Raw genomic sequence first — 115343 nt, forward strand, 5'->3', positions numbered from 1 at the left:
CGGCGATCAGCCCGTCGCTGACGTCCGTCATCGAGGTCGCGCCGAGTCCGGCGGCCGCGGGGCCCGCGTGGTACGGCGGTTCCGGGCGCCGGTGGGCCTCGACGAAGGCGCGCGGCGAGCGGAAGCCGCGGGAGAGGACGGCGTGCCCGGCCGCGGACCAGCCCAGCCAGCCCGTCACGGCCACCACGTCACCGGGCTGGGCGCCCGCGCGCGTGACCGGCTCGTGGTTGCGCAGATCGCCGAGCGCGGTGATCGCCACGGTGATCGTGTCGCCGCGTACGACATCGCCGCCGACCACGGCCGCGCCGGCGACCTGGCACTCGTCGCGGATGCCGTCCATCAGCTCGGACGGCCAGGTGGCGGGCAGTTCGGCCGGGACCACCAGGCCGAGCAGCAGCGCGGTCGGCACGGCACCCATCGCGGCGATGTCCGCGAGGTTCTGCGCGGCCGCCTTGCGACCTACGTCGTACGCCGTGGACCAGTCGCGCCGGAAGTGCCGTCCCTCCAGGAGGATGTCGGTGCTCGCCACGACCCTGCGGTCGGGGGCGGCCACCACGGCGGCGTCGTCGCCCGGCCCGACGCGTACCGCCGGAGTGGTGGTGAGCCGTGAGGTGAGCTCCTTGATGAGCCCGAACTCCCCCAACTCGCCCACGGTTCCCTTCACCGAGTCTCACCTGTTCCCTTCGTGCCCATGAGTCGTACGTCTTGTGCTGCCGCGTCCGCTTCCGTTGCCGCGTCCGCCCGGTCGCGGACCGCCTGCGGCCTGGGTACGGTCGAGGCGACCGTCAACCTGTGCGGTCCGCGCACCCCTCCGCGGAGGTCCCGGCCCCCGCGGGTCTCCCCGCGGCGCACGGCGACGCGATACCGTGGCGTTCCTTTTCCCCACATGATCCTCGTGGCCGCCCTGGAGGTTCCGTGGTACAGGCGTACATCCTGATCCAGACGGAGGTCGGCAAAGCGTCGACCGTCGCCGAAATGATCAGCAAGATACAAGGGGTGATCCAGGCCGAGGACGTGACCGGACCGTACGACGTCATCGTTCGAGCCCAGGCTGACACAGTGGACGATCTCGGCCGTATGGTGGTCGCGAAAGTCCAGCAAGTGGACGGCATCACGCGTACTCTGACCTGCCCGGTCGTGCACCTGTAGCCCCCGTCTACCCTTGGCCGGTGGACTTCTTCCGTCACCGGCGCTTCTCTTACCTCGGGCTGCCCGCCCTCGTCCTGCTGATCGCGGCCACAGGCTGCTCCTCAGCAGACGACAACGCCACGACCGCGGTTCCCAGCCCGGGCGCGAAGGCCACCGAGCTGTGCCAGAACCTGGACAAGTCGCTGCCGCGGAAGGTGGACGGACTCGACCGGGAGGATCCCGAGCCCCGGTCCGCGCTGACCGCGGGCTGGGGAAGCCCGGCGATCATACTGCGCTGTGGTGTCCAGCGGCCGCCCAAGATGGTCGACCCCAAGGTCGCCGAGGGCGGTGACCCGGACGCGGTCGGCGGCGGGGTGAACGGAGTGGGCTGGCTGATGGAGAAGCGGGACGACGGGGCGACCCGCTTCACGTCCGCCCAGCGTCTGGCGTACGTGGAGGTCACTGTGCCAGGGGGGCGGGACTCTTCGTCCGTGCTTGTCGACTTGGCCGGGGCCATCAAGAAGGCGATTCCCGAGGGGATTGCCGACTGAGACGACCTTGGTTGTTTGCCGGGGGCGGGCCCGTCGTGGCTGATCGCGCCCACGATGGGGGTCCCCCCGCTCATGGGGGTCCCCCCGCTCGAGCGAAGCCGAGAGTGGGGGAGGAGTCGCAAATGTCAGAGCCTCGCGCCCCTGAAAACCAAAAACCTCAGCGCAGGCCTGTCGAACGGCGCATTGCCGCCTGGATCAGGCGGTCGACCAGTTCCGGGTAGGGCACCCCGGTCGCCTCCCACATCTGCGGGTACATGGAGATCGGCGTGAAGCCCGGCATGGTGTTGATCTCGTTGACGATGAAGGTGCCGTCCTCGGTGAGGAAGAAGTCCGCGCGGACCAGGCCCTCGCAGGAGGCGGCATTGAAGGCCTCGACGGCGAGGCGCCGGACCTCGGTGGTCTGCTCCGGGGTCAGCGGGGCGGGCACGATGCCGGGCGTCGAGTCGATGTACTTCGCCTCGAAGTCGTAGTAGTCGTGCGACGGCGCCGGCGGGATCTCGGCCGGTACGGAAGCCCGCGGTCCGTCCTCGAACTCCAGGACCCCGCACTCGATCTCCCGGCCGCGCAGCATCGCCTCCACGAGGAACTTCGGGTCGTGGTACTGGGCCGTCGCGATCGCCTCGTCGAGGCCGGACAGGTCGTTGACCTTGGAGATGCCGATCGAGGACCCCGCGCGCGCGGGCTTCACGAAGAGCGGCCAGCCGTGCTCCCCCGCGAAGTCGATGATCCTCTTGCGGACGGCCGACTCGTCGAGCTCCCACTCGCGGGGGCGGACCACCATGTACGGGCCGACCGGCAGCCCGAAGGAGATGAACACCGCCTTCATGTACTCCTTGTCCTGGCCGACGGCCGAGGAGAGCACGCCCGAACCGACGTACGGGACTCCGGAGAGCTCCAGGAGACCCTGGAGGGTGCCGTCCTCGCCGTACGGACCGTGCAGCATCGGGAAGACGACGTCGACCTCGCCGAGCGCCTTGGGGACCGAGCCGCGCTCGCTGTAGACGACTTCGCGGTTGGCGGGGTCGACGGAGAGCACCACGCCGCCCTCGACCGACTCGGCGAGCTCCTCGACGACGGGCGTACGGCGCTCGGTGATGGTCATGCGTTCCGGTGCGTCGGCGGTGAGCGCCCAGCGGCCTTCCCTGGTGATTCCGATCGGCAGGACGTCGTACTTGGTCCGGTCGATGGCCCTCAGAACGGCTCCGGCGGTGACCATGGAGATCCCGTGTTCGGAGCTGCGCCCGCCGAAGACGACCGCAACGCGTGGCTTGCGCGGCGGCTGCTCAGGGCTCGGGGGGAGGTTCACAGTGCTCATATCGGGACAAGAATACCCGTTAGGTACTGCCCTGAGGCGGCGTGCCGCGATGGCGTTGCTCAGCGCCGCTCGGGCTTCGCGCTGCGCGCCATCATCTCCTTGAGGGCGACCACCGGAGGCTTGCCGTCGTGGACGATGTCGACGACGGTCTCCGTGATGGGCATGTCGACACCGTGCCTGCGGGCCAAGTCCAGTACGGATTCACAGGACTTGACGCCCTCGGCGGTCTGCTTGGTGACGGCGATGGTCTCCTGGAGGGTCATGCCCTTGCCGAGGTTGGTGCCGAAGGTGTGGTTGCGCGAGAGCGGCGAGGAACAGGTCGCCACCAGGTCGCCCAGCCCGGCGAGTCCCGAGAACGTCAGCGGGTCGGCGCCCATGGCGAGGCCGAGCCGGGTCGTCTCCGCCAATCCCCGTGTGATGAGGGACCCCTTGGCGTTGTCGCCGAGCCCCATGCCGTCCGCGATGCCGACGGCGAGGCCGATGACGTTCTTGACGGCGCCGCCGAGCTCGCAGCCCACCACGTCGGTGTTGGTGTAGGGGCGGAAGTACGGCGTGTGGCAGGCGGCCTGGAGTCGCTGGGCCACCGCCTCGTCGCTGCACGCGACTACCGCGGCGGCCGGCATACGGGCGGCGATCTCCCGGGCGAGGTTGGGCCCGGTGACCACGGCGACACGGTCGGCGCCGACCTTCGCGACATCCTCGATCACCTCGCTCATCCGCATGGCGGAGCCGAGTTCGACACCCTTCATGAGGGAGACGAGAACCGTGCCGGGGGCGAGCAGTGGCGCCCAGTCCGCCAGGTTCGCGCGCAACGTCTGCGAGGGCACGGCGAGCACCGTGAAGTCGGCGTCGCGGGCGGCTTCGGCGGCGTCCGTGGTGGCCCGCAGGTTGTCCGGGAGTTCGATCCCGGGCAGGTAGTCGGGGTTCGTACGCGTGGAGTTGACCGCTTCGGCGAGCTCGGCCCGCCGTCCCCACAGCGTCACGTCGCATCCGGCGTCGGCGAGCACCATGCCGAAGGCCGTGCCCCACGATCCGGTCCCGAAGACGGCCGCCCTGACGGGCTTGCCGGATGTCGTCACTTGCCGTGCCCCTTTTCGTGCTCTGCCTCGGTCATTTCCCGCACGGCCTTTTCCGCCACCGCTTCCGCCACCACCTCGGGCGCGGCCTTTTCCAGCTCGCCCCGCTCCGCCTTCTCGCTCTTCTCGTCCCGCTCTTCCTCCACCAGCGTCCTGCGCCGCTGCTCCCTGCGCACCTGGCGCGGGTCGTACGGCGTCGCGGGCGCCTTCTCGCCGCGGAGCCCCTCCAGCTGCGAGGTGATCGCGGCCATGATGACCTCGGTCGCCTCCTTCAGGAGGTCGGGGGTCATCTCCTTGTCGTAGAAGCGCGAGAGGTCCACGGGCGGGCCGGCGAACACCTGATGGGTCTTGCGCGGCCAGAGGTCGGGCTTCTTGGCGTACGGGGCGAGCAGGTGGTTGGCGCCCCACTGGGCCACCGGAATCACCGGGCACCTGGTCTGCAGCGCGACCCGCGCGGCACCCGTCTTGCCGGTCATCGGCCACAGGTCGGGGTCACGGGTGAGAGTGGCCTCGGGATAGAAGACGACGCACTCCCCGCGCTCCACGGCGTCGATCGCGGCCCGGTAGGCACTGAGCGCGTCGCTGCTCTCGCGGTACACCGGGATCTGCCCGGTCCCGCGCATGGCCGCACCGGCGAAGCCCTTCTTGAAAAGCCCGCTCTTGGCGAGGAATCGCGGAACTCGGCCCGTGTTGTACTGAAAGTGTCCGTACGCGAACGGATCCACGTGAGAATTGTGGTTCACCGCGGTGATAAATCCGCCCTCGGCAGGAATGTTCTCCATTCCACGCCAGTCCCGCTTGATCAGAACCACCAGCGGCGGTTTGCAGAGAACCGCTGCGAAGCGGTACCAGAAGCCGATTCTGCGGCGGGGCACGCGTACACCTTCCTTCTAAGGGCCTGGGGTGGCCGCACCTTCTAGGGCCTGAGGGGCCGCACAAGTGTCGCTCCAGGCCGCGTCTCTGTCGAGGACACCGTACGCCCCGGCCATCGGCCCGCCGGGGCAGCCGGGTCACAATGGGCGCGACAAGGGAGGAGCGGAGCGCAGGTGCAGTGGACCTTGGTCGTACCCCTGAAAGCCCTGTCGCGGGCGAAGAGCAGGCTCTCGGACACCGCGGCCGACGGTCTGCGCCCCGGCCTCGCCCTGGCGTTCGCGCAGGACACGGTGGCCGCGGCGCTGGCCTGCCCGGTGGTCGGGGATGTGGCGGTCGTCACGGGAGATGTGCGGGCAGGACGCGAGTTGGCCGCGCTGGGCGCCCGCATCGTCCCGGACGAACCGGGCGGCGGCCTGAACGCCGCCCTGGCGCACGCGGCCTCGGCCGTACGCACCGGAAGCCCCCGGAGTCCGCTGGCGGCCCTGAACGCCGATCTGCCCGCCCTGCGCCCCCTGGAATTGGCCCGGGTCCTCATCGCGGCCGCCGAATTCCCCCGCGCTTTCCTGGCCGATGCCGCTGCATTCGGCACCACTCTCCTCGCCGCGTCCCCGGACCGCGAATTGCTCCCGGCATTCGGCACCGATTCCCGCCGCCGCCACCGCGCCTCGGGCGCCGCGGAACTCCTCCTGTCCGACGTGCCCTCCGTACGCCAGGACGTGGACACGGGCGAGGACCTGCGAGCGGCATTGGCACTGGGGGTGGGCCCGCGCACGGCGGCGGCGGTGGAGCGCATCAAGGCAGCCTGAACCTCTCGGCGCCGTCCGACCGGCGCGCCCCTCAAGGGGCCCGGGGCTACGCTTCCCCCATGCAGGCGACCGCGTACACATACGACCCAGAAACCCGCACGGGCAAGGTGCTCCTGGACGACGGCACCCCCGTCCCCTTCGACGCCCCGGCGTTCGACAGGGGCGGCCTCCGACTGCTCCGCCCGGGTCAACGCGTACGGATCGAGGTCGAGGGCGAGGGTGACGGTCGGGGCGAGGCACGGCGCATCACGCTCATCACGCTGCAGACCTTCTGAGACCTGAGCAGCACGCCTTTCCGAAAACGCCGCGGGCCGGGCTCCCCAGGGGGAGCCCGGCCCGGCGCGTAAGTATCCCAGCGCCCCTGTCTACCTGCGGGCGGTGGCCTTCTTGGCGGTGGTCTTGCGGGCCGCCGACTTCTTGGCCGGCGCCTTCTTGGCCGCGGCCTTCTTCGCCGGGGCCTTCTTCGCCGCCGCCTTCTTGGCGGTGGTCTTCTTGGCGGTGGTCTTCTTGGCCGCCGCCGAGGTCTTCTTGGCGGTGGTCTTCCTGGCCGTCGCCGTGGTCTTCTTGGCCGTCGTCTTCTTGGCGACGGTCCTCTTGGCGGTGGTCTTCTTCGCCACCGCCTTCTTCGCGGTGGCCTTCTTGGCCGCGGCCTTCCTGACCGTGGCGGTGGCGGTGCCGGACAGGCTGCCCTTCGGGGCCTTCTTGACCGCGACCTCGCCACCGCGCGGCAGCTTCTTCGAGCCGCTCACCAGGTCCTTGAAGCCCTGGCCCGCGCGGAAACGCGGGACGGAGGTCTTCTTGACCCGAACGCGCTCCCCGGTCTGCGGGTTGCGGGCGTAACGGGCCGGACGGTCCACCTTCTCGAAGGAACCGAAGCCGGTGACCGAGACCCGGTCCCCGCCGACAACTGCACGGACGATGGCGTCCAGTACGGCGTCGACCGCCTCCGCGGCCTGCTGACGCCCGCCGACCTTGTCGGCAATCGCTTCTACGAGCTGCGCCTTGTTCACGTCTTCCCCTTCGGAGACATTGCCAGAACGAAAGTGTTCAAGCTTTTTCGCACGTTAGGCAGATATATACCGCAAATCAAACACGAAACGGGCTAATCACCCTTGTGCCGCAACGAACTAGGGCTGTCGCGAAGTTCCTCAGCGTTCCTCTTCGGGGATTCGGCCCTCGTCGAGGTCCGTCGCGAACCGCTCCAGCCGCCTTGTCGCATCGGCGAGATCGTGCTTGGCCACGGCCGTAATGACCAGCAGCTTCCGGGTCAGCGCCATGCGTACGCCCTCCGGGACTTGCAGTGCGCGCACCCTTGTGTGCGCTTCCTTGAGTTGGGACGCGACTGCCGCATAGAGCTCGAGTTGGCCGTCGTGTTCCATGCACAGATTGTGCCATCTGGGGCGAGTTGTCGCCTGCGCAGGGGGTAACTACCGCCTCCCGAGGGCCTCCTGCGCACCTCTCCACAAGGCTCTTCCGAGGCTCGGCTACCCCATCAAGACCCCTTGAAACAAGGGCAGTTGAGGCCAATCACAAAGTCCTGAACACCCCTTCCGGAGGCAGACACAGATGTACCCCCAACCGTCCACGATTGGGGGTACAGATGCCTGTTGCACTGGCCGGAATCAGCCTTGCGGGCTTCGACTCCGATCAGATCCGAGGGGGGACAGGAGACCGAGGGAGACCGGAAACCCGAGGAGGACCGGAGACCCGACGGCGATCACACCTGAACGGTCCGCGGCTTGTGGGAGGGCCGCTTGGACTCGTACGCGGAGATGTCCGCCTCGTTCTGCAGGGTGATGGAGATGTCGTCCAGCCCGTTCAGCAGCCGCCAGCGGGCGTTCTCGTCGAGCTCGAAGGCCGCCGTGATGCCCTCGGCGCGCACCTCGCGGGCCTCCAGGTCCACCGTGACCTCGGCCTCGGGGTCGTTCTCGGTGAGCTCCTGGAGCGCGTCCACGATCTTCTGCTCCAGAACCACTGTGAGCAGGCCGTTCTTGAGCGAGTTGCCTCGGAAGATGTCCGCGAAACGGGACGAGATGACGGCCTTGAAGCCGTAGTTCTGCAGCGCCCACACGGCGTGCTCGCGCGAGGAGCCCGTACCGAAGTCGGGACCCGCGACCAGGACCGTGGCGCCCGCGCGCTCGGGCTGGTTGAGGATGAAGGACGGGTCCTTGCGCCAGGCCTCGAAGAGCCCGTCCTCGAAACCGTCCCTGGTCACCTTCTTGAGCCAGTGGGCGGGGATGATCTGGTCGGTGTCCACGTTGCTGCGGCGCAGCGGGACGGCCCGGCCGGTGTGCGTGGTGAATGCTTCCATGGCTCTCAGACTCCAGCGGGCGTACGGACGTCGGCGTCGGACAGGTCTGCCGGGGAGGCCAGATGGCCCAGCACGGCGGTGGCGGCGGCGACCTGCGGCGAGACCAGGTGCGTACGGCCGCCCCTGCCCTGCCTGCCCTCGAAGTTGCGGTTGGAGGTGGACGCGGAGCGCTCGCCGGGGGCCAGCTGGTCGGGGTTCATGCCCAGACACATCGAGCAGCCCGCGTGCCGCCATTCGGCGCCGGCCTCCTTGAAGACCAGGTCCAGGCCCTCGGACACGGCCTGCAGACCGACGCGCGCGGAGCCGGGGACCACCAGCATCCGTACGCCGTCGGCGACTTTGCGGCCCTCGACGATCGAGGCGGCCGCGCGCAGGTCCTCGATACGGCCGTTGGTGCACGAACCTACGAAGACGGTGTCGACCTTGATGTCGCGCAGCGGCTGTCCGGCCTCCAACCCCATGTATTCCAGGGCCTTTTCGGCGGCGAGGCGCTCCGAAGCGTCCTCGTACGAAGCAGGGTCGGGGACGGCCGCCGAAAGCGGCGCGCCCTGGCCGGGGTTGGTGCCCCAGGTGACGAACGGCGCGAGGGAGGCGCCGTCGATGACGACCTCGGCGTCGAATTCCGCGTCCTCGTCCGTCCTGAGGGTCTTCCAGTACGCGACGGCGGCGTCCCACTCCTCGCCCTCGGGGGCGTGGGCGCGGCCCTTGATGTACGCGAACGTGGTCTCGTCGGGGGCGATCATGCCCGCGCGGGCGCCGGCCTCGATCGACATGTTGCAGATGGTCATCCGGGCCTCCATCGAGAGCTTCTCGATGGCGGAGCCGCGGTACTCCAGGATGTAGCCCTGGCCGCCGCCGGTGCCGATCTTGGTGATGATCGCCAGGATCAGGTCCTTGGCCGTGACGTCCTCGGGCAGTTCGCCGTCGACGGTGATGGCCATGGTCTTCGGGCGGGCCAGCGGCAGCGTCTGGGTGGCCAGCACATGCTCGACCTGGGAGGTGCCGATACCGAAGGCCAGCGCGCCGAAGGCGCCGTGCGTGGAGGTGTGGGAGTCACCGCACACGACCGTGGTGCCGGGCTGGGTCAGGCCCAGCTGCGGTCCCACGACGTGGACGACGCCCTGCTCCACGTCGCCCAGCGAGTGCAGGCGTACGCCGAACTCGGCCGCGTTCTTGCGCAGCGTCTCCAGCTGGACGCGCGAGACCGGGTCCGCGATGGGCTTGTCGATGTCGAGGGTCGGGGTGTTGTGATCCTCGGTGGCGATGGTGAGGTCGAGCCGGCGCACGGGGCGCCCCGCCTGACGGAGACCGTCGAAGGCCTGGGGGCTGGTCACCTCGTGCAGCAGGTGCAGATCGATGAAGAGAAGGTCGGGCTCGCCCTCCGCGCGCCGGACGACATGGTCGTCCCAGACCTTCTCCGCGAGTGTCCTACCCATCGCTTTCCCCTTTGTTTGGCTCGTTCGCCTCCGGGCGCTCCAGCCGGTGTCGAGGGGCCGATCGTGCTCGACCCTTCGGGCCTCCGCGCGTTCGGCCCCTCGACACCGGCGCGCCCTCCGGCTCTCTCGCCGCTGTTCTCGGGCATGTGGTCGCCGGGCCCGTGAATGGTGGGCCGCCGTATCTATCAGGGTGGCGCGTTCCACGGAAAATTGAACTTGCGTTTCACAGAGTGAGACGCGAATATCGTTTCATGGACAACAGTAGCGGCGTCGGCGTTCTGGACAAGGCAGCCCTTGTCCTGAGCGCCCTGGAGTCCGGTCCGGCCACCCTCGCAGGGCTGGTCGCGGCGACCGGGCTGGCACGACCCACGGCACATCGCCTCGCCGTGGCACTTGAACACCACCGGATGGTGGCGCGCGACATGCAGGGCCGTTTCATTCTCGGCCCCCGGCTGGCCGAGCTGGCCGCGGCCGCGGGCGAGGACCGCCTCCTCGCGACGGCGGGCCCGGTGCTCACGCACCTGCGGGACATGACGGGCGAGAGCGCGCAGCTCTACCGCCGCCAGGGCGACATGCGTATCTGCGTCGCCGCGGCCGAGCGTCTGTCGGGGCTCAGGGACACGGTCCCGGTCGGCTCGACGCTGACCATGAAGGCCGGCTCCTCGGCCCAGATCCTGATGGCCTGGGAGGAGCCGGAGCGTCTGCACCGCGGCCTCCAGGGCGCCCGCTTCACGGCGACGGCCCTGTCGGGCGTACGGCGCCGGGGCTGGGCCCAGTCGATCGGCGAGCGCGAGCCGGGCGTCGCGTCCGTCTCGGCGCCGGTGCGCGGGCCGTCGAACCGCGTGGTCGCCGCCGTATCGGTCTCCGGACCCATCGAGCGCCTCACGCGCCACCCGGGCCGGATGCATGCCCAGGCGGTCATCGACGCGGCCGGGCGTCTCTCGGAGGCACTGCGCCGCACCGGCTGACGTGCGGAGGGACGTGCACCGCGGGCCGACGCCCGATTCGACTTCCTCCGGCCGGTCGCTTCAACGCCGCAGCGACCGACTGGAGTTGACCTCGGCCCGACGCCCAACACGAATGCCCAGCACCGATGCCCAACGCGAAAAAGCCCCCCCCCAGTTGGGGAGGGCTTCTTCGATGACGTACCCCCGACCGGATTCGAACCGGCGCTACCGCCTTGAGAGGGCGGCGTGCTAGGCCGCTACACAACGGGGGCCTAGATCCTGCGTTTCCGCAGATCAGAGCTGGTCTACCAGGACTCGAACCTAGAATGACGGTACCAGAAACCGTAGTGTTGCCAATTACACCATAGACCAATGCAATTCAAGTAGAACCGTACCCCCGACCGGATTCGAACCGGCGCTACCGCCTTGAGAGGGCGGCGTGCTAGGCCGCTACACAACGGGGGCCCTAGCGATCCTGCATCGAGGTCAGCGGGAGCTACCCGTACTGCCCTCGCGGGAAGGATCTGTACCCCCGACCGGATTCGAACCGGCGCTACTGCCGTGAGAGGGCAGCGTGCTAGGCCGCTACACAACGGGGGCGTTACGGAATCGATCTCCGCATGTGCAGATGAGCTCTGCGAGCTGGCCTACCAGGACTCGAACCTAGACTAACGGAACCAGAAACCGTCGTGCTGCCAATTACACCATAGGCCACTGAGGCGCAATCCCCGTCGGGGATCTTGTCTTAGTGTGCGCCTCCGGTCTGTGGCCTTTCGGCCCGCTTCTCCGGCGGCGCAGGAAGAACATTACCTGAAGGTGGACGGCGCTCCAAAACGGGTATCGGGCCGGAGGATCGCGGGGAGTTCGGCCAGCGAGGCGATCCGCCGCAGGCCGGAGAGCTGATCCCGCGCCCCGTCCGGTGCGGCGTCCGGACCCGGGGCGGTGACGGCGCTCACGCCGCCGCGGTCGATCCAGACCGAGAACAGTCCGGCGTCGGCCGCGCCCTGGCCGTCGACCTCCGGGTGGTCCCCGACGTACGCGACCTCGTGCGGCGGCAGGGCGAGCGCTTCGCAGGCCGCGTGGAACGCCTGCGCCGCGGGCTTCGAGACACCCAGCTCGGCCGCGCACAGCACGGACTCGAACCTGTCCCGTACGCCGAGGACGCGCAGCTTGTGGTCCTGGACCCGGATGCTGGAGTTGGACAGCACGGAGTGGCGGTGGCTGCCCGCCAGGGCGTCGAGGACGGGGAGCACGTCCGGGAACAGCGCCCAGGCCGCCTCGTAGTGCGCGAGGTAGCGGAGGAACCAGTCCTCCGCCTCCGTGTCGGTGAGGGGTTGGCCGAGAAAGGCGCGCACCCGGTCCCGGCGGCCCTCCTCCCAGTCCACCTCCCCCGCCGCGTACCTCGCCCACTGCTCGTCGGTGAGCTCGCGCCAGCGGCCGAGGGCCTGCTCGACGGAGGCGTAGCCGTCGAGCAGGCCCTCGGCGGCGAGATGTCCGCGCATACCGGCACGGTCGGCCGTGGTGTAGTCGAAGAGGGTGTCGTCCACGTCCCAGACCACGGCTCTGATCGTCATGACTCGACGGTACCGGCAGCGCGGGCCCGGTTGGGGGTTCGGGGGTTGTCCCCCGAAGAATCCGGGAGAATGCGGTCAGTTGACCGTGGTCGTGCCGGTCAGTGTCGGGTCGGGGCCCTGGCCGTCGCGCGGCTTGGCGGTCAGGTGCCAGGTGTACGTATCCGTGACCCGGTTGCCGTCGCCCCACTTGCCGTCCCGGGAGGCGCGGACGCCGGCGGCCCCGGGATCTGTAGTCCGCCGGGATCTGTAGTCCGCCGGGATCTGTGGTCCGCCGGGATCGCGACGGTGGCGGTCGCACCGGTGGAGCGGTGCGGTGGCGCTACCGCGGGGAGGCGCAGGCCAGGTTGCCCGGAGCGGAGACGGCCCGGGCGGCGGATGCCATAGCGTGGTGGGCCCGCCGAGTGAGAGACCGAGCCGCAGCCATGACCGAGTACCGCGTCCAGTTCACCGTCGAGGCCCGTACGACGTTCGACGCCCTGCCCGGAGAGCGCCGAGCCCAGTTGGACAAGGCGGTGCGCATACTGGCTCGTGACCCGTTCCGCAAGAACTCAACCGCCCAGCTGGGTCCGGACGAGCATCTACGCAAGGCCTACGTGGCCCCTGGCGTGATGCTGGAGTACATGGTGGCCGGCGCGATCATGGTCGTCGTGGTAGCGGAGATCTTCGACGAGAGCGCGTATCTGATCGACGAGGACGACGCCGTCTGACGAACGTCGTGAGGGGCGGCCCCCGCCATCCGGGGGCCGCCCCTCACTCATGCTGAGCTACGCGGTCAGCTTCGCCAGCGTCGCGTCGATGCGGGACAGCGTCTTCTCCTTGCCCAGGATCTCCAGGGACTCGAAGAGCGGCAGGCCGATCGTGCGGCCGGTGACGGCGACGCGGACCGGGGCCTGCGCCTTGCCGAGCTTGAGGCCGTGCTCCTCGCCGGCGGCCAGGACGGCATCCTTGAGGGAGTCGGGCGAAGACCAGTCGGCCGCGTCCAGCTTCTCGCGGGCCGTACGCAACAGCGCGTCGCTGCCCTCCTTCATGGCCTTGGTCCAGGACGCCTCGTCGAAGACCGGCTCCGGCAGGAACAGGAAGTCGACGTTGTCCGTGATCTCGGAGAGGACCTTGAGGCGGGTCTGGGCGTGCGGGGCGATCGCGTCCCACTGGGCCTGGTCGAAGTCCTCCGGCGCCCAGGGCGCGAAGGGGGCCTTCAGCCAGGGGGCGCAGCGCTCGGCGAAGTCCTTCACATCCAGCAGGCGGATGTGGTCGGCGTTGATCGCCTCGGCCTTCTTGAGGTCGAAGCGGGCCGGGTTCGGGTTCACGTCCGTCACGTCGAAGGCCGCGACCATCTCGTCCATCGTGAAGATGTCCTGGTCGGCGGAGAGCGACCAGCCGAGCAGGGAGAGGTAGTTGAGCAGGCCCTCCGGGAGGAAACCGCGCTCCCGGTAGAGGTTCAGCGAGGACTGCGGGTCGCGCTTGGAGAGCTTCTTGTTGCCCTCGCCCATCACGTACGGCAGGTGTCCGAAGGCGGGCACCGACTTGGCGATGCCCAGCTCTGCCAGTGCCTTGTAGAGGGCGATCTGGCGCGGGGTGGAGGAGAGCAGGTCCTCGCCGCGCAGGACGTGGGTGATCTCCATCAGGGCGTCGTCGACCGGGTTCACGAGCGTGTAGAGCGGGGCTCCGTTGGCCCGTACGATCCCGTAGTCCGGGACGTTCTCCGGGAGGTACGTGATCTCGCCGCGGACCAGGTCCGTGAAGGTGATCGTCTCGTCGGGCATGCGGAAGCGGACGATGGGCGTGCGGCCCTCCGCCTTGTATGCCTCGGTCTGCTCGGCGGTCAGGGCGCGGCAGTGGCCGTCGTAGCCGGACGGCTTGCCGGCGGCGCGGGCGGCGTCGCGGCGGGCGTCCAGCTCCTCCGTGGAGCAGTAGCAGTAGTAGGCGTGGCCCGCCTCCAGGAGCTTGGCCGCCACATCGCGGTAGATGTCCATCCGCTGTGACTGGCGGTACGGCTCGTGCGGGCCGCCGACCTCGGGGCCCTCGTCCCAGTCGAAGCCCAGCCAGCGCATCGAGTCGAGCAGCTGGCCGTAGGACTCCTCGGAGTCGCGGGCCGCGTCGGTGTCCTCGATGCGGAAGACCAGCGTGCCTTCGTTGTGCCGGGCGAACGCCCAGTTGAACAGGGCGGTACGGACCAGGCCCACGTGGGGGTTGCCGGTCGGGGACGGACAGAAACGTACACGTGGGGGCACCCCCTGTCCGAGCGGAGTCGAGGACTTGGGGGAGTTCGCGTTAGCCACGCTTGATCACCTTGTTGGTGAGAGTGCCGATGCCTTCGATGGTGACGGCGACCTCGTCGCCGACAGTGAGGGGGCCGACCCCCGCGGGGGTGCCCGTGAGGATCACGTCGCCGGGGAGCAGCGTCATGGCCTCGGTGATGTTGACGATCAGGTCCTCGACGGAGTGGATCATCTCGCTGGTGCGGCCCAGCTGGCGCTGTTGGCCGTTGACCGTGCACATGATGGTCAGGTCGGACGGGTCGAGGTCCGTCTCCACCCAGGGGCCGAGCGGGCAGGAGGAGTCGAAGCCCTTGGCCCGGGCCCACTGCTTCTCGCGCCGCTGGACGTCGCGTGCGGTGACGTCGTTGGCGCAGGTGTAGCCGAGGATGACGTCCTTGACGCGCTCGCGCGGGACCTCGCGGCACATCCGGCCGATCACGACGGCCAGCTCGGCCTCGTGGTGCACCTCGTTCGAGAAGGAGGGGTACGCGATCTCGTCGCCGGGGCCGATCACCGAGGTGGACGGCTTGAAGAAGGCGAACGGGGCGTCGGGCACCTCGTTGCCCATCTCCCTGGCGTGCTCCGCGTAGTTGCGGCCGAAGGCCACGACCTTGTTGGGGAGCATGGGCGGCAGGAGCCGGACCTTGCTCAGCGGGACCTTCGTGCCGGAGAGCTCGAAGTCCGTGAACGGATGGCCCTTGATGATGTCGAGCACGAGCCCGTCGGTCGACCCAGGAGGGCTCTCGCCCTCGACCGCGCCGAACGCGACGTTGCCGTCGATGGAGAACCTGGCGATGCGCACGAGATGCCTGCGCCCCTCACTGAGCTGGCTGAAGTCGGACGCTCCAGGCTAACTCGGGGAGGGGCGCGGCCTCGCGTGTATTGCGGGTGGGCGGGGCGAGGGGAGGGGCTACTCCGCTGCCATGGCCGCGACCGGGATGTCCATCAGGATCGTGCGCCGGGGGTTGGCGGTGTTCGCGGGGAGCTCGACGGAGTGCTCCTGCTGCTCCGGCGTACGCAGCTCTTCGGCGTCCGCCAGGTGCGCCAGGGTGGTGCGTCGCGGGTTGGCTATGTTGCGGAACATCGTCGTCTTCATCTGCGGTTTCGGGCCCTGTCGTTACGGGCGCCGCGCGGGGTCAAGAACCGCCGCATGGGCGCGGGTTGTCGGATTTGCCATCCCTGTAAAGCGCCAGGCTAAACATGCAGGTCCCTGGCGAACGCGTGAAGACGCTGTGATCACCGTGTGAGTTTCCTCACTAGCTAGCAGGCAAATCGGTCAATTCAGACCCCCAACTCCCCATGCCGAAACGGACATTGCCCCACCGAAGGCACTATTCCTCTCCTGATCATGAAGACTGGGACACCACTTATCTGCCATTGACTCGTACACCTGTGTCCGTTATCGATGGAATCGCTTTCCACATCCTGTAACACGGTCTTCACTCGGTGTCACGATGGTCACAGCATGACCCATGGGCCTTGTTGGAGATCCGGCACTGTGCTGGAATTCCACGGACCGCCGCGGGATTCAACCGGCGCGCAAGGGGCGCAACGCAGCGCCGAGTGGCGGCGGGAATTACAGGGGGACCTGCGCCGGTCACTCACGACCACACCTGGGGGCGCGTTCAGGGCGCTCCCAAGACGCCGACACCGTCTCGCCGTTCACGCGGAGAGGCGCCTGGTCCAGAGGTTGCGACGCTAGTGCAGGGACGTTTCAAGAGGGATGGCAGCGCTTCGGCGGAGCCGGAGCCGCACGGCGGGACCGGCACCGGTTCCTCGCCCCAGCACGCCCAGAACCCAGGACCGGCGCAGGCCGGCGACAACGGTGAGCGCTCGTCGCGCACCGGTGCGCCCATGGGAGTCCAGGGCAAGGGCGGTCCGAACGCGGTGAACGGCGGCCCGGGTAACCCACCCGCCGCACCGCCCACGGCAAAGAGCCCCAGTGGCCCCGGCTCGCGAATAGCCCTGCGCAACTGGCGCATCTCCACGCGTCTGGTGTCGCTGCTCGCGCTGCCCGTGGTCGCCGCGACGTCGCTGGGTGCCTTCCGCATCAGCGACACGATGGACGAGATCCAGCAGCTCGAGAACATGAAGCTGCTGACCGACATGACGAAGCAGGCGACCGAGCTCGCCTCCGCGCTCCAGGAGGAGCGCGACAAGTCGGCCGGTCCGCTCGCCAACGGCACGAAGGCGTCCGACTTCACCGTCAAGGGCGTCCGCGACAAGTCGGACCGTGCGCGTGCCGCCTTCATGGAAGGCACCCACGAGCTCGACGACGCGGGCGACGACGAGAACCTCGACGGCGTCCGGGACAACGTGGTGGCCATCGCCACCCAGCTGAACACCCTGAGCGGCATCCGCAACAACGCCTTCCAGGACAACCGGAACTCCTCCCAGTCGATCGAGGCGTACCACCGGCTCATCGACCAACTGCTGGGCCTCTCCCAGGACATGGCCGAGGCGACCAGCAACCCGGAGATGATCCAGCGCACCCGCGCCCTGGCGGCCTTCTCCACCGCCAAGGAGTACGCGTCGATCCAGCGCGCGGTCATCGCCGCGGCCCTGCCGGCCACCGACGCCACGTACGGCAAGCTCTCCGAGAACGACCGGCAGTACGGTCTGTCCGCCTTCGAGAACCAGAAGGCCGAACTCACCAGCTTCGCCAGCATCTACGAGGGCAACTCGCGCGAGCTGACGAAGACGCTCGACGAGCCGAGCCCGACCATCAAGGCGGCCGACACCTACGCCGAGCGCGTACTGCGGCGCCAGAACGGTCTGCAGCTGCGCGACAAGCGCTCGTACCTGGACTGGGTGGACGCCGACTCCGCCAAGTACCTGCAGATGTCGAACATCGAGCTGACGCTGCTCAACGAGATGGAGCAGAAGGCCCGTGAGCTGCGCAACGAGGCCGAGCAGGAAGCGATCATCTCCGGTGCGCTGATCCTGCTGGTGCTCGGTGTCTCGCTGGTCGGCGCCTTCGTGGTGGCCCGCTCCATGATCCGCTCGCTGCGCCGTCTCCAGGACACCGCGACGAAGGTCGCCCAGGACCGGCTGCCCGAGCTGGTCAAGCAGCTGTCCGAGTCCGACCCGCAGGACGTCGACACGTCCGTCGAGTCGGTCGGTGTGCACTCCAAGGACGAGATCGGCCAGGTGGCCGCGGCCTTCGACGACGTGCACCGCGAGGCCGTTCGACTGGCCGCCGAGCAGGCGCTGCTGCGAGGCAACGTCAACGCGATGTTCACCAACCTCTCGCGCCGCTCCCAGGGCCTCATCCAGCGTCAGCTGTCGCTCATCTCCGAACTGGAGTCCCGCGAGGCCGACCCGGACCAGCTGTCCTCGCTGTTCAAGCTCGACCACCTCGCGACCCGCATGCGCCGTAACGGCGAGAACCTCCTGGTGCTCGCCGGTGAAGAGCCCGGCCGCCGCTGGACCCGCCCGGTCCCGCTGGTCGACGTGCTCCGTGCCGCCGCCTCCGAGGTGGAGCAGTACGAGCGCATCGAACTGGCCGCCGTGCCGACGACCGAGGTCGCCGGCCGCGTGGTCAACGACCTCGTGCACCTGCTCGCCGAGCTGCTGGAGAACGCCACCTCGTTCTCCTCCCCGCAGACCAAGGTCAAGGTCACCGGTCACGCGCTGCCCGACGGCCGCGTACTGATCGAGATCCACGACACCGGTATCGGCCTCTCGCCCGAGGACCTCGCGGCGATCAACGAGCGGCTCGCCTCGCCGCCCACCGTGGACGTCTCGGTCTCCCGCCGCATGGGTCTGTTCGTGGTCGGCCGGCTGTCCCAGCGCCACGGCATCCGCATCCAGCTGCGTCCGTCCGACTCCGGTGGTACGACCGCGCTGGTCATGCTGCCCGTCGATGTCGCCCAGGGCGGCAAGAAGGTTCCGGGCAACAAGCAGGGCCAGGGTGCCCCCCTCAGCGGCGGTCCGGCCGCCGCGCAGGCCGCGGCCGGTGTCGCGGCGGCCCGTCGGGGCGGTGCCGGAGGCGGTCCCGCCCTCGGCGCCGGCGGCGGCAACGGCGGACGGCTCAACGCCGGACCGCAGCGCGGCCAGGTCGGTGCCGGTACCGCTCCGCGGGCCGCGCTGCCCAGGCCGGACGCGGGCGGTCACCCGGGCGGACCGGGCGGAGCGCGCGGTCCTCAGACTCCCCCGCCCCCGCAGGGCAGGCCGGCTCCGGCCGGTGCCGGTGCCGCGCAGGGCTTCCAGTCCACGGGCACGGGCGGACAGCAGGGCTTCAACGGTTTCGGCAACAGCTCCGGTCAGCAGGACCTGTTCGGTGGCGGACGCGACACGATGGGCGGCAACAACCGCGGCCCCGTGCCCCCGCCGCCCCAGCAGCGTCCGACCAACGGCGACCAGGGCCGTCGTCCGCAGCCGCCGAAGCAGCCGCAGCTGCCGCCGCTCGGTGGTCCGCGTGCCGAGCTGCCCGGCGGCAACCCGCAGCCGCGCGTGCCCAGCTGGAGCGACGACAACGCGCAGCCGCCGGTGCCGCGTTCCTCGATGGACACCCCGCGCGGCCACGACGAGGTGGACGCCACCTCGCAGATGCCGCGGATCAGCGACCACCGGGGCCCGGGCTCGCCCGCGTCCACCTCGGAGTTCCCGCGGATCGAGGACCGTCAGGGTCACGGTTCCACGGGTGAGTACCCGCGACCGGACTACGACGCCCCGCGTTCCGGCGCGGGTGCGCCGCAGGGCACCGGGCAGTTCGTCCGCCCGGACGTCTTCGGTCAGCCGAATCCTTCCGGCACGGGTCAGAACCCCTCCTCCGGCGGCCAGTACAACCGCCAGGACCCCGCTTCCACCGGCCAGTTCGCGATGCCCGGCTACGACGCCGGCTCCACCGGTCAGTACGCGGCGCCGGGGCAGGACGTTCAGCAGAACGACACCGGCCGGTTCCCGACGCCGAACCACGGCGAGCGGCAGGGCGGTGACACCGGGCAGTTCGAGCGTCCCGGCACCAACGGCAGTCGGCCGCAGCGTCCGCAGCAGCCCCCGCAGCCGCGTCGGCGTCCCGCGCTCCCCCAGGAGCCCGAGGCGCTGCCCCCGGCGACGGGTCCCGGCGACGGACGTACGCCGCTGTACGACACCCTGGAGACCAACTGGTTCAACCAGGCCCAGGCCGCCAACAGCCAGAACGGCAGCGGCCAGACCAATGGTCAGGCCGTCAACGGCGAGCAGGCTCCGCAGCAGCCCGCGCAGGCTCCGACGCCCCCACAGCGTCCGGTGCCCACCGCGTCCGCGTCCGCCTCCTGGCGGACCACCCCCAATGACGAACTCGGCCGACAGGCAGAGCGGGTACGCCAGCCCTCCGCGGGTGGCGTGACCGTCTCGGGTCTGCCGCGCCGGGTCCCCCGCGCGAACCTCGTCGCGGGGACGGCTCAGCAGCAACAGCACCAAACCGGTCCGCAGGTCTCGCGTGCGCCCGATGACGTACGCGGCCGGCTGACCAATCTTCGTAGGGGCATCCAGCAGGGCCGGCAGGCCGGTACCGGCCAGACCGGCAGCTTCCCCAGCCCCACTCACCAGCAGGAGCGTTAGTTGAGCCAGATGAGCCAGGCGGCACAGAACCTCAACTGGTTGATCACCAACTTCGTTGACAACACCCCCGGGGTGTCCCACACCGTCGTCGTTTCCGCCGACGGCCTCCTCCTGGCGATGTCCGAGGGCTTTCCGCGCGACCGCGCCGACCAGCTCGCGGCAGTCGCCTCCGGACTTACCTCACTCACGGCCGGTGCCTCCCGGATCTTCGAGGGCGGCACAGTCGCCCAGACGGTCGTCGAGATGGAACGCGGCTTCCTCTTCCTGATGTCCGTCTCGGACGGGTCGTCCCTCGCGGTCCTGTCCCACCCGGACTGCGACATCGGCCTTGTCGGCTACGAGATGGCTCTGCTCGTCGATCGTGCGGGGGCGGTACTCACGCCGGATCTGCGCGCCGAGCTCCAGGGCAGCCTGCTCCACTAGCCAGTTCCACCGAACGACCGAACAATCCGTCCGGCCGCCCTCCCCCCACCGGCCCCGTCAGACGGCACGACTGCCCGACCTGCTGTCCCGCCCGGAGGATCAATGACCCCGCCCACCGCCTCTCATGATCCGTACGCCCAGCCGTACGAGGATGAGGGCGACCAGCCGCTGGTACGTCCGTACGCGATGACCGGCGGCCGGACCCGGCCGCGCTACCAGCTCGCCATAGAGGCACTGATCAGCACCGCGGCCGACCCGGCCGAGCTGATGGGGCTGCTTCCCGAACACCAGCGGATCTGCCACCTCTGCCGTGAGGTGAAGTCGGTCGCCGAGGTGTCGGCCCTGTTGTCCATGCCCCTGGGTGTGGCACGCATTCTCGTCGCGGACCTCGCGGAGGCCGGACTCGTCGCGATCCACCAGCCGGGTGGCGACGAGAGCAACGGCGGCGCCCCGGACGTGACACTGCTCGAAAGGGTGCTCAGTGGACTTCGCAAGCTCTGACGGAGGGCGGGCTACCACCTCCGCGAAGATCGTGGTGGCAGGTGGCTTCGGCGTCGGCAAGACCACGTTCGTGGGTGCCGTCTCCGAGATCAACCCTCTGCGCACCGAGGCCGTCATGACGTCCGCCAGTGCGGGGATCGACGACCTCACTCACACCGGGGACAAGACGACGACCACCGTCGCCATGGACTTCGGCCGTATCACCCTGGACCAGGACCTGATCCTGTACCTGTTCGGTACGCCGGGGCAGGACCGCTTCTGGTTCATGTGGGACGACCTGGTACGCGGTGCGATCGGCGCCGTCGTGCTCGTCGACACCCGCCGTCTCGCCGACTGCTTCCCCGCGGTCGACTACTTCGAGAACAGCGGGCTGCCGTTCGTCATCGCCCTGAACGGCTTCGACGGCCACCAGCCGTACACGCCCGACGAGGTCCGCGAGGCCCTGCAGATCGGCCCCGACGCACCGATCATCACGACGGACGCCCGCCACCGCGCGGACGCCAAGAGCGCGCTCATCACCCTGGTCGAGCACGCCTTGATGGCCCGTCTGCGCTAGGGATCGTGCGGGGGCCATGTCCTGGCAGGCGGCCTGGCACACAAGTCGGCAACGCCGTACGGCAGTTGTCGTAGACGCACTGGAGCCGGCTGTGTCGTTTGACACGGTCGGCCTTGGTGTTCATAACGTTTCGACAGAGATATCGAGTGGCACCGACACGCGTCGCGGTCGTCTGATGCCGCTGTGCTCATAAAAGCCCCGCCATTTGGCGGGGCTCGCTCTTTATGACCGTTTTATCTAGGACATACGTCACCCGGAATCCTGGGTTCCGAGTGTTTGGACGAGCACACCCTGACGTGCTGGAATGCCAGAACTTGCCCAGTAGGTAAGGGCCGGAAGACACACGCGGCACGACGAAGGTGCCGAGCCGAGAGGTTGTTGGTCGAGTGAGGCGAAGCAAGAACGGTCCCGAGCCGTCGGCACGGGGCAACTTCACCCCGCCGCCGCGCGGAGCGGCACCCGCACATGTGGCCGGCTCGGAGCCGGCGGCCCCTCCCGCGAAGAGCGGCGGCCGTCTGTCCCCGCGCAACTGGCGTGTACCAACCAGGCTGAACGCGATTCTGCTCATACCCGTGATCGTCGGGCTCGTCATGGGCGGCTTCCAGGTGAAGAGCTCCATCGACACCTGGCAGGAGGCCCAGGACGCGGAGAAGGTCGCCAAGATAGTCGACGCGGCCGGACAGTACGCCGAGGCGCTCCTCAACGAACGTGACGTCTCCGCCCAGCCACTGCTGGAGGGCGACCGGGACAACGCGACGGTCAAGCAGGCCCGCGCCTTCACGGACCAGAAGGCCGACGTCTTCCACAAGGAAGTCGTCGGGATGCCGGCCGGCCAGGGCCTGGAGCGCCGGCTGAACCTGGTGGAGGACGCCGAGCCGACGCTGACCCAGATCCGCAAGGCCGCCTTCACCACCGCGATGGACCCGACGAAGACCGAAGAGGGCTACGTCCTCGTCGAGCACCTCCTGATGGAGTTCTCGAACGAACTGGGCCTCGGTACGGGCAACATCACGAGCTACGGCCGCACGGTGTACGCCCTCGCCCTGTCGAAGGGCGCCGCGTCGCTGCAGCGTGCGATCGGCATGCACCTCCTGGTCAAGCCCAGCAGCAACGAGACGGTCCTCAAGCAGCAGATCACGGCCTTCACGTCGTACGCCTACCTCGAGAACGTGGCCGTCCAGGAGTACGTCTCCGGCGGTACGGCGCAGGACGCCGCGCGCCTCAAGCAGGTGATGGCGGAGAAGGAGGCCGAGGGCAAGAAGCTGGCCGCCGAGGCCAAGAGCAAGACCGAGGCCGCCGGCGGCACCTACAAGGCCCCGCCCGGCATGACCGGCATGATCCAGGCCATCGCCAGCGGCACCGCCCCCGGCGACCTGGCCCAGCAGGGCATCACGCCCGAGAGCTGGATGGCGGCGTCCACCCTCAAGTTCAACGGCTACAGCGAGCTCGAGCAGGACCTCATCAACAAGGCGGTCACCGACGCGGGCGACATCGCCACCGACGCCCAGCGCGACGCCTACCTCAACGGCGCCATCGTCATCGTCGCCCTGCTCGCCGCCTTCATCATCGCCGGCCTCATGGCCCGCCAGATGAGCCGCTCGATGCGCCAGCTGCGCAACGCGGCCTTCGGCGTCGCCGAGCAGCGCCTGCCGATGCTGGTCGACCAGCTCTCGCGCACCGACCCGGGCCGTGTCGACACCCGGGTCACCCCCATCCCGATCACCACCACGGACGAGATCGGCGAAGTCGCCCGCGCCTTCGACCAGGTCCACCGCGAGGCCGTACGACTGGCCGCCGAGCAGGCCCTGCTCCGGGGAAACATCAACGCGATCTTCACCAACCTGTCGCGCCGCAACCAGTCCCTGATCGAGGGCCAGCTGACCCTCATCACCGACCTGGAGAACAACGAGGCCGACCCGGACCAGCTGGAGAACCTCTTCCGCCTGGACCACCTCGCGACCCGTATGCGCCGCAACGGCGAGAACCTCCTGGTCCTCGCCGGCGAGGAGCCGGGCCGCCGCTGGGACCAGCCGGTCCCGCTGGTCGACGTGCTGCGCGCCGCCTCCTCCGAGGTGGAGCAGTACGAGCGCATCGAGCTGTCGGGCGTACCGGAGGCCGAGATCCACGGCCGCGCGGTCACCGACCTCGTGCACCTGCTGGCGGAGCTCCTGGAGAACGCCACGACGTTCTCGTCTCCCCAGACGAAGGTCCGCGTCACCGCGACCCGTCTCCCGGACGGCCGCATCATGGTCGAGATCCACGACAAGGGCATCGGCCTCACCGCCGAGGACTTCGCGGACATCAACCACAAGCTGGCCAACCCGCCGACCGTGGACGCCGCGATCTCGCAGCGCATGGGCCTCTTCGTGGTCGGCCGGCTGTCCGACCGGCACGGCATCCGCGTCCAGCTGCGCCCCTCGGGCGAGCAGGCCGGTACGACCTCGCTCGTCATGCTGCCCGACATCATCACGCACGGTGGCGGTGGCGAACAGGCGCCGCAGCGCGACGAGTTCACCGTCTCGCAGATCATCCCGGAGCAGCAGCCGTTCGGGGGCGAGGAGTTCCAGAGCGGCCAGCAGATGCGTACGGCCGCCGAGCTCGGCTTCGACGACAGCCGCTACGCCGAGATCCCGGACGACATACGCGAGTTGGACCCCGTGGGCCGTTCGCTGATGCGTGAGGAGCGCCGCGCGGCTCTGGAGGCCCAGGCGACGCCCGGCGTTCCCGAGGGCGAGTCCCCGTCCTTCCAGGACGAGTTCGACCCGCAGCCCGCTTACGAGAACGGCCAGCAGGCCTTTGACAACGGTATCGCCGCGTACGACAACGGCACGGCCGCGTACACCGAGGCGCCCGCGTACGACCAGCAGACGCCGTACGAGGAGCCGCAGCAGACGTCGTACGACGAGACGTACTTCCCGGCGAACGGCGGGTACCCGGAACCCTCCTACACGGAGCCCGTCCAGGACGCGCCCCAGCCGGCCCACGTTCCCGCGGCGGACAGCTTCTCGCCCTTCGAAGAGCAGTCCTACCAGGACGACTGGCCGCAGCAGGACACGTACCAGAACGGCTACCGATCCGAGTACGCTCCCGAAGCGGAGCCCGCGCAGGCCGCTGACGTGGCCGAGCAGGACCGCGTAGGCTTCGAGCGTCCGAAACCGGCCTCTTCCGCCGCTCACGCGCTGACCGACGCCGGGCTTCCGCGCCGCGGATCCACCGACGCCGGGCTCCCCCGCCGCGGTGCCACCGCGAGCGCGGGCAGCCAGCAGTCCGTGAGCCAGGATTCGCCGGGTCTCTTCGGCGGCAACGACAGCAACGGAAGCGGCAGCAACGGCTCCGGCAAGGGCGACTGGCGGTCGAACAACGACCAGATGTGGCAGCGCGCCGAGCAGCTGAAGAAGCCCAAGGCAGGCGGGGTCACCTCCTCCGGCCTGCCGCGGCGGGTACCCAAGGCCAACCTGGTCGAGGGAACCGCGGAATCGACCCCCCAGGGCGGCCCCTCGGTCTCCCGCGCTCCCGAGGACGTCCGTGGCAGGCTGAGCAACCTGCGCAGGGGCGTCCAGCGGGGACGCAACGCAGGAAGTGACACGAACGGCCAGGCCACTAGAAATCAGCACAGTGGGCCTGACAGCACCTACAACCAGGAGCGTTAGTGTGAGCCCGATGAGCCAGGCGGCACAGAACCTGAACTGGTTGATCACCAACTTCGTGGACAACACCCCCGGGGTGTCCCACACCGTGGTGGTCTCCGCCGACGGACTCCTTCTGGCGATGTCCGAAGGGTTCCCGCGTGACCGTGCCGACCAGCTGGCGGCCGTCGCGTCGGGCCTTACCTCGCTGACCGCGGGCGCGTCCCGCATCTTCGAGGGCGGGAGCGTGAATCAGACGGTTGTGGAGATGGAACGGGGATTCCTCTTCATCATGTCCATTTCCGATGGATCGTCGCTCGCAGTACTCGCACATCCGGAAGCGGACATCGGTCTCGTCGGGTACGAGATGGCACTTCTGGTGGACCGTGCCGGTACGGTCCTGACGCCTGATCTGCGTGCGGAGCTCCAGGGAAGCCTGCTCAACTAGCAGACAAGCGATGCGTATTGGCGTCCCGTGGCCGTAAGGTTTCGGGACGCGGCTCCACAGTGATGGGCCCGGCACGGTCGGAGGAGGAGAAAGTGGCAACACCCCCAGGCGGTTCGTCTTCGGGCAACTGGTCCTATGGCCCTGGCCGGGGACAGGGGCAGGGCGGCAACGACTCGCCGAACCGGTACAACTTCCCCTCCACACCCACCCCGCGGCACCAGCAGCCCTACGCACCCCAGGGCCCCGGGCCCTCCCCGTACGACCAGCCGCCGGCGCCGCGCATCCAGCCCGTGCAGCCGCAGCGGCGCTCTCCCGAACCGTCGCCCACGGGGGGTGCCAGCAACCCGCTGGTGCGCCCCTACGCCATGACGGGCGGCCGTACCAGGCCGCGGTACCAGCTCGCCATCGAGGCACTGGTGCACACCACCGCGCAGCCGCACCAGATGCAGGGCCAGCTGCCCGAGCATCAGCGGATCTGCAACCTCTGCCGGGAGATCAAGTCGGTGGCCGAGATCTCGGCCCTCCTGACGATTCCTCTCGGCGTGGCCAGGATCCTCGTCGCCGACTTGGCGGAGGCGGGCCTGGTCGCCATCCATCAGCCCGGCGGCGACGAGAACGCCGGCGGCCAGCCAGACGTGACACTGCTCGAAAGGGTGCTCAGTGGACTTCGCAAGCTCTAGCGGCGGTCCTTCCCGCTCCACCACCTCGGCGAAGATCGTGGTGGCGGGAGGCTTCGGCGTGGGCAAGACCACGTTCGTCGGGGCCGTCTCGGAGATCAACCCGCTGCGTACCGAGGCCGTCATGACGTCCGCTTCGGCCGGCATCGACGATCTCACCCACACGGGGGACAAGACCACCACCACGGTGGCAATGGACTTCGGTCGTATCACCCTGGACCAGGACCTGATCCTGTACCTGTTCGGTACGCCCGGCCAGGACCGCTTCTGGTTCATGTGGGACGACCTGGTACGCGGCGCGATCGGCGCGATCGTGCTCGTGGACACCCGCCGTCTCGCCGACTGCTTTCCCGCGGTCGACTACTTCGAGAACAGCGGACTGCCGTTCGTCATCGCCCTGAACGGCTTCGACGGCAACCAGCCGTACAACCCGGACGAGGTCCGGGAGGCGCTCCAGATCGGGCCCGACACCCCGATCATCACGACGGACGCCCGCCACCGCGCGGACGCCAAGTCGGCGCTCATCACGCTGGTGGAGCACGCGCTGATGGCCCGCCTCCGCTAGCGCACACCGCGCTCGGCCGACTGTCTGAAGGGTGGCTTCTCCAAACGGAGAAGCCACCCTTTGTCGTTGCCCCTGTCACAATTGACGCTCGTTGGTCTGGCGAGGGGGCGAGGATGAGCGGCGCAGAAGTGGCGGCATTACGGCTGGGAACGACCGTGGCGAACACGGCGGCCCAGATGTGGCTGGGCGGCAAGCGGCAGGAACAGGAGCGTCGGCTGCCCTTGGACGAGCTCGTACGGGTGCGGGTGCCCGGTTTGCGGCTCCAGCGTAGTGTCAAAAGACAGTTCGAGGAGATGGCCGACGCGGCAGCCGCCCGCATGGAACCATTCCTGACCCACGAGTTCCGGGGGCTGGACAAGAACGGCCGAGAAGCAGCGATCAACGGGGTGTGCGACACCTTCGCCGCAGCCGACCTGTCGGACGAGGCGGTCCTCGCCGCCGACGCCAATCCGGCGGAGCTGGTCCGTCGGATCACCCGCGCGGTCCAAACACCTGTCGGCCTCAACGAGGTGGAGGAGCGGTTCTACCGGCTGCTCTTCACCGAGTGCTGTCAGTACTACGTCAGCATCGTACGGAGTCTGCCGGCGTTCGAGGAGAGGACGCTCGCCGAACTGCTGGAACGCTCCACCTCGCTGGGCACCGATGTGAAGCGCATTCTGGAACGACTGCCCGACCGTTCACTCTTCGCGCCGGACGGCACCGACCAAGACGCGGGCTTCCGTCGCCTGTACATGGACCTGGTCAGCAACAACCTCGACGAGGTGGAGTTGTTTCGCCGCACGTCCGATCGCGCGGCGGCGCAGGTCCGGCTGTCGGTGGCGTACGTCAGCCTGCGGACCACCGGAGACACCGGCACACGCCGAGCCGGCGGCCGCTCCTCGCCTCTCCTCCGACCCGACATGAGCGACTGGGAGGAGCCTGGCGCGGAAAGTTCGGGAATGCAGGTCGAGGCCGCGCTCGGCGGGGCGTCGAGGGTGTTGCTGCGAGGCGAAGCGGGCTCGGGCAAGACGACGCTGCTGCGATGGCTGGCCATCACGGCGGCGCGTGGCGCCTTCACCACCGAACTCGCCGACTGGAACGGACTCACACCTGTATTCGTCAAGCTGCGCGAGTACAGCGGCCGTCCGCTGCCCAGGAAACCCGAGGAGTTGCTGGACGGGGTCGCCGGAGCCATCACCGGGATCATGCCCAAGGCGTGGGTGGAGCGGCAACTTGGTGACGGCAAGGTCCTGTTGCTGGTGGACGGCGTGGACGAGTTGCAAGGCGGGGAGCGACGCTCGGTACGTGAGTGGCTGCGCAGGCTGCTCGGGACGTACAACGGTATTCGGGTCGTGGTCACGTCGCGCCCGACCGCGGCCAGCGTGGACTGGCTGCGCAAGGAGGACTTCACAGCCCTCCACCTGGACCGTATGACACCACCGGACCTGGCTGCCTTCGTACGGCGATGGCACCAGGCCGTACGCGAGCTGGGCGACGACCTGCCCTGCGCCGTGGACGAACTCCCCCGCTACGAGCAGTCCCTGCTGAACAGCCTCAAGGACCGGCCGCATCTCCCCTCCCTCGCAGGCACCCCGTTGCTCGCGGCCATGCTCTGCGCCATGCACCTGAACCGCGGCAGTCAACTCCCACGCGATCGGATGGAGTTGTACAAGAACGCCCTGGACACGCTCGTCCACGACCGTGACACGGAGCGCAACGTCCCGAGCGCTGTCGACAGCAAGCTCAGCCTCGGCGACAAGCTGGTCATACTCCGCGATCTGGCCTGGCGTCTGTCGGACAACAACCGCAGCGAGATCAGCATGGACCAGGCCGCTGTCCACGTCGGCAGAAAACTCGCGGCGATGAGGCACCTGGATGTCCAGGACAGTCATGGGGTCCTCGGGCAGCTTCTGGAGCGCTCCGGGATACTCCGCGACCCCGTTCAGGGGCGCCTGGACTTCGTACACCGGACGTTCCAGGAGTACCTGGCCGCCGAGGAGGCCACGGAGGAGGATCGCATAGGCAACCTGGTTGGACGTGCTCACCTCGACCTGTGGCGCGAGACGATCATCATGGCCGCCGGCCACGCCAACACCCGTCAGCGAGAGGAACTCCTGGGCGGCATCCTCGACCGGGCGGAGATGGAACCCCGGCACACACGAGCCCTACGGCTGCTGGCGGCTGCCTGCCAGGAAACGCTGCCTTCGATCTCGGGCGAGTTGGCAGACCGTCTGGACGAGGCGGTGTCGGCGCTGCTGCCGGCTCACAGGCAGACGGACCCACCCGCACTCGCAGCGGTGGGGACGAGTCTCCTGCGAAGGCTGCCTCGCTCGCTGGCCGAGTTGACGGAGAAGGCCGCGGTGCAGACCGTGCGGACTGTGGCGCTGATCGGGGGCGAGGCGGCGCTGTCGCTCCTGGCGGGGTACGCAGATGACGACCGCGAGCCCACTGTCGCCGAACTCATCAGAGCCTGGGCGTACTTCGATGCGGACGCCTACGCGGACCAGGTCCTGACGTATTTGCCGCTGAAGGGACACTCCGTCAGCCTCACGCACTCCGGCCAGTGGCAAGCGGCGACTCGGTTGACGTCGATCACCAACCTATGGATCGAGTATCCGCTCCCGGAGCTCGCCGCCCTGGACCAGCTCCCACCCCTTGAGTTTCTATATGTCCAAGCCCTCAGCGGCGTCGGTGACATGTCAGTGTTCGCGGCTCACCCAGATCTGCACGACCTGACAGTCATGGGGCGGCCAGGACAACTGAAGCGCCTCGAAACGGTGGAGAACCTGCAGAATCTCAATCACCTGCGCCTCGGACTCCGTGGTACGGCTGACCTTGGCGGTCTGCGTCTTGGGCAAGCTGTTTCGGGGATCAGCTTGTTCGGGGTGAGCGAAACCACGGATCTGGGTACGTTGAGCGGCTACTCCGACGTCTCGTATCTCTTTCTGTCCGGCAACGACATCTGCACGCCGCACGGTCTCAGCGGGTTCTCCGCCATGTCCGGGCTCAAGACCCTCACCCTCAACCGTTTCAACCTGCGCACCTGGCTGACGGTGAGTGAGCGCCTGCCCCCTTCATTGCAACAACTCACCATGAATGAGTGCATCATGCCCGACGGGTCCGCCGCATTCAGCGGACTCGACTCCCTGGAGTCGGTTCTGATCGCCCACTGCCACACCCCCGACGATCAGCCCGTCACCGCTCTGCATCTGCCAGGCGTGGACGTCACCGTTGCTTGACGTCCACGCACAACGGCCCCGCCCTCCCAGGGGGATGCTGTTGGCGAATCCACCGGGCGAAGTAATTGTCGCGAGAGTCCCAGCGACACGCCGGGTTTACGGCGTGTCGCTGGGACTCACGGCCCACTTGCTGGAGGTCTGACGGGATTCGCCAACAGCATCCCAGGGGAGAGACGGGGCCGTGCTCACCGTGTGCGAACGAACCAGGCGTCAGTGCCAGCTGTGCGGCGCCCTAAACCCGGACTCCCGCTCCAGCCGGCGCCAGCCGGCCTTCGCGCAGCCCCGGCGGGCCGGAGCGTCCGCGGGCGCGGCGGCCGCATGAGCGAGGAGGATCGCCGTGACGGCGACCGCTTCTTCGGGCTCGGCGTGGCCCTTCTCGACGCAGATATCAGGAATGTCCATGGGTGTCGGTCTCCGTGAGAGAGAGATACGCGGGGCGCGCGACTAGCGCGCCCGGTGAGTCGCCAGGCACCCGATTCCGCGCTCGGACCGGGATCACTGCACGACGGAAACGATCGCCCTCAAGCGGCGAGCGTGGAGTCCACCGGCGGTGGCACGGCGGGAAGGCTCAGCTCGAACCAGATCGTCTTGCCACCGGGCCCGAACTTCCCTTCCCCTATGGCGCACCCGCCCCACCTGTCGGCCACCGTGTCGAGAATGAGAAGCCCGCGTCCGTCCTCCGCGTGCGCTGCGACGTCCGTCCGCCGGGAGCCTGGCGCCGGAGGCAGGTCGGGGCTCATGTCCCAGACACTGACCCGCAGTACGGGGCACAGCCACTGGAGCCGTACAGACGCGGGGCCCTTCGTGTGCCGTACAGAGTTGGTGGCGAGCTCGGAGGCAAGCAGTTCCGCGCGGTCCACGAGCTGGGCGAGGCCGTGCGCGTCGAGGACGGCCCGGAGCGTGACGCGGGCGATGCCCGGCCCTCGGGGGTCGCAGGGGAAGCACAGCTCGTAGCACCAGGGAGCGGTGAAGGAGAGGGGTGGCGGGTGGGGGATGCCTGAGAGTGGATCGAGGGCGGGGAGGAGGTAGGAGGTTGGGCCGAGGTTGCGGTTCTGATGCTGGTTTTGGTGCTGGGTCTGGTCCTGGTTGTGGCTCTGTTCGGTGTTCACGTGGCACCTCCTGGGTGCGCGGTCGCGGTGGGTCAACTGGACGTGTGCCATGGGGTGTTCGCGCCGACGGGGCCGGTGGCTCTACCGAGCCGCCCTGCCTTCCGGATGGGCAGGGCGGGATGGTGCGCTTCCGGACGCCGACAGGAACCAGGTGGCACAGATCGCACCGTAGCGCACCGATTACAACCCGTGATACCTCTTTCAATCCAACGAGTTGTATTCCTGATTCGGATGGACGGGCTCAATACGGGCGTGCACACTGTGCGCGAGCGAGGAGAGGACCACATGGCGCCACGTCAAACACCCACCATCAGCCAACGCCGCTTCGGGGCCGAACTGCGACGCCTTCGCGAGGCTGTCGGCCTGTCTGCACCACGAGCGGCCGAGCTGCTTGGTACCGACCGCACGACCATCTCGAACGTCGAAGCGGGTCGCTTCGGCATCAGCGAGCAACGCCTGCGGCGGCTGGCAAGCATCTACGAGTGCGACGATCCAGCACTGATCGAGGCTCTGGCCTCAATGACAGGGGGCCGCAAAGCGGGATGGTGGAACGAATACCGAGGCAAGGTACCGCCAGACTTCCTTGATGTCGCGGAACTGGAGTACGCCGCTCGCTCCCTGAGGACCCTTCAAACTGCCCATGTACCGGGCATGTTTCAGACCGAGGACCATGCCCGCGCCATTTTCGATCTCTTCATCCCCGCCCTGCCACGCCTCGAAGTAGAACTCCGCATCGCGCAACGACTCGCCCGCCATAAGGTGATCACAAAGGAACCTGCCATTCCGTACACGGGCCTGATCCATGAAGCCGCCCTGCACATGCAGGTGGGCGGACGCCTCGTGGCTCAGACCCAACTGCGTCACCTGCTCAAGGAGAGCGAACGCGACAACGTCACACTTCAGGTGATCCCGTTCAGCGTCGGCGGATTTCCCATGGCAGGCGACTCAGTTCTGTACGCCTCAGCCGACAGCACCCATCTGGACACCGTCCAGGTGGACTCACCGATCGGTGCCGTCTTCTTCGAGTCGCCCACTCAGCTGGCCAACTTCCGCCGACGTCTGGACGCAGTCGAACAGGTAGCGTTGAATGCGCAGCAATCGAGGGACTCCATCCTCAAAATCGCTCAAAACCTATAAGAGGTCAGCATTTTGCCCGAGTTGCAATGGCTCAAGTCGTCCTTCTCTGAGGCCTCCGGCAACAACTGCGTCGAAGTCGCCGCCACCGAAGACGGCATATCCCTCCGCGAGAGCGAGAGCCCGACCAAGGTTCTGTCCACCGGTCCAGAAGTACTGAGCACGCTCCTTCGCAGTGTGAAGTCGGGACCGCCTGAGCTCTGGTCCGAGTGACCCCGTCGGAGTCCCGGGATTTAATTCTCGGTCCCGAAAACAGCAATCGCCGGACGGGCTCCTTGCGGAGTCCGTCCGGCGATTGGACAAACAGGTGCTCAGCCCTGCCAGGAGTGCGGGGCGCGGAAGCCCGGGGTGCGCTCCAGGCGGCGCCAGCCGGCCTTCGGGCGGCCTCGGTGGGCCGGGGCCGCCGCCGGGGCAGCGGCGGCGCGGGCCAGGAGGATGGCCGTGATGGCGGCGACTTCCTCGGGCTCGGCGTGGCCCTTCTCGACGCGAATATCAGGGATGTCCATGTGTGTGAGTCTCCGTGAGAGAGGGGTCCGCGGGGTTGCCGCGATGGGTCCGCCGGGTTACTACTGCGGCGGATTTCCGTGCTTGCGGGAGGGCAGGTCGGCGTGCTTGGTGCGGAGCATGGCGAGGGACCTGATGAGGACCTCGCGGGTTTCGGCGGGGTCGATGACGTCGTCGACCAGGCCGCGCTCGGCCGCGTAGTAGGGGTGCATCAGCTCGGACTTGTACTCCTTGACCATGCGCACGCGCATCGCCTCGGGGTCCTCGGCCTCCGCGATCTGGCGGCGGAAGATGACGTTCGCGGCGCCCTCGGCACCCATCACGGCGATCTCGTTGGTGGGCCACGCGTACGTAAGGTCCGCGCCGATGGACTGGCTGTCCATCACGATGTACGCGCCGCCGTACGCCTTCCTGAGGATCAGCGAGATCCGCGGCACGGTCGCGTTGCAGTAGGCGTACAGAAGCTTCGCGCCGTGCCGGATGATGCCGCCGTGCTCCTGGTCGACACCCGGGAGGAACCCGGGAACATCCAGCAGCGTGATGATCGGGATGTTGAAAGCGTCGCACATCTGGACGAAACGCGCAGCTTTCTCCGACGCCTCGATGTCCAGCACCCCGGCCAGGCTCTGCGGCTGGTTGGCGACGATGCCGACCACCTGGCCGCCGAGGCGGGCCAGGGCGCAGATGATGTTGCGGGCCCAGCGCTCGTGGATCTCCAGGTAGTCGCCGTCGTCGACGAGCTCCTCGATGACCTTCGTCATGTCGTACGGCCGGTTGCCGTCCGCCGGGACCAGGTCGAGGAGCACGTCCGAGCGGCGGTCCGAGGCGTCCTCGGGGTGGGTGACCGGGGGGTTCTCGCGGTTGTTCTGCGGCAGCATCGACAGGAGGTAGCGCACCTCCGCGATGCAGGTCTCCTCGTCGTCGTAGGCGAAGTGCGCCACGCCGGAGGTCTCGGCGTGCACGTCCGCGCCGCCCAGACCGTTCTGGGTGATCTCCTCGCCGGTGACCGCCTTGACCACGTCCGGGCCGGTGATGAACATCTGCGAGGTCTCACGGACCATGAAGACGAAGTCGGTCAGGGCGGGGCTGTAGGCCGCGCCGCCCGCGCACGGGCCGAGCATCACGGAGATCTGGGGGATGACGCCGGAGGCGCGGGTGTTGCGCTGGAAGATGCCGCCGTAGCCCGCGAGCGCGCTGACACCCTCCTGGATACGGGCCCCCGCACCGTCGTTCAGCGAGACCAGCGGCGCACCGGCCGCGATGGCCATGTCCATGATCTTGTGGATCTTCGTGGCATGCGCCTCGCCCAGCGCACCGCCGAAGATCCGGAAGTCGTGCGCGTACACGAAGACCGTGCGGCCCTCCACCGTGCCCCAGCCGGTGACCACACCGTCCGTGTACGGCTTCTTCGCCTCCAGCCCGAACCCGGTCGCCCGGTGGCGGCGCAACTGCTCGACCTCGTTGAACGAACCGGCGTCCAGCAGAAGCTCGATCCGCTCCCGCGAAGTCAGCTTGCCCTTGGCGTGCTGCGCCGCCGTCGCCTTCTCACTGGGACCCCGCAGGGCCTCCGCGCGGATCGCGTGCAGCTCGGCCACACGCCCGCGGGCGTCGGTGGGTTCGCCGGCCGAAGGCCCGGTCTCGTCCAAAACGGTCATGTAGCGACCTTACGAAGCCCACCAAGGAAAGCGAGACGTCGACTCCGTACAGTCTCCGGCCCGTTTTACTGGTACCCCTGAACAGAACCTGGACCGCATGCAGGCGATCTGACTGCTCAGAGGGCGTGTGGCTTGTAGAGGTCACACAAAGCCATCAGCTGAGAGTCACCTCACATTCGTGCGTGGCGCATGCCATCCCCGGAGTGACACGCACCCTCAGACGGCGCCCGGCGGCGAGCACCTCGACGGCCGGATCGGCGCGTACGACCCCGCGTACGGGGTGGTCCCAGACGATCTCCAGGGCCTCGCCAGTGCGCGACGGTTCGCTCACGGAGAGGGTGGCGGTGCGGCCCCGACGGCGTACGAGCACGCTCGCGGGGGCCGAGGCGGTGAGCGGGCCCGCCGTGCCCGCCCGCCAGAAGTTGGCGGCGGTCAGCCCGAGGGAGGGCACGGACACAGCCTGACAGGTGGTGTCGTTGGCCAGGATCACCGGGCCTCGGCGCGGGTCGGCCGCGCGGACGGCCGACGCGTGGGCGGCGACCGTGCGGCGTGAGGCGCCGGGCAGGACGGCGTACGCGTACGTGGCGTCCACCGGGTCCGTGCCGTGGTCCAGCCAGAGGGTCTGCCAGCGGCGGGTCCGGCGTTCGGTGGTGCTGGTGGTGTTGATGTCGGACCAGGCGCCGGTGCGGTCCTCGCGGAGGGTGTGCAGGGCGGACCGGTCCAGGACCACCCAGCCGCCGTGCCCTTCGAGGTGGGCCCACCCGGGACCTCGTACGAGGGTCTGGGTGCCGCCCTCCCCCAGGTTGCGGTTGTCGACGACCGTCTCGACCGGGACGCCGTCGGTGGCCGTGATCCCGGCGCCCAGGCAGACGATCGTGTCCGCGAGGCAGAACCAGGACTTGCGGGCCTCCAGGGTCGACCCGAGCCCCTTCAGGTGCTGTCCGACCGCCGCGAACTCCCCGTCCGTCGCGCCCCCGACCCAGCGCACGGCGGGCTTGGGCTCGCCCCACTCGCCGCCCGCCCGGTCCGCGAGCCGCTTGGTGGACACCGTCGTGCCGGGCAGCCGGTACCAGTCGACGGTCGGCCAGTACCAGTCGGTGTACTGATCGGCCCGGCCACTCCGACCACCCGGACCACCGGCCCACCAGTAGAGCGTTCCGGCGCCTGTGTGCCAGCCGCGCGGGTTCTCGCCGTTGCCGCACTCGTAGTGCGCGATCCGGTCGCTCGCCATGGCGATGTTCGCGGTGAAGCCGGGGCGGCGGTGGACGGCACGGTCCATGGCGGCGAAGAGGCGGTGGCCGACCGGCTCGGGCGCGGCCTCGACCGCCGAGTCCGCGACCGCGTGCAGCCGTGCCAGGTCGGCGACACCGAACTGAGGAGCCGTCAGAAGCGGGGTGACCGTGTCCCGTTCGATCCAGCCCTTGACGCTCGCGTGCCAGCGCTCGCGCTCCGCCGCGCTCGCGCCCTGGGCGAGGAGCACGATGGCGGCGATCAGTGCCTGCCCGTGGAAGTGGTCACTGCGCATGATGTGGCGGTCGTCGATCTTGAGGTAACCGCGGCTGATGGCACGGCCGTTGACGCTGTCCATCATCAACCCGTCGTGGATCAGGGGCGCGTAGGCACCTTCCACGCTGTCGAGGATGATCTGCCGGCCGGCGTCGGTCACCTCCCACGACGAACCGGCCAGCAGCGCGAAGAGGCGCCCGAGCCCGTCGAGCAGGACCTGCCCGTACGTGCCCGAGTACGCGACCCAGGTGTGCTGGACGAACGACCCGTCGGCGTACAGCCCGTCCCCCTTCGTGACGTACGGGAAGACCGGCGAGAGCGCGTCGCGGGCGAGTGCGAGCTTCTCGGGGGCGCGGCCGAGGATGCCGCGCAGGGCGACGGAGCGGCACAGGTCGACGCGGTTGGCGCCGGTCGAGGTGCCCGAGTAGTCGCGGAGCATGGAGTCGGGGATGAAGTGGTCGACGGCGGCGCAGGCGGCGGCGACCCGGGCGTCGGTGAGCTCGCCGTGGAGGGCGGCCACGGTGTCCATGAGGAGGCGGGGGCTGCCGATCTGCCACTCCCACCAGTTGCCGTAGCGGGTGGTGGAGGGGTTGTAGACGGTGGCGGAGACGTGGTCGAGGCCGCGGAGGATGTCGGCCCGCAGACCCGCGTCGCCGGTGGAGCCGGTGCCCTCCTGGACGTACGCCTGCGTCATCGTCCACAGCCGGCTGTAGCTCTGGGTGATTCCGGTCGGCGGGTCGTAGGCGTAGCCCGGCCATAGGGAGGTGGCGGTCGGGGCCATGGTCCGCCGGAAACCGCGGGCCAGTTCGCCGGTCTCGGCGAGGCGGGTGGCGTACGGCTCGGCGGCCGGGTCGTAGCCGGTACCGAGGGCGATCTCCAGCCAGCGGAGACGGAGGGCGTCGTACTCGTCGTCGCGGACTGCGTACTCGTCGCCGCTGGGGGCAGGCGCGGAAGGACGGGCCGCATGCGCGGAAGGGGCGGGCATGAGTGCCGGGCTCGCCGTGAGCGCCGCTGCCATGAGGAACGTACGGCGGGTGGGGGTCATGCCAGGCGATGGTGCCCGAGGTGCCGTGTGCTCACCAGAGGGACAACGGGTGCTTTTAGGGCGCTTTTAGGGCCGGACACAGGACTAGACCAATGACGACCAGACGTAGTCGGCGTGACACGCCACGCGTTCAGTTGAAACCCGTAGGGAATAGGTCTATGGTCGATGTCGTTGAACGTTAAACAGCTTCGGCGCAGGGCCGGGGCTCGTCCCCCAAGGAGCTAGTCATGGGTCTCTTCGGCCGCAAGGACGACACCGCCACCACCACCGCGCCCGCCGGTGTGAACCCCGACCTGGCCGCCCTCACCGGCGACTACACGATCGACCCGTCCCACACGACGATCGGCTTCGTCGCCCGTCACGCCATGGTGACGAACGTCAAGGGCGGCTTCCAGGACTTCACCGGCAGCCTGCACCTCGACGGCGCCGACCCGTCGCAGTCGACGGCTTCCCTCGACGTCAAGATGGAGAGCATCGACACCGGTTCCGCCGACCGTGACGGTCACCTGAAGAGCGCTGACTTCTTCAAGACGGACGAGTTCCCGACGATGACGTTCCGCTCCACCAAGGCGGAGGCCCTCGGTGGCGACGACTACCGCATCACCGGTGACCTGACGATCCTCGGCACCACCCAGCAGCTCGCCATCGACCTGGAGTTCAACGGCTCCGCGAAGGACCCGTTCGGCAACGAGCGCGTCGGTTTCGAGGGCAAGGCGGAGATCCTGCGCTCCGAGTGGGGCCTCACCTGGAACGCGGCGCTGGAGACCGGCGGGGTGCTCGTCTCCGACAAGATCAAGCTGAACTTCGACATCTCGGCGATCAAGAACGCCGACTGATCGGGTTCAGGGTACTTGCAGGGTCCTTTGCGGGGTTCTGCCACCGGCTTTCTTTTTCGCCGCTGAGCGCGCCCGTCGTCCGGCTCCTTGGGAGCGGGAGACGGGCGCTCTGGTGTGTACTGGGGGCGACAGCGGATCAGTCGATGGGTGGATCAGAGGTTCCGGCTTGTGGTCCCTGGTCGTCGGAGAGACGGGGATGGGCCGCGTGAACAGCGACAGCCGAGAACGAGCGGAACGCTTCGTCGAGTTGCACCGGGAGGGCTGCTTCCTGCTCCCCAACGCGTGGGACGTGGGCAGCGCGCGCATCCTGGAGTCGGCCGGCTTCCCCGCCGTGGCGACCACGAGCGCGGGTGTCGCGTTCTCCCTCGGACGCCCGGACCACGACTTCTTCGCGGAGCAGGCCCCGGAGGACCGCGTCGACCGCGAGACGATGATGGGCCGGGTCCGTGAGATCGCCGACGAGCTCACGGTGCCGGTGAGCGCGGACCTCGAAGACGGGTACGGCGAAGCGCCCGAGACCGTGGCGACCACGATCTCGATGACCCTCAAGGCCGGAGCCGCGGGCGGCAACATCGAGGACTTCACCGGCGACCGCGCCCGGCCGCTCTACGACGAGGCGCTCGCGGTGGACCGTATCCGCGCGGCCCGGGCCGCCATCGACACCGGCGGCGAACCGTTCGTCCTGGTCGGCCGGACCGATGTACTGCTGGTCGACGGTTCGCTCGACGAGTGCGTTCGGCGGGCCAACGCGTATCTGGCGGCCGGCGCGGACTGCGCGTTCGTGCCGGGTGCCGCCGACGCCGCGACCATCGGCACGCTGGTGCGCGAACTCGACGGCCCGCTCAACGTGGTCATGGGCCTCACCGGCAACGCGCTGTCGCTGGACGACCTGCGCGCACTCGGCGTACGGCGGGTCACCGTCGGCGGCAGCATCGCCCGCGCGATGTACGGTCACCTGCTGCGCGCCGCGCGGGAGCTGGCCGACCAGGGCACGTTCTCGTACGCGGACGACCAGCTGAGCCAGACGGACCTCAACGAGCTCTTCCGGCCCGGGCCCCAGCGGCACTGATCACTGGCGTGAGCAGCACTGATCACTGGCGTCACCGCGACTGTCGGCCCGACTCCAGATGCGCGATCGCCTTCTCCAGCCGGGCGATCGCCTTGTCCAGCCGGGCCGCCCTGACCTCCGGGGTCCTCGCCGTCAACAGGCCCAGGATGACCTGGTACCGGCCAGTCCTGCCGAGCCCCTCGAAGCAGGTCTTCGCGCGGGGGCTGCGGTCCAGAGCGGCGGCCAGGTCGTCCGGGACCGTGGCGTTCCGCTGGGACTCGTACGCCGCCTCCCACCGGCCGTCCGCCTTCGCCGCAGCGACCTCCGCGAGCCCCGCGGGCCGCATCCGGCCGGCCTCGGTGAGGGCCTCGACCTTGCGCACGTTGACCATCGACCAGAGGCTGCCCGGCCTGCGCGGGGTGTACTTCTGCAGAAAGTACGACTCGTCGAGGCGCCGCCGCTGACCGTCGATCCAGCCGTGGCAGAGGGCCACGTCGAGGGCCTCCGCCACGGTGACCGAGGGCAGACCGGATCCCTTCTTGGCGACCTTCAGCCAGACGCCACCACGGAGACCGGAACGGGCGGATATCCAGGCGTCGAGGTGCTCCGCGTCGGGAAAGGTCCTGATCTCCAAGCCGCCGAAGGTGTCGGGAGCTTCAAGGGCAACGCCAGGGGCGTCGGGCCCATCGGGAGTGCCAGAGGTCTCGGAGGATACGGAGAACTCGAAGGCTGCGGAGGTCTCGGAGTTCGCGGAAGTCTCGTCCATGGAAGGACGGTAGGCCGGTACTAGGACAGCTCCTGTCCTAGTGGGGGCGGGTCGACCGTATCGGGACTCTGACGACGTACAGGGCTCTGACGCTACTGCGCGCCGATGTCCGCGTTCATGCCGCAACTCCCCGTCCTGATAGGCGTGGCCGTCGGTAATTGAGTGGACCGGGAAAGTCCGGCCTCACTAGCCTGCCTCCATGTCCAGCCCCGAGGCGTCAAGACTTCGGCCACCGGCTCTCCGGTGGCTGCTCGGGATGTTCGGCTGAAGTGTCGCGGTCGAGCGCGTACGCGCTCCCGCCCTTGTCACTGTCATCGCCGTCACTGACATCGCCGTAACCACCGCCGGAACGCCGCGCCGACTGTCATGTTCGTTTCGGGTGTGCGGAGTTCTGTCATGCCGTTTGGGCTGTATCTGTTGGGGCTCGCTGTCTTCGCTCAGGGGACTTCTGAGTTCATGTTGGCCGGGCTGGTGCCCGACATCGCACCGGAGTTGGGGGTGTCCGTACCGGCGGCCGGGTCGCTGACCTCGGCGTTCGCCGTGGGAATGGTCGTGGGGGCGCCGCTCATGGCCGTGCTGGCACGGCGCTGGTCCCGGCGTGCCGCGCTGCTGGGTTTTCTGAGCGTCTTCCTGGTGGTTCATGTCGTCGGCGCGGTCACCGACAGCTTCGCCGTGCTGTTGGTGACCCGTGTCGTGGGCGCACTCGCCAACGCCGGGTTTCTCGCGGTCGCCGTGGTGACGGCCGTGGCGATGGTCGACGCCGACGCGAAGGGGCGGGCCATGTCCGTGCTGCTCGGCGGGGTCACCGTCGCCTGTGTGGCGGGAGTGCCGGGCGGTGCCGTCCTCGGGCAGCTGTGGGGATGGCGGGCCGCCTTCTGGGCCGTCGTCGTACTGTCCGTGCCCGCCCTCTTCGCGATCGTGCGGTCCGTGCCGGGCGGGGTGCCCGAGGCCGCTCGCGTGAGTGTGCGGAGCGAGGTGCGGGCCCTTCGCGCACCCCGGCTTCAAGTGGCTCTGCTTCTCGGGGCGTTGGTGAACGGCGGCACCTTCTGCACCTTCACCTATCTCGCGCCGCTCATCACCTCCGTCACCCGGCTGGGAGAAGCGTGGGTGCCCCTCGTGCTCGCGCTCTTCGGGTGCGGGTCGTTCGTCGGGGCCGCCGTCGCCGGGCGGATCGCCGACACCCGGCCCGGCCAGGTCCTCGTCGTGGGCGGCATGACGCTGTTCCTCGGGTGGGGCCTCCTCGGGCTGACTGCCGGGAATCCGGTGGCGGCGGTCGTACTCGCCTTCGTCCAGGGCGTGTTGTCGTTCGGCATCGGGTCCACGCTGATCTCCCGCGTGCTGTACGAGGCTGCCGACGCGCCGACCCTGGCAGGCGGTTTCGCCACGGCCGCGTTCAACGTGGGCGGGGCGCTCGGGCCCTGGCTGGGCGGGCTCGCGCTCGGGGCGGGGCTGGGGTACCGCTCGCCGGTGTGGGTGAGCTTGGTGCTGGTGGGGCTCGCCCTCGTGGCGGGAGGCGCCGCGCGACGGAACAGGGCCCTCACGGCTCCGGCCGCACGGTCCGCATAACAGAACAGAGCCTTCACGGCTCCCGCCGCACGGTCCGCATAACAGAACAGGGCCCTCACGGCTCCCGCCGCACGGTCCGCATAACAGAACAGGGCCCTCACGGCTCCCGCCGCACGGTCCGCATAACAGGCAGGGCCCTCACGGCTCCCGCCGCACGGTCCGCATAACAGGCAGGGCCCTCACGGCTCCCGCCGCACGGTCCGCGTGACGGAACAACCGCCGGAATAACCCGGTGCGGGTCGGTGGGCAGGCGGTTAGCCTCCGGGGATGACCTGGCTGCCCGCTGACTTCGCCCATCCGCTGCGCGTCGACGTGCCCGGCGGGCACCATCTGCGGCCGATCACCGGGGGCGACGCCGCGATCGACTACCCGGCGGTGATGGGGTCGCGGGAGCGGTTGTGGTCCATCTTCGGGGAGGCCTGGGGATGGCCCGCCGCCACGATCACGTACGAGGCGAACCGGGCGGACCTGGAGCGGCACGAGGCCGAGATCGCCGCTCACAAGTCCTTCAACTACGTACTGTTCGACGAGGCGGAGAGCGCCGAGTACGGGTGCGTCTACATCGACCTGCCGGATAAGGCCGGTGCCGATGCCGAGATCTCCTGGTGGGTCGTCGACGAGCGAGTGGGGACCGATCTGGAGCGGGACCTCGACGCGCTCGTGCCGCGGTGGATCGGTGAGGCGTGGCCCTTCGAACAGCCGCGTTTCATCGGCCGGGACCTGTCCTGGAAGCAGTGGCTGGCACTGCCGGATCTGTCCGACTGAGACGCCTTGGCCACCGACCCGCCTTGGCCACCGACCCGCCTTGACCGCTGAGCCGCCGAGCTGACGAGCCGCTGAGCCACTCAACTCCCGTGTCGGTCACGGCCCTTACGCGCCGCGCACTGACCGGATATGGTCGGCCGGTTCCACCCCTTGTGGGGACAGTCACAGCGTTCGCATAATCCTTCAACGGAATTGACCAGTCCATGCCAGCCATCGCGATCGCTTGCCAGATCCGTTGGCATGTTCCTGACATTCCTGACTCTTCTGCCGCACCCGGTTCCACCAGCCCGCATGTCAACCCCCCACGGAAGGCATCACGTTGAAGAACCTCGTCAAGGTCCTCAAGAGATGCGCGGTCGCCGGCGCGGCCGCCCTCGCGGTCATCAGCCTTCAGCCCGTCTCCCCCGCCAGCGCCGCCCCGGCACCCGTCGTCGGCGGAACCCGCGCCGCGCAGGGCGAGTTCCCCTTCATGGTCCGGCTCTCGATGGGCTGTGGCGGCTCGCTCCTCACCCAGCAGATCGTGCTCACCGCCGCGCACTGTGTGAGCGGCACCGGCGCCAACACCAGCATCACGGCCACCGCCGGTGTCGTGGACCTCCAGTCGACCACCGGCCGGGTCCAGGTCAAGTCCACGTACGTGTACCAGGCCCCCGGCTACAACGGCAACGGCAAGGACTGGGCGCTCATCAAGCTCGCCTCGCCCATCACCACGCAGGCCACCCTGAAGATCGCCACCACCACGGAGTACAACACCGGCACCTTCACCGTCGCCGGCTGGGGCTCGGCCTCCGAGGGCGGCGCCCAGCAGCGGTACATGCTCAAGGCGACCGTGCCGTTCGTCAGCGACGCCACCTGCCGCGCCTACAGCGGCTACAGCGGCCTCGTCGCGGGCGACGAGATCTGCGCCGGCTACGCGGCCGGCGGTGTCGACACCTGCCAGGGCGACTCCGGCGGCCCGATGTTCCGCCGGGACAGCGCCAACGCGTGGATCCAGGTCGGCATCGTGAGCTGGGGCATCGGCTGCGCCCGGCCCAACGCCCCCGGTGTCTACAGCGAGGTCTCGACCTTCGCCTCGGCCATCACCGCCGCGGCAGCGACTCTCTGACACCTGCCTCATCTTCCGTACGACTGCCCATCTTCCGTACGGCCTCCACGGGCCCGGCGCTCCTCAGCGCCGGGCCCGTACCCATGTCCGTACCCATGTCCGCACCCATGCCCATGCCCCACCCAGGGACCGCCGGGTACCCACCGCTTGGCCTGATGCGCTTGGCCGGACATCGCCCCTCGTGGGAGCGCTCACAGCGTTCTCATAATCCCTCAACAGAAAATGGCCGGTTCATGGCAACCAACGCGAGCATTTTCGCATCTGGTGGCATGAGCCTGCCATTTCTCTGTATCTGGCCTCCATCAGCTCGTATGTCAACCCCCCACGGAAGGCATCACGTTGAAGCACCTCCTCAAGACCCTCAAGAGATGTGCCGTCGCCGGCGCGGCAGCCCTCGCGGTCGTCAGCCTTCAGCCCGTCTCCGCCGCCAACGCGGCCCCGGCACCCGTCGTCGGCGGAACCCGCGCCGCACAGGGCGAGTTCCCCTTCATGGTCTCGCTCTCCATGGGCTGCGGCGGCTCGCTCCTCACCCAGCAGATCGTGCTCACCGCCGCGCACTGTGTGGACGGCACCGGCAACAACACCAGCATCACCGCCACCGCCGGCGTCGTGGACCTCCAGTCCACCACCGGCCGGGTCCGGGTCAGGTCCACCAAGGTGTACCAGGCCCCCGGCTACGACCCCACCGGCGAGGTCGGCGGCAAGGACTGGGCGCTCATCAAGCTCGCCCAGCCCATCAACCTGCCGACCCTGAAGATCGCCACCACCACGCAGTACAACACCGGCAACTTCAACGTCGCCGGATGGGGCAGGATCCGCGAGGGCGGTCCCACGTCGCGGTACCTGCTCAAGGCGACCGTTCCGTTCATCAGCGACGCCTCCTGCAAGGCGAACGGCGGCCTGTACGACAACCTCGTTCCCGGCGAAGAGATCTGCGCCGGATTCCAGCAGGGCGCCATCGACACTTGCAACGGCGACTCCGGCGGCCCGATGTTCCGCAGGGACAACGCCGGCGCCTGGATCCAGGTCGGCATAGTCAGCTGGGGCGACGGCTGCGCCCGGCCCAACGCCCCCGGCGTCTACAGCGAGGTCTCGACCTTCGCCTCGGCCATCACCGCCGCGGCGTCGACCCTCTGACGCCTGCCTCAACTCCCGTATCTCGCACGACACCCACGGGCCCGGCGCCGCACAGCGCCGGGCCCGTGCCCGTACTCGTGCCCACGCCCGTTCAGAAACCCCCGCCGAAGTCCCCGCCGCCCCCGAAGTCCCCGCCTCCGAAGCCGCCCCCGAAGTCACCGGAGTCGAAGTCGGCGCCGGACACGTCCCCGCCCTCGTATCCTCCGCCGCCGAAGTCCCCGTATCCGGAGCCGTAGTCGGCCGCGTACGACGGGCTGGCCATCATGGAGCCGAGCAGGGTGCCGACGAGGAGGCCGGGCAGGATGCCGCCGCCGAAGTAGCCGCCCGCCCAAGGGCCGTACGCCGGTCCCGCCTCCCAGTAGGGGCGGCGGCCATAGTCCGTGTCGACCTCGCGGACGGCGGGGTCGTGGCCCTCGGTGAGACGGACCTGGTCGGCGGCGCAGACCGGCACCTCGCGGGCGGCCCCGCCCGACGGCGTCCAGGTGGCGTCGGCGACCGACGGCCCGTGGCGCGGGTCGAAGAAGCAGGGGGCCCGGCGCTCGGGGACGGGCAGGCTCTCGCGGCGCGCGGCGAGCACGGCGAGCGAGAAGCGCCCGTCCTCCAGGGACTGGGTGACCGCGCGCACCTCCTCGGGGCGGGTGGCCGCGGCCATCAAGGACTTCGCCTTGTCGTAGGAGTCGAGGGCGCGCTCGTAGTCGGCGCGCATCGCGTCGTCCGCGCCAGCCTCCGCGGGGTGGAAGTCGAGCCGGTCGAGCTCCTCGCCGAAGGCGGTGATGTCCTCGTCGACGACGACGCGCAGCTTGTCGAGCGCGGCCTGCCGCTCCGCGTCCTTCCTGCGGCGGTTGCGGCGCACGAGCGTGTACGCGCCCGCGCCGCCGGCCACGATCACCGCGCCGGCCGCGATCAGGGCGCCCGTGTCCACGCCGCCCCCGCCCTCGCTCCAGCCGCTGGGCGCCGAACCGCCGACGTTGGCGAGGGCCCGGTCGGTGAAGTCGTCGAGCTGGGTCTTCGTGTCCTCGCCCTGGACGCTGGTGACGAGGTTCTTCACACCGTTCGGCGGCAGGACCGAGGCGTCCGCCTTCGCGTCGAACGCGTCGCCGAGCCGTACGCCGTACAGGCCCGCGACGCCGGTCGCGGTGCGCAGGTTCTGGAAGAGGTCCTGCTTCGGGAAGTCCGCGGGGAGCACGGCTACCATGACCGGCTTGTCGGCCTTCTCGATCTTCTCGGCCAGGGCGTCGGCGTCGGCCGACGACAGTTGCCCGGACATGGCCGGGTCGACGTACACGGGGCTCTCCCGCAGGGCGTCCGCGACCGTCGAGACGTCCGTGGCGGCGCGGGCGCCCGTGGCCCCGACGGACAGCACCGCCAAGGCCGCGAACGCGATCAGGAATGCGGAGAGTCCTCGGCTGAGGGTCTGTGCGGCCTTCATACCTTCGAAGCTACTCCTGAGCGGCCGAAAACGTACGTCGGGTCCGGCGGGCGGGGCACCCGCCACGGGTCCGGTGGGTGGCGGGCGGCGCACCCGCCACCCACCGGACCCGGCGTACGCCGCCCTCCGGGGTCAGGCCGCCTTGTAGGCCGCCGTCAGCTTCGCCACCGCCTCCCCGTACCGGCCGGTCAGCAGCAGGTGATCGGCGTCGGCGAAGGGCTTCGCGCTCGCCGCCGTGATCGTCTGCCCCATCTTCTGCTGGACGAGCAGCCGCGCCTTGGTGACGACCAGGCGCCCGGCCTCCTCCGATCCGGTCCTCTCGGCCAGGGCGGCCGCGACGGCGAGAGCCTTCAGCGTGCTCGTGCCGCCGCTCGGCACGGAGGTGCGCGTGGTCAGGCCCCATCCGTAGGGGAACTGCGGATCGTACGAGGAGTCGCCGACGTTGATCGGCAGCTGGGCCTCCGACTTCGGCCAGGTGAGCGGGAGCTGACCGGTGAAGGCCCGCTTCCCGTAGAGCACGTCCGCGACGCCGTCGCCTTCCGTGCCCGGCAGCCAGGACGCGACCAGCGCGTCGATGTCACCGAGTTGGTCGCCGACGAGCTGCGGCCGTCCGGACACGACGAGCACCGCGCACTTCATGGCGCCGCACACCTTGTCGACGGCGGCCCGGTCGGCGGCGGAGAACACCAGGTCGTTGCCGTTGCCGACATCGCCGACGCCCTCGGCGTACGGGGTCTCGCCGACGACCACGACCCCCACGTCATGGCCGTCCGTCGGCGCCGACGCGTCCTTGGAGTACGTGACCTCGCCCCCGGCCGCCTTCCGCATGCCCTCCAGGATCGTCGTCCCGTCCGTGATCTTCCCGGACGCGCCCTGCCAGGTGATGGTCCAGCCGCCGGTCTGGTTGCCGATGTCGTCGGCGTTGGACCCGGCGACATACACCTTCTGCGACTTCTTCAGCGGCAGCACGCCGCCCGCGTTCTTCAGCAGGACCTGGGACTCGGCCGCCGCCTCGCGGGCCACGGTCCGGTGCTTCGCCGAGCCGATCGCCGAGGCCCCGCTCGTGTCGGCGTACGGCTTCTCGAAGAGCCCGAGCTTGAACTTCTGCGTGAGGATGCGGGACACCGCGTCGTCGATCCGCTTCCCGGAGACCCGGCCGGCGGTCACCTCGTCCGACAGCGTCTTGTGGAAGTCCTTGTACGCGTACGGGACCATGATCATGTCGAGGCCCGCGTTGATGGACGTACGGACGTCGCTCGCGTAGTCGCCGGGGATCTGGTCGATGGCCTGCCAGTCGCTGATCACGAAGCCGTCGAAGTCCATGCGGTCCTTGAGCACGCCGTTGATCATCGCGGCGTCCGCGTGCATCTTCACCGGGCCCTCGGAGTCACCGAGGATGTCGAGCGAGGAGTACGAGGGCATGACCGTGCCGACGCCCCGGTCCACGGCCTCCTGGTACGGAGCCAGGTGGACGGCTTCGAGCTCCTGCCGGGTGACCTTGGTGATGCCCTGGTCGACGGTGTACGTGCCGGTCGTCGACGAGCCGTACTCCGTGCCGCCGTCGGCGACGAAGTGCTTGGCGGTGGCGAGGACCTTGTCGTTCTTCTTCAAGTCCTTGCCGCTGGGCGCCCCTTGGAGGCCCTGGATGACGGTCTCCATGGACTCGACGAGCGCCGGGTCCTCACCGAACGACTCGTAGGTCCGCCCCCAGCGCTCGTCGCGTGTCACGCACAGACAGGGCGCGAAGTCCCACGGGATGCCGGTGGCCCGGACCTCGGCGGCGGTCACCTTCCCCGCCTGGTAGGCGAGTTGAGGATCGCGCGTCGCACCGATGCCGATGTTGTGCGGCATGATCGTGGCGCCGACGAGGTTGTTGTGGCCGTGCACCGCGTCCACGCCGTAGATGAGCGGGATCTGGAACCTGGTGGCCTGCGCCCGGAGTTGGAAGCCGTCGATCATCTTGGCCCAGGCCTCGGGCGTGTTCGGCGTCGGGGTGGAACCGCCGCCGGAGAGCAGCGAGCCGAGATCGTACGCGGCGATGTCACCCGGCGTGGTGAGCGCGCCGCGCTCGGCCTGGGTCATCTGGCCGGCCTTCTCCGCGAGGGACATCCGGGAGAGCAGATCGGCGACCCGCTTCTTCACCGGCAACTTCGGGTCCAGGTACGGGAGTCCGTGGGCGTCGATCACGACCTGCGGATTCTCGGCGGGTGCCTTCGCTCCGGTGACCGTCAGCTTCAGCGGGACGGTCTCGGCGTTCTCGCCCGCCCGGTCGCGCAGGGTCGGCACGGTGACGGTCCGGGAGGTCCCGGAGGCCGTGCCCGCCGGGAAGGTCAACTCGCCCTGGACCGGGGTGTAGTCCTTACCGGACTCGCCGGTGCCGCCGGCCGTCTCGTACGCGACGGTGACGGGCTCCTCGATCGGCGCTGAGCCGGTGGTGGCGACCGCGATCTTCACGGCGGCCGAGCGGCCCTCCTTCACGGGGTACACGGCGGCGTCGGTGACGACGTTGGCGCGCAGCGTTTGGTCGGCCTTGCCGTACAACTCCACGCCGTCCATGGCGAACTGGTCCGCGCCCCCGACCGGGAGCGTGAGCGCGTAACCCCACATCTCGGTGAGGCCGAGGACCTGGTCGATGCCGCCGACGGGCTGGTAGTCCGTGCGGTAGGTGAAGGCGGTGAAGGGGATCTCCAGCTGTTTCCAGCCGGTCCAGTCGTCCGTGAAGGACGTGGTCCACAGCTCGGAGGCCTCGCCGTTGGCGCCGCCGTCCTTGAGCTCGAAGTTGACCTTCTTGCCGTTGTTCCGGCCCTCCCACCAGAAGCGGATGCCCTGACGCGCGGACCAGTCGTGGGCCGGCTTGTCGAAGGCGAAGTCGTGTGTGAAGCCGCCGTAGCCGCTGATGTCGTACGTACCGGAGAGGACCTTCTCGCCCTGCGGCGCGTCGTCCCGGGCGGCGAACTCCAGTGTGGGCGGGTCGTCCGTGTCGCTGCCCCAGGTGAAGATGGACTCGGCGGGCGGGTTCGCGAACGGCACCTCGCCCTCGAAGTTGTCGACGGGAGCGGGGGCCGGATCGTCCGCTCCGGAGGCGGGGCCCGCCACGGCGAACGGGAGCAGCCCCGTCAGCAGGGTGGCGGAGACGAGCAGGGCGGTTCTTCGCATGGACCTTCCCTCGGCTCTGGTGCAGCTGTTATGACTTGACATCCGATGACTTACCTCACGCCGTGAGTTAACTGGCGCACCGCCACGCCGTCAATACTTCACGTCAGAAGCGGTGCGGACCCAATTCCCGGCCGGATCACGGCCGTTGCTCCTTCGGAAATTGAACGCGCACCCCCTTGACGGCCGTTCGAAGCCGTCATTAACTCACGCCTCGCACGCCCCCATCTCCCCCACCTCCAGAAGGGCGGCGCACCATGAGCACCCCGAGAAGACGCACCACGGGCACCTCCACGAGACCCCTCCGGGCGGTCCGGCTCCTCCTCGCCGGACTGCTCACCACCGCCGGGCTGACCGCCGTCGGTGCCACGCCCGCGCAGGCCGCGGGCGAGCAGGTCTCGGTCTGGCTCACCACGACGGACGACACCGGCGGCCGTCACGTCGTCCGGGGCCTCCAAGCCCAGACCCCGTTCGCCTTCCAGGCCGGCAGCGGTGGCAGCGGCGACAACATCTCCGTGGACGAGAACACCCGCTACCAGACCTTCACGGGCGGAGGCGCGTCCTTCACGGACACCGCGGCCTGGCTGATGGACGGCAGCGGCGCCCTCACCCAGGCGACCCGCGACGCGACCATGAGCAAGCTGTTCTCCCCGACCGACGGCATCGGGCTCTCGTTCATCCGCAACCCGATGGGCGGCTCCGACCTGGCCCGCTTCGGCTACACGTACGACGACATGCCGGCCGGGCAGACCGACGCGGACCTCTCCGAGTTCTCGATCGCCCACGACCTCCAGGACGTACTGCCGCTCACCCGGCAGGCCAGACAGCTGAATCCGGCGCTCACCGTGGCGGCCTCGCCATGGACCGCGCCCGCCTGGATGAAGGACAACGGCTCGCTCAACGGGGGCTGGCTGAAGGCGGAGAACTACGGGGCCTACGCCTCGTACTTCGTGAAGTACCTCCAGGCGTGGCGCGACCAGGGCGTCCCCGTCAACTACGTCACCGCCCAGAACGAGCCGACCTGCTGCGCCGGCTACCCCTCCATGAGCTGGAACGGCTCGGGCCTCGCCTACTTCACCAAGAGCGAGCTGCTGCCGAAGCTCCAGGCGGCGGGGCTTTCGACGAAGGTCCTCGCGCACGACTGGAACTGGGACACGTACGACGCGTACGCCGCCCAGACCGTCGACGACGCGGCGGTCCGCGCGCACCCGAACTTCGGCGGGATCGCCTGGCACGGCTACGGCGGTGATGTGGCGAAGCAGACCACCGTCCACAACCAGTACCCCTCGCTGGACGCCTTCGGCACCGAGCACTCGGGCGGCACCTGGATCGCCAACCAGCAGCGCGAGGACATGCTCAACATCGTCGACTACACCCGCAACTGGGCGAAGTCGGTGACCAAGTGGTCGCTGGCCGTGGACCAGAACCGCGGCCCGCACAACGGCGGCTGCGGCACCTGCGACGGCCTGATCACCGTCCACAACGGCGACTCGCGGCACGGCCAGGTCGACTACACCATCGAGTACTACACGATGGGCCATCTCACGAAGTTCGTACGCCCCGGTGCCCAGCGCATCGCGTCCACGGCAAGCTCGTCCGTCCCGAACGTGGCCTGGCGGAACCCGGACGGTTCGAAGGCGCTGATCGCATACAACGACGCATCGACAGCGAAGACCATGACGATCAACTGGGGCTCACAGCACGCCACTTACTCGCTCCCCGGCAAGACCTCGGCTACCTTCACCTGGTCCGGCACCCAGTCGGGCGGCGGCGACCAGTCGGGCGCGTTCGTGGGGCTCGCGGGCAAGTGCCTCGACGTGGCGGGCGGTTCGTCGGCCAACGGCACGGCGGTCCAGCTCTACGACTGCAACGGCTCGACCGCGCAGAACTGGACGGTCGCCGCGGACGGTTCGGTCCGGTCCCTCGGGAAGTGCCTCGACGTCACCGGCGCGTCCGTCTTGGACGGGGCGAAGATCCAGCTCTACGACTGCAACGGGTCGGGGGCGCAGCGCTGGTCGTACAACGCCTCGACGGGTGACGTGGTCAACGCGGCGGCGAACAAGTGCCTGGACGTGAGCGACAACTCGTCGACGAACGGGGCACGGACGCAGATCTGGAGCTGCACGGGGGCTGCCAATCAGAAGTGGCGGCTCCAATAGCGGCCGGGGCCCTACGCGGGGCCACCTGCCGCGCCGCCTGACTCCCGGGCGACCCGGGTCACCGCGACCGCCGCCTTGAGGTCGGCCCAGAACTCCGGTCGCGCGTCGACCCGGTACCCGAGCCGGTAGACCGTCGTCCTGGTCCTGCCGCGCACCCGCAGACGTACCTCGGACGGCCCGGGATGCGCGGAGAGGATCTCCTTCAGCTGTCGGACCGCCCGCGGCGTCACCTGTGCCTGTGCCATGTCGAGCTGGACGAGCGCTGTCTCTCCGGCATGGCTCAGGTCTGGGACCTGGAGTTCCATCGCGACGAGGCGGGGCACGTCCTCGCGCTTGTCGAGGCGTCCCTTGACGAACACCACCGTGTCCTCGACGAGTTGGGTCGACACCAACTGGTAGGTGGCCGGGAAGAACATGCACTCGATCGAGCCCGCGAGGTCCTCGACGGTGGCGATCGCCCAGGCGTTGCCCTGCTTGGTCATCTTGCGCTGGAGCCCGGAGATGATGCCGCCGATGGTGACGACCGCGCCGTCGGCGTGCTCGCCGCCGGTGAGCTGGTTGATGCCCGCGTCCGCCTTGTCGGACAGCACGTGCTCCAGACCGAACAGCGGGTGGTCGGAGACGTACAGACCGAGCATCTCCCGCTCCTGGGCGAGCAGATAGGCCTTGTCCCACTCGTCGGTGGTGAACTCCACGTCGAGTCCGAAGCCGGGCTCGGTGTTGTCCTCCTCGCCCATCCCGCCGAACAGGTCGAACTGCCCCTCGGCCTCCTTGCGCTTGACCGCCACCACGTTGTCGATCATCGGCTCGAAGTGCGCGGTCAGCCCCTTGCGGGTGTGCCCCATCGTGTCGAACGCACCCGCCTTGATCAGCGACTCCGTGGTCCGCTTGTTGCAGGCGACCGCCTCGACCTTGTCGAGATAGTCCGGGAAAGAGGCGTACTTCCCCTTGGCCTTACGGCTGCGAATGATCGACTCCACCACGTTCGTACCGACGTTGCGCACCGCCGACAGCCCGAACAGGATCACGTCGTCACCCTGCGCCGCGAAGTTCTGCTCCGACTCGTTGACGTTCGGCGGCAGCACCTTGATCCGCATACGCCGGCACTCGTTCAGATAGACCGCCGACTTGTCCTTGTCGTCCTTGACCGAGGTGAGCAGCGCGGCCATGTACTCGGCCGGGTAGTTCGCCTTCAGATACGCCGTCCAGTACGACACCAGGGCGTAGGCCGCCGCGTGGGCCTTGTTGAAGGCGTAGCCCGCGAAGGGGACCAGCACGTCCCATACGGTCTTGACGGCTTCGTCGGAGTAGCCGCGCTCCCTGCATCCGTCGCGGAACGGGACGAACTCCTTGTCCAGCACCTCTTTCTTCTTCTTGCCCATGGCCCGGCGCAACAGGTCGGCCTGGCCCAGGCTGTAACCGGCGAGGATCTGGGCAGCCTTCTGCACCTGTTCCTGGTACACGACCAGCCCGTAGGTGAGGTCGAGGATGTCCTTGAGCGGTTCCTCGACCTCTGGGTGGATCGGCGTGATCTCCTGCTGTCCGTTCTTGCGCAGGGCGTAGTTGGTGTGCGAGTTCATCGCCATCGGGCCCGGCCGGTAGAGGGCGGTGACAGCCGTGATGTCCTCGAACTGGTCGGGCTTCATCAGCCGGAACAGGGAACGCATGGCGTTGCCGTCGAACTGGAAGACACCCAGCGTGTCGCCGCGCCCCAGCAACTCGAACGTCCTGATGTCATCCAACGGAAGGCTCAACAGGTCGATGTCGAGGCCCTTGTTGGACCTCACCATCCTGATGGCGTCGTCCATGATCGTGAGGTTGCGCAGACCGAGGAAGTCCATCTTCAGCAGGCCGAGCGACTCGCACTGCGGGTAGTCCCACTGCGTGATGGTCACGCCGTCGGTGTGCCGCACCCAGATCGGGGCGTGGTCGACGATGGGCTCACTGGACATGATCACGCCGGCCGCGTGCACACCCATCTGCCGGACCAGCCCCTCGACACCCTTCGCGGTGTCGATGACCTTCTTCACGTCCGGCTCGTTCTCGTACATCCCCCGGATCTCGCCCGCCTCGCTGTAACGCGGGTGCGAGGGGTCCGTGATCCCTGCGAGCTCGATACCGGAACCGCCCACGTCGGCGGGCATCGCCTTGGTGAGCCGGTCACCCATCGCGTACGGATAACCCAGGACGCGCGCGGAGTCCTTGATGGCGTTCTTCGCCTTGATCTTTCCGTACGTGCCGATCATCGCGACCTTGTCGGCGCCGTACTTCTCCGTCACATACCTGATCACCTCGACGCGCCTACGCTCGTCGAAGTCGATGTCGACATCGGGCATCGAGACACGCTCGGGGTTCAGGAACCGCTCGAAGATCAGACCGTGTTCGAGCGGGTCGAGGTCGGTGATCCCCATCGCGTACGACACCAGGGACCCGGCCGCGGAACCACGGCCCGGGCCGACCGCAATGCCCTGTTTCTTGGCCCACATGATGAAGTCGGCGACCACGAGGAAATACCCAGGGAACCCCATCTGAATGATGACGTCCATCTCGAACTCCGCCTGCTTCTGATAACTCTCCTCCCAGCCCTGCGGAAAGCGGCGCCGCATGCCGTTGAGGACCTCTTCCCTGAACCAGGTGACTTCGGTGAAGCCGTCGGGGATCTCGAACTTCGGCATGAGGTTCTTCGCCTCGAACATGCCGGACGTGTCGATCTGCTCGGCCACCAGCAGGGTGTTCGCACACCCCTCCTGCCAGGCCTCCGACGAGTCCACCGCGTACATCTCGTCCGTGGACTTCAGGTAATAACCGGTCCCGTCGAAGCGGAAACGGTCCGGATCCGAGAGGTTCTTGCCCGTCTGGATGCACAGCAACGCGTCGTGCGCGGTCGCCTCGTGCGCGTACGTGTAGTGCGAGTCGTTCGTCACCAGCGGCGGGATGCCCAGCTTCTTGCCCACCCGCAGCAGATCGTCACGGACCCGCCGCTCGATGTCGATCCCGTGGTCCATCAACTCCAGGAAATACCGGTCCTTGCCGAAAATGTCCTGGTACTCCGAGGCCGCCTTCACCGCCTCGTCGAACTGGCCCAGACGCAACCGCGTCTGCAACTCACCCGACGGACAACCCGTGGAGGCGATCAGCCCCTCGGACCACTGGGAGATGGTCTCCTTGTCCATCCGCGGCCACTTCTGCAGCCAGCCCTCCGCATACGCGTCCGAGGACAGCCGGAAAAGGTTGTGCAGACCGGTCCTGTTCGCCGCCCAGATCGTCTTGTGCGTGTAACCACCCGAACCGGACACGTCGTCCCGCTTCTGGTGCGGCTGACCCCACTGGATCTTCCGCTTGTTCCGCCGCGACTCCGGGGCGACATACGCCTCGATCCCGATGATCGGCGTCACCCCCGCCTGCTTCGCCGTGTGGAAGAAGTCGTACGCCCCGTGCAGGTTGCCGTGGTCCGACATCGCGATGTGCGTCATGCCCATCTCATTGCACGCGTTGAACATGTCCTTCAGCCGCGCGGCACCGTCCAGCAACGAGTACTGGGTATGGACGTGCAGGTGCGTGAAGGATCGGGACACGTGGGGCTCCTGGGATACAACGCCGAGTTGCCGGGAGCGCCATCAAAGCCATGGTCAGCTGGGCGGATCAAACAACTCGAAGGCCCGCTGCCACAAGCATTCGTTGTACGCATAGCGTCTGCCCCATGAACCTGGAAACCGTGCGGGCCTTCGTCGCCGTGGCCGAGGAAGGACAGTTCCGGCACGCGGCCGTCCGGCTCGGCGTCAGCCAGCAGGCCGTGTCAAAACGCGTCGCGGCCCTGGAATCGTCGCTGGGTGTGACGCTGTTCCGGCGGATCGCCACCGGGGCGATCCTGACGTCGGACGGCCGGAAGTTTCTGCCCCATGCCCGGGCCGTACTCTCCGCGGTCGGACAGGCCGTCGAGTCCGTGCGGCGCGAGACCCGTCCGCTGTGCGTCGACGTACTCGGCGATCGGCTCGCCACATCGGCCGTCCTGCTGGAGTTCCATCGCGCGCACCAGGACATCCCGCTGAAGACCGTGATGCTGAACGGTGTGGACGCGGCGGTCCGTGCGCTCGCCGCCGGAGAGATCGACGCGGCGTTCGTCTACGAACGGGAGCCCGTCCAGGATCTCGTCCCGGGGCTCGACGGGGCGGTCGCCTGCCTGGAGGCCCTGGAGATCATCGTCGGCGAGCACCATCCGCTCGCGGGAGCCGAATCCGTCAGCCCGGCCGAACTCGCCCCTTTCACCGCCTGGGTCCCGGGGATCGTCGAAGGCAGCGAATGGGGTGACTGGTATCGCGAATTCGCGGCGGAGTTCTCACTCACCATCGACTCGACCGGCCCGAACTTCGGGATGGAGTCGCTCCTGGAGTCGGTCGGCTCCTCACGTTCGATCTTCACCTTCTTCGGAGAGCGGGTCAGGATCGACCTGCCGAGGCAGCACGGGCTCCGGCGCATCCCCGTCGTCGCGCCGACGCCCGTCTATCCCTGGTCGCTCATCTGGCACTCCGCCAACGAGCACCCCGGCCTCGCGGCGCTCCTTGCCCATGTGCGTGACAGTCCTACGCCCTCCGACACCAGGGGGCTGTGGCTGCCCCGCCCGTTCGCGAACATGGGGGCGTGACAGCCACGAGGCGCCTGGGGCGTAAAGGGGCCGTCTACTCCGCCGGTTCCACCCCCGCGCGCAGCAACCCGTACGTGTAAGCGTCCTCCAGGGCCTGCCACGACGCCGCGATCACGTTTTCGGCGACGCCCACCGTCGACCACTCGCCCGTGCCGTCGGACGTGGAGATCAGGACCCGGGTCGTGGACTGGGTGCCGTGCTTGCCCTCCAGGATGCGGACCTTGTAGTCCACTAGCTCCAGCTTGGCGAGCTGGGGGTAGATCTTTTCCAGGGCTACGCGCAGGGCGCGGTCGAGGGCGTTGACCGGGCCGTTGCCCTCGGCCGTGGCGACGATGCGCTCGCCCTTGGAGAAGAGCTTGACCGTGGCCTCGTTGGCGTGGCTGCCGTCGGGGCGGTCCTCGACGATGGCACGCCAGGACTCGACCTCGAAGTACTTGCGGGCCTTGCCTTCGATCTCCTCCCGGAGCATGAGCTCGAAGGAGGCGTCCGCGGCCTCGTACGTGTAGCCCTTGAGCTCGCGCGCCTTGACCCGCTCGACAACCCGGCCGATCAGCTCGCGGTCGCCGCCCAGGTCGACGCCGAGCTCCTTGCCCTTGAGCTCGATCGAGGCGCGGCCGGCCATGTCGGACACCAGCATCCGCATGGTGTTGCCGACCTGCTCGGGGTCGATGTGCTGGTACAGGGCCGGGTCGACCTTGATGGCCGACGCGTGCAGGCCGCCCTTGTGGGCGAAGGCCGAGACACCGACGTACGGCTGGTGCGTGGACGGGGTGAGGTTCACGACCTCGGCGATCGCGTGCGAGATGCGGGTCATCTCGCTCAGGGCGCCCTCGGGGAGGACCTTCATGCCGTACTTCAGCTCCAGGGCGGCGACGACCGGGAAGAGGTTGGAGTTGCCGACGCGCTCGCCGTAGCCGTTCGCCGTGCACTGGACGTGGGTCGCGCCCGCGTCCACGGCGGCGAGGGTGTTCGCGACGGCGCAGCCGGTGTCGTCCTGGGCGTGGATGCCCAGGCGTGCCCCGGTGTCGGCGAGGACCGTGGCGACGACGGCCTGGACCTGGGCGGGGAGCATGCCGCCGTTGGTGTCGCAGAGCACCACCACATCGGCGCCGGCCTCCGAGGCCGCCCGGACGACCGCCTTCGCGTACTCGGGGTTCGCGCGGTAGCCGTCGAAGAAGTGCTCGCAGTCGACGAAGACGCGGCGGTCCTGGGAGCGGAGGTAGGAGACGGTGTCGCGGACCATCTCCAGGTTCTCTTCAAGGGTCGTACGCAGCGCCAGCTCGACATGCCGGTCGTGGGACTTGGCGACGAGCGTGACCACCGGCGCACCAGACGCGACCAGCGCCTTGACCTGCGGGTCCTCGCTCGCCTTGCCGCCGGCGCGGCGCGTGGCGCCGAAGGCGACGAGCTGGGCGTGCTGGAAGGCGATCTCCTGCTGGGCGCGGGCGAAGAACTCGGTGTCGCGCGGGTTGGCCCCCGGCCAGCCGCCCTCGATGAAGCCCACCCCGAAGTCGTCCAGGTGCCGTGCGATGGCCAGCTTGTCCGCGACGGTGAGGTTGATGCCCTCTCGCTGCGCACCGTCGCGCAGCGTCGTGTCGAAGACGTGGAAGGCGTCGTCGACTCGGGAGGGGCCGCGACGGGAGGAGTCGCGATTCTCGTCGGTTGCGTCTGTCATCTCTTGTGGCTCCTGAATCGGATTCGGTCTACCGGAATGACCGGCTCCACCGTCCATGCTCTCTCGCGCTCCGGTTCCGGCTGAAGGTGGGCCAGGAAACAGAAAAACCTCTCGCGGGTGCGAGAGGTCTGCGCGCGGGTCTGGACGACGGTGGCCGCCCGTACGTGGTCGTACGGTGCGGTCACTGCGGACCGGCGCGCCTGCTGCCAATAATCATGGCGAACGAGAGCACGGAGGCAGTCTGGCACATACCGCCCCCGTGCTCACCGTCCGTCTCAGGATGCGAGCACTCGGTTGATCACCGCAGGTGACGGACGAACGCGGCGTTGCCCGGTTCGCCTGCGTCCGTTCGGTCAGGGCAGGCGGCGGACGAAGCCGTCGTACGCGCCGTTCGTGTCGTCGGGGACGAGCTGGGCGGAGTAGCTGGCGAGGCCGATGCGCCGGGCTCCGGCGCTCACCGAGTAGGCCGTCACGTCCTCGTCCCGTACGGGTCCTCCCGTGACGGACTCGCTGACCAGGCGGGTGCTGCCGGTGCGCAGGTCGCGGAGGTAGACGTTGGCCGCTGCGAGCTGCCCGTCCGCCGACCGCGGATCCGCCTGGTAGGCCAGGTACCGGCCGTCCGGGCTGAGCTGCGGCTCGCGGAGCCGCTCCTCGCCCGCGGTACCGGCGTCCACGCGCCGGGTGACGTCGGTGCGCAGGTCACGCACGTAGAGGTGGTTGACGTCCCCGGGGGTCTCATCCGGGACCAGGTCGTCGCCCCAGTACGAGAAGGCGATGGTCCGGCCGTCCGCGGAGAGCGAGGCGGGCATCGCGTACCGCTCGGCCGAGGAGCCGTCCGGCCTGACGTTGACCTGTTCCTCGGTACCGGTGCGGCGGTCGTGCACCCACGTGACGCCGTTCGAGCTGCGGGGCACGGGCTGCGTGTACGCCACATAGCGGCCGTCGGCGCTCACGCCCTCCAGGAGCGCCGGGTTGGTCCGGCGGTCCCGGTTGCTGACCCGCTCCACTTCGCCGGTACGGCGGTCGAGGACGTACACGGCTCCGAAGAGGTCGCCGGGCGAGGTCTCCATCCGGTCGGCCTTGGCGTTGAAGGCGATGTAGCGGCCGTTCGCCGAGATGATGGCGCCGCCCGCGAGCGCGGAACCCCCGTCGAGGGCGACGCTGGTCCGCTCCGTGGTGCCGGTGCGCCGGTCGTGCAGATAGATGTCGTACGCCCCCACGTCCGTGGGCGGGTTGTCCCAGTGGACCAGGTTCCTGGCGTTGGAGCGGAACAGGACGTACCGGCCGTCGGCGCTGATGCTCAGCGCGTTCGACGTGCCGTCGGACTGCGCGCCGTCCGAACTGACGCTGACCCGCTCGACGGTGCCCTTGCGCTGGTCGCGCACGAAGACGTCCGAAGAGGTGTTGGTGTCCCCCGGCACCAGGTTGGACGCGTCGGCGCTGAAGAGCGCGAAGCGGCCGTCCGCGCTGAACTCCGGTCCGTACGAGTTGGCGTTGCCCTGCTCCCCCGTCGCGGACACGGTGACCCGCTCGGTCACCGGCTTCGGTGCCGCCGCCGACGTCCCGGCCGACACCCCGGTCGGCGTCACCGCCGCTGACATCGTTGCCGTCGTCGCCAGCATCGCCCCCGCGATCACCGCGACGGACGCTCCACGCATGGCTCTGCGCATGCCTGCTTCCCCCTGTTTTCCCCGTTGGTCTTCCCCGTAGCGCTCGTTCCCCGTAGCGCTCGTCCCCCGGCCCTGTGTCGAGGGCTCACCCGATGCAAACGCACCAGAGGGCACGGGTCAATCCGCCGAATTGAGTACAACCTGGACGGGTGCTCAGGTGTCCGAGCGCGCCAGTGCCTCGTCCAGGAACTCCCGTACGTGGTCGAGGATCTGCTCCCGGTCCGTGCCCCGCAGCCCGATCGCCACATGGATGGAGAAGCCGTCGAGAAGGGCCCTCAGCCGGGACGCGAAACGGTCCGGGTCCACCGGGCGGAACTCCGCGCGCGACACCCCCTCCGCCAGCAGCGCCACCAGGTCGCGGTGCCAGGCGCCCTCGATCGCGGCCTGTCGCTCACGGGCGTCCTCGTCTGCGTTCTGCGAGCGGTTCCAGACCTCCAGCCAGAGGGTCCAGTGCGGGTCGCGGTGACCGTCGGGCACGTACAGGTCGACGTACGCGTCGAGGCGCTCGCGTGCCGGGGCCGCCCGGGTGAGCAGCCGGCCGCGCTCCGCGCCGAGCCGCCCCTCGCTCCACTCCAGAGTGCGCAGCAGCAGCTCGTCCTTGGAGTGGAAGTAGTAGAGGAGGTGACCGCTGCTCATGCCGACCTCGCGGCCGAGCGCCGCCATGGTGAGCTTCTCCAGACCGCGTTCGGCGATCATGTCCGTCGCCACGGCAAGGACGTCCTCGCGAGGCGGGGCGGTGTTCCGCCGGCGGGTCGTCACGCGACGGCCCCGACGGCGGGCTCGCTCAGCCGACGGTCGCAGGCGGCACAGGACAGTACGTTCACCCGTACGTTCTACCTGACGCGGGCCGCTCTCAGGCCCTCGGCTGCTGTTGCGTGATGCAGTGGATGCCGCCGCCGCCCGCGAAGATCGCCCGCGCGTCAACCAGCGTCACCATCCGCTCGGGGAAGAGCCTCCGGAAGATCCCGGCCGCGATCTCGTCGCGCGGGTCGTCGAAGCCGCAGAGCACGACTCCGCCGTTGCAGAGGTAGTGGTTGATGTAGGAGTAGTCGGCCCAGTGGCCGTCCGCCTCCAGGACCGTCGGGGCGGGCACCTCGACGACCTCGATCCGGCGGCCGCGGGCGTCGGTCTGCGCCCTGAGCAGTCCGATGACCTCCTTCGACACCTCGTGGTCGGGGTGCGCCGGGTCCGGCTGGGAGTGCGCGACGACGACTCCGGGGCGGGCGAAGGCGGCGACGATGTCGACGTGGCCGAGCGTCCCGTACCCATGCGGGGGATAGTCGCCGGTCAGTCCGCGCGGCAGCCAGATGGCCCTGCGGGTGCCGAGGTGGGCATGGATCTCCGCCTCCACCTGCTCCCTCGACCAGTCCGGGTTACGCTCGGGGCCGAGTTGCACGGTCTCGGTGAGCAGCACAGTGCCCTCGCCGTCCACGTGGATCGCACCGCCCTCGTTGACGAGCTTCGAGGCGTACGTCCGTGCCCCGGCCAGGTCCGACACATACGCCGCGATCTTGGCGTCGTGTTCCCAGCGGGCCCAGCCCTGGGCACCCCAGCCGTTGAACGTCCAGTCCACGGCGGCGAGTTCACCCTTTCCATTGGTGAGGAAGGTGGGGCCGATGTCGCGCATCCAGGCGTCGTCGAGTTCCCGCTCGACGGTGTCGATGCCGGGGCCCAGCAGGGTCCGCGCCTCGGCCGACCGGCCGGGACCGCAGACGACCGTGACCGGTTCGAAGCGGCGTACGGCGCGGGCCACCGACGCCCAGGCCGCACACGACCGGGCGAGGTCATCGGGGTCGTCGAAGGTGGCGTTGGGGCCCGGCCAGGCCATCCAGGTGCGCTCGTGCGGGGTCCACTCGGCAGGCATGCGGAAGCCGTCGACGGCAGCCTTGTTCATCGGGGTCCTCATCGGGGTTCTCACAGGAAGTACAGACGGTTGAGGGCGACCGAGTCGGCCGCTTCGGAGTGCAACGGGTCGCCGTCGAGGGTGACCAGGCCGGTGCGCTGGTCCACGTCGACCGTCCCGGTACGGGAGTTGAGGCGCAGGTCGGCGGGACCGATGCCGCGCGTGCCGCGAACCGCCACGCGGCGACGGCGTGTTGGCATGGTGTCGTTGCCCTGGTCGAGCGCGGCCCGCGCCACGAAGGCGACCGAGAGGTCCGCTGGTGTGGCGCCGTGCGCCCCGAACTGCGGTCCGAGGACCAGGGGTTCGCAACTGTCGGTCGCCGCGTTCGGGTCGCCCACGACTCCGTACGCCGGAAATCCGGACTTCAGCACGAGCTGCGGCTTCGCTCCGAAGAACTCGGGGCGCCACAGCACGATGTCGGCGAGCTTGCCTGTCTCAATGGAGCCGACTTCGTGGGCGAGGCCGTGCGCGATCGCGGGGTTGATGGTGAGCTTGGCGATGTAGCGCAGGACGCGCGCGTTGTCGTCGCCAGAGTCGTCCGAGTACCCGGAGCTGCCGGACCCGCCCGCTCCTCCGGGGCGGTCCCCGTCCAGGGGCCCCAGCTCCGCCTTCATCTTCCCGGCCATCGCGAACGTCCGGCGTACGGTCTCCCCCGCACGCCCCATCCCCTGCGCGTCCGACGAGGTGATGCCGATCGCGCCCAGGTCGTGCAGCACGTCCTCGGCGCCCATCGTCCCGGCCCGTATCCGGTCGCGGGCCATCGCCGCGTCGCCGGGCAGGTCGGTCTTGAGGTCGTGGACGGAGACGATCATCCCGTAGTGCTCGGCGACCGCGTCCCGGCCGAAGGGCAGGGTGGGGTTGGTGGAGGAGCCTATGACGTTCGGAACTCCCGCCATTTTCAGCACATTCGGTACGTGACCGCCGCCGCAGCCCTCGATGTGGAAGGCGTGGATGGTGCGGCCTTCGAGGACGCGCAGGGTGTCCTCGACGGACAGGCACTCGTTCAACCCGTCGCTGTGCAGGGCGACTTGGACGTCGTACTCCTCGGCGACCCGAAGTGCCGTATCGAGCGCGCGGGTGTGGGCGCCCATGTCCTCGTGGACCTTGAAGCCGGACGCCCCGCCCTCGGCCAGGGCCTCGACGAGCGGCGCCTCGTGCGAGGACGAACCCCGGCCCAGGAAGCCGATGTTGACCGGCCACGCGTCGAACGCGTTGAACGCGTGCCGCAGCGCCCAGGGCGAGTTGACGCCGACGCCCCACACCGGCCCGAACTCCTGCCCGACGATCGTCGTCACGCCGGACGCGAGCGAAGCCTCCATGACCCGCGGCGAGAGCAGGTGGACGTGCGTGTCGACGGCTCCGGCGGTGGCGATCAGTCCTTCCCCGGAGACGATGGACGTACCCGTGCCGACCACGACGTCGACACCGTCGAGCGTGTCGGGGTTCCCGGCCCGGCCGATGGAGCAGATCCGCCCCTCGCGGATGCCGATGGAGACCTTCCGGATCCCCTGCGCCGCGTCGATCACCACGACATTGCTGATGACGACGTCACAGGTCTCTCGGACGGCGGCGGCCTTGAGGTGCAGCCCGTCGCGCGCGGTCTTGCCGAATCCGGCGAGGAACTCGTCGCCGTACTTCTGGGCGTCGGACTCGACGCGGATCGTGAGCCCCGAGTCGCCGAGGCGGACACGGTCGCCGGCCCGGGGGCCGTGGGTGGCGGCGTACTCGTACGGATTCATCGTGTCGCTTCCCGCCCCTGAGACTCGGCCCCTGAAGCCGCGGCTCCCAGATATCCGCAGGCGGCAGCCCTGTGCAGGGCCTCCTCCTTCGCGCCCGGCGCGTCCAGCGGCCCGTCGACGAGCCCCGCGAACCCGATCGCGATCCGCTCGCCCCCGATGGGCACGAGCCCGACCTCGACGCGCTCGCCCGGCCCGAACCGCACCGACGACCCCGCGGGCACGGCGAGCCGCATCCCGTACGCGTCCGCGCGCGGGAAGTCGAGCCGCGGGTTGGCCTCGAAGAAGTGGAAGTGCGAGGTGACGGAGACGGGCACGGTGGCCGTGTTGGTGACCGCGAGCCGCACGACCGCCTCGGGCTCCGCGTGCAGGGGCCCGGGCAGCAACGCCCCCGGGGCCCGCTCCCCCAGCCCGCCGCCGATGGGGTCGGCCACGACCGCCAGCCGCGATCCGTCGTCGAAGACGGCCTCGACATGCACCTCGGTCACTACGTCGGCGACGCCCGGCAGCACGTCGTCAGGGCCGAGCACCGCCCGGGCCGCCTCGATGGCCTCGGCGAGCCGTCGCCCGTCCCGTGCGGCCTCGCAGACTGTGTCCGCGATGAGCGCGGTCGCCTCCGGCACGTTGAGCCTGAGGCCGCGTGCCCGGCGGGCACGGGCCAGCTCGGCGGCCCCGAACAGGAGCAGCCGGTCACGTTCCGTGGGGGTCAGTCGCACGTCACGACACCTCCTTGCATTCACCCTTATTGGAGCGTCACTCTAACCGCGCCATTCTTGGAACGGAACCATTGACGGGTGAATTCGAACCGGGCACATTGAACGTCGCTCTAAAGTGCGGGACGCAAGTGGCCATCGAAGGAGACCCGCCATGCCGGTGGAACAACACGGAGTCGACACCATCCCGGAGGAGGAGCGGACAAGCGGTCCGCGGGACCTGGTCTCGATCCTGCTCGGCTCGAACCTCTGCCTCGGCGTGATCATCTTCGGCTGGCTGCCGCCGTCGTTCGGGCTGGGCTGGTGGTCGTCCGTCACGTCGGTCGTCGTGGGCACGCTGGTCGGCACGGCGCTCACGGCTCCGCTCGCGCTGGTCTCCCTGCGCACGGCGACGAACCTCTCGACGTCGTCCGGTGCCCAGTTCGGCGTCCGGGGCCGGCTCGTCGGCTCGGTCGTCGGGCTCCTGCTCGCCCTCGGATACACGGCCCTGACCGTGTGGATCGGCGGCGACGTGATGGTGGGCGTGCTGCACCGCCTGTTCGGACTGCCGGCCTCGGACCTCTCGTACGCGCTGGTCTACGCCCTGCTCTCGGCGGCCACCGTGGCGGGCGCGGTGTACGGCTACCGCGTGCTGCTCGGCATGTCCCGGATCCTGGCCGTGGGCATGACGGCCCTGCTGGTCCTCGGAGTGTTCGCGTACGCGCCGCACTTCACGACCGACGCACTGCCGGAGGCGGGCGGCTATCTGCTCGGCGGCTTCTGGCCGACGTGGCTGCTGGCGGCGGTGGCCGCGGGTCTCTCGGGCCCGGTCGCGTTCATCACGCTGCTCGGCGACTACACGCGCTACATCTCACCCGCCCGGCACTCCTCCCGCACGGTCCTGCACGCGACCTGGCTGGGCCTGACCGCCGGGCTCCTGGTCCCCCAGCTCTTCGGCACCTTCACGGCGTACGCGGCCCGCACGGCCCTCGACTACGCGGGCCCGCTGGTCTCCACCTCCCCCGGCTGGTACCTGGTCCCGCTCCTGCTCGCCGCCTCCGCCGGGTCGGTCGGCAACGCGGGGCTGATGCTCTACTCGATGGGCCTCGATCTCGACGCGATCCTCCCGCGCGCCTCCCGCACCCGGGCCACGTACACGGTCGCCGTCGTTGCCACGGCCTGCGTCTTCGTCGGCCACTACGCGTCGAGCACCCAGGACGCGATGACGTCCTTCGTGCTGCTGCTGACCGCGATCGGCACACCGTGGGCGGTGATCACGCTCATCGGCTTCGCACGGTGCCGAGGCGTGTACGACCCGGACGCCCTCCAGGTCTTCAACCGCCGTTCCCGCGGCGGGATCTACTGGTACTCGGCCGGCTGGAACATCCCGGCCACGCTGTCATGGAGCCTGGGTGCGGTCGCCGGCCTGCTCGCGGTGTCCCTGCCGTCGTACGAGGGACCGCTGCTGACGCTGACCGGCGGGGTGGACTGCAGTTTTCTGCTGTCGGGGGCGGTGGGCGGACTCGCATACCTCGTGCTGTCGCCGAAGCGGGAGGCCGTGCCGTCCGGTGTGTCGGCGCGGGTCGGCCGTGCCGGTCGCGCCCACGCGGCGGAGCCGCACGGCGATCCGGCCCCGCACCCTTGAGAAGCACGGGCCCCGCCCTCCTGCCGAGGAGGACGGGACCCGGAAAAGACGGGAAAGGCGCAGCTGAGAACCTCAGCCCAGGTTGTGCATCCACTCGTGCTGGTCCTCGGTCACACCCCGCTGGATGTCGAGCAGGGCCTGGCGGAGCTTGAGGGTGACCTCGCCGGGCTCGCCGCCGGAGTGCTGCCACTCGACGGAGGAACGCTTGACCGTGCCGACGGGCGTGATGACGGCCGCCGTGCCGCAGGCGAAGACCTCGGTCAGGGTGCCGTTCTCGGCGTCGCGCTGCCACTGGTCGATGGAGACGCGGGCCTCCTCGGACTCGTAGCCGAGGTCACGGGCGACCGAGAGGAGCGAGTCGCGGGTGACGCCCTCCAGGATGGAGCCGGTGAGGGTGGGGGTCACGATCTTGTCGCCGTACACGAAGTACAGGTTCATGCCGCCCAGTTCCTCGACCCACTTGTGCTCGACGGCGTCGAGGTAGCAGACCTGGTCGCAGCCCTTCGCGGCGGCCTCGGCCTGGGCGAGCAGGGACGCGGCGTAGTTGCCGCCGGTCTTGGCGTCGCCCATGCCGCCGGGGACGGCGCGCACCCGGTCCTCGGAGAGCCAGATCGAGACGGGCTTCACGCCGCCCGGGAAGTACGCGCCGGCGGGGGACGCGATGACCAGGAAGAGGTACTCGTTGGCGGGCTTCACGCCCAGGCCGACCTCGGTCGCGATCATGAACGGGCGCAGGTAGAGCGACTCCTCGCCGCCGTGCGCGGGCACCCACTCCTTGTCCTGCTGGACCAGCGCGTCGCACGCCTCGATGAACGTCTCGACGGGCAGTTCGGGCATGGCCAGGCGACGGGCGGACGACTGGAAGCGCAGGGCGTTGCGGTCCGGGCGGAAGGTGGCGACGGAACCGTCGGGCTGCCGGTAGGCCTTGAGACCCTCGAAGATCTCCTGCGCGTAGTGCAGGACGTTCGTCGCCGGGTCGAGGGAGAGCGGACCGTACGGCGTGAGCTGGCCGTCGTGCCAGCCGCGGCCCTCGGTCCACTTGATCGTCACCATGTGGTCGGTGAAGTGGCGGCCGAACCCGGGGCTGGCGAGGATGGCCTCGCGCTCCGCGCCGGAGAGTGGCGAGGCCGAGGGCTTGAGCTCGATCGTGGGCGTCGTCATGAGTGGTTGTCCTTCACCGGTTGTGTGTGACGGGCCGCGCTCACGCCTGTACTGCCAGTGGCCAGTGCTAGGACGTCCGAGCATTCCCTCATTCCGCGGCTCCGCGTTCGATTATCGCAAGCGGGGAGCCCAGGCGAAAACGGCGTGAATGCGGCCCAGGGGATGATGGTGACACCCGGCGGGGACATAGAAAAGCCGCCGGGTGCTTGAGAGACCCGGCGGCTTCGAGAGTTTCGAGTGGCGCTGGGGGTCCCCCCGCGCCTTCAAGGCTGTGGGGGCGGGTCAGCCGGCTACTCGTACGACGAGGGCGTCGCCGATTTCGTCGGTGCTGCGGGCCGGCTTGCCGATGGGGGTACCTCCCGTGCCCTTAAGGCTACGGGGGAGCTCCGCGAGGTCGGCGGAGACGGCGTCCTCGATGCGGACGGCCTCGGTCTCGTAGCCGAGGTGGCGCAGGAGGAGGGCGACGGACAGGACCGTGGCGGAGGGGTCGGCCTTGCCCTGGCCCGCGATGTCGGGCGCCGAGCCGTGCACGGGCTCGAACATCGAGGGGAACTCGCCGGACGGGTTGATGTTCCCGCTCGCGGCGACGCCGATGCCGCCGGAGACGGCCGCGGCGAGGTCGGTGATGATGTCGCCGAAGAGGTTGTCGGTGACGATCACGTCGAAGCGCTCGGGCTGCGTGACCAGGTAGATGGTCGCCGCGTCCACGTGCATGTACTCGGTGGTGACCTCGGGGAACTCCTCGGCCACCTTGTTGAAGACGTTGGTCCACAGGTGGCCCGCGAAGGTCAGCACGTTGTTCTTGTGGATCAGCGCGAGCTTCTTGCGCGGGCGGGCCTGCGCACGGGCGAAGGCGTCACGGACGACGCGCTCGACACCGAAGGCCGTGTTCACGGAGACCTCGGTGGCGACCTCGTGGGGGGTGCCCTTGCGGATGGTGCCGCCGTTGCCGGTGTACGGGCCCTCGGTGCCCTCGCGGACAACGACGAAGTCGATCTCCGGCTGGCCCGCGAGCGGGGTGGCGACACCCGGAAGGAGCTTCGACGGACGCAGGTTGACGTGGTGGTCGAAGGCGAAGCGGAGCTTGAGCAGGAAACCGCGCTCCAGGACACCGGACGGCACGCTCGGGTCGCCGATCGCGCCGAGCAGGATGGCGTCGTGCTTCTTGAGCGCCTCGATGTCCGCGTCGGTGAGGGTCTCCCCGGTCGCGTGGTAACGCTTGGCGCCGAAGTCGAACTCCTTGGTCTCCAGCTTCACATCCTGCGGAAGGACGGCCGAGAGGACCTTGAGGCCTTGGGCCACGACTTCCTGGCCGATGCCGTCACCGGGGATCACTGCGAGATCGATGCTGCGAGACATGTCGGCACCGTACTCCCTTGTCCCACGGGATGACACGACCCGTCCGCCATACGGACATGTCTGGGGACATGCCTGCGGACTTCCCCGCCGGCCTCCCTACGGACATCGCAGGGTGACCGAGCACCAACCTGTCGGTTCCCGTTCACCCGTACGTGTGGCCTTTGTTGGGGCTTGCTGGGAAGTTCACCACCATGACCGCACCTCCCTGGGGGACACCCCCCGGATCCCCCGTTCCCGATGTCGGCATTCCGCCGCGGCTCGCACGCCGGATGAGCATGGCGGAGCAGTACGAGTATCTGCGGACGAAGTTCTCCCGCCGCCGTGCCCTGGTGACCGCGGGCGCGGTGGCCGGCGGGCTGCTCACCGGCTGCTCGGACTCGGGCTCAGGTACGGACGCGGCACGCCGGACGGGCTCGCCGCTGTCCGCCACGTCCACCCCCACCCAGAAGGTGGACGGCTCGGTCGTCACCCCCTTCGGCCGCCATCTCGCCTTCGGCGCGGACCCGAAGACCCAGATGCGGATCTCGTGGCAGGTGCCGCTGGCGGTCAGGAAGCCGTACGTGCGCGTGGGGCTGAAGCCGTGGGAGCTGAGCCGGAAGATCGAGGCCGAGGTGCGCGACCTGCACACACCGGGCGTCGAGGGCGTGCGGCTCGCGATGGACCAGTACTACCTGCACGCGGCGCTCGACGGGCTGCGCCCCGGGACGACGTACTACTACGGCGTGGGCCACCAGGGGTTCGACCCGGCGTCCAAGGAACGGCACTCCACGGTCGGCTCGTTCACCACGGCACCCGCCCGTGCGGAGAAGTTCGTGTTCACCGCGTTCGGCGACCAGGGGATCACTCCTGACGCGCTCGCCAACGACAAGCTGATCCTCGGCCTGGAGCCGGCCTTCCATCTGCACGCGGGCGACATCTGCTACGCGGACGTCACCGGCCACGGCGAGAAGTCGGACTCGTTCGACCCCACGGCCTGGGACCTGTTCCTCAAGCAGACCGAGACGGTCTCGAAGACGGTTCCGTGGATGGTGACGACCGGCAACCACGACATGGAGGCGTGGTACTCGCCGAACGGGTACGGCGGACAGTCCGCGCGCTGGACACTCCCGGACAACGGCTTCGACGCGAAGGAGTCCCCGGGCGTCTACTCGTTCACGTACGGCAACGTCGGGATCGTGGCGCTGGACGCGAACGACGTGTCGTACGAGATCCCCGCCAACAAGGGCTACTCGGACGGCAGGCAGACGGCCTGGCTCGACAGGCGGCTCGGTGAACTGCGCGAGCAGGTCGACTTCATCGTGGTCTTCTTCCACCACTGCGCGTACTCGACGTCCACGCACGCGTCGGACGGAGGCGTACGGGACGCCTGGGTGCCGCTGTTCACCAAGCACCAGGTGGACCTGGTCATCAACGGGCACAACCACGTGTACGAGCGCACCGACGCCATCAAGGGCGGCAAGGTGGGCAAGCGGGTGCCGATCGGAGCGTCGACCGATCCGACACAGGACGGCATCGTGTACGTCACGGCGGGCGGGGCGGGCAAGAGCCTCTACAGCTTCCCCGTCGGAGTGAAGGACAGCTACGAGGGGAAGGTCGCCGACCGCGAGTCCGTGGACACGTACCACTGGACGAAGTCGCAGCGGCAGAACCCCGACACCGTGGAGTGGTCGCGGGTGCGGTTCACCGGCTACTCCTTCCTCTCCGTGGAGGCGGAGGCGGGCCCGGCTCCCCGGCTCAAGGTGTCGGCGCTGGCGGAGAGCGGCAAGCGCGTCGACCACTTCGAGGTGCGGCGCGGAGCGTGAGGCCCGCGCCGCACCTCGTGCGGGCGCGGCTCCCGGCTTCGGCGGCTGTGGCTATAGCTGTGCTGCGTCTATAGCTGTGGCTGTGGCTGTGGCTGTGGCTGTACGGGGCTCAGTGCCCGGTGGCGCCGCCGTTGTCCCTGCGGTCGAGGGCGCGCTGGAGCGCGGCGGCGGCGTTCTTGCGGTCGGACTCACTCGAACGGGAAACGCGACGGACTCGGCGTGCGGTCGTCTCGGCCATGATGGATCGACTCCTTGCCTCCGGCAGCGACCGCCGGAAGTGCGATGAGGGATACGAGACGCCGGGTGGGGCGGGGAGCGGTGCCGCAGGGGTTGCCTGCCAGGGGCTCCGGCTCACGACCGCCATTCGCTTGGTCGAGCGAGACGTTCGGCTCCTACAAAGTTAGGCGAGGACAGGGCATCTGTCTCCACAGTTAGTCGGACTTCCTACTATCTGAGACGGCGGATCGGGCCATACCGCACTGACCTGCACTTTTGTTCACAGCGCTCCGGCGACCGCCATCCGGAAGCCCTGCGGGTCCTCCACCCAGGGCAGGTGCCCCGCGTCCGGCAGGATCGTGCGCCGCACGCGCGGCAGGGCCCGTTCCAGTGAGTCCACCGCCGAGCGCGGCCGGATGTCACGCGCCCCGTCGACGACGGCGACGGGCAGGTCGAGCGCCTGGCAGGCCGCGTGCAGCTCGGGGGTGCCCCAGCTGCTCCTCCGTTCGGCGTTGAAGGCCTGGTTGCAGTCGGTGTTGATCTCGAACCAGGGGTCGGCCATGCGTCCGGCGTGCTCCAGGTCGCGCTCGCGGTCCTCGAACTCGACCGACCACCGCAGGACGGCCAGCTCCCGTTCCTCCGCCTCGGTCCGCGACTGATACTCCGTCAACTCGTGGAAGCGGGCAAGCCGTTCGGGATGCTCGCCGAGCCGGGCGGCGAAGGTGCGCTGGTACGCGCCGTGCCAGTCCGAGTCCGGCCCGATCCCCGTACCGCTCACATACACGAGCGCGCTGACCCGCTCCGGGTGGGCCAGCGCGTAGCTCAGCGCCAGTTGCGCGCCCCAGGAGTGGCCGAGCAGCGCCATCCGCTCCAGGCCGAAGTGCCGCCGCACGGCGTCCAGGTCGGCCACGAACCGCTCGCTGGTCCACGGTCCGGCGCACCGCTCCGAGCGTCCGCAGCCGCGCTGGTCCCAGCGGATCACCGTGGCCGCGTCGGTGAACATCCCCGCCACGTCCCCGAACATGTCCCAGAGTCCGGGCCCGCCGTGGCACAGCACGAGTGGCGCGCCATGGCCGCTGCGGCTCGCCCACAGCCGTACGCCGTCGTCGGTCCTGACCGTCTGAGCCGCGCTCTTCGTCCACGTCATGGCGGGAGTCTGCCCGGTACGACCGTACGGCCGTACGGGCAAGGCCGTTCACGCACGCCGCCCCCGGCCCGGAGGGGTACGTCCGGGGCGGGGGCGGTTCATTGAGGCGTCGGCCCGTGTACGGGGACGTCTCGGCCCTTGTGCGGTACGGGTCTCGGCCCGTGAGCGCGTACGGGGCTCAGCCCATGCGCGGGTACAGGTTCAGCCCATGTGCGGGTACGGGTAGTCGGTCGGCGGGACCAGGGTTTCCTTGATGGCGCGGGTCAGCGTCCAGCGCATCAGGTTCTGCGGGGCGCCCGCCTTGTCGTTCGTACCGGACGCGCGGCCGCCGCCGAAGGGCTGCTGGCCGACGACGGCGCCGGTCGACTTGTCGTTGACGTAGAAGTTGCCCGCGGCGTAGCGGAGCTTCTCCATCGTGTACGCCGCTGCCGCGCGGTCGTTCGCGATGACCGAGCCGGTGAGCGCGTAGTCCGACACCGACTCCATCTGGGCCAGCATCGCGTCGTACCCGTCGGCCGTGCTGTCGTCGTACACATGCACCGCGAGGAACGGGCCGAAGTACTCCGTCGTGAAGACCTCGTTCGCCGGGTCCGTGCACTCGACGACGGTCGGGCGGACGAAGTAGCCGACCGAGTCGTCGTACGTGCCGCCCGCGACGACCGTGCAGGACGGGTCGGCGTGCGCCCGGTCGATCGCCGCCTTGTTCTTGGCGAAGGAGCGCTCGTCGATGACCGCGCCGATGAAGTTCGACAGGTCGGTGACGTCACCCATCGTGATGCCGTCGACCTCGGCCGCGAACTCCTCCTTGAAGCCGGAGTTCCAGATGGAGGCCGGGACGTACGCGCGGGAGCTGGCCGAGCACTTCTGACCCTGGTACTCGAAGGAACCGCGGGTGAGGGCCGTCTTCAGGACCGCGCGGTCGGCGCTCGGGTGCGCGACGACGAAGTCCTTGCCGCCGGTCTCACCGACCATGCGCGGGTAGGTGCGGTACTTCTCGATGTTGTTGCCGACCGTCTTCCACAGGTACTGGAAGGTCTTGGTCGAACCGGTGAAGTGGATGCCGGCGAGGTCGCGGTGGACCAGGGCGACCTCGGAGACCTCGATGCCGTCACCGGTGACGAGGTTGATGACGCCCTTGGGAAGCCCGGCCTCCTCCAGCAGCTGCATCAGCAGCACGGCGGCGTGCGTCTGGGTCGGGGACGGCTTCCAGACGACGACGTTGCCCATGAGAGCCGGGGCCGTCGGCAGGTTGCCCGCGATCGCCGAGAAGTTGAACGGCGTGATCGCGTAGACGAAGCCTTCGAGCGGGCGGTGGTCGAGGCGGTTCCAGACACCCGGCGAGTTCGCCGGCGGCTGCTCGGCGAGCAGGTCACGGGCGTACTTGACGTTGAAGCGCCAGAAGTCGACCAGCTCGCAGGGACAGTCGATCTCGGCCTGCTGGGCGGTCTTCGACTGGCCGAGCATGGTCGAGGCGGCGAGCGTCTCGCGCCAGGGGCCCGCGAGCAGCTCGGCGGCGCGCAGGATGATCGCGGCGCGGTCGTCGAAGGACATCGCGCGCCAGGCGGGCGCGGCGGCGAGGGCCGCGTCGATCGCGTCCTGGGCGTCCTGCCGGGTGGCGTTCGCGTAGGTACCGAGGCGGGCCTTGTGGTGGTGCGGCTGCACGACGTCGAAGCGGTCGCCGCCGCCCATCCGCTTCTCGCCGCCGATGGTCATCGGCAGGTCGACGGGGTTCTCGGCGAGTTCCTTGAGCTTGGACTCCAGGCGGGCGCGCTCGGGGGAGCCGGGGGCATAGCCGTGCACCGGCTCGTTGACGGGGGTGGGGACCTGGGTGACGGCGTCCATGGTGTCCGTGTCTCCTTGACTGAGCGGGTTGGTCGGCGACTGAGCGGGGTGGTCGGTCGGCAACCGGGCGGTTTGGCCGACAACCGGGCGGGGCGGCCGGCCTCAGCCCTTGGTGAGGATCGAGCGGCCGAAGAAGAGAAGGTTGGCGGGGCGTTCGGCGAGGCGCCGCATGAAGTACCCGTACCAGTCCGTCCCGTACGCGGTGTAGACGCGCATGCGGTGGCCCTCCCCGGCGAGCCGCAGATGCTCGTCGCTCCTGATCCCGTACAGCATCTGGAACTCGTACTCGTCGGGCTTGCGGCCGGCGCGCCGGGCCAGCTCCTGCGCGATGGAGATGAGGCGCGGGTCGTGGGACCCGATCATCGGGTACCCGGATCCCTCCATCAGGATGCGCAGGATGCGGACGTACGCCTTGTCGGTCTCGGCCTTCTGCTGGTACGCGACCTCGGCGGGCTCCTTGTACGCGCCCTTCACGAGCCGTACGCGGCTGCCGCTGTCGGCGAGGCGGCGGGCGTCGGCCTCGGTGCGGAAGAGGTAGGCCTGGATGACGCAGCCGGTCTGCGGGAAGTCCTTCCGCAGCTCCTCGTGGATGGCGAACATCGAGTCGAGGGTGGTGTGGTCCTCGGCGTCGAGCGTGACGGTGGTACCGATGGCGGCGGCGGCCTCGACGACGGGCCGGATATTGGCGAGGGCCAGCTCGTGACCGCCGGGGAATGCGGGGGCGGGCCCGGAGGGCTCTCGGTCGAGGGTGGTGGCGGGCGACGGGAGGGATTGTCCGAACAGGGACAGCTTGACGGACATCTCCGCGCGGGTGCCCAGTTCCAGTTCCCCGAGCCGCTCGACCAGCTCCAGGTAGGCGTCCCGGGCGGCGGCGGCCTGCTCGGGGGTGGTGATGTCCTCGCCGACGACATCGAGGGTGACCTGCAGACCACGGTCGGTGAGGTCCTGGACGATCGGTACGACGTCGTCGACCGTCTCGCCGGGGATGAAGCGGTCGACGACCGGCCTGGTCACCGGGGCTGCCGAGATCACTCGGCGCAGCCGGTCGCTGCGCGAGGCGGCGAGAATCACGGGACCCAGCACGGGGCACCTCCACAGAAGGCCGGTAAACGGAGAACCACCGTGAAACCTAAGGATCCCTCCGATCGTCGGCCATCGACAGCTGTCACGCATCCGTCCCCCGGATCTCATACAGATGTCTGAAGGCGGCGCGGGAATGCGGGAGAATGCCCGAATGAGCCAGGCGAGCGGCGACCACCACGGCGACTACCAGGAACTGGTGGACGACATCTCGGAGCTTCTCGGCGCCCCCGCGACGCTGGAGAACCGCGACTTCGAGCTGCTCGCGTTCGGTACGTACGACAGTGAGGGAGAGCTGGACGCGTCCGCGCTGGACCCGGTCCGGGCGCGCTCGATCCTCACCCGGCGCTCGACACCGACGGTCCGCGCGTGGTTCGAGGGCTTCGGCATCACGCGCGCGACAGGGCCGGTCCGCATCCCGCCCACGCCGGAGGCAGGGGTCCACAGGGGCCGGATCTGCCTCCCGGTACGCCATCGGGGTGTGGTCCTCGGTTACGTCTGGCTGCTGGCCGACGATCCGGGCCCCTCGGCGGAGCAGCTGACGGCGGCGATGGAGGTGACGGCACGGATCGGGGCGCTGCTGGCGGACGAGGCGCAGGCGGGGGCCGACCTGACGCGGGAGTTCCGCGCGGTGCTGACCGCCGAGCGCGGCTGGCAGCGGGACATGGCGGTGGCCGCGCTGCGTACGGCGCTGGGGGCGCGGGGAGAAGGTCCGCACGCGGTGGTGTGCGTGGCGCCCTGGCCGTCGGCGGACCCGGACGACGCGCCGTCGGCCCGTACGGTGCCGCATGCGGCGGCGGTGTGCACGGTGCCGTGGGGCGCGGCGGGGCAGTGCCTGGCGGTGCTGACCCGGCTGCGCGCGACGACCGCACACGCCCCGGCGCTGTCGGCGGCGACGCGGCTCCTGAAGGAGACGGAGGGTACGGTCACGGCCGGCGTCGGCGCACCGCGCACGGGCCTGGCGGACCTCGCCGCCGCGTGGCAGGAGGCCTCGGCGGCGGCACGGGCGGCCCTGGCGGAACCGCGCCTGGGCCCGGTAGCGGAGTGGCACGCGATCGGCCCGTACCGCCTCCTCACGGCACTCCCCCCGGACACACCCCAGGACCCCGCGGTACGCACCCTGCTCTCCCCCACCCACCACGAACTGGCCCGCACAGCCGAGACGTACCTCGACTGCGCGGGCCAGGCGACACGCACGGCGACGGCACTGGGAATCCACCGCCAGACCTTGTACTACCGCTTGTCCCGCGTCGAACAGCTGACGGGGCTGGACCTGGACGTGGGGGAGGACAGGTTGTTGCTGCACATGGCGTTGAAGGGGGCGCGGCTCTGACTGGGTTCAGGCGGGGTGACGTCTGGCGCCGCTCATCCATTGATTCTCCAGTCGCCGCATTCGCCTCATTCAAGAGCCGTTCCACCCTGGCCTTCCACTCTTCTCCACGCCCGACATCAAGCCACAGCCCGTACGCCTCCGAGTCTTCCTCTACGGACCTGTGAGGTCAGGATGTTTCTTGCTGTGAGTGGCAAACGAGATTTCAGGGTCGTCGCCATCCGGTGGTCCCGATGACCCCGATGACCCGGGTGCCGCACCATCGGCGCCCGGCGGTCCCAGCGCCGCGCCATCGGCGCCCGGTGACCCCGGTGCCGTATCAGCGACGGCCTCCAAGGGCTCCGCCGACAGCAGCAGGCCCAGCCCCGGCAGGTAGTACAACGCGTACCGGCCGGGCGCGAGCAGGGCGCTGCCCACCATCGGGCTCACCGGCAACCGCAGGTCGCCCGCGACACAGATCTCCCACTCCTCGTCGAGCGGCCCGAGCAGCCGTACGACCGTCTCGCCCTCCGCCCGTTCGACCGGGGCGGATGCGCGCAGCGCGGAGACCACGGCGGGCAGCCCGCTGGAGGCCACCAGTTCCCACGCCATCATGACGAACGGCGGGGCGAAGGCCAGGCCATGGATGCCGAACGCGACCGCGGCGCCGAACGCGTCGGCCCAGTGCGTGCGCAGCAGGGACAACACGCCCCAGACGGCGAAGAAGCCGAGCCCGGCGGCCACCAGGGCACCGATGAGCACACCGGGGAACAGCAGCCGGAGACGTATCCGGCGGACCAGCGCCCGCCGCTGACGGTGCGTCAGTACTCCGGCCCGGTTGGCGGCCAGTCGCTCCGGGGTCACGCCCAACTCGTCGGCCAGCACCCGGCGGACGAGTGCCCGTTGCGCGGGGCTGGGGTGCGCACGGCGGTTCGCGGCCTCCTGGGCGTCAACCGGCTCCGCCGACAACAGCAGCGGCGAGGCACCACGACGCGTCGGCACCAGCCAGTACAGCCAGTACTCCCCCGGCAGCGGCAACGGCGGGGCACCGTCGGGCAGGGCGAGACGCATCTGACCCACGCATGCCGAACCGGCCGCACCCGCCGAACCGGCCGTATCCACCGAACCCGCCGAACCAGCCGAACCGCTGACCTCCCCCAGGCCGCCGACGATCCGGCGCGCTTTCAGAGCGGCGATCCGGGCCCGGCGCCGCCGCCGGGCCCGCCAACGGCCCCACCCGGCCCACAGCGCCAACGGCACGAGATAGCACCCCGAGATCAGGCCCATGGTCGCCATCGCCGCCAACGTCGCCGACACCCGCCCGGTCGGCAGACCGGTCCGCGTGCCCTGGTCGGCGCCCGCCGCCACCCCGAAACCGATCACGAGGGCCGCCCAGACGATCAGCATGGCCCACGCCACGCAGGGCGGCCGCACCCTCCGTCCGGCGACCAACGCCCACTGCACCGGGCTCACTTCACCCATGACATTGGCAGCCCACGCTTCGGGACTCCCCCACACCTCGGCGGTCGACGGCCCCTCCACACGCCCACCCCTCCCCCTCCAGCGCGGCACTGCCCCACCCCCTGTGACCCTTCCCACCAATTGAGGGCAGGCGGACCTCAGTTGTCCACCAGATCGCCGTGGCGGCACTCCGGGCACTCCGTGGCCGACCGCGCCGACCGGTCATGCTCTACTCCCGGACATGCCCCTCCTGATGATCGACCTCGACAACACCCTGGTCGACCGCGACGCCGCCTTCCGCGAAGCGGCCTCGGTCTTCCTCAGGGAGAACTCACTCCCCGTCGACGACCTCCCGTGGCTGATGTCCGTCGACGCCGGCGGCTCCCGTTGACGCTCGGGATCACGCTGCTGACCTGCGTCGGCTGGGGCCTGCTGCGCGACCCGTACGCGGTGGACACGACCGCCCGCCTCCAGGCGCCCTCCTGGGCGTACCCCATCGGCACGGACGCGCTCGGTCGTGACGTGCCGGCGCGGCTCGGGCACTGTGCCTTCGCCCCCCGCTGCCCCTGGCGGACGCGTCCCGCTGCCGCACAGAGCGCCCCGAGCCCCAGACCCACGACGGCCGAAGCGTCACCTGTCACCGATGGCGCGAACTCACCGACAACCCCGCCGAGTTGTTTCTGGGGCTCATGTGAGCCCCCTCCTGGACGTCCGCGACCTGGTAGTCCGCCACGGCCCCCGCACCACCGTCGACCACGTCTCCTTCGCCATCGCCCCCGGCGAAACCCTCGGCCTCATCGGCCCCTCCGGCTGCGGCAAATCGTCCACAGCCATGGCCGCACTGCAACTGCGCCACCCCACCGGCGGCGAAGTATGGTTCGACAGCCGCGAGTTGACCTCATTGAACGAGAAGGACCTGCGACCGCGTCGCGGAGATGCGCGACGGCAGGACGTCAGAACGACTCCGGAGCCGACGGCGCCGCCGCGGTCGCCCCCGTCGCCGTAGTCGCCTCGATCACCCGCCGCAGCCCCTCGGTGAGTTCGTCGGCACCGGCCGCGGTCTCGGGGTCGAAGGTCCACTGCGCGATCAGCCCCATCATCAGGGTCAGATAGAACTTCCCCAACGTGTCGACATCCCCCTCGGGGACGTCCTCCTCCCGGCCGCCCCTGAGCATCGGGATGATGCCGCGCGCGGCTTCGCGCTGCGCCTTGGCCAGGTGGTCGCGCACCACCTGCAGCTTGTCGCCCATGACGACGATCTCCATGCTGAGGTGCCACGGCGAGCCGGGCTTGCGCATCGTGCCGATGATGTTCGACCAGACCGCGTGGAAACGCTCCAGGGAACCCGGCTCGGTGCCGGCCACGGCCCCCTCGCCCCCCTCGAAGTCGTCAGTGAGCCCCTCGACGATGGAGACGTACGCCTCCGCGAGCAGCGCGTCCTTCGAGCCGTAGTGGTAGCCGATCGACGCCAGGTTCGTCCCTGACTCCTTGACGATGTCGCGTGCCGTCGTGCGCACGAAGCCCTTCTCCAGCAGGCAGCGCTTCGCGCCTTCGAGCAGATCCTCACGGTGTCCCATGCGGATCAGCGTACCTCCGCGACAGACAGCCGTCCTAGACCAGCGTTTTAAACGCACGTACTAGACACACGTTTAAGACGTCCGTACAGTCCTTGGCATGACGAATCCCAGCGCGCCGAACTCGCCCTCCACGGGCGCTCCCTCTCGTGCCGGACGCCGTGAATGGACCGCACTCGGCGTCCTGATGCTGCCGCTGCTCCTGGTCTCCATGGATGTCTCGGTCCTCTACTTCGCGGTCCCGCAGATCAGCGCGGACCTGGAGCCGACCGGCACCCAGCAGCTGTGGATCTTCGACATGTACGCGTTCGTGCTCGCCGGGCTGCTGATGACGATGGGCTCGCTCGGCGACCGCATCGGCCGCCGCAGACTGCTCCTGTTCGGCGCCGCCGCCTTCGGCGCGGCCTCGCTGGTCGCGGCGTACGCCACCAGCGCCGAGACGCTGATAGCGGCCCGCGCGGTGCTCGGCGTCGGCGGCGCGACCCTGATGCCGTCCACGCTGGCGATCATCCGCACGCTCTTCACGGACCCGGCCCAGCGTTCCAAGGCGATCGGCATGTGGTCGGGCGTCACAACGGCCGGCGTCGCGCTCGGCTCGGTGCTGAGCGGCGTCCTCGTGGAGCACTTCTGGTGGGGCTCGGTCTTCCTGGTGAACCTGCCCGCGATGGTGCTCCTGCTGCTCCTCGGACCGATCCTGCTCCCCGAGTCCAGGAACCCCGCGCCGGGCCGCTTCGACCTGCTGAGCATGCCGCTGTCCATGGCCGCCGTCCTGCCGGTGATCTACGGCCTCAAGGAGATCCCCTCGGAGGGCTGGCACGTCCGCTACGTCGTGTCGGTGACCGTCGGTCTGCTCTTCGCCGCGCTGTTCGTCCACCGCCAGCGCACGATCGAGTCGCCGATGATCCCGCCCTCGCTCTTCCGGGGCCGCGGCTTCACGCCCGCCGTCTCGCTGAACCTGTTGGCCATGTTCGCGACCATGGGCTCGGCGTACTTCAACACGCAGTATCTCCAGTCGGTCCTCGGCAAAAGCCCCATGGAGGCCGCGCTGTGGAGCCTCCTGCCCACCGTGCTGGTCGGCGTCGCCGTGCCGCTCGCCGCGGTGCTGGTACAGCGGGGAGTGAACCGCGCGTACGTCGTCTCCGCCGGCTTCCTCATCGCCGCCTGCGGCTACGGAATGCTCACCGCCACCGGTACGGACTCGCTGTGGCTGGTACTGGGCGGGGCGGGGCTCATCGCCTCCGGGATCGTCACCGTGATGTCCCAGATGATGGACCTGGCGCTGGGCGCCGTACCGGCGGAGAAGGCGGGCACCGCGTCCTCGGTCCTGGAGACCGGCACGGAGTTCGGCGGCGCGCTGGGCATGGCGCTCCTCGGCTCCGTCGGCACCGCGGTGTACCGGCACGACATCCCCGACACCGCCCCGGACGCGGCCCACGAAACCCTGGGCGCCGCCCTCGCCGTGGCCCGGCACCTCCCGGACCGCGCGGGCGACGCCCTGGTGACCACGGCCCGCGAAGCCTTCACCAGCGGAATGCAGGCGGCCGCGATAGCCGGAACGGTGCTGATGCTGGGCGCGGCGGTACTGGCGGCACTGACCCTGCGCCAGGTCCGCGTACGCGACACGGAGTGCGAGGAACCGGAGAAGACCCTCGCCTGACAACACAGAGTGGGCCGCCCCCGCCGCCCCTACCCATTCCCGTCGCTTACTCAGGGGCTCCGCCCCCGAACCCCCGCTCCTCAAACGCCGGAGCCGCAAATCTGCACAGCCCCGCGCCCCTGTTCAGGGGCGCGGGGCTGTGCAGATTTGCGGCTCCTCCCCCACTCTCGGCTTCGCTCGAGCGGGGGGACCCCCATCGTGGGCGCGACCAGCCACAACAAACCCGCAGACGAAGCCTGTCAGCCTGTCCGGCGCTTGAGGACAAGGCCGTTCAGGCCGACAGCGGGGGCCTGGGGGCGGCAGCCCCCAGTGGCGGGCACCCTTACACGAGGTTGACCGACCGAGCCTGCGTGGCGCCGATCTCCTCAGCCAGCTCAGTCAGCACCGCCTGCGGCACCGTGTCGTCCACGGTCAGCACGGCCAGCGCCTCGCCACCGAGGTCGGCCCGCGCGACCTGCATCCCCGCGATGTTGATGCCCGCCTCGCCGAGGATCCGGCCGAGGGTGCCGACGACACCCGGGCGGTCGGTGTAGTTGAGGACGACCATGTGGTCGGCGAGCGCCAGATCCACGTCGTACTCGCCGACCGCGACGATCTTCTGGTGGTGCTTGGGACCGGCGAGCGTGCCGGAGACCGAGATCTCCTGGCCGTCACCGAGGGTGCCGCGCACGGTCACCACGTTCCGGTGGTCCGAGGACTCCGAGCTCGTGGTCAGCCGCACCTCGACACCGCGCTCCTGCGCGAACAGCGGAGCGTTCACGTACGACACGGTCTCGTCGACGACGTCCTCGAACACGCCCTTGAGCGCGGAGAGTTCGAGCACCTTGACGTCGTGCTGGGTGATCTCGCCGTACACCTCGACGTCGAGGCGGACCGCTACCTCGCCCGCGAGGGCGGTGAAGATGCGGCCGAGCTTCTCGGCGAGCGGCAGACCCGGCTTGACGTCCTCGGCGATGACACCGCCCTGCACGTTCACCGCGTCCGGGACCAGCTCGCCGGCGAGGGCGAGGCGCACCGAGCGGGCGACGGCGATGCCGGCCTTCTCCTGCGCCTCGTCCGTGGAGGCGCCGAGGTGCGGGGTGCAGACGACCTGGTCGAGCTCGAAGAGCGGGGAGTCCGTGCAGGGCTCCTTCGCGTACACGTCGAGGCCGGCGCCGGCGACGCGGCCCTCCTTGAGCGCGGAGTACAGCGCGACCTCGTCGACGATCCCGCCGCGCGCGGCGTTGACGATCCGCACCGACGGCTTGACCTTGTGCAGCGCCTCGTCACCGATGAGACCGACCGTCTCGGGCGTCTTGGGGAGGTGCACGGTGATGAAGTCGGAGACCTCGAGCAGCTCGTCCAGCGACAGCACCTTGACGCCCATCTGCGCGGCCCGCGCGGGCTGTACGTACGGGTCGTAGGCGACGACCTTCATGCCGAAGGCGGACATGCGCTGGGCGACGAGCGCACCGATGCGCCCCAGACCCACGACACCGAGGGTCTTCTCCGCGAGCTCGACGCCGGTGTACTTGGAGCGCTTCCACTCGCCGTTCTTGAGCGCGGTGTTGGCCTGCGGGATGTGGCGCGCGGTGGCCAGCAGCAGGCCGCAGGCGAGCTCGGCGGCGGTCACGATGTTCGAGGTGGGGGCGTTGACGACCATCACGCCGGCCTTGGTGGCGGCGGCCACGTCGACGTTGTCCAGACCGACGCCGGCCCGGGCGACGACCTTCAGCCGGCTCGCGGCCGCGACGGCCTCGGCATCGACCTTCGTCGCGGAGCGGATCAGGATCGCGTCGACCTCGGCGATGGCGGGCAGCAGTTCGGCGCGGTCCGCGCCGTTCGCGTGCCGGATCTCGAAGTCCGGGCCCAGGGCGTCGACGGTCGCAGGCGACAGCTCTTCAGCGATGAGTACGACGGGTTTCGTTGACGCAGTGCTCACGTGAGTCCTCACAGGTCCAATGCGGACGGCCGTCCCGACGGCCGCATGCGGTGGAGGGGGTTGCCGCGTGGAAGACGCACGACGCTGTGGGCCCGACGCGTATGTAGTGGAGCAGTCTAGTGCCGCGGCGGAGGTCGTTCTGCGCCTCCGCGGAAGGATCACCCATCCGTGGCCGGGCACCATGGACAAGCAGGTTCCGGAGGGTGGGCGACGGGGCCGCGGCGGATGGCTGCGGCCCCGTTCTCACGACTTACGCGTCGTCGTCGTTGACCCACGACATGAGCTTGCGCAGCTCCTTGCCGGTGGTCTCCAGGAGGGACTCGGCATCCTGCTGCTTGTACTCGTTGTACTTCTTCAGACCGCCGTGGTACTCGTCCATCCAGGCCTGGGCGAAAGTGCCGTCCTGGATCTCGGCGAGGACCTTCTTCATCTCGGCCTTGGTGGCGTCGGTGATGATCCGCGGGCCGGTGACGTAGTCGCCCCACTCGGCGGTCTCGGAGATCGACCAGCGCATCTTCTCCAGGCCGCCCTCGTACATGAGGTCGACGATGAGCTTCAGCTCGTGCAGGCACTCGAAGTACGCGATCTCCGGCTGGTAGCCGGCCTCGGTCAGCGTCTCGAAACCGGCCTTGACCAGCGCGGCCGTACCACCGCAGAGGACGGCCTGCTCACCGAACAGGTCGGTCTCGGTCTCCTCGGTGAAGGTCGTCTTGATGACGCCGGCGCGGGTGCCACCGATGCCCTTCGCGTACGAGAGGGCCAGCGCGAAGCCGTTGCCGGTCGCGTCCTGCTCGACGGCCGCGATACACGGAACGCCGCGGCCCTCCTCGTACTGGCGGCGCACCAGGTGGCCCGGACCCTTCGGGGCGACCATGCAGACGTCGACACCGGCCGGGGGCTTGATGAAGCCGAAGCGGATGTTCAGGCCGTGGCCGAAGAACAGCGCGTCGCCGTCGTCGAGGTTGTCCTTGATGGACTCCTCGTAGACCTGGGCCTGGATCGGGTCCGGGACGAGGATCATGATGACGTCGGCCTCGGCGGCGGCCTCCGACGGGGTCACCACGCGCAGGCCCTGCTCCTCGGCCTTGGCCTTGGACTTGGAGCCCTCGTGCAGACCGACCCGGACGTCGACACCCGAGTCACGGAGCGACAGCGCGTGGGCATGGCCCTGGCTGCCGTAGCCGATGACCGCGACCTTGCGGCCCTGGATGATGGACAGGTCGGCGTCGGCGTCGTAGAACAGCTCGGCCACTTTGGGTTCTCTCCTTGGTGTGCAGGTGTTGCGTCCCACCGTATGCCGGTGGGGTGAAGGGAAGTTCCTGGGTCTCGGAATGCGGGCGGCCGACGACCGCCGACCGCCCGTTTCCGGTCGTACGTGAATCTTCTACGGGGGTTACGCGGACCGGTCGAGGGCGCGCAGTGACCGGTCGGTGATCGAGCGGGCGCCGCGGCCGATGGCGATGGTGCCGGACTGGACGAGCTCCTTGATGCCGAACGGCTCCAGCATCTTGAGCATGGCCTCCAGCTTCTCGCTGCCGCCGGTGGCCTCGATGGTGACGGCCTCCGGGGAGACGTCCACGGTCTTGGCGCGGAACAGCTGGACGATCTCGACGATCTGCGAGCGCGTCTCGTTGTCGGCGCGCACCTTCACCAGAACGAGTTCGCGCTGAACCGCCGCGGACGGCTCCAGTTCGACGATCTTCAGGACGTTGACGAGCTTGTTGAGCTGCTTGGTGACCTGTTCGAGCGGCAGTTCCTCGATCACGTTCACCACGATGGTGATGCGCGAGATGTCGGGGTGCTCGGTGACGCCGACGGCGAGCGAGTCGATGTTGAAGCCGCGGCGGGAGAACAGGGCGGTGATCCGGGCGAGGACACCGGGCTTGTTCTCCACCAGGACGGAGAGCGTGTGCTTGGACATGGGTCTGGTTCCTTTACCTACGGCTCTCAGTCGTCTTCGTTGTCGCCGAAGTCGGGGCGGACGTCCCGGGCGGCCAGGATCGTGTCGTTCGAGGTGCCGGCGGCGACCATCGGCCAGACCATCGCGTCCTCGTGGACGATGAAGTCGACGACGACCGGGCGGTCGTTGACCGAGTTCGCCTCCTCGATGACCTTGTCGAGGTCGTCCGGGGACTCGCAGCGGATGGCGTAACAGCCCATGGCCTCCGACAGCTTCACGAAGTCGGGGACGCGGGTGCCGGCGCTCGGTTGCTTTCCGTCCGCCTCGGGGCCGGAGTGCAGCACGGTGTTGGAGTAGCGCTGGTTGTAGAAGAGGGTCTGCCACTGGCGGACCATCCCGAGGGCGCCGTTGTTGATGATGGCGACCTTGATCGGGATGTTGTTCAGGGCGCAGGTGGTGAGCTCCTGATTGGTCATCTGGAAGCAGCCGTCGCCGTCGATCGCCCAGACCGTCCGCTCCGGGGCGCCGGCCTTGGCGCCCATCGCGGCCGGAACCGCGTAGCCCATCGTTCCGGCGCCGCCGGAGTTCAGCCAGGTCGCGGGCTTCTCGTACTGGATGTAGTGCGCGGCCCACATCTGGTGCTGGCCGACGCCCGCCGCGAAGATCGTGCCCTCGGGGGCGAGCTGTCCGATGCGCTCGATGACCTGCTGGGGCGCGAGCGAGCCGTTGTCGGGCTGGTCGTAGCCGAGCGGGTACGTCTCGCGCCAGCGGTTGAGGTCCTTCCACCAGGCGGTGTAGTCCCCCTGGTTCCCCTCACTGTGCTCTTTCTGCACCGCCTGCACCAGGTCGGCGAGGACCTCGCGGGCATCGCCGACGATCGGCACGTCGGCGGCGCGGTTCTTGCCGATCTCGGCCGGGTCGATGTCGGCGTGGACGATCTTCGCGTACGGGGCGAAGCTGTCCAGCTTGCCGGTGACGCGGTCGTCGAAGCGGGCTCCGAGGGCGACGATCAGGTCGGCCTTCTGCAGCGCGGTGACGGCGGTGACCGCACCGTGCATGCCCGGCATTCCCACGTGCAGCGGGTGGCTGTCGGGGAATGCGCCGAGCGCCATCAGTGTGGTGGTGACGGGCGCTCCGGTGAGTTCGGCGAGGACCTTCAGCTCGGCGGTGGCACCGGCCTTGAGGACGCCGCCGCCGACGTACAGGACGGGCCGCTTGGCCTGGGTGATCAGCCGGGCGGCCTCGCGGATCTGCTTGGCGTGCGGCTTGGTCACCGGGCGGTAGCCGGGCAGGTCCTGGGCGGGCGGCCACTGGAAGGTGGTGCGCGCCTGGAGGGCGTCCTTGGCGATGTCGACGAGGACGGGGCCCGGACGGCCGGTGGAGGCGATGTGGAAGGCCTCCGCGATCGTCCGCGGGATGTCCTCGGCCTTGGTGACGAGGAAGTTGTGCTTGGTGATCGGCATCGTGATGCCGACGATGTCCGCCTCCTGGAAGGCGTCCGTGCCGATCGCCTTGGACGCGACCTGCCCGGTGATCGCCACGAGCGGCACCGAGTCCATGTGCGCGTCGGCGATGGGGGTCACCAGGTTGGTGGCGCCGGGGCCGCTGGTCGCCATGCAGACGCCGACCTTGCCGGTGGCCTGCGCGTAGCCGGTGGCCGCGTGACCCGCGCCCTGCTCGTGGCGCACGAGCACGTGCCGAACCCGCCGGGAGTCCATCAGCGGGTCGTAGGCCGGAAGGATCGCGCCGCCGGGAATGCCGAATACCGTCTCGGCCCCGACCTCCTCGAGAGAACGGATGAGGGACTGGGCTCCCGTCACCTGCTCGGGGGCGGACTGCTGTCCTCCGGAACGGGGCCGCGGCTGCGGGTGATGGGCCCCGGTGGCCTGCTCGGTCATCGGCATTCTCTTCTCGATGCTGAGGGTTTTTGCGAGGTTTATACGGTGTTCGGTTACTGGCCGACCGGCACCTGTGCAACAAAAAACCCCTCGTGCCGTGAGGCAAGCGAGGGGAGCGCGCCGGGTGCGGTCGCTGGGAGATCCGGTTCTGTCGATCCGGTGCGTCCCAGCTCAGCCGACGCGCTTTCCAAGTACGAGAATTCGGGTGCGCATGGCACAGACCCTCCCCCCGGCACGCCGTACGTGTCAAGTGGGTGGGACGGGAGTCTCATCATGTGAACGTAGGGCCGTACCGGTTCCGTACCCGGCCGAGGATGCCCCGGCCGCGTACGCACTGGTGCTCCCACCTGCGTAGACACCACTGCCGCCGCCTCCGACGAACACCGGCTCGACCGGGCCGTGAGGCACGGGGTAGGCACCGGCCGCCAGGGCTCGGCGCAGTCGGTACTCGTCCAGCGGTCCGGAGAACGCGTTGCCCTCTCCGTGTGTGCAGCCCATCGAGCGCAGGGCGATGACCTGCTCGGGCAGGTCCACGCCGACGGCGACGGTCTGCAGCCCCAGATCGTTCGCGATACGCAGCAGCCCGCTGGTGATCTTGTGCAGCCGGGCGGACTCGACCACCCCCTCCACCAGACCGCGGTCCAGTTTCAGTACGTCGACGGGGAGGCGGCGCAGTGCGGTGATCGTGGCGCAGCCGCTGCCGAAGCCGTCCAGGGCGATCCGGACGCCAAGGCGCCTGAGTGCGCCCAGGCGGCGCTCCAGCTCGTCGAGGGAGACCTTGGGATCGATGTCGGCCAGCTCGACGACCAGGGCACCCGACGGGAGGCCGTGCCGGGTGAGCAGGGCCTCGACAGAGCTGAGGGGCATGGACCGGTCGAGGAGGCGGCGGGCGGTCATCCGGACGGCGACGGGCACGGCGAGCCCCGTGGCGGCGCGCTCGACGGCCTGCTCGATGGCCTCCTCCAGCATCCAGCGGCCCAGCTCGGCGGTGCGCTCGCTGTCCTCGGCGACGCGCAGGAACTCGGCGGGCGTGAACAGCACGCCCTGGGCGGAGCGCCAGCGCGCCTCGGCCGCGACCGCCGTGATCCGGCCGGTGTCGAGGGAGACCACGGGCTGGTGCAGCAGCGCGAACTCGCCGTCGTGCAGGGCGGCCCGCAGCCGGGTGGCCAGCTGGGCCTTCCGTACGACGTCCTGCTGCATCTGGGGTGCGTACAGCTCGACGCGGCCCTTGCCCGCGGCCTTGGCGCGGTACATCGCGAGGTCGGCGTTGCGCAGCAGCTCGCCCGCGCCGAGACCGGGCTCGGAGAAGGCGACGCCGATGGAGGCGGCGACGCGGACATCGTTGCCGTCGATGGAGTACGGCTGCGAGAGGGTCACGCGGAGGCGGTCGGCGAGCTCGAAGATCTGGTGCTCGCGCGCGGTGCGGTCACGGCCGCCGTCGCCGACGATCAGGGCCGCGAACTCGTCGCCGCCGAGGCGGGAGGCGGTGTCGGTCTGCCGGACGGCGTCCTGGAGTCTGCGGGCGGCCTGGACGAGCAGTTCGTCGCCGGCCTGGTGCCCGATGGTGTCGTTGACGGCCTTGAAGCCGTCGAGGTCGATGAAGAGGACGGCGGTGCCGCGGTCGGAGGAACGGCGGCCGGAGAGCGCCTGTCCGACGCGCTTGGTGAACAGGGCACGGTTGGGCAGGTCGGTGAGCGGGTCGTGCTCGGCGTTGTGCTGCAACTGGGCCTGGAGGCGCACCCGTTCGGTCACGTCACGGCTGTTGAAGATGAGGCCGCCGTGGTGGCGGTTGACCGTCGACTCAACGTTGAGCCAGCCTCCCCCACTCTCGGCCTCGCTCGAGCGGGAGGTGCTCCCACCGCCGGACTTGAAACGGCACTCGATGCGGGTGGTGGGTTCCTCGGTGGGGCTGGCGGCGAGGAAGCGGCGCACCTCGTGCACCACACAGCCCAGGTCCTCCGGGTGGATCAGCGTGGCGAGTTCGGAGCCGACGAGTTCCTCGGCGGGCCGTCCGTAGACCCCGGCCGCGGCCGGGCTGACGTACCGGAGAATGCCGTTCGGAGCTGCGATCATGATGACGTCGCTGGAGCCCTGCACCAGGGAGCGGAAGTGGTTCTCCTTCTGGGCCAGTTCCTGGGTGAGGGTGATGTTGTCGAGGAGCATGATGCCCTGGCGTACGACGAGGGCGAGCACGACCGTGCCGCCGGTGACGAGCACGACGCGGTCGACGCTGCGGCCGTTGAGCACGTTGTAGAGGATCCCCAGCGTGCAGACGGCGGCGGCCAGGTAGGGGGTGAGCGCCGCCAGCGAACTGCTGATGGGCCGACTGGCCGGATACCGACTGTGGCCTCCTTCCTGGAGGGGCACGTGTGCCGGTTGTCCCTGCCGGGGCCCGGGCACGTAGCCGTACACCACGCGCGTGTGCCCCTCTTCTTCCGTGTGTCCGTGTCGTTGCCCCACCCAGGGGGCGTAGGCGAGCAGGAGTGATCCGGCGAACCAGCCGGCGTCGAGCAGCTGCCCTGAGTGGTAGTCGCTCTGCATCAGTGGTGAGGTGAACAGGGCGTCGCACATGACCGTCAGGGCCAGGGCGCCGATCGCGGTGTTCACCGCGGAGCGGTTCATCGCCGAGCGCCTGAAGTGCAGTGCGAGCACCATGCTCACCAGGGCGATGTCCAGCAGCGGATACGCGAGCGACAGCGCGGTGTGCGCGACGCTCGAACCCTCCGCCTTCGCCGCCTGGGCGAGCGCGAGGCTCCAGGAGAGCGTGAGCAGCGAGCCGCCGATCAGCCAGGCGTCCAGCACCAGACAGACCCAGCCGGCCTTGCTCATCGGCCGTTTGGCGAGGACGAGCAGTCCCACGATGGCCGGCGGCGCGAAGCACAGGAAGAACAGGTCGGCATAGCTCGGGCTGGGCACCGGGCTGTCCAGGACGACCTCATACCAACCCCAGACGAAGTTGCCCGCCGCCGCCATCGCGGAGGAGAGCGCGAAGAGCAGCCATGCGGGTCGAAAGCGGCAGCGAGGGGTGCGGGCACAGAGGAAGCAGGAGACGGCCGCGGTGGCGGCCGCCGCGCTGAGCCCGAAGTCGCCCATGATCAGGGCGAGTCGCGGTGATCCCCAGCCGAGCGCGCAACCGACGGCGTATCCCGCGCACACCAGGGCCAGCGCGAGCTGCGGCACGAGACCCGCTCCGCCTCCGTGGACCGGACGACGGGCCAGCAATGCCCCTGGGGAGCTCACTGTGTCTCTCCGGTCCGTGCCGCCCCCGAGTCCATCTGGTCCCGGCGGGCCGGATATGCGTGCCTCCTGCGACCGCCGGGCCTTCGGTGGTGATGACCGCTGTGGCCGCGCCTGCGCGCCGGTACGCGCCAGGGTCGCCGTCGGCGGCCCCGCCGCGTCGGATCGTTGGTCCATAGGCCGTGCATCGCCCGTCGCCCCCCTCGCAGTTGCTGCCTGTCGATCCCCCGCGCCGAACGGTGCACGGCGCGGCCCCTGTCGGGACGATACACCAGTCTCGTCACTCAGGGACATAGCCCCTCTACGCTCCGTGACGGCCGATGGGTAAATGGCCACGCCGCGCATTCGGGGGACTTCGGAGGGTGCCCGGACCGGACTACGGACCCGTCGTAAGGACCACGTTTCGCAGCGGCTCCCGGTTCACAAAACGGTTCAACTGGTCGCTCAGGAGCCGCTTGGCACGCGGATAGAAGGCGGAGGTCGGCCCGCCCACGTGGGGGCTGATGAGGACGCCCGGCGCATGCCACAAGGGGTGTCCCGGGGGCAGCGGTTCGGGATCGGTGACGTCCAGGGCGGCCGTGAGGCGGCCGCTCTCCAGCTCGGCGAGGAGCGCCTTGGTGTCGACGACTCCGCCGCGGGCGACGTTCACGAGGAGCGCCCCGTCCTTCATCCGCGCCAGGAAGTCGGCTCCGGCCAGGCCCTTCGTCTGCTCGGTGAGGGGTGTGATGAGCACCACCACATCGGCGTCCGGGAGGAGTTCGGGCAGGGCGGAGATCGGATGCACCGGACCGCGCGCCGTCTCGCGTGGGTGGCGCGCGACGCGCGCCACCCGCGCGAGCTCAAACGGAACGAGCCGGTCCTCGATGGCCGAGCCGACCGCCCCGTAGCCGACGATCAGGACGGACTTGTCGGCGAGCGCGGGCCGGAATCCGGACCGCCACTGCTCGCTGTCCTGCCCACGGACGAAGTCGGGGATGCCGCGAAGCGAGGACAGGATCAGGGTGAGGGTGAGTTCGGCGGTGCTGGCGTCGTGCACGCCGCGCGCGTTGCACAACCGCACGCCCTCGGGGAGCAGTCGCAGACCCGGCTGCACATGGTCGATGCCGGCGGACAGGGTCTGCACGACCTGGACGGACGTCATGTCGGCCAGGGGGCGCATCGAGACATCGCTGCTCTTCATGTAAGGCACGACATAGAAGGCGCAGTCGGCGGGATCGGCGGGAAAGTCCTGCTCACCGTTCCAGTAGCGGTAATTGGGGCCGGCCGGGAGGCCTTCGAGGTCGTCTGCGGGAAACGGAAGCCACACTTCATACGTCATGTCAGGAGGCTATGCGAAGCGCCTGGGGACGCAGAGGTTAGTTTGGGGTGCCAGGAAAGGGAGGGCACGGCCAGGTGGAGCGCAGGACGATCGGGGCGGCGGCGCTCGAGGTGGGGGCTGTCGGCCTCGGGTGCATGCCGATGAGCTGGGCGTACTCGGGTTCGCGCCAGCGGGGCGACGAGTCGCTGCGGACCGTGCACACGGCCCTCGACCGGGGCGCCACGCTCCTGGACACCGCCGACATGTACGGGCCCTTCACCAACGAGCTGCTGGTCGGACGGGTACTGAAGGAGCGGCGCTCCGAGGCCTTCGTGTCGACCAAGGTCGGCCTCCTGGTGGGCGAACAGCACATCGTGGCCAACGGCCGCCCCGGCTATGTGAAGCGGGCGTGCGACGCCTCACTGCGCCGCCTCCAGACGGACGTCATCGACCTGTACCAACTGCACCGCGCGGACCCGGAGGTACCGGTCGAGGAGACGTGGGGCGCGATGGCGGACCTCGTCTCGGCCGGCAAGGTACGGGCGCTCGGGCTGTGCGCGGTGGGCGCGCGCTCCCGCCGCCGTTCGGGAGCACGGCTGCATGACGAAACGATCCGGCAGCTGGAGCGGGTGCAGCAGGTCTTCCCGGTGAGCGCGGTGGAGGCCGAGCTGTCGGTGTGGTCGCCGGAGGCTCTGGACGGGCTGCTGCCGTGGTGCGAGGCGCGCGGCGTCGGCTTCCTGGCGGCGATGCCGCTCGGCAACGGCTTCCTGACCGGCACGCTCACCCCCGGCGAGGGTTTCGAACCCGACGACGTACGGGCCCGGCACCCCCGCTTCACCGCCGAGATGATGGCCGCGAACCAGCCGATCGTCGCCGGTCTGCGGCGCATAGCCGCCCGGCACGCGGCGCCGGGGGCGGACGTCACCCCGGCTCAGGTGGCGCTCGCGTGGGTGCTCGCGGCAGGGCGGCAGGTGGTGCCGGTGCCGGGGACCAAGCGGGAGTGCTGGGCCGCGGAGAACGCGCGGGCGGCCGGACTGCGCCTGACGGAGGAGGATCTCGCGGAGGTGGCGGGGTTGCCTTCGGTGCGGGGATCCTGGGACTGAGCCGTACGGCTCGCGGAACCGTACAGCTCTTGGAACCGGCCGTACGGTTCACGGGGCCCGGCGCTCCGGGGTTCGCTCCTTCGGTACTTCGCCGCTTCGGTATTCGATGATCGGGAACTCGTGGGGCGCGAGCGGTGACTGCATTTCCCGGGGGACGACCCCCGGACCCCCAGCCGAGAAGACGACTTGATCCGCCCAAGTGGGAACCTGCGGAGCACTCCCGGTGTATGAGAAGTAGAACCTGCCGCGTCGAAGGGATCCTGATCGTGCAACGTCGAGCTGTGACGGCCATGTTGGCCGCGGCCACGCTCTTGGTGACGGCCGGGTGCTCCTCGGGGGACGGGGAGGAGTCGGACGGCGGCAGGAGCACGTCTCCGAGCAGCTCGGAGCCCGGTGCCTCGGCCCCGGCGTCCGAGCAGGCCGCCGAGGAGACCCCGCCCGCCAAGGGCTCCGTGAAGGTCGTGCGGACCGTCACCGAGGGGCTGAAGACCCCCTGGGGCCTGGCGCCACTGCCCGAGGGCGGCCTCCTGGTGTCCTCGCGGGACGAGGGGACGATCACCCGGGTCGACGAGAAGACGGGCAAGAAGACCGAGGTGGGCTCCGTGCCCGGCGTCGCCCCCGCCGGCGAGGGCGGCCTGATGGGCCTGGCCCTCTCCCCGTCGTATGCCTCGGACCACATGGTGTACGCGTACTTCACCTCGGACTCGGACAACCGCATCGTGCGCATGCTGTACGACGCGAAGAAGCCGGCCGGTGAGCAGCTGGGCGCGCCCGACACGGTGTTCAGGGGCATCCCGAAGGGCACCAACCACAACGGCGGCCGGATCGCCTTCGGCCCGGACAAGATGCTGTACGTGGGCACGGGCGAGACCTATGTGACCGAGCTCGCCCAGGACAAGAAGTCCACCGGCGGCAAGATCCTCCGACTGACCCCGGAGGGCGAGCCGGCCCCGGGCAACCCGTTCAACTCGGCGATCTACTCGTACGGCCACCGCAATGTGCAGGGCCTCGCCTGGGACTCCAAGCAGCGTCTGTTCGCCTCCGAGTTCGGCCAGGACACCTGGGACGAGCTGAACCACATCAAGCCGGGCGACAACTACGGCTGGCCGGACGCGGAGGGCAAGTCCGACGACTCCAAGTACCACAACCCGATCGACCAGTGGAGCACCGACGAGGCCTCCCCCAGCGGCATCGCCTACGCGGAGGGCTCCATCTGGATGGCGGGCCTGCGCGGCAAGCGACTGTGGCGCATCCCGCTCAACGGCACGGAGGCCTCGGCAGACTCCCAGGCCTTCCTGGAGGGCGACTACGGCCGCCTGCGCACGGTGGTCTCGGCGGGCGGCAACAAGCTGTGGCTGGTGACGAGCGAGACGGACGGACGAGGGACCCCGGAGTCGGGGGACGACAGGATTCTGGAGCTGGAGGTGACGTAGGGCGCCCGGAAACAGGGGCGCCTACTCGGGAGGTTCCACCGGGGCCGGGGCCGGGGCCTTGGCCTTGGCCGGGTCGGAAGCTGCCACGGGCTGGGCTGGCACGCGGACGACCACCTTGCCGGAGGAGAGGTCTATCGGGCCCCGTCCGGGGTCTCCGTCGTTCAGGTCCACGCGGCTCAGTTCCAGCCGCTTGCGCTCCTCCTCGGTGTGCTTGCGGCCTGGTGCGAAGAGCTGCTCGATCATGTTGAACACGGTGCCTCCCTCGGCCCGGGGTCTCCTACAGCGTAGACCTCACGGTGTGGAACCCCCGTGGTGGATTTCACCAGCCGTCCGGGGCGTGGACCTCACCCGGCCGTCCGGGGCGTGGACCTCACCCGGCCGTCCGGGCTCCGGCCGTCTCGGGTGGGAACAACCGCATCCGGTGCGCCACCGCCGCCGCCTCTCCCCTGCCCGAAACGTTCAGCTTGGCGAGGATGTTGGAGACGTGGACGCTGGCCGTCTTCGGGGAGATGAAGAGCTCCTCGGCGATCTGGCGGTTGCTGCGGCCGACGGCGACCAGGCGTAGGACGTCCCGCTCGCGGCTGGTCAGACCGAGCGCCTCGGCCGGGTCGGTGGAGGCGAGGACGGACTGCTCGGGAGCGCGGGCGAGGGTGAGACGGGCCCGCTGGGCGAGTTGGGCGACGGCGTCGGCGAGCAGGCGGGCGCCGAGATGGTCGGCCACGGCGTGGGCCAGCCGCAGCAGTTCGGTGGCGCGATCCCGCTCCTCCTCGCCGCCTCCGGAGACCAGCAGGGACTCGGCGAGCCGATGCCGGACCCGGGCGAGGTCGTACGGGCGCTCAAGGGGCTCGAAGGCGGTGACCGCCGCGGACCACTCGTCCGGGGTGTCCTGGCCCTCGGCGCGCAGCAGTTCGGCCCGCACCCAGAGCTCGTACGCCTGCCAGACGGGCACGTTCGTGACGAGGGCCTTGGCGGCCTTGCGGAGGCGTTCCACGACTTCCGCGCGGCCCTGTTCGGCGACGGGCAGGCCGCGGGCGTCGGCCTCCGCGGTCGCCGCGGCGAGCAGCAGGGGCCAGCCGTAGCGGTGGGTGCCCGGCCGGAAGCCGACGTCCAGGGCCTTGTCCAGTTCGGCGCGGGCATCGAGGAGGCGGCCCTCGGCGGCGGCGATGCCGACGGCGATGGTGGTCAGCGGCAGCGTGTGCTGGGGCACGACGTCGTGGGTGCCGAAGTGGCCGCGGGCGGCGGCCAGTTGGCGGCCCGCCTCGGCCAGATCGCCCCGGGCGAGCGCGAACATGGAGTGGAGCTGGGTGCGGAAGCCGCGGGGCTTGGCGCCGTGGCCGACGCGCTCCGCGTTGGCCCTGGCCTCACCGGCCTCGTCCCAGCGGCCCAGGGAGTACAGGGACTCGGCGAGATTGCCCCACACCCAGGCCTCGGTGTCCAACAGGCCGAACTTCCGGACCAGTTCGACCCCCTCCTGGAGGATCCGGACGGCCTCCTGGGAGCGGCCGATGCCCTCCAGATGCGACGGCAGGTTCACATGGGCACGGCCGACGACGTAGAGGGCGCCGAAGTCCTCCGCCCGCTCCTTGACCTCGTGCACCTCGGCGAGCCCCGCCTTGATGTCGCCCGATTCGACGAGGAGTCCGCCCAGGGTGAGCCGCGCGTTCAGCTCGATGTCGCGGGCGCCGACCATGCGGGCGTACTCCACGGCGCGCTCGGCGGCGTGGAACGCCTCCGGGCCGGGCCGGTGCTTCATCGACCAGTTGGCGACGTGGGCGAGGACTTCGGCGTGCACCTCGGACGGCGGCAGTCCCCGGACCAGTTCCTGGGCGGTGGCGAGCTCCTGCCAGCCGTCGCCCCGGGCCTGTGCCTCGACGAGGCGGGAGCGCTGGGTCCAGAACCAGGCGGCCCGCAGGGGATCGCCCTCGTCCCCCAGGATGTTCAGGGCCCGCTTGGTGATCTTCAGGGCGCGCTCGCGTTCTCCGCTGAGCCGGCCCGCGACGGCGGCCTCGGCCATCAGGTCGAGGTAGCCCAGCGGCGTGGTGGCCGGGTCGCAGCCGCAGGGGGGATAGACCTCGGTGTAGTCGATGGGCCGCAGCTCGGCGCGTACGGCCTCGGGGCTCGTGTCCCAGAGCTCCATCGCCCGCTCCAGGAGCCGCAGTTGCTCCGAGTAGGCGTGCCGGCGGCGGGCCGCCACGGAGGCGTCGAGGACGGCGGGCAGGGCCTTGGCCGCGTCGTGCGCGTGATACCAGTGGCTGGCCAGGCGGGCGGCGCGCTCGTCGGCAGGGACGAGCGTGGGGTCGGCCTCCAGCGCTTCGGCATACCGGCGGTTGAGGCGGGAGCGCTCGCCGGGCAGCAGGTCGTCGCCGACGGCCTCGCGCACCAGGGAGTGGCGGAAGCGGTAGCCGTCCCCGTCGGGTGTCGCGAGCAGGATGTTGGCGCCCACGGCGGCCCGCAGCGCTTCGATGAGGTCGTCCTCGGAGAGCCGTGCCACGGCGGCGAGCAGCCGGTACTCCACGGTGGAGCCGCCCTCGGCGACGATCCGGGCGACCCGCTGGGACCCCTCGGGCAGACTCTCGACGCGGACGAGGAGCAGATCGCGCAGGGAGTCGGTGAGGCCGGTGCAGCAGCCCTCGTGGGCGGCCACCGCCAGCTCCTCGACGAAGAACGCGTTCCCGTCGGAGCGCGCGAAGATCTCGTCGACCTGGGCCGGGTCGGGTTCGGAGGCAAGGATTCCGGCGATCTGACGGCCGACTTCGGCACGGCTGAAACGGCCGAGTTCGATACGGCGGACGGTGCGCAGCCGGTCGAGTTCGGCGAGCAGTGGGCGCAGCGGGTGGCGGCGGTGGATGTCGTCCGCGCGGTAGGTGGCGACGACGAGGAGGCGCCCGCTGCGGACCGTACGGAAGAGATAGGCGAGGAGGTGGCGGGTCGAGGCGTCGGCCCAGTGCAGGTCCTCCAGGAGGACGACGACCGGGCGGTCGGCGGCGACGCGCTCCAGCAGGCGGACGGTGAGTTCGAAGAGGCGGGCCATGCCGTCCTCGTCGTGCCGCCCGCGTGAGGTGTCGCCCAGTTCGGGCAGCAGTCGGGCCAGCTCCTCCTCCTGTCCCGCGGCCGCGGCGGCCAGCTCGTCGGGCAGGTGGCGGCGCAGGGCCCGCAGCGCGCTGGAGAAGGGTGCGAAGGGCAGTCCGTCGGCACCGATCTCGACGCAGCCGCCGAGCGCCACGACAGCCCCCTCGCGACAGGCCGCGCTGGCGAACTCCTCGATGAGCCGGGTCTTTCCGACGCCGGCCTCACCGCCGAGCAGCAACGCCTGCGGCTCGCCCGCGGCGGCGCGGGCGAGCGCGTCGTTCAGCACGTCCAGTTCATCGGCCCGGCCGACGAAGACCGGACTGACGGACCTGGTCTCCACAACGCCGAGCATCGCACAGGCCTCTGACACACCGGCACCGGTTATCCCGGGCGCGCCCGGGCCCGCGGTCCCGCCCACGAGTGCGGGCCTGCCCACGCCTGTCGGCCTGTCCACGACTGCGGGCCTGTCCACGTACTCGGACCGGCCCACGGCCTCGGGCCCACCGACACCCTTGGGCACACCCGCGCCCGCGGACGCACCCTTGCTTCCGGCGGGCCTGCCCGTGACCGGCAGGGTGGTCACGGTGGCCCCGCCCGACTCAGGGCGGCCGACCTCCGTGCGGCCGCCCTTCCGTGCCCCCGCCCCCGCGCCCACGCCCACGCCCGCGCCCGTGCTCACGCGGCGCGTGCGAACCGGGGCCTGCGGTGGCGGTGGCTGTCCACCCGCCCCTCGGTGTCGTCGCGGCCGGACCGCGTGGCCTCGCGCCGGGCGGCACGGCGGCTGCGGACGGCCTCGCGGGCCAGTCGGTAGTTTTCGGCCTCGCGGATCATCTCCGCGGAACGGATCTGCTGGCGCTCGAACTCGAACATCTCGTACCCCTCGTGACGTGCCGTTTCCGGCTGCTCCGGCTGCTCCGGCTTCTTCGGCTTCGCTCGTTCGCGATGCCTCAACCTTCGTCTCCAAGGGGGGTGCGCCACATCGGGAGAGTTCCGCATCTTGCGCGCACGAAGGGCCTTAGTCCCGCCGTAAGTGGCCTACGGCGGGACTAAGGCCCCTCAGACGTGCGGTTCCTCAGCTCGTGGTCGGCATGGAGAGCAGGATGTCGGAGTACTTCAGCGCGGCCAGGAGCAGGCCGACGACGCCGAGCGAGACTCCCGCCCAGGCGACCGACTTGACCCACGGGGCCTGGGCCGGGATCCGGTCGGGGTTGCCGAACGCGGGCCGGACCAGCACCACGACGCCGACGATCAGCGCGGCGAGCGCGAAGAACCCGGCGACGAGCGCGTTGAGGTTCCAGGAGTCGGCGTAGACCTGCTTGATCTGCTCGGCCACACCGGCGCCCTGCGCGGTCTCCAGCTGGCCGTAGATCGAGTCGCGCGCCTGCGCGATCGTGCCGACCCAGCTGCCGGTCAGCGAGACGACGCCGAGTCCGGCGGAGACGACGGCGGCGGCACCCAGGCCCACGCCGGAACCGGCGGCGGCCACCTCCGCGACCTGCTCGTCCTCGTCCTCTTCCTCGCCCAGGATCTCCGAGTCGGCCTGGTCGTCAGCCGTCTCGGCTCCCTCGGCCTCCTCGACCTCTCCGATCGCGGTGTCGTCGCCCTTGGTGAGCTCCACGCCCTCCTCGTCGCGCTGTGCCTCGGTGCCGGTCTTCACTCCGGCCTCGTCCTCTGTCTTGGTTCCCATGCCCCGCACCGTACGGACGCTGTCTGAGAATTTCTTTAAGATCCCGAGATCCTCACGCCCCGGGCGACATTCCGCCGTACCTCGCGGCCTTACGACGCCGCCCCGAGGTCATCACCGGGACATCGCTGCCAAGACATCACACTGGGACCTCACTGCCAGGCACGCGCGCGTGCGGCACGCCACTCGGGCGCAAGCACCGACCACACTTCCAGGTTCTGGCGTACGCCCCGGTACGGGAAGCTCTCCCTGAGCACCCCGTCGCGGCTCATGCCAAGCCGCCGCGCCACGTTGATGCTCGGTTCGTTGGCGGACGACGCCTGCCACTCCACGCGGTGCACGCCCCGCTCCTCGACCGCCCAGTCGATGAGGATCCGCATGGCGCGCGTGACCAGTCCGCGTCCCGCGCCGGCCGGCTCCAGCCAGCAGCCGACCTCGCAGGTGCCCCGCCCGGCGTCGAAGTGCAGGAACAGGACGCCGCCGACCAGCTTCCCCGCCAGCCACAGGCCGTGCAGGCTGCCGCTGTCGGTGGCCCGCTTGTCGGCGTACGACTGAAGGAGTTCCTTCGCGGAATCGACGTCGACGGCCTTGGTCCCGAACGGAATGTGCTGCCCGATGAACTCGCGCCCCCGGTCCAGGTGCGCCAGGAACTCCTCCGCGTGCCACGGCTCCAGGGGCCGCAGTTCGGCACCGTCGTCACCCAGGGATATCGCGTACATCCTGCTGTCGCTCCTTCGCGCCTGCGTCGATGAGGGCGTCGTCCATGAGGGCGTCGTCGCGCGCCCCCGGGATCGTCGCACGGTCGTCGGCGTCGGCGGTACGGATTTCCGGCGTCTCGATGCTGATGCGCGGCAGGCGCCGGTCGAGCCAGCGGGGCAGCCACCAGTTGGCGCCGCCCAGCATGTGCATCAGGGCGGGCACCAGGAGCGTACGCAGCACGAAGGCGTCGAGGGCGACGGCGGCGGCGAGCGCTATCCCGAACATCGCGATGACGCGGTCGCCGCTGAGCACGAAGGCCAGGAAGACCGAGATCATGATCACGGCGGCGGAGTTGATCACACGGCTGGTCTCGGCGAGGCCCACGCGGACGGCCCGCCGGTTGTCGCCGGTCTCCAGCCACTCCTCGTACATCCTGCTGACCAGGAACACCTGGTAGTCCATGGAGAGCCCGAAGAGCACGGACACCATGATCACGGGCAGGAAGGGCTCGATCGGGCCCGCGCGGCCGAGGCCCAGCAGTTCGCTGCCCCAGCCCCACTGGAAGATCGCGACGACGACTCCGAAGGAGGCGGCGACGGCCGCGATGTTCATCGCGGCGGCCTTCAGGGGGATGCCGACGGACCGGAAGGCGAGCAGCAGCAGGACGCAGCCGAGACCGATGACGACGCCTACGAAGAGGGGCAGTTTGCCGACGATGACGTCGGCGAAGTCGTCGTACCCGGCGGTGATGCCACCGACCTGTACGTCGAGCCCGGTCCCGGTCTCGGCCTGCGGCAGCACGTCGTCGCGCAGCCGGTCGACGAGCTCGCTGGTCTTCTCGGACTGCGGCGAGGACGTCGGTACGACGCTGAGGTAGGCGGTGTCGCCGGCGTTGTTGTACGTCACTGGGGTCGCGCTCCGGACGCCCTCGGTCGCCCTGAGCGTGGCGTCGAGTTTGTCGAGGGCGACGCGGTCCTGGGCCCCGCCGACGTGCGTGACGAGGGTCAGCGGCCCGTTCAGCCCGGGTCCGAAACCGTCCGCGAGCAGGTCGTACGCCTGCCGGGTGGTGGCCGTCTCCGGGTTGTTGCCCTGGTCGGAGGTGCCCAGGTGCAGGGAGAAGGTCGGGATCGCGAGCAGGGCCATGACGGCCAGGGCGACGCCGCCGAGGAGCTTGGGATGCTTCTCGACGAAGGCGGACCAGCGGGCAGCGAGCCCGGTGGGGATCTCCGGCTGGGGGCCGTGCTCGTCCAGGCGGCGGCGCTCGCGGCGGCTGAGGGCGCGCGTGCCGATGAAGGAGAGGAGCGCGGGCAGCAGGGTCACGGAGGCGGCGACGGTGAGGACCACGGTGAGGGAGGCGGCGATCGCGACGCCGTTGAGGAAGCCGAGCCGCAGTATGAGCATGCCAAGCAGGGCGATACAGACGGTGGCGCCCGCGAAGACGACCGCTCGCCCGGTGGTGGCCACCGCGTTCCGCGCGGCCTCCTCGACCGGAAGACCGCGTTTCAGACCGCGCCGGTGTCTGGTGACTATGAACAGCGCGTAGTCGATGCCGACGCCGAGTCCGATCAGCATGCCGAGCATCGGCGCGAAGTCGGCGACGGTCATCGCGTGCCCGAGGAGCACGATCCCGGCGTACGCCGTGCCGACGCTGACCAGGGCCGTGGCGATGGGCAGCAGCGAGGCGGCCAGTGAGCCGAAGGCGAGAAAGAGGACCGCGGCGGCGACGATCACGCCGACGACCTCGGCGATGTGGCCGCCCGACGACTCGGTGAGGGCGACGGCCTGGCCGCCCAGCTCGACCTGGAGCCCCTGCGTCCCGGCGGCCTTCGCCGTGTCGACGACGGCCCCGGCCTCGCCCCGGTCGATGTCCTCGGCCGGGTCGTCGAAGGTCACGGTGGCATAAGCCGTACGTCCGTCGCCGCTGATCTGATCGGAACCGTGGCCCTGATACGGGCTGGCGACCGCGGCCACCCCGGGCAGGTCGGCGATCTTGTCCAGGGTGTGGGTCATGGTCTGCTCGACGTCCGCGGCACGGACCGTGCCGCCGGTGGTGTGCCAGACAACGGTGTCGCTGTCGCCGCCGAGGCCGGGGAAACCGTCCTGGAGGAGCTGGCTGGCGCGGCCCGATTCGGTGCCCGGCGCCTCGTAGTCGTTCGAGTACGCGGATCCGGTGACGGCGGCGGCCGAGGTGATCCCGCCGAAGGCGAGGAGCCAGAGCAGTACGGCGACGAGACGGTGCTGGACACACCAACGTGCTAGAGCTGCCACGGACGAGCTCCCTGGGTGTTTTGTGGATCTTTGACCGGGAACCGCCCGCAAAGAACGCATGACCTATTCGTTGTCACTCTTGCAGCCAGAAGTGATCGTTGGCCTCATTCGTGGGCTTACTCACAGGATTGCGAGGCAGTTCACACGACAATCCAATGAGCTCTGTCGTCCCTCACGGTGCCCGCAGGCACGCCAATGGGGGGTACATCGGTGTCGATGCACCCCCCATTGCCGTACAGGTGGGACCCGGCCGGCCCTGCGGGTGAGTTCCCGGTGCGGACTCAGCCCTCGCTGACGCCCAGCTTCTCCAGGATGAGCTCCTTGACGCGGGCCGCGTCGGCCTGCCCCCGCGTGGCCTTCATGACGGCACCCACCAGGGCGCCGACGGCGGCCACCTTGCCGCCGCGGATCTTGTCCGCGATGGCCGCGTTGCCGGCGATGGCCTCCTCGACGGCCGTCGTCAGGGCGCCCTCGTCGGAGACGACCTTCAGACCGCGCTTCTCGACGACCTCGTCCGGGGTGCCCTCGCCCTTGAGGACGCCCTCGATGACCTGGCGGGCCAGCTTGTCGTTGAGGAAACCCTCGTTGACCAGGGCGGTCACCCGGGCGACCTGCTCGGGCGTGATGGCCAGCGCGTCCAGGGACACGCCCGACTCGTTGGCCGTACGGGCCAGCTCGCCCATCCACCACTTGCGGGCGGAGGCCGCGTCGGCGCCCGCCCCGATGGTGGCGACGATGGGGTCGATGGCACCGGCGTTGAGCATCGACTGCATGTCGTGGGCGCCCACGCCCCACTCCTCGCGCAGCCGGTTGCGGCGGGCCAGCGGCTGCTCGGGCAGAACAGCGCGCAGCTCCTCGACCCACTCACGGGACGGGGCCACGGGCACGAGATCCGGCTCGGGGAAGTAGCGGTAGTCCTCCGCCTCCTCCTTCACCCGGCCCGAGGTCGTGGAGCCCGTGTCCTCGTGGAAGTGGCGGGTCTCCTGGATGATCGTCCCGCCGGAGTTCAGCACCGCGGCATGGCGCTGGATCTCGAAGCGGGCCGCGCGCTCCACGGACCGCAGCGAGTTGACGTTCTTCGTCTCGCTCCGCGTGCCGAACTTCTCCCGGCCGTGCGGGCGCAGCGACAGGTTCACGTCGCAGCGCATCTGCCCCATCTCCATGCGGGCTTCCGACACACCGAGCGCCTTGATGAGCTCGCGCAGCTCGGCGACGTACGCCTTGGCGACCTCGGGGGCGCGCTCGCCCGCACCCTCGATCGGCTTGGTGACGATCTCGATGAGGGGGATACCGGCGCGGTTGTAGTCGAGGAGCGAGTGCGAGGCGCCGTGGATACGGCCCGTCGCGCCGCCGACGTGCAGCGACTTGCCGGTGTCCTCCTCCATGTGGGCGCGCTCGATCTCCACGCGGAAGACCTCGCCGTCCTCCAGCTGGACGTCGAGGTAGCCGTTGAAGGCGATCGGCTCGTCGTACTGGGAGGTCTGGAAGTTCTTCGGCATGTCCGGATAGAAGTAGTTCTTCCGGGCGAAGCGGCACCACTCGGCGATCTCGCAGTGCAGCGCGAGACCGATCTTGATCGCGGACTCGACGCCGATCGCGTTGACGGCCGGCAGCGCGCCGGGCATGCCGAGGCACGTCGGGCAGGTCTGCGAGTTGGGCTCGGCGCCCAGCTCGGTGGAGCAGCCGCAGAACATCTTGGTCTTGGTGCCGAGTTCGACATGGACTTCGAGGCCCATGACGGGGTCGTACGACGCCAGCGCGTCCTCGTACGACACCAGGTCAGTCGTGACAGTCACGGTGAAACTTTCCCTCTCAGCCCAGCAGGACGTCGTCGTCGCCCAGGCGCTTGAGCTCCCGGTAGAGGATGGCGAGGCCGGTGACGATGGCGGCGGCGGACACGGCCGCGTCGATCAGCCGGAGCGTGTCGTTCTCGGAGCGGGCCTTCTTGGCCTGCTTCACGACACTGACGGCGCCGAACGCGGTGGTGGCGATGGACAGGTACGTACCGGACTTCGACTTCTTGAAGCCCTTGGCCTTGGTCAGTGCCTTGCTCACAACGACGGAGCCTCCTCGATCAGCGGGTGCCCCCAGCGTTCCACGAAGGCAGCCTCAACAGCAGCACCGACCTTGTAAAGGCGGTCGTCCTGCATCGCGGGGGCGATGATCTGCAGACCGACGGGCAGGTTGTCCTCCGGCGCGAGACCGCAGGGCAGTGACATCGCGGCGTTGCCCGCGAGGTTCGTCGGGATGGTGCACAGGTCCGCGAGGTACATCGCCATCGGGTCGTCGGCGCGCTCGCCGATCGGGAAGGCGGTGGTCGGCGTGGTGGGCGACACGATCACGTCCACCTGCTCGAACGCCTTCTCGAAGTCGCGCGTGATGAGCGTACGGACCTTCTGGGCGCTGCCGTAGTACGCGTCGTAGTAGCCGGAGCTGAGCGCGTACGTGCCGAGCATGATGCGGCGCTTGACCTCGTCGCCGAAGCCCGCCTCACGGGTGAGGGCGGTGACCTCCTCGGCTGAGTGCGTACCGTCGTCGCCGGTGCGCAGGCCGTACCGCAGGCCGTCGAAGCGGGCGAGGTTGCTCGAACACTCGGACGGGGCGATGAGGTAGTACGCCGAAAGGGCGAGGTCGAAGGACGGGCAGTCCAGCTCGACGATCTCGGCGCCCAGCTCCTTGAGGAGCGAGACGGACTCGTCGAAGCGCTGCACGACACCGGCCTGGTAGCCCTCGCCGCGGAACTGCTTGACGACACCGACGCGCATGCCTTCGACGCTGCCGTTGCGGGCGGCCTCGACGACGGCCGGTACGGGCGCGTCGATGGAGGTGGAGTCGAGGGGGTCGTGCCCGGCGATGACCTCGTGCAGGAGGGCGGCGTCGAGGACCGTACGGGCGCAGGGCCCACCCTGGTCGAGGGAGGACGAGAACGCCACCATCCCGTACCGCGAGACGGCGCCGTACGTCGGCTTCACGCCGACCGTGCCGGTGACGGCGGCGGGCTGGCGGATGGAGCCGCCGGTGTCCGTGCCGATGGCGAGGGGCGCCTGGTAGGAGGCGAGCGCGGCGGACGAACCGCCGCCGGAGCCGCCGGGGATCTTGGTGAGGTCCCAGGGGTTGCCGGTCGGGCCATAGGCGCTGTTCTCGGTGCTGGACCCCATGGCGAACTCGTCCATGTTGGTCTTGCCGAGAATGACGACGTCGGCGGCCTTGAGCCGCTTGGTGAGCGTCGCGTCGTACGGCGGGATCCAGCCTTCGAGGATCTTCGAGCCGACGGTGGTCGGGATGCCCTCGGTGGTGAAGATGTCCTTGAGCGCGAGAGGCACACCGGCGAGAGGCCCGAGCTTCTCGCCCTTCGCGCGCTTGGCGTCGACGGCACGGGCCTGGGCGAGCGCCCCTTCCCGGTCGACGTGCAGGAAGGCGTGCACCTTCTCGTCGACGGCCTCGATGCGCGCGAGGTGCGCCTCGGTGACCTCGACGGCGGTGAGCTCCCCGGCGGCGATACCGGCGGCGATCTCCGACGCGGTGAGCTTGATGATGTTGACGTTGCTGTCCGTCATGGTGATTAGTCCTCCCCCAGGATCTGCGGCACCTTGAAACGCTGCTGCTCCTGGGCCGGGGCGCCGGAGAGCGCCTGCGCGGGGGTGAGCGACGGACGGACCTCGTCCGCGCGCATGACGTTCGTCAGCGGCAGCGGGTGGGAGGTCGGCGGTACGTCTTGGTCGGCGACCTCGCTGACGCGGGCGACCGCGCCGATGATGTCGTCGAGCTGGCCGGCGAAGTGGTCGAGCTCTTCGCCCTTCAGCTCCAGACGCGCCAGCCGGGCGAGGTGGGCGACCTCCTCGCGCGTGATGCCAGGCATGCAGCGATCCTCAGGGGTGAGTGTGTGTGGTTTGGCCCAATCCTATGGGGCACGCGGAGATCCCCGTACATCGGTTTCCCGGCAGGGGTCGGTACGGGGCGCGGAGGCCGTACCGACCGTACGGACGCGGAGGCCGTACCGACCGTACGGACGCTGCGGCCGTATGACGGACGGACAGCCGCCGACGGCGAGAGACCCCCCACCGGAAACCTTGACCGGTCAGATGCCCGTCACGGGCGGTGCGGGCGGGAAAAAACAAAACCCACCGACCCGCACCCGAGGAACTAGTCCTCAGCCGCCGCGGGCAAGGCCGCGGGCAACGCGGCCTTCGGCCGCTGCCACCCCCGAGACCCCCGCGCGAGCAACCACGCCGTGGCCTCCTCCGGAGGCATCGCCGCCGCCACGAGCCACCCCTGCACCGCGTCACACCCGAGATCCCGCAGCCGCTCCCACGTCTCGTCGTCCTCGACACCCTCGGCCACGACCAGCAGCCCCAGCGAATGAGCGAGATCGACCGTGCACCGGACGATCTCGGCATCCTCGGTGTCCACGGCCAGCCGGGCCACGAACGACCGGTCGATCTTCAACTCGCTCACCGGCAGCCGCCGCAGATGCACCAGCGACGAATACCCGGTTCCGAAGTCGTCGAGCGACATCTTCACGCCGTGCATGGTCAGCCCCGCCAGGGTATCCGCGGCCCGCTGCGGATCCTCCAGCAGCACGTGCTCCGTTATCTCCAACTGCAGCGCCCCCGCGGGGACCCCGTGCCGCGCGAGCCGCGCGGCCACCGCCCCCGCGAACCCGGGCGTGTGCACGTCCCGGGGCGAGACGTTCACGGCGACCGGAACCCGGAGCCCCTGGGCCCGCCACTTCGCCACCTGCCCGAGCGCCGACTCCAGCACGTACTCGGTCAGATGGGGCATCAGCCCGGACGACTCGGCGATGGCTATGAACTCGTCCGGCGGGACCTTCCCGCGCTCGGGATGCACCCACCGTACGAGTGCCTCAAGTCCCGCAACCTGCCCGTCGAAGCGGACCTTCGGCTGGTAGTGCAGCTCGACGTCTCCGGCGTCGAGCGCCCGCCGCAGGTCTCCCAACAGCCCTAGCCGGTCGGGGGTGTTGGAGTCCCGCTTGGACTCGTACACCTCCACGCCCGTACGGTCCCGCTTCGCCTGGTACATCGCGACGTCCGCGCGCCGCAGCAGCCCCTCCGCGTCCAGCGCGTGATCGGGAAAGACGGCGAGCCCGGCACTGGCTTCCAGGACGAGGGTCAGCCCGTCGAGGTCAAGCGGTGACCCGAGCGCGGTCACGAGATTGCGGGCGACCCGCGTCGCGGACGTCGTCGAGTCGACGATGGGCAGTAACACGGCGAACTCGTCCCCGCCGAGCCGCGCGGCCTCCGCCCCGCGCGGCAGGGCCACTCGCAGCCGGTCCGCTATCTGCAACAGCAGCCGGTCTCCCGCGAGGTGTCCGAGCGTGTCATTCACCGCCCTGAAGCGATCGAGATCGATCAGCATCAGAGCGGAACGTGCACCGATTCGTTCGGCGTCGTCCAGCGCCCGCCAGGTCCGTTCGAGTAGCCACTGCCGGTTGGGCAGTCCGGTGAGGGGGTCACGCAGTTGCTCCTCGGCCCGCGCCCGCGCTATCCAGAGCGTGGAGTCGAGAGCGATGAGAGGGACCGCGAAGAGTGGCAGGAGCACGGGGAGGGCGATCGCGACGACACAGATCAGCGGGGCGATGCCGAGCAGCGCGACGGCGACCAGCCCCTGTCTGACCAGGGCCGTACGGGCCACGGTCGGCAGTCCGGCCGTACGCGGCGCGTGGAGGTACCAGAGCAGCGCGCGCGACACCACGAGATACGCCCCGGCCACCAACACCACCGAAGGAGCCGTGTAAACCGTCCAAGTCTCCGGTTTCCAGGGCGTCTCGACGGACGGCACCCGGCCGAACACGGCCAGCACCAGGGCGCCCGCACCGATGCCGAGGATGTCCACCGCGCCGTGCAGTACGCCCTGCCGCCAGCGATGCCGACGGGCTATGCCGACGAGGACGACGACCGTGAGGCTGACCATCCCGGCGGGCACCCAGCCGTACAGCAGCAGGACGGCGAGGGTGAGGGCCGCGCCGGAGCCCGTACCGCCCCACCAGCGGGAACGGCCGAGCGCGACCAGGTGGCCGACGATGACGCCGACCAGGACCGCCAGCGCCCAGCCGGCGGAACCGGACGGAAAGAGTGCGTGGTTCCCGGTGAACGCCCGGTAGAAGCCCGCGCCCAGGACGAAGGCGGCCGCCGCGACGACCGCCGCGGGCAGCGCGGGCCAGGACAGCTGCTTCTCGGTCTCGTGGCCCGGCATGTGGGACGGGGAGCCGGGGACGGCGGTGAGGCGGCCCGGGCCGCGCCCGGCCGCCGCGCTGTACTGTCCGGCGGCGCGCACCTGCCCGCCGGGACGCTCCGGCCGCGCGCCCCCGAGGCCCGCCCCGAGCTCCCGGCTTCGCTCCAGCAAGGGGTACTTCCATCGCCGCACGCCGGTCACCCAGCGCGGGCGCAGCCGTGAGTCCGGGGCGGCGCTCTCGGTCGGTTCCATTCCCGTCCCTCTCACAGCCGGCGGTGCCCACGCCACGCGGCCCGATGCCCGACTAACCTTCACCGGCACCGCGTCTGAAAACCCTTCCCCTGGCTCCTGAAGAGCAGGGGATGCCCCAACCGCAGCTGGGCACGGCAGGCGCACACCTCAACAGTAGGCCGCAGAAGGCTTCCACGGGCAGCGGTCGTCGACGGTTGCCCGAATGCGACCCGGCCACCCGTATGCATCTGGTATGCGCCGAACGGGTGGTCTTCAACCACTACTCCTCGGTCGGAAGCGCGACTTCGGCCGCTGCCTCCGGTCCTTGTTCGAGCAGAACGGCGAAGCCCTCCTCGTTCAGAACCGGCACTTTGAGCTGCATTGCCTTGTCATACTTCGATCCAGGATTGTCGCCCACGACAACAAAAGATGTCTTCTTCGAAACCGAACCGGTCACTTTCGCTCCCCGGCTCTGCAGCGCCTCTTTCGCTCCGTCACGCGTGTGATGGTCCAGGGTCCCGGTGACGACGACCGTGAGCCCTTCGAGCGGGCGAGGTCCCTCGTCCTCGCCGGAGCTCTCCTCCTCCACGCGGACACCGGAGGCCTTCCACTTGCGCAGGATCTCCTGGTGCCAGTCCACCGTGAACCACTGCTTCAGCGAGGCGGCGATGATGGACCCGACGCCCTCGACGGCGGCCAGCTCCTCCTCCGTGGCCTCCTGGATGCGGTCGATGGAGCGGAACTCGCGGGCCAGGGCCTCGGCCGCGACCGGCCCCACGTGCCGGATGGACAGGCCGGTGATGATCCGGGCGAGCGGGCGCTCCTTGGCCGCCGCGATGTTCTCCAGCATCGCGAGCGCGTTCTTCCTGGGCGCGCCCTCCTGGTTGGCGAAGACGGTGGCGATCTTCTCCTCGCCGGTCTTCGGATCCCGCTTGGGCAGTCCGCTGTCCTGGTCGAGGACGTACGCCTTGATGGGCAGCAACTGCTCGATGGTGAGGTCGAAGAGGTCGCCCTCGTCCCGCAGGGGTGGCTCGGCGGGCTCCAGGGGCTTGGTGAGCGCGGCGGCGGCGACGTAACCGAAGTTCTCGATGTCCAGGGACTTGCGGCCCCCGAGGTAGAAGAGGCGCTCGCGCAACTGGGCAGGGCAGGTCTGGCCGTTCGGGCAGCGGAGGTCGATGTCGCCCTCCTTGGCGGGCGCCAGCGGTGTGCCGCACTCGGGGCACTCGGCGGGCATCACGAACTCCCGCTCGCTGCCGTCCCGCAGGTCGACGACCGGGCCGAGGATCTCCGGGATGACGTCTCCGGCCTTGCGGAGCACCACGGTGTCGCCGATGAGGACGCCCTTGGCCTTCACCACGTCCTGGTTGTGCAGCGTGGCGAACTCGACCTCGGAGCCGGCCACCGTGACGGGCTCCACCTGCGCGTACGGAGTGACACGGCCCGTGCGGCCCACGCCCACGCGGATGTTGACCAGTTTGGTGTTGACCTCCTCCGGCGCGTACTTCCACGCGATCGCCCAGCGCGGGGCCCGGGAGGTCGAGCCGAGGCGGCCCTGGAGGGGGATCTCGTCGAGCTTGACGACCACGCCGTCGATCTCGTGCTCCACGGAGTGGCGGTTGTCTCCGTAGTAGGCGATGAACTCGCGTACGCCGTCGAGGTCGTCGACCACCTTGCCGTAGCGGGTCGTCGGCAGGCCCCACGCGTGCAGCAGGTCGTAGGCCGCTGACAGGCGGCTCATGCCGTCGAAGCCCTCAAGGGCGCCGATGCCGTGCACGACCATGTGCAGCGGCCGGGTCGCGGTGATGCGGGGGTCCTTCTGGCGGAGTGAACCCGCCGCCGCGTTGCGCGGGTTGGCGAAGGGCTTGTCACCCGCCTCCACCAGACGGGCGTTGAGCTCCTCGAACTGCTCCATCGGGAAGTAGACCTCGCCGCGGATCTCCACGAGGTCCGGGATGCGGTCGCCGTGGAGACGGTCGGGGATCTCCGTGATCGTACGGACGTTGGGCGTGATGTCCTCGCCGGTGCGGCCGTCGCCACGGGTCGCCGCGCGCGTGAGACGGCCGTGCTCGTACGTGAGGTTGACCGCGAGGCCGTCGACCTTCAGCTCGCACAGGAAGTGGTGGTCGGAGGTGCCGACCTCCTTGGCGACGCGGTCCGCCCAGGCGGCCAGCTCCTCGTCGTCGAAGGCGTTGTCGAGGGACATCATGCGCTCGCGGTGTTGGACGGCCGAGAACGTCGTGCCGACAAAATCAGCCTCGTACGCCCCCGCGACCTTCTGGGTCGGTGAGTCGGGGGTGCGCAGCTCGGGATGCTCGTCCTCCAACGCCTCCAGAGCGCGCAGGAGTTTGTCGAAGTCGGCGTCGCTGACGACCGGCGCGTCCTTCACGTAGTACCGGAAGCGGTGCTCCTCGATCTGCTCAGCGAGCTGCGCGTGCTTCTCCCGCGCCTCGGGGGGCACGGGCCCCGCAGCCGAGGCCAATTGTGCGTCCTTGTCGCCGGCCACCGTGTCGTCCTCCCGTTACTCTGGGTTGTCCGCGAGGGATCTCGCCGCCCGGACGCAGTGAGCGAGCGCCTTGCGCGCGTACTCGGGGGAAGCGCCCGCGAGTCCGCACGACGGGGTGAGCGTGACCGCGTCCGCGAGAACCCCCGGATTCAGCCCCAGCCTGCGCCACAGCGTCCTGACACCCATGACGCTACCGGCAGGGTCTGACAATGGGGCATCCGTCCCCGGGACGACACCGGCGAAGAGCTTGGTCCCCCCTTCCACTGCTTCCCCGATCGCGTCGTCGTCACGCTCGGTGAGGAGAGCGAAGTCGAAGGAGACTGCGGTCGCCCCGGCCCTGCGCAACAGCGCGAACGGTACGTCGGGGGCGCACGAGTGCACGACGACCGGGCCGTCGGCCTGTACGCGGACGACGTCCCGCAGCGTGGCCTCGACGACTTGCCGGTCCACGGCCCGGTGGGTGCGATAGCCGCTCGCGGACCTCACGCGACCGCTCAGTACGGCGAAGAGGGACGGTTCGTCGAGTTGTAGGACGACGTCGGCGCCGGGCACGCGACGGCGTACCTCGGCGAGGTGTTCGCGCAGTCCCTCGGCGAGCGACCCTGCGAGGTCCCGGCAGGCTCCGGGGTCGGAGAGCGCCACCTCGCCGTTGCGCAGTTCCAGCGCGGCGGCGAGCGTCCAGGGGCCGACCGCCTGGACCTTCAGCGGGCCGTGGTAGCCCTGGGTGAACTCCTCCATGGCGTCGAGGTCTTCGCCGAGCCAGGACCGGGCCCGCTTGGTGTCCCGCCCCGGCCGGTCCCCGAGCCGCCAGCCGCTGGGCTCCACGCGCGCGTACAGCTCGGCGAGCATCCCGGCGGTCCGGCCGATCATGTCGGCGCCGGGGCCGCGCGCGGGCAGTTCCGCCAGGAACGGCATGCCCGTCTCGGGGCCCTCGAAGGTCCCGGTCACGGTCTTGGCGGCCTCCCGGGCGTCCCCGCCCGGCATCGACCCGATCCCGGTCGCGGGGCCAGGCCTGAACTCGCTGTTTTCGCTCACCCGCGCAGCCTACGTAATGCCCGCGGAACGGGATGCCACGGTTCGGGTCCGGGGTCGGGTTCGGGGCAGGTCCGAGGTCGGGTTCGGGGCAGGTCCGGGTCCGGGCCAGGGACCGGCTCGGGGGTCAGGCCAGGCCAGGCCAGGGTTCGGGTCCGGCTCCACGTCCAGGTTCCGGTCTTGGTCTCGGTCTCGGCCCCAGTCCCGGCCCCAGTCCCAGTCCCAGTCCCGGTCAGCGGCCGGGGCGTACCGTCAGGTCGTTGATCTCCGCGTCCCGGGGCAGGTCGAGTGCCATGAGGATGGTCGTCGCGACGGACTCGGGGTCGATCCACTTCGAGGCGTCGTACTCCTTGCCCTCCTGCTGGTGGACCTTGGCCTGCATGGGGCTCGCGGTGCGGCCGGGATAGACGGTCGTGACGCGGACGCCGTTGGCGTGCTCCTCGTTGCGCAGGGAGTCGGCGAGGGCCTTCAGGCCGTGCTTGGACGCGGCGTACGCGGACCAGTCGGCGGAGGCGCGGAGGCCGGCGCCGGAGTTGACGAAGATCACATGGCCCTGGGTGACGCGGAGTTGGGGCAGGAAGTGACGGGTCAGCTCGGCGGGCGCGATCAGGTTCACGTTGAGCTGGTGACGCCAGGTCTTGGGGGTCAGCTCGCCGACCGGCCCGAGGTCGACCACACCCGCCACGTGCAGGAGCGAGTCCACACGGTCGGGCAGCGTCTGGTGCGAGAAGGCCCAGGAGAGCCGGTCCGGGTCCGCCAGGTCACCGACGAGGGTCCCGGCCCCGGGGAACTCGGCGGCCAGCTCCTTCGCGCGGCCCGCGTCGCGCGCGTGCAGGACGAGTTCGTCCCCGCGCGCGTGGAGGCGTCGGGCGACGGCCGCGCCGATGCCGGAACCGGCCCCGGTGATCAGATGAGTAGCCATGCCCGCCATGCTCGCACGCGAAGATCCGTCCGCCGCCGGGCACTACGGTCGGTGCCGCGGCATCCCTCGGCTCACTGCGTGCCCTGGCTCTCCTCCAGGTAGGCGAGCGCCCCGACGGGCTCCTCGGCGAAGAACACGAGGTCCGTCAGCGGCCTCGGCAGGAAGCCCTCGTCCTCCATGCGGCGGAACTGCTCCTTCAGGCCGTCGTAGAAACCCGCCGTGTTCAGCAGCACGACCGGCTTGTCCGTGTGCCCGTGCTTCTTCAGCTCCAGGATCTCGGTCGCCTCGTCGAGCGTGCCCGTACCCCCGACCATGACCACGACCGCGTCGGCCTTCTCCAGAAGCAGCGCTTTACGCTCGGCGAGGTCGCCCGCGATGACCATCTCGTCGGCTCCCGCGCGCGCTTTGGCGGCCAGGAACTCCACGGAGACGCCCAGCAGCCGCCCTCCCGCCTCCTGCACACCGTCGGCGACCACCTTCATGAGCCCGACGTCCGAACCGCCCCACACCAGCGTGTGCCCGCCCTTGCCGAGCAGCTCGGCGAACTGTCGGGCGGGACCGGTGTAGCGCTCGTCGAGGTCGGCGGCCGAGAGGAAGACACAGATATTCATGGCTCCACGCTACGACCCGGCACTGACATCACGAGGCGGATCCGAGGTCACGGGCCGCCTCCGGCCGTGTGGGACACGGTCACGCGCATCTTCGACTGGCGGTGCGGCAGCGTCTCCCAGTCGTCCATGAAACGGGCCGACAGGCCGTGTTTCCCGGCCAGTTCGACGAGGGTCTCCGTGCGGTAGTAGAAGTCCTCGTGCAGGACCTGGTGTTCCCTGCCCTCGGTCCGGTCGAAGGTGAAGTCGAAGAAGCCGCCGGGCGCGAGGATCCGGCCGACGTGCGCGAAGCACTCCTCGATGACGTCCGGCGGCGAGTGCGAGAACACGCTGTGCGCGTGCACCACGTCGAAGTGCGCGTCCGGCAGGAACGCGAACGTCAGGTCGTCGGTGAGCGTCAGATGGGGCAGCCGGGCCTGCAGGCCTTCCTGTACGAGGGTGTCCTGGGCCGCGATGAGGATGTCCGGCGAGATGTCGATCCCGTAGTAGTGGCCGTTCTCCAGGTAGTCGATGAACAGCCGCCCGGCGCGCAGGTTCCCGCAGCCGATCTCCAGCATCCGGTGCTCCGGCTTCAGCCCGTGCCGCACCAGATAGTCGAACTGCATCAGGCCGATCTGTGTCCACCGGTCGCGGGACGGGTTGTGCCCCACCGCCGCCTCGGCGCCTCGCGCGGCGTCCGAGGCCATCACGGCCCGGTAGTACGCGATGTGGTCATGGCCGTACCTCAGCCGCAGCCAGGCGTCACGCGCGGCCCGGCGCGTGTGCGCGGGGACCCGCTCGGGATAGCGCAGGGCGTAGCGCACATGGTGGGTGAGGGTCGTGCGGTTACGGTTCAGGCGCGTGGCTCCCATGAGGACCTCCGCCGGAAGAAGCCAAGGAAGAAAGGGATGGAAGGCGACAGAAAGGACGCACCTTCCGTCGTTGAGGACGGAAAGGAAGTAGGGAAGAACACGACAGCAGCCTGCGCTGTACAGGGCGAGACCGCTACCCGAGGAGGCCGAAAGCCATGACCCAAGGCCATCGCATCACCGTCGAGCAGGGCACTGAGCACGTCCGTGTCGTGCGCGGCGGACAGGTGCTCGCGGAGAGCACGCGCCCGCTGCTGCTGCGCGAGACGGGCCTCCCCGTGCGCTACTACCTGCCCGTGGAGGACGTACGCCTCGAACTGCTGGCTCCGTCGGAGACCCGCACCCATTGCCCCTTCAAGGGCGACGCGTCCTACTGGTCGCTGCCGGACGCCCCCGACCTTGTCTGGACATACTCGGACCCGAAGCCGGAGGTCGCCGAGATCAAGGACCACCTGTGCTTCTACGAAGTAGAAGTCGTCGCCCCTGAGCCCCGCTGATCGGCTAGGCGAGCGCCGTCGCCGCGCGCGTCGTGGTCGCGATCGTCGCCGAGCCCACCACGCGCGTGTCGTCGTACAGGACGATCGCCTGGCCGGGGGCGACGCCGCGGACGGGCTCCTCGAAGCGCACGCGGAGCTCGCCGTCGACGAGTTCGGCGGTGACCGTCGTCTCGCCGCCGTGGGCGCGGAGCTGGGCCGTGTACGTCCCCGGGCCGGCCGGAGCGGCGCCGCACCAGCGGGGCTTGACGGCCGTCAGGGCCGAGACTCCCAGGGCGGCGGCGGGGCCGACCGTCACGGTGTTGTCCACGGGCGAGATGTCGAGGACGTACCGCGGCTTGCCGTCGGGGGCCGGGGTGCCGATGCGCAGGCCCTTGCGCTGGCCGATCGTGAAGCCGTACGCGCCCTCGTGGGTGCCGACGACCGTGCCGGACTCGTCGACGATGTCGCCCTCCGCCTTGCCCAGGTGCTTCGCGAGGAAGCCCTGGGTGTCGCCGTCGGCGATGAAGCAGATGTCGTGCGAGTCCGGCTTCTTGGCGACGGCGAGGCCCCGGCGCTCGGCCTCCTCGCGGATCTCGTCCTTCGTGGTGACCGTGTCGCCGAGCGGGAAGAGCGCGTGCGCGAGCTGGCGGTCGTCGAGCACGCCGAGGACGTACGACTGGTCCTTGGCCATGTCGGAGGCGCGGTGCAGCTCGCGCGTGCCGTCCTCGCGCACGATCACCTGGGCGTAGTGGCCCGTGCAGACCGCGTCGAAGCCGAGGGCGAGGGCCTTGTCGAGCAGGGCCGCGAACTTGATCTTCTCGTTGCAGCGCAGGCAGGGGTTCGGGGTGCGGCCCGCCTCGTACTCGGCGACGAAGTCCTCGACCACGTCCTCGCGGAAGCGCTCGGCGAGGTCCCACACGTAGAACGGGATGCCGATGACGTCCGCGGCGCGGCGGGCGTCGCGCGAATCCTCGATGGTGCAACAGCCACGCGCGCCCGTGCGGAACGATTGCGGGTTCGCCGAGAGGGCGAGGTGGACACCGGTCACGTCGTGCCCGGCTTCCGCGGCGCGGGCGGCGGCGACGGCGGAATCCACGCCGCCAGACATGGCGGCCAGTACACGGAGGGGGCGGGGGCGCTGCGAGGTCTCAGTCATAACCCTTCAAGGGTACGGGTCCGCGGGAACCGGAGCCCACGAGTATCCGTTCGACAGGACATGCACGATCAGGTGGGGGAGACGGCCGGGGACACGGACCGGCGCATCGGACGCCGTGCGCTGCTCATCGGCGGGGCCGTGGCCGCCGTGGGCACCGGTGTGCTGGCCCGGGACGAGCTGGGGCGCATGTGGTGGCGGCTGCCGAGCGTGGAGAAGCCGCGCGAGGAAGGCGCGGTCGACTTCCGTGGCGCGCGCTGGATCGCGGCGTCCTCGGCGAACTGGCGGCGGGCGGACCGGCCCGACGACTTCGGCATAGACCGCGTGATCATCCATGTCACACAGGGCAGTTACCAGAGCGCGGTGAAGGTCTTCCAGGACCCGGGCCACGGCGCCGCCGCGCACTACATCGTCAGCAAGGACGGCCGTGTCACGCAGATGATCCGCGAGCTGGACGTGGCGTTCCACGCGGGCAACCGCGAATTCAACGAGCGGAGCGTCGGCATCGAGCACGAGGGCTTCGTGGACCGCCCGGAAGACTTCACGGACGCGATGTACGAGGCCTCGGCCCGCCTGACGGCCCGGATCTGCGCCCGGTACGCCATCCCGGTCGACCGCGAGCACATCATCGGCCATGTCGAGGTACCGGGCACGGACCACACGGACCCGGGCCCGCACTGGGACTGGAAAAAATACATACCCCTGGTCCGCGAGGCAGCCGAGCGGTCGGCCTCCCCGTCGGCGGAGCCGTCCACGCGCGGCGCGTAGGCGGGCGAGTGACGGCTGACGTCGCGCCCCGTCAGGGGCACGGGGAACTGCGCGCTCAGCCACGAACGACCCGCAGCCCTGCCCGCCGCATCCAGCGAAGCGAACCGGCGGAGCGCCTAGCTGAGGCCCGCCGTCCGAGCCCGTGCCACTGCCGGGCCGATCGCCTTCGCGACCGCCTCGACGTCCGTCTCCGTCGAGGTGTGGCCGAAGGAGAAGCGGAGGGTGCCGCGGGCCAGGTCCGGGCCGGTGCCGGTGGCGAGGAGGACGTGGCTGGGCTGGGCCACCCCCGCCGTGCACGCGGAACCCGTGGAGCACTCGATGCCCTGCGCGTCGAGCAGCAGGAGCAGCGAGTCGCCCTCGCAGCCGGGGAACATGAAGTGGGCGTTGGCGGGCAGCCGGCCCTCGTTCGACGGATCGCCGCCGAGGATCGCGTCCGGTACGGCCTTGCGGACGGCGTCGACCAGTTCGTCGCGCAGCCCGCCGATCTCGCGGACGAACCACGCGCGCTGCTCGGCGGCGGTCCGGCCCGCCACGGCGAACGCGGCGACGGCGGGCACGTCCAGCGTGCCGGAGCGTACGTGCCGCTCCTGGCCCCCGCCGTGCAGGACGGGTACGGGGCTGTACTCGCGGCCCAGCAGCAGCGCTCCGATGCCGTACGGGCCGCCGACCTTGTGGCCCGAGACGGTCATCGCGGCGAGGCCCGAGGCGCCGAAGTCGACGGGGATCTGACCGAAGGCCTGGACGGCGTCGGCGTGCAGCGGGATGTCGAACTCCCCT

The 115343-nt window shown here is 69.7% G+C and carries 94 protein-coding genes, 5 tRNA genes and 1 pseudogene (2 of these 100 cut by a window edge); 36 read left to right on the top strand and 64 right to left on the bottom strand.

What is annotated here, in order from left to right; genetic code table 11:
* Window positions 1–664, bottom strand: partial view of a thiamine-phosphate kinase gene (locus OHA11_RS12470; protein WP_266495337.1) — the 5' portion only. 302 nt of this gene lie to the left of the window's left edge; 664 of the gene's 966 nt are visible here — the first part of the coding sequence; the start codon lies at window positions 662–664; its stop codon lies off the left edge, out of view.
* A 251-nt stretch (window positions 665–915) separates the two neighbouring features.
* On the opposite strand from OHA11_RS12470, the gene OHA11_RS12475 reads away from it, so the two are divergent.
* On the top strand, window positions 916–1149 hold the full coding sequence (locus OHA11_RS12475; RefSeq protein ID WP_055614017.1) for an Lrp/AsnC ligand binding domain-containing protein: 234 nt from the start codon (window positions 916–918) through the stop codon (window positions 1147–1149).
* Window positions 1150–1169: 20 nt separating this feature from the next.
* Window positions 1170–1679: a DUF3515 domain-containing protein gene (locus OHA11_RS12480; RefSeq protein WP_266495341.1), complete on the top strand. Its 510-nt coding sequence runs from the start codon at window positions 1170–1172 to the stop codon at window positions 1677–1679.
* A 157-nt stretch (window positions 1680–1836) separates the two neighbouring features.
* Here OHA11_RS12480 and OHA11_RS12485 read toward each other — a convergent pair whose 3' ends face one another.
* The 3 genes from OHA11_RS12485 to OHA11_RS12495 are packed head-to-tail and all read right to left on the bottom strand — an operon-like array spanning window position 1837 to window position 4945.
* Window positions 1837–2994 (bottom strand): D-alanine--D-alanine ligase family protein, encoded by a 1158-nt coding sequence (locus OHA11_RS12485; RefSeq protein ID WP_266495343.1) that lies wholly within the window; start codon window positions 2992–2994, stop codon window positions 1837–1839.
* A 59-nt stretch (window positions 2995–3053) separates the two neighbouring features.
* Window positions 3054–4073, bottom strand: a complete 1020-nt coding sequence (locus OHA11_RS12490; protein WP_266495345.1) for an NAD(P)H-dependent glycerol-3-phosphate dehydrogenase — start codon at window positions 4071–4073, stop codon at window positions 3054–3056.
* Window positions 4070–4945, bottom strand: a complete 876-nt coding sequence (locus tag OHA11_RS12495) for a 1-acyl-sn-glycerol-3-phosphate acyltransferase (RefSeq protein ID WP_266495346.1) — start codon at window positions 4943–4945, stop codon at window positions 4070–4072. Before OHA11_RS12495 ends, OHA11_RS12490 begins: the two co-directional genes overlap by 4 nt.
* A gap of 171 nt (window positions 4946–5116) precedes the next feature.
* On the opposite strand from OHA11_RS12495, the gene cofC reads away from it, so the two are divergent.
* Window positions 5117–5749, top strand: coding sequence for a 2-phospho-L-lactate guanylyltransferase (cofC, locus tag OHA11_RS12500; protein ID WP_266495348.1), 633 nt, complete (start codon window positions 5117–5119; stop codon window positions 5747–5749).
* Between the two features lie 59 nt (window positions 5750–5808).
* The gene (locus tag OHA11_RS12505) at window positions 5809–6024 is read left to right on the top strand and encodes a hypothetical protein (RefSeq protein ID WP_266495349.1); all 216 of its coding nucleotides are present in this window, start codon (window positions 5809–5811) and stop codon (window positions 6022–6024) included.
* Window positions 6025–6114: 90 nt separating this feature from the next.
* Here OHA11_RS12505 and OHA11_RS12510 read toward each other — a convergent pair whose 3' ends face one another.
* The 4 genes from OHA11_RS12510 to leuC all read right to left on the bottom strand — a co-directional run bounded on the left by OHA11_RS12510 (window position 6115) and on the right by leuC (window position 9496).
* Window positions 6115–6759: an HU family DNA-binding protein gene (locus tag OHA11_RS12510; RefSeq protein ID WP_266495350.1), complete on the bottom strand. Its 645-nt coding sequence runs from the start codon at window positions 6757–6759 to the stop codon at window positions 6115–6117.
* A gap of 138 nt (window positions 6760–6897) precedes the next feature.
* Window positions 6898–7128 carry a hypothetical protein gene (locus OHA11_RS12515; protein WP_266495352.1) on the bottom strand — a complete coding sequence of 77 codons (231 nt, stop codon included), beginning with the start codon at window positions 7126–7128 and terminating at the stop codon, window positions 6898–6900.
* A gap of 338 nt (window positions 7129–7466) precedes the next feature.
* On the bottom strand, window positions 7467–8060 hold the full coding sequence (gene leuD / locus OHA11_RS12520; RefSeq protein ID WP_266495354.1) for a 3-isopropylmalate dehydratase small subunit: 594 nt from the start codon (window positions 8058–8060) through the stop codon (window positions 7467–7469).
* A 5-nt stretch (window positions 8061–8065) separates the two neighbouring features.
* Complete coding sequence (gene leuC, locus OHA11_RS12525) at window positions 8066–9496, bottom strand: 3-isopropylmalate dehydratase large subunit (RefSeq protein ID WP_266495356.1); 1431 nt, start codon at window positions 9494–9496, stop codon at window positions 8066–8068.
* Between the two features lie 251 nt (window positions 9497–9747).
* Here leuC and ndgR point away from each other — a divergent pair, with 251 nt between their 5' ends.
* Complete coding sequence (gene ndgR, locus OHA11_RS12530; RefSeq protein ID WP_266495357.1) at window positions 9748–10464, top strand: IclR family transcriptional regulator NdgR; 717 nt, start codon at window positions 9748–9750, stop codon at window positions 10462–10464.
* 178 nt (window positions 10465–10642) lie between these two features.
* Here ndgR and OHA11_RS12535 read toward each other — a convergent pair.
* The 6 genes from OHA11_RS12535 to OHA11_RS12560 form a co-directional block, all read right to left on the bottom strand.
* Window positions 10643–10715 (bottom strand) — tRNA-Glu (locus tag OHA11_RS12535).
* 28 nt (window positions 10716–10743) lie between these two features.
* Window positions 10744–10815 (bottom strand) — tRNA-Gln (locus tag OHA11_RS12540).
* A gap of 20 nt (window positions 10816–10835) precedes the next feature.
* A tRNA-Glu gene (locus OHA11_RS12545) sits at window positions 10836–10908 on the bottom strand.
* Between the two features lie 62 nt (window positions 10909–10970).
* Window positions 10971–11043, bottom strand: a tRNA-Glu gene (locus tag OHA11_RS12550).
* 42 nt (window positions 11044–11085) lie between these two features.
* A tRNA-Gln gene (locus OHA11_RS12555) sits at window positions 11086–11157 on the bottom strand.
* A 92-nt stretch (window positions 11158–11249) separates the two neighbouring features.
* Window positions 11250–12017: an HAD family hydrolase gene (locus OHA11_RS12560; RefSeq protein ID WP_266495359.1), complete on the bottom strand. Its 768-nt coding sequence runs from the start codon at window positions 12015–12017 to the stop codon at window positions 11250–11252.
* Between the two features lie 422 nt (window positions 12018–12439).
* Between OHA11_RS12560 and OHA11_RS12565 the strand changes: the two genes are divergently transcribed.
* Window positions 12440–12724, top strand: coding sequence for a type II toxin-antitoxin system RelE/ParE family toxin (locus tag OHA11_RS12565; RefSeq protein WP_266495361.1), 285 nt, complete (start codon window positions 12440–12442; stop codon window positions 12722–12724).
* A 57-nt stretch (window positions 12725–12781) separates the two neighbouring features.
* Here OHA11_RS12565 and gltX read toward each other — a convergent pair whose 3' ends face one another.
* The 3 genes from gltX to OHA11_RS12580 all read right to left on the bottom strand — a co-directional run bounded on the left by gltX (window position 12782) and on the right by OHA11_RS12580 (window position 15371).
* A complete protein-coding gene (gene gltX, locus OHA11_RS12570; RefSeq protein WP_266495363.1) occupies window positions 12782–14296 on the bottom strand; it encodes a glutamate--tRNA ligase in 1515 nt (504 codons plus the stop codon).
* Entirely contained in the window at window positions 14289–15077 is a 789-nt protein-coding gene (locus OHA11_RS12575; RefSeq protein WP_266495364.1) for a fumarylacetoacetate hydrolase family protein, read from the bottom strand. Before OHA11_RS12575 ends, gltX begins: the two co-directional genes overlap by 8 nt.
* Before the next feature lie 108 nt (window positions 15078–15185).
* Entirely contained in the window at window positions 15186–15371 is a 186-nt protein-coding gene (locus OHA11_RS12580) for a hypothetical protein (RefSeq protein ID WP_266495365.1), read from the bottom strand.
* Window positions 15372–15976: 605 nt separating this feature from the next.
* On the opposite strand from OHA11_RS12580, the gene OHA11_RS12585 reads away from it, so the two are divergent.
* From OHA11_RS12585 to OHA11_RS12625, 9 genes are all read left to right on the top strand, one after another.
* A complete protein-coding gene (locus tag OHA11_RS12585; protein WP_266495366.1) occupies window positions 15977–19822 on the top strand; it encodes a nitrate- and nitrite sensing domain-containing protein in 3846 nt (1281 codons plus the stop codon).
* A 9-nt stretch (window positions 19823–19831) separates the two neighbouring features.
* Complete coding sequence (locus OHA11_RS12590) at window positions 19832–20245, top strand: roadblock/LC7 domain-containing protein (RefSeq protein ID WP_044471908.1); 414 nt, start codon at window positions 19832–19834, stop codon at window positions 20243–20245.
* Between the two features lie 102 nt (window positions 20246–20347).
* On the top strand, window positions 20348–20746 hold the full coding sequence (locus OHA11_RS12595) for a DUF742 domain-containing protein (protein ID WP_266495367.1): 399 nt from the start codon (window positions 20348–20350) through the stop codon (window positions 20744–20746).
* Window positions 20727–21302: an ATP/GTP-binding protein gene (locus OHA11_RS12600; RefSeq protein WP_055614002.1), complete on the top strand. Its 576-nt coding sequence runs from the start codon at window positions 20727–20729 to the stop codon at window positions 21300–21302. The genes OHA11_RS12595 and OHA11_RS12600 overlap by 20 nt, the downstream gene beginning before the upstream one ends.
* A gap of 386 nt (window positions 21303–21688) precedes the next feature.
* Complete coding sequence (locus OHA11_RS12605) at window positions 21689–24952, top strand: nitrate- and nitrite sensing domain-containing protein (protein ID WP_266495368.1); 3264 nt, start codon at window positions 21689–21691, stop codon at window positions 24950–24952.
* Between the two features lie 10 nt (window positions 24953–24962).
* Window positions 24963–25376 carry a roadblock/LC7 domain-containing protein gene (locus tag OHA11_RS12610; protein ID WP_033321188.1) on the top strand — a complete coding sequence of 138 codons (414 nt, stop codon included), beginning with the start codon at window positions 24963–24965 and terminating at the stop codon, window positions 25374–25376.
* A 92-nt stretch (window positions 25377–25468) separates the two neighbouring features.
* Window positions 25469–26056, top strand: coding sequence for a DUF742 domain-containing protein (locus OHA11_RS12615; protein WP_266495379.1), 588 nt, complete (start codon window positions 25469–25471; stop codon window positions 26054–26056).
* Complete coding sequence (locus OHA11_RS12620; RefSeq protein ID WP_026248371.1) at window positions 26037–26618, top strand: ATP/GTP-binding protein; 582 nt, start codon at window positions 26037–26039, stop codon at window positions 26616–26618. Before OHA11_RS12615 ends, OHA11_RS12620 begins: the two co-directional genes overlap by 20 nt.
* A gap of 113 nt (window positions 26619–26731) precedes the next feature.
* Window positions 26732–29836, top strand: coding sequence for an NACHT domain-containing protein (locus tag OHA11_RS12625; RefSeq protein WP_266495382.1), 3105 nt, complete (start codon window positions 26732–26734; stop codon window positions 29834–29836).
* Window positions 29837–30046: 210 nt separating this feature from the next.
* Here OHA11_RS12625 and OHA11_RS12630 read toward each other — a convergent pair whose 3' ends face one another.
* Together OHA11_RS12630 and OHA11_RS12635 are read right to left on the bottom strand one after the other, a co-directional pair.
* Window positions 30047–30238 carry an acyl-CoA carboxylase epsilon subunit gene (locus OHA11_RS12630; protein ID WP_266495384.1) on the bottom strand — a complete coding sequence of 64 codons (192 nt, stop codon included), beginning with the start codon at window positions 30236–30238 and terminating at the stop codon, window positions 30047–30049.
* Between the two features lie 119 nt (window positions 30239–30357).
* Entirely contained in the window at window positions 30358–30945 is a 588-nt protein-coding gene (locus tag OHA11_RS12635; RefSeq protein WP_323186553.1) for an ATP-binding protein, read from the bottom strand.
* A gap of 285 nt (window positions 30946–31230) precedes the next feature.
* Here OHA11_RS12635 and OHA11_RS12640 point away from each other — a divergent pair, with 285 nt between their 5' ends.
* Window positions 31231–32082 carry a helix-turn-helix transcriptional regulator gene (locus tag OHA11_RS12640; protein WP_266495387.1) on the top strand — a complete coding sequence of 284 codons (852 nt, stop codon included), beginning with the start codon at window positions 31231–31233 and terminating at the stop codon, window positions 32080–32082.
* Between the two features lie 21 nt (window positions 32083–32103).
* On the top strand, window positions 32104–32292 hold the full coding sequence (locus OHA11_RS12645) for a DUF397 domain-containing protein (RefSeq protein WP_323186763.1): 189 nt from the start codon (window positions 32104–32106) through the stop codon (window positions 32290–32292).
* A 98-nt stretch (window positions 32293–32390) separates the two neighbouring features.
* Here the strand turns inward: OHA11_RS12645 and OHA11_RS12650 are convergent, their stop codons facing one another.
* The 3 genes from OHA11_RS12650 to OHA11_RS12660 form a co-directional block, all read right to left on the bottom strand.
* The gene (locus OHA11_RS12650; RefSeq protein ID WP_266495393.1) at window positions 32391–32585 is read right to left on the bottom strand and encodes an acyl-CoA carboxylase subunit epsilon; all 195 of its coding nucleotides are present in this window, start codon (window positions 32583–32585) and stop codon (window positions 32391–32393) included.
* Window positions 32586–32645: 60 nt separating this feature from the next.
* Window positions 32646–34238 carry an acyl-CoA carboxylase subunit beta gene (locus tag OHA11_RS12655; RefSeq protein WP_266495396.1) on the bottom strand — a complete coding sequence of 531 codons (1593 nt, stop codon included), beginning with the start codon at window positions 34236–34238 and terminating at the stop codon, window positions 32646–32648.
* A 154-nt stretch (window positions 34239–34392) separates the two neighbouring features.
* A complete protein-coding gene (locus tag OHA11_RS12660; protein ID WP_266495399.1) occupies window positions 34393–36789 on the bottom strand; it encodes a polysaccharide lyase 8 family protein in 2397 nt (798 codons plus the stop codon).
* Between the two features lie 227 nt (window positions 36790–37016).
* Here OHA11_RS12660 and OHA11_RS12665 point away from each other — a divergent pair, with 227 nt between their 5' ends.
* Together OHA11_RS12665 and OHA11_RS12670 are read left to right on the top strand one after the other, a co-directional pair.
* Entirely contained in the window at window positions 37017–37625 is a 609-nt protein-coding gene (locus tag OHA11_RS12665) for a YceI family protein (RefSeq protein WP_266495402.1), read from the top strand.
* A 205-nt stretch (window positions 37626–37830) separates the two neighbouring features.
* Entirely contained in the window at window positions 37831–38694 is an 864-nt protein-coding gene (locus tag OHA11_RS12670) for an isocitrate lyase/phosphoenolpyruvate mutase family protein (RefSeq protein WP_266495405.1), read from the top strand.
* 31 nt (window positions 38695–38725) lie between these two features.
* On the opposite strand, the gene OHA11_RS12675 is transcribed toward OHA11_RS12670, so the two are convergent.
* Window positions 38726–39439 carry a YdeI family protein gene (locus OHA11_RS12675; protein WP_266495408.1) on the bottom strand — a complete coding sequence of 238 codons (714 nt, stop codon included), beginning with the start codon at window positions 39437–39439 and terminating at the stop codon, window positions 38726–38728.
* A gap of 396 nt (window positions 39440–39835) precedes the next feature.
* Between OHA11_RS12675 and OHA11_RS12680 the strand changes: the two genes are divergently transcribed.
* The 4 genes from OHA11_RS12680 (at window position 39836) to OHA11_RS12695 (ending at window position 44012) form a co-directional block, all read left to right on the top strand.
* Complete coding sequence (locus OHA11_RS12680) at window positions 39836–41005, top strand: Cmx/CmrA family chloramphenicol efflux MFS transporter (RefSeq protein WP_266495411.1); 1170 nt, start codon at window positions 39836–39838, stop codon at window positions 41003–41005.
* 267 nt (window positions 41006–41272) lie between these two features.
* Entirely contained in the window at window positions 41273–41770 is a 498-nt protein-coding gene (locus tag OHA11_RS12685; RefSeq protein WP_266495413.1) for an N-acetyltransferase, read from the top strand.
* Between the two features lie 319 nt (window positions 41771–42089).
* A complete protein-coding gene (locus tag OHA11_RS12690) occupies window positions 42090–42875 on the top strand; it encodes a trypsin-like serine protease (RefSeq protein WP_266495415.1) in 786 nt (261 codons plus the stop codon).
* 339 nt (window positions 42876–43214) lie between these two features.
* Window positions 43215–44012 carry a trypsin-like serine protease gene (locus OHA11_RS12695; protein WP_266495416.1) on the top strand — a complete coding sequence of 266 codons (798 nt, stop codon included), beginning with the start codon at window positions 43215–43217 and terminating at the stop codon, window positions 44010–44012.
* Window positions 44013–44103: 91 nt separating this feature from the next.
* Here OHA11_RS12695 and OHA11_RS12700 read toward each other — a convergent pair whose 3' ends face one another.
* Together OHA11_RS12700 and OHA11_RS12705 are read right to left on the bottom strand one after the other, a co-directional pair.
* Window positions 44104–45441, bottom strand: coding sequence for a hypothetical protein (locus OHA11_RS12700; RefSeq protein ID WP_266495417.1), 1338 nt, complete (start codon window positions 45439–45441; stop codon window positions 44104–44106).
* Window positions 45442–45573: 132 nt separating this feature from the next.
* Complete coding sequence (locus OHA11_RS12705; protein ID WP_266495419.1) at window positions 45574–48597, bottom strand: glycoside hydrolase family 3 N-terminal domain-containing protein; 3024 nt, start codon at window positions 48595–48597, stop codon at window positions 45574–45576.
* A gap of 254 nt (window positions 48598–48851) precedes the next feature.
* On the opposite strand from OHA11_RS12705, the gene OHA11_RS12710 reads away from it, so the two are divergent.
* Window positions 48852–50753: a ricin-type beta-trefoil lectin domain protein gene (locus OHA11_RS12710; protein ID WP_266495421.1), complete on the top strand. Its 1902-nt coding sequence runs from the start codon at window positions 48852–48854 to the stop codon at window positions 50751–50753.
* Between the two features lie 11 nt (window positions 50754–50764).
* On the opposite strand, the gene dnaE is transcribed toward OHA11_RS12710, so the two are convergent.
* Entirely contained in the window at window positions 50765–54328 is a 3564-nt protein-coding gene (gene dnaE, locus OHA11_RS12715; protein ID WP_266495424.1) for a DNA polymerase III subunit alpha, read from the bottom strand.
* A 125-nt stretch (window positions 54329–54453) separates the two neighbouring features.
* Between dnaE and OHA11_RS12720 the strand changes: the two genes are divergently transcribed.
* A complete protein-coding gene (locus OHA11_RS12720; RefSeq protein WP_266495427.1) occupies window positions 54454–55395 on the top strand; it encodes a LysR family transcriptional regulator in 942 nt (313 codons plus the stop codon).
* Between the two features lie 34 nt (window positions 55396–55429).
* On the opposite strand, the gene cimA is transcribed toward OHA11_RS12720, so the two are convergent.
* The 6 genes from cimA to ureA form a co-directional block, all read right to left on the bottom strand.
* Window positions 55430–57070: a citramalate synthase gene (cimA, locus tag OHA11_RS12725; protein WP_266495429.1), complete on the bottom strand. Its 1641-nt coding sequence runs from the start codon at window positions 57068–57070 to the stop codon at window positions 55430–55432.
* A gap of 353 nt (window positions 57071–57423) precedes the next feature.
* Window positions 57424–58740, bottom strand: a complete 1317-nt coding sequence (locus tag OHA11_RS12730; protein ID WP_266495431.1) for a hypothetical protein — start codon at window positions 58738–58740, stop codon at window positions 57424–57426.
* A gap of 153 nt (window positions 58741–58893) precedes the next feature.
* Window positions 58894–59499, bottom strand: a complete 606-nt coding sequence (locus OHA11_RS12735) for a TetR/AcrR family transcriptional regulator (RefSeq protein WP_266495433.1) — start codon at window positions 59497–59499, stop codon at window positions 58894–58896.
* 94 nt (window positions 59500–59593) lie between these two features.
* A complete protein-coding gene (locus OHA11_RS12740) occupies window positions 59594–60634 on the bottom strand; it encodes an agmatine/peptidylarginine deiminase (RefSeq protein ID WP_266495436.1) in 1041 nt (346 codons plus the stop codon).
* A 20-nt stretch (window positions 60635–60654) separates the two neighbouring features.
* Entirely contained in the window at window positions 60655–62382 is a 1728-nt protein-coding gene (locus OHA11_RS12745; RefSeq protein ID WP_266495439.1) for an urease subunit alpha, read from the bottom strand.
* Window positions 62379–63095, bottom strand: coding sequence for an urease subunit gamma (gene ureA / locus OHA11_RS12750; RefSeq protein ID WP_266495442.1), 717 nt, complete (start codon window positions 63093–63095; stop codon window positions 62379–62381). The genes OHA11_RS12745 and ureA overlap by 4 nt, the downstream gene beginning before the upstream one ends.
* Window positions 63096–63246: 151 nt before the next feature.
* Here ureA and OHA11_RS12755 point away from each other — a divergent pair, with 151 nt between their 5' ends.
* A complete protein-coding gene (locus tag OHA11_RS12755; RefSeq protein WP_266495444.1) occupies window positions 63247–64716 on the top strand; it encodes a cytosine permease in 1470 nt (489 codons plus the stop codon).
* Between the two features lie 72 nt (window positions 64717–64788).
* Here OHA11_RS12755 and OHA11_RS12760 read toward each other — a convergent pair whose 3' ends face one another.
* Window positions 64789–65877, bottom strand: a complete 1089-nt coding sequence (locus OHA11_RS12760; RefSeq protein WP_266495447.1) for a branched-chain amino acid aminotransferase — start codon at window positions 65875–65877, stop codon at window positions 64789–64791.
* Window positions 65878–66159: 282 nt separating this feature from the next.
* On the bottom strand, window positions 66160–67236 hold the full coding sequence (locus OHA11_RS12765) for a 3-isopropylmalate dehydrogenase (protein WP_266495449.1): 1077 nt from the start codon (window positions 67234–67236) through the stop codon (window positions 66160–66162).
* Window positions 67237–67427: 191 nt separating this feature from the next.
* Between OHA11_RS12765 and OHA11_RS12770 the strand changes: the two genes are divergently transcribed.
* Window positions 67428–69038, top strand: a complete 1611-nt coding sequence (locus OHA11_RS12770) for a metallophosphoesterase family protein (protein ID WP_266495451.1) — start codon at window positions 67428–67430, stop codon at window positions 69036–69038.
* 109 nt (window positions 69039–69147) lie between these two features.
* On the opposite strand, the gene OHA11_RS12775 is transcribed toward OHA11_RS12770, so the two are convergent.
* The 4 genes from OHA11_RS12775 to OHA11_RS12790 form a co-directional block, all read right to left on the bottom strand.
* Window positions 69148–69276, bottom strand: coding sequence for a hypothetical protein (locus tag OHA11_RS12775; RefSeq protein ID WP_266495453.1), 129 nt, complete (start codon window positions 69274–69276; stop codon window positions 69148–69150).
* A 258-nt stretch (window positions 69277–69534) separates the two neighbouring features.
* Window positions 69535–70401 (bottom strand): alpha/beta fold hydrolase, encoded by an 867-nt coding sequence (locus OHA11_RS12780; protein ID WP_266495456.1) that lies wholly within the window; start codon window positions 70399–70401, stop codon window positions 69535–69537.
* 201 nt (window positions 70402–70602) lie between these two features.
* Entirely contained in the window at window positions 70603–72243 is a 1641-nt protein-coding gene (gene pruA, locus OHA11_RS12785; RefSeq protein ID WP_266495459.1) for an L-glutamate gamma-semialdehyde dehydrogenase, read from the bottom strand.
* A 102-nt stretch (window positions 72244–72345) separates the two neighbouring features.
* Window positions 72346–73326 (bottom strand): proline dehydrogenase family protein, encoded by a 981-nt coding sequence (locus OHA11_RS12790; RefSeq protein WP_266495461.1) that lies wholly within the window; start codon window positions 73324–73326, stop codon window positions 72346–72348.
* 133 nt (window positions 73327–73459) lie between these two features.
* On the opposite strand from OHA11_RS12790, the gene OHA11_RS12795 reads away from it, so the two are divergent.
* Window positions 73460–74656: a CdaR family transcriptional regulator gene (locus OHA11_RS12795; protein WP_266495464.1), complete on the top strand. Its 1197-nt coding sequence runs from the start codon at window positions 73460–73462 to the stop codon at window positions 74654–74656.
* 150 nt (window positions 74657–74806) lie between these two features.
* On the opposite strand, the gene OHA11_RS12800 is transcribed toward OHA11_RS12795, so the two are convergent.
* Window positions 74807–76105: a hypothetical protein gene (locus OHA11_RS12800; RefSeq protein WP_266495466.1), complete on the bottom strand. Its 1299-nt coding sequence runs from the start codon at window positions 76103–76105 to the stop codon at window positions 74807–74809.
* Window positions 76106–76334: 229 nt separating this feature from the next.
* Here OHA11_RS12800 and OHA11_RS12805 point away from each other — a divergent pair, with 229 nt between their 5' ends.
* The 3 genes and pseudogenes from OHA11_RS12805 to OHA11_RS12815 all read left to right on the top strand — a co-directional run bounded on the left by OHA11_RS12805 (window position 76335) and on the right by OHA11_RS12815 (window position 77099).
* Window positions 76335–76484 carry a hypothetical protein gene (locus tag OHA11_RS12805; protein ID WP_266495469.1) on the top strand — a complete coding sequence of 50 codons (150 nt, stop codon included), beginning with the start codon at window positions 76335–76337 and terminating at the stop codon, window positions 76482–76484.
* Window positions 76475–76642 (top strand): annotated as a pseudogene (locus OHA11_RS12810) (ABC transporter permease); the annotation flags it as partial. The gene OHA11_RS12805 and the pseudogene OHA11_RS12810, both read left to right, overlap by 10 nt.
* A 94-nt stretch (window positions 76643–76736) precedes the next feature.
* Entirely contained in the window at window positions 76737–77099 is a 363-nt protein-coding gene (locus tag OHA11_RS12815; RefSeq protein ID WP_323186554.1) for an ATP-binding cassette domain-containing protein, read from the top strand.
* Here the strand turns inward: OHA11_RS12815 and OHA11_RS12820 are convergent.
* Window positions 77047–77670, bottom strand: coding sequence for a TetR/AcrR family transcriptional regulator (locus tag OHA11_RS12820; RefSeq protein ID WP_266495471.1), 624 nt, complete (start codon window positions 77668–77670; stop codon window positions 77047–77049). The genes OHA11_RS12815 and OHA11_RS12820 overlap by 53 nt on opposite strands.
* Before the next feature lie 97 nt (window positions 77671–77767).
* Here OHA11_RS12820 and OHA11_RS12825 point away from each other — a divergent pair, with 97 nt between their 5' ends.
* Window positions 77768–79324 (top strand): MFS transporter, encoded by a 1557-nt coding sequence (locus OHA11_RS12825; protein ID WP_266495473.1) that lies wholly within the window; start codon window positions 77768–77770, stop codon window positions 79322–79324.
* Between the two features lie 322 nt (window positions 79325–79646).
* On the opposite strand, the gene serA is transcribed toward OHA11_RS12825, so the two are convergent.
* The 6 genes from serA to OHA11_RS12855 form a co-directional block, all read right to left on the bottom strand.
* Window positions 79647–81245, bottom strand: a complete 1599-nt coding sequence (serA, locus tag OHA11_RS12830; protein ID WP_266495475.1) for a phosphoglycerate dehydrogenase — start codon at window positions 81243–81245, stop codon at window positions 79647–79649.
* A 250-nt stretch (window positions 81246–81495) separates the two neighbouring features.
* Window positions 81496–82497: a ketol-acid reductoisomerase gene (gene ilvC, locus OHA11_RS12835; protein WP_266495476.1), complete on the bottom strand. Its 1002-nt coding sequence runs from the start codon at window positions 82495–82497 to the stop codon at window positions 81496–81498.
* A 141-nt stretch (window positions 82498–82638) separates the two neighbouring features.
* Window positions 82639–83166 (bottom strand): acetolactate synthase small subunit, encoded by a 528-nt coding sequence (ilvN, locus tag OHA11_RS12840; RefSeq protein ID WP_200395719.1) that lies wholly within the window; start codon window positions 83164–83166, stop codon window positions 82639–82641.
* 26 nt (window positions 83167–83192) lie between these two features.
* The gene (locus OHA11_RS12845) at window positions 83193–85049 is read right to left on the bottom strand and encodes an acetolactate synthase large subunit (RefSeq protein ID WP_266495481.1); all 1857 of its coding nucleotides are present in this window, start codon (window positions 85047–85049) and stop codon (window positions 83193–83195) included.
* A gap of 240 nt (window positions 85050–85289) precedes the next feature.
* On the bottom strand, window positions 85290–88457 hold the full coding sequence (locus OHA11_RS12850) for a bifunctional diguanylate cyclase/phosphodiesterase (RefSeq protein WP_266495486.1): 3168 nt from the start codon (window positions 88455–88457) through the stop codon (window positions 85290–85292).
* Between the two features lie 199 nt (window positions 88458–88656).
* Window positions 88657–89598 (bottom strand): 2-hydroxyacid dehydrogenase, encoded by a 942-nt coding sequence (locus OHA11_RS12855; protein ID WP_266495489.1) that lies wholly within the window; start codon window positions 89596–89598, stop codon window positions 88657–88659.
* Window positions 89599–89672: 74 nt separating this feature from the next.
* Between OHA11_RS12855 and OHA11_RS12860 the strand changes: the two genes are divergently transcribed.
* A complete protein-coding gene (locus OHA11_RS12860; RefSeq protein WP_266495499.1) occupies window positions 89673–90680 on the top strand; it encodes an aldo/keto reductase in 1008 nt (335 codons plus the stop codon).
* Between the two features lie 227 nt (window positions 90681–90907).
* Window positions 90908–92113 (top strand): sorbosone dehydrogenase family protein, encoded by a 1206-nt coding sequence (locus OHA11_RS12865; RefSeq protein WP_266495502.1) that lies wholly within the window; start codon window positions 90908–90910, stop codon window positions 92111–92113.
* Window positions 92114–92134: 21 nt separating this feature from the next.
* On the opposite strand, the gene OHA11_RS12870 is transcribed toward OHA11_RS12865, so the two are convergent.
* The 16 genes from OHA11_RS12870 to OHA11_RS12945 form a co-directional block, all read right to left on the bottom strand.
* The gene (locus tag OHA11_RS12870; RefSeq protein ID WP_266495504.1) at window positions 92135–92365 is read right to left on the bottom strand and encodes a DUF6191 domain-containing protein; all 231 of its coding nucleotides are present in this window, start codon (window positions 92363–92365) and stop codon (window positions 92135–92137) included.
* Between the two features lie 118 nt (window positions 92366–92483).
* Window positions 92484–95534, bottom strand: a complete 3051-nt coding sequence (locus OHA11_RS12875) for a helix-turn-helix transcriptional regulator (protein WP_266507119.1) — start codon at window positions 95532–95534, stop codon at window positions 92484–92486.
* Between the two features lie 323 nt (window positions 95535–95857).
* Complete coding sequence (locus OHA11_RS12880; RefSeq protein WP_323186555.1) at window positions 95858–96133, bottom strand: hypothetical protein; 276 nt, start codon at window positions 96131–96133, stop codon at window positions 95858–95860.
* A gap of 121 nt (window positions 96134–96254) precedes the next feature.
* Window positions 96255–96869, bottom strand: a complete 615-nt coding sequence (locus OHA11_RS12885) for a hypothetical protein (protein WP_266495505.1) — start codon at window positions 96867–96869, stop codon at window positions 96255–96257.
* Window positions 96870–97018: 149 nt separating this feature from the next.
* The gene (locus OHA11_RS12890; protein ID WP_266495507.1) at window positions 97019–97585 is read right to left on the bottom strand and encodes a GNAT family N-acetyltransferase; all 567 of its coding nucleotides are present in this window, start codon (window positions 97583–97585) and stop codon (window positions 97019–97021) included.
* Complete coding sequence (locus tag OHA11_RS12895; RefSeq protein WP_266495509.1) at window positions 97563–99833, bottom strand: MMPL family transporter; 2271 nt, start codon at window positions 99831–99833, stop codon at window positions 97563–97565. Before OHA11_RS12895 ends, OHA11_RS12890 begins: the two co-directional genes overlap by 23 nt.
* Window positions 99834–100114: 281 nt before the next feature.
* Window positions 100115–101629, bottom strand: a complete 1515-nt coding sequence (gene gatB / locus OHA11_RS12900; protein ID WP_266495510.1) for an Asp-tRNA(Asn)/Glu-tRNA(Gln) amidotransferase subunit GatB — start codon at window positions 101627–101629, stop codon at window positions 100115–100117.
* A 16-nt stretch (window positions 101630–101645) separates the two neighbouring features.
* A complete protein-coding gene (locus OHA11_RS12905; RefSeq protein WP_266495511.1) occupies window positions 101646–101888 on the bottom strand; it encodes a hypothetical protein in 243 nt (80 codons plus the stop codon).
* Entirely contained in the window at window positions 101885–103390 is a 1506-nt protein-coding gene (gene gatA, locus OHA11_RS12910; RefSeq protein ID WP_266495512.1) for an Asp-tRNA(Asn)/Glu-tRNA(Gln) amidotransferase subunit GatA, read from the bottom strand. Before gatA ends, OHA11_RS12905 begins: the two co-directional genes overlap by 4 nt.
* Before the next feature lie 5 nt (window positions 103391–103395).
* Complete coding sequence (gatC, locus tag OHA11_RS12915; protein ID WP_003966094.1) at window positions 103396–103692, bottom strand: Asp-tRNA(Asn)/Glu-tRNA(Gln) amidotransferase subunit GatC; 297 nt, start codon at window positions 103690–103692, stop codon at window positions 103396–103398.
* A gap of 284 nt (window positions 103693–103976) precedes the next feature.
* A complete protein-coding gene (locus tag OHA11_RS12920) occupies window positions 103977–106277 on the bottom strand; it encodes a bifunctional diguanylate cyclase/phosphodiesterase (protein ID WP_266495513.1) in 2301 nt (766 codons plus the stop codon).
* A 259-nt stretch (window positions 106278–106536) separates the two neighbouring features.
* A complete protein-coding gene (gene ligA / locus OHA11_RS12925; protein WP_266495515.1) occupies window positions 106537–108759 on the bottom strand; it encodes an NAD-dependent DNA ligase LigA in 2223 nt (740 codons plus the stop codon).
* Between the two features lie 15 nt (window positions 108760–108774).
* Window positions 108775–109794 (bottom strand): methionine synthase, encoded by a 1020-nt coding sequence (locus OHA11_RS12930; protein ID WP_266495517.1) that lies wholly within the window; start codon window positions 109792–109794, stop codon window positions 108775–108777.
* A gap of 229 nt (window positions 109795–110023) precedes the next feature.
* Window positions 110024–110722, bottom strand: coding sequence for an SDR family oxidoreductase (locus OHA11_RS12935; RefSeq protein ID WP_266495519.1), 699 nt, complete (start codon window positions 110720–110722; stop codon window positions 110024–110026).
* A 62-nt stretch (window positions 110723–110784) separates the two neighbouring features.
* On the bottom strand, window positions 110785–111324 hold the full coding sequence (locus OHA11_RS12940; protein WP_266495521.1) for a TIGR00730 family Rossman fold protein: 540 nt from the start codon (window positions 111322–111324) through the stop codon (window positions 110785–110787).
* Between the two features lie 47 nt (window positions 111325–111371).
* The gene (locus OHA11_RS12945) at window positions 111372–112172 is read right to left on the bottom strand and encodes a class I SAM-dependent methyltransferase (protein WP_266495524.1); all 801 of its coding nucleotides are present in this window, start codon (window positions 112170–112172) and stop codon (window positions 111372–111374) included.
* Between the two features lie 155 nt (window positions 112173–112327).
* Between OHA11_RS12945 and OHA11_RS12950 the strand changes: the two genes are divergently transcribed.
* The gene (locus OHA11_RS12950; protein ID WP_266495527.1) at window positions 112328–112666 is read left to right on the top strand and encodes a DUF427 domain-containing protein; all 339 of its coding nucleotides are present in this window, start codon (window positions 112328–112330) and stop codon (window positions 112664–112666) included.
* Between the two features lie 4 nt (window positions 112667–112670).
* On the opposite strand, the gene mnmA is transcribed toward OHA11_RS12950, so the two are convergent.
* Window positions 112671–113801 (bottom strand): tRNA 2-thiouridine(34) synthase MnmA, encoded by a 1131-nt coding sequence (gene mnmA / locus OHA11_RS12955; RefSeq protein ID WP_266495529.1) that lies wholly within the window; start codon window positions 113799–113801, stop codon window positions 112671–112673.
* A 60-nt stretch (window positions 113802–113861) separates the two neighbouring features.
* Between mnmA and OHA11_RS12960 the strand changes: the two genes are divergently transcribed.
* A complete protein-coding gene (locus tag OHA11_RS12960) occupies window positions 113862–114566 on the top strand; it encodes an N-acetylmuramoyl-L-alanine amidase (protein WP_266495532.1) in 705 nt (234 codons plus the stop codon).
* A gap of 116 nt (window positions 114567–114682) precedes the next feature.
* Here OHA11_RS12960 and OHA11_RS12965 read toward each other — a convergent pair whose 3' ends face one another.
* On the bottom strand, window positions 114683–115343 hold the 3' portion of the coding sequence (locus OHA11_RS12965; RefSeq protein WP_266495535.1) for a cysteine desulfurase family protein. The gene runs 509 nt beyond the window's last position; only the last 661 of its 1170 coding nucleotides appear in the window; its start codon lies off the right edge, out of view; its stop codon occupies window positions 114683–114685.

Origin of the sequence: Streptomyces sp. NBC_00878 (assembly GCF_026341515.1) — a bacterium.
Taxonomy (GTDB): Bacteria; Actinomycetota; Actinomycetes; order Streptomycetales; family Streptomycetaceae; genus Streptomyces.

Coding starts and splice junctions, on each gene's coding strand:
- OHA11_RS12765 (WP_266495449.1), bottom strand. CDS start 67,236: ATGTCTCGCAGCATCGATCTCGCAGTGATCCCCGGTGACGGCATCGGC.
- OHA11_RS12920 (WP_266495513.1), bottom strand. CDS start 106,277: ATGGAACCGACCGAGAGCGCCGCCCCGGACTCACGGCTGCGCCCGCGC.
- OHA11_RS12755 (WP_266495444.1), top strand. CDS start 63,247: ATGCCGGTGGAACAACACGGAGTCGACACCATCCCGGAGGAGGAGCGG.
- OHA11_RS12960 (WP_266495532.1), top strand. CDS start 113,862: ATGCACGATCAGGTGGGGGAGACGGCCGGGGACACGGACCGGCGCATC.
- OHA11_RS12610 (WP_033321188.1), top strand. CDS start 24,963: ATGAGCCAGGCGGCACAGAACCTGAACTGGTTGATCACCAACTTCGTG.
- OHA11_RS12820 (WP_266495471.1), bottom strand. CDS start 77,670: ATGGGACACCGTGAGGATCTGCTCGAAGGCGCGAAGCGCTGCCTGCTG.
- leuC (WP_266495356.1), bottom strand. CDS start 9,496: ATGGGTAGGACACTCGCGGAGAAGGTCTGGGACGACCATGTCGTCCGG.
- OHA11_RS12580 (WP_266495365.1), bottom strand. CDS start 15,371: ATGAAGACGACGATGTTCCGCAACATAGCCAACCCGCGACGCACCACC.
- OHA11_RS12705 (WP_266495419.1), bottom strand. CDS start 48,597: ATGCGAAGAACCGCCCTGCTCGTCTCCGCCACCCTGCTGACGGGGCTG.
- OHA11_RS12945 (WP_266495524.1), bottom strand. CDS start 112,172: ATGGGAGCCACGCGCCTGAACCGTAACCGCACGACCCTCACCCACCAT.
- OHA11_RS12845 (WP_266495481.1), bottom strand. CDS start 85,049: ATGCCGATGACCGAGCAGGCCACCGGGGCCCATCACCCGCAGCCGCGG.
- OHA11_RS12760 (WP_266495447.1), bottom strand. CDS start 65,877: ATGACGACGCCCACGATCGAGCTCAAGCCCTCGGCCTCGCCACTCTCC.
- OHA11_RS12590 (WP_044471908.1), top strand. CDS start 19,832: ATGAGCCAGGCGGCACAGAACCTCAACTGGTTGATCACCAACTTCGTT.
- gatA (WP_266495512.1), bottom strand. CDS start 103,390: ATGACGGACAGCAACGTCAACATCATCAAGCTCACCGCGTCGGAGATC.
- OHA11_RS12780 (WP_266495456.1), bottom strand. CDS start 70,401: ATGACGTGGACGAAGAGCGCGGCTCAGACGGTCAGGACCGACGACGGC.
- OHA11_RS12855 (WP_266495489.1), bottom strand. CDS start 89,598: ATGACGTATGAAGTGTGGCTTCCGTTTCCCGCAGACGACCTCGAAGGC.
- OHA11_RS12740 (WP_266495436.1), bottom strand. CDS start 60,634: ATGAACAAGGCTGCCGTCGACGGCTTCCGCATGCCTGCCGAGTGGACC.
- OHA11_RS12700 (WP_266495417.1), bottom strand. CDS start 45,441: ATGAAGGCCGCACAGACCCTCAGCCGAGGACTCTCCGCATTCCTGATC.
- OHA11_RS12655 (WP_266495396.1), bottom strand. CDS start 34,238: ATGACCGTTTTGGACGAGACCGGGCCTTCGGCCGGCGAACCCACCGAC.
- OHA11_RS12665 (WP_266495402.1), top strand. CDS start 37,017: ATGGGTCTCTTCGGCCGCAAGGACGACACCGCCACCACCACCGCGCCC.
- OHA11_RS12710 (WP_266495421.1), top strand. CDS start 48,852: ATGAGCACCCCGAGAAGACGCACCACGGGCACCTCCACGAGACCCCTC.
- OHA11_RS12595 (WP_266495367.1), top strand. CDS start 20,348: ATGACCCCGCCCACCGCCTCTCATGATCCGTACGCCCAGCCGTACGAG.
- OHA11_RS12850 (WP_266495486.1), bottom strand. CDS start 88,457: ATGGACCAACGATCCGACGCGGCGGGGCCGCCGACGGCGACCCTGGCG.
- OHA11_RS12505 (WP_266495349.1), top strand. CDS start 5,809: ATGCAGGCGACCGCGTACACATACGACCCAGAAACCCGCACGGGCAAG.
- OHA11_RS12890 (WP_266495507.1), bottom strand. CDS start 97,585: ATGTACGCGATATCCCTGGGTGACGACGGTGCCGAACTGCGGCCCCTG.
- OHA11_RS12675 (WP_266495408.1), bottom strand. CDS start 39,439: ATGGACGAGACTTCCGCGAACTCCGAGACCTCCGCAGCCTTCGAGTTC.
- OHA11_RS12770 (WP_266495451.1), top strand. CDS start 67,428: ATGACCGCACCTCCCTGGGGGACACCCCCCGGATCCCCCGTTCCCGAT.
- OHA11_RS12680 (WP_266495411.1), top strand. CDS start 39,836: ATGCCGTTTGGGCTGTATCTGTTGGGGCTCGCTGTCTTCGCTCAGGGG.
- OHA11_RS12515 (WP_266495352.1), bottom strand. CDS start 7,128: ATGGAACACGACGGCCAACTCGAGCTCTATGCGGCAGTCGCGTCCCAA.
- OHA11_RS12640 (WP_266495387.1), top strand. CDS start 31,231: ATGGCGCCACGTCAAACACCCACCATCAGCCAACGCCGCTTCGGGGCC.
- OHA11_RS12795 (WP_266495464.1), top strand. CDS start 73,460: ATGCGGGAGAATGCCCGAATGAGCCAGGCGAGCGGCGACCACCACGGC.
- OHA11_RS12650 (WP_266495393.1), bottom strand. CDS start 32,585: ATGGACATCCCTGATATTCGCGTCGAGAAGGGCCACGCCGAGCCCGAG.
- OHA11_RS12825 (WP_266495473.1), top strand. CDS start 77,768: ATGACGAATCCCAGCGCGCCGAACTCGCCCTCCACGGGCGCTCCCTCT.
- OHA11_RS12875 (WP_266507119.1), bottom strand. CDS start 95,534: ATGCTCGGCGTTGTGGAGACCAGGTCCGTCAGTCCGGTCTTCGTCGGC.
- leuD (WP_266495354.1), bottom strand. CDS start 8,060: ATGGAAGCATTCACCACGCACACCGGCCGGGCCGTCCCGCTGCGCCGC.
- OHA11_RS12660 (WP_266495399.1), bottom strand. CDS start 36,789: ATGACCCCCACCCGCCGTACGTTCCTCATGGCAGCGGCGCTCACGGCG.
- OHA11_RS12885 (WP_266495505.1), bottom strand. CDS start 96,869: ATGGGAACCAAGACAGAGGACGAGGCCGGAGTGAAGACCGGCACCGAG.
- ilvN (WP_200395719.1), bottom strand. CDS start 83,166: ATGTCCAAGCACACGCTCTCCGTCCTGGTGGAGAACAAGCCCGGTGTC.
- OHA11_RS12775 (WP_266495453.1), bottom strand. CDS start 69,276: ATGGCCGAGACGACCGCACGCCGAGTCCGTCGCGTTTCCCGTTCGAGT.
- OHA11_RS12625 (WP_266495382.1), top strand. CDS start 26,732: ATGAGCGGCGCAGAAGTGGCGGCATTACGGCTGGGAACGACCGTGGCG.
- gatC (WP_003966094.1), bottom strand. CDS start 103,692: ATGCCTGGCATCACGCGCGAGGAGGTCGCCCACCTCGCCCGGCTGGCG.
- OHA11_RS12720 (WP_266495427.1), top strand. CDS start 54,454: ATGAACCTGGAAACCGTGCGGGCCTTCGTCGCCGTGGCCGAGGAAGGA.
- OHA11_RS12950 (WP_266495527.1), top strand. CDS start 112,328: ATGACCCAAGGCCATCGCATCACCGTCGAGCAGGGCACTGAGCACGTC.
- OHA11_RS12730 (WP_266495431.1), bottom strand. CDS start 58,740: ATGCGCAGAGCCATGCGTGGAGCGTCCGTCGCGGTGATCGCGGGGGCG.
- ndgR (WP_266495357.1), top strand. CDS start 9,748: ATGGACAACAGTAGCGGCGTCGGCGTTCTGGACAAGGCAGCCCTTGTC.
- OHA11_RS12485 (WP_266495343.1), bottom strand. CDS start 2,994: ATGAGCACTGTGAACCTCCCCCCGAGCCCTGAGCAGCCGCCGCGCAAG.
- OHA11_RS12745 (WP_266495439.1), bottom strand. CDS start 62,382: ATGAATCCGTACGAGTACGCCGCCACCCACGGCCCCCGGGCCGGCGAC.
- OHA11_RS12630 (WP_266495384.1), bottom strand. CDS start 30,238: ATGGACATTCCTGATATCTGCGTCGAGAAGGGCCACGCCGAGCCCGAA.
- OHA11_RS12685 (WP_266495413.1), top strand. CDS start 41,273: ATGACCTGGCTGCCCGCTGACTTCGCCCATCCGCTGCGCGTCGACGTG.
- pruA (WP_266495459.1), bottom strand. CDS start 72,243: ATGGACGCCGTCACCCAGGTCCCCACCCCCGTCAACGAGCCGGTGCAC.
- OHA11_RS12805 (WP_266495469.1), top strand. CDS start 76,335: ATGCCCCTCCTGATGATCGACCTCGACAACACCCTGGTCGACCGCGAC.
- OHA11_RS12565 (WP_266495361.1), top strand. CDS start 12,440: ATGACCGAGTACCGCGTCCAGTTCACCGTCGAGGCCCGTACGACGTTC.
- mnmA (WP_266495529.1), bottom strand. CDS start 113,801: ATGACTGAGACCTCGCAGCGCCCCCGCCCCCTCCGTGTACTGGCCGCC.
- OHA11_RS12940 (WP_266495521.1), bottom strand. CDS start 111,324: ATGAATATCTGTGTCTTCCTCTCGGCCGCCGACCTCGACGAGCGCTAC.
- OHA11_RS12560 (WP_266495359.1), bottom strand. CDS start 12,017: ATGACGATCAGAGCCGTGGTCTGGGACGTGGACGACACCCTCTTCGAC.
- OHA11_RS12935 (WP_266495519.1), bottom strand. CDS start 110,722: ATGGCGGGCATGGCTACTCATCTGATCACCGGGGCCGGTTCCGGCATC.
- OHA11_RS12815 (WP_323186554.1), top strand. CDS start 76,737: ATGGCGCGAACTCACCGACAACCCCGCCGAGTTGTTTCTGGGGCTCAT.
- OHA11_RS12865 (WP_266495502.1), top strand. CDS start 90,908: ATGAGAAGTAGAACCTGCCGCGTCGAAGGGATCCTGATCGTGCAACGT.
- cimA (WP_266495429.1), bottom strand. CDS start 57,070: ATGACAGACGCAACCGACGAGAATCGCGACTCCTCCCGTCGCGGCCCC.